Annotated in this window: 102 protein-coding genes and 3 pseudogenes (2 of these 105 cut by a window edge); 48 read left to right on the forward strand and 57 right to left on the reverse strand. The window is 62.7% G+C overall.

What is annotated here, in order from left to right; all coding sequences use genetic code 11:
• From pedH to pedF, 7 genes are all read right to left on the reverse strand, one after another.
• Nucleotides 1–325, reverse strand: partial view of a PQQ-dependent alcohol dehydrogenase PedH gene (pedH, locus tag N805_RS10565; RefSeq protein WP_028613654.1) — the start only. It extends 1463 nt beyond the left edge of the window; only the first 325 of its 1788 coding nucleotides appear in the window; the start codon lies at nucleotides 323–325; its stop codon lies off the left edge, out of view.
• Between the two features lie 178 nt (nucleotides 326–503).
• Nucleotides 504–1436 (reverse strand): quinoprotein relay system zinc metallohydrolase 1, encoded by a 933-nt coding sequence (locus N805_RS10570; protein ID WP_028613653.1) that lies wholly within the window; start codon nucleotides 1434–1436, stop codon nucleotides 504–506.
• Between the two features lie 39 nt (nucleotides 1437–1475).
• Nucleotides 1476–2237 (reverse strand): quinoprotein dehydrogenase-associated SoxYZ-like carrier, encoded by a 762-nt coding sequence (locus tag N805_RS10575; protein WP_028613652.1) that lies wholly within the window; start codon nucleotides 2235–2237, stop codon nucleotides 1476–1478.
• Nucleotides 2238–2336: 99 nt separating this feature from the next.
• The gene (locus tag N805_RS10580; RefSeq protein WP_046811296.1) at nucleotides 2337–3182 is read right to left on the reverse strand and encodes an IS3 family transposase; all 846 of its coding nucleotides are present in this window, start codon (nucleotides 3180–3182) and stop codon (nucleotides 2337–2339) included.
• Complete coding sequence (locus tag N805_RS31000; protein ID WP_019471226.1) at nucleotides 3179–3538, reverse strand: transposase; 360 nt, start codon at nucleotides 3536–3538, stop codon at nucleotides 3179–3181. The genes N805_RS10580 and N805_RS31000 overlap by 4 nt, the downstream gene beginning before the upstream one ends.
• A 130-nt stretch (nucleotides 3539–3668) precedes the next feature.
• Complete coding sequence (locus N805_RS10590; protein ID WP_028613651.1) at nucleotides 3669–4544, reverse strand: substrate-binding periplasmic protein; 876 nt, start codon at nucleotides 4542–4544, stop codon at nucleotides 3669–3671.
• A 5-nt stretch (nucleotides 4545–4549) separates the two neighbouring features.
• Complete coding sequence (gene pedF / locus N805_RS10595) at nucleotides 4550–5011, reverse strand: cytochrome c-550 PedF (RefSeq protein WP_028613650.1); 462 nt, start codon at nucleotides 5009–5011, stop codon at nucleotides 4550–4552.
• A gap of 254 nt (nucleotides 5012–5265) precedes the next feature.
• Between pedF and exaA the strand changes: the two genes are divergently transcribed.
• Together exaA and N805_RS10605 are read left to right on the forward strand one after the other, a co-directional pair.
• The gene (exaA, locus tag N805_RS10600) at nucleotides 5266–7161 is read left to right on the forward strand and encodes a quinoprotein ethanol dehydrogenase (protein ID WP_028613649.1); all 1896 of its coding nucleotides are present in this window, start codon (nucleotides 5266–5268) and stop codon (nucleotides 7159–7161) included.
• 173 nt (nucleotides 7162–7334) lie between these two features.
• Entirely contained in the window at nucleotides 7335–7994 is a 660-nt protein-coding gene (locus tag N805_RS10605; RefSeq protein ID WP_028613648.1) for a pentapeptide repeat-containing protein, read from the forward strand.
• A gap of 167 nt (nucleotides 7995–8161) precedes the next feature.
• Here N805_RS10605 and N805_RS10610 read toward each other — a convergent pair whose 3' ends face one another.
• Nucleotides 8162–8800 (reverse strand): response regulator transcription factor, encoded by a 639-nt coding sequence (locus tag N805_RS10610; RefSeq protein WP_028613647.1) that lies wholly within the window; start codon nucleotides 8798–8800, stop codon nucleotides 8162–8164.
• Nucleotides 8800–10074, reverse strand: a complete 1275-nt coding sequence (locus N805_RS10615) for a HAMP domain-containing sensor histidine kinase (protein WP_028613646.1) — start codon at nucleotides 10072–10074, stop codon at nucleotides 8800–8802. The genes N805_RS10610 and N805_RS10615 overlap by 1 nt, the downstream gene beginning before the upstream one ends.
• Nucleotides 10075–10236: 162 nt before the next feature.
• Between N805_RS10615 and N805_RS10620 the strand changes: the two genes are divergently transcribed.
• From N805_RS10620 to N805_RS10645, 6 genes are all read left to right on the forward strand, one after another.
• Nucleotides 10237–11430, forward strand: coding sequence for an ABC transporter substrate-binding protein (locus N805_RS10620; protein WP_028613645.1), 1194 nt, complete (start codon nucleotides 10237–10239; stop codon nucleotides 11428–11430).
• Nucleotides 11431–11460: 30 nt separating this feature from the next.
• A complete protein-coding gene (locus tag N805_RS10625; protein WP_033742427.1) occupies nucleotides 11461–12450 on the forward strand; it encodes a YVTN family beta-propeller repeat protein in 990 nt (329 codons plus the stop codon).
• A complete protein-coding gene (locus tag N805_RS10630; protein ID WP_028613643.1) occupies nucleotides 12447–13187 on the forward strand; it encodes an ABC transporter ATP-binding protein in 741 nt (246 codons plus the stop codon). Before N805_RS10625 ends, N805_RS10630 begins: the two co-directional genes overlap by 4 nt.
• A complete protein-coding gene (locus tag N805_RS10635; protein WP_028613642.1) occupies nucleotides 13184–13975 on the forward strand; it encodes an ABC transporter permease in 792 nt (263 codons plus the stop codon). The genes N805_RS10630 and N805_RS10635 overlap by 4 nt, the downstream gene beginning before the upstream one ends.
• A gap of 269 nt (nucleotides 13976–14244) precedes the next feature.
• Nucleotides 14245–14793, forward strand: coding sequence for a PQQ-dependent catabolism-associated CXXCW motif protein (locus N805_RS10640; protein WP_028613641.1), 549 nt, complete (start codon nucleotides 14245–14247; stop codon nucleotides 14791–14793).
• A 52-nt stretch (nucleotides 14794–14845) separates the two neighbouring features.
• Entirely contained in the window at nucleotides 14846–15511 is a 666-nt protein-coding gene (locus N805_RS10645) for a response regulator transcription factor (protein ID WP_028613640.1), read from the forward strand.
• Nucleotides 15512–15572: 61 nt separating this feature from the next.
• On the opposite strand, the gene N805_RS10650 is transcribed toward N805_RS10645, so the two are convergent.
• The 9 genes from N805_RS10650 to pstS all read right to left on the reverse strand — a co-directional run bounded on the left by N805_RS10650 (nucleotide 15573) and on the right by pstS (nucleotide 25602).
• The gene (locus tag N805_RS10650; RefSeq protein ID WP_419198329.1) at nucleotides 15573–17510 is read right to left on the reverse strand and encodes a NahK/ErcS family hybrid sensor histidine kinase/response regulator; all 1938 of its coding nucleotides are present in this window, start codon (nucleotides 17508–17510) and stop codon (nucleotides 15573–15575) included.
• Nucleotides 17440–18603: a nitric oxide-sensing protein NosP gene (gene nosP / locus N805_RS10655; protein ID WP_028613638.1), complete on the reverse strand. Its 1164-nt coding sequence runs from the start codon at nucleotides 18601–18603 to the stop codon at nucleotides 17440–17442. Before nosP ends, N805_RS10650 begins: the two co-directional genes overlap by 71 nt.
• 265 nt (nucleotides 18604–18868) lie before the next feature.
• Entirely contained in the window at nucleotides 18869–20056 is a 1188-nt protein-coding gene (locus N805_RS10660; protein WP_028613637.1) for a porin, read from the reverse strand.
• Nucleotides 20057–20410: 354 nt separating this feature from the next.
• Nucleotides 20411–21010, reverse strand: a complete 600-nt coding sequence (locus tag N805_RS10665) for a hypothetical protein (protein WP_028613636.1) — start codon at nucleotides 21008–21010, stop codon at nucleotides 20411–20413.
• Nucleotides 21010–21708 (reverse strand): hypothetical protein, encoded by a 699-nt coding sequence (locus N805_RS10670; RefSeq protein ID WP_028613635.1) that lies wholly within the window; start codon nucleotides 21706–21708, stop codon nucleotides 21010–21012. The genes N805_RS10665 and N805_RS10670 overlap by 1 nt, the downstream gene beginning before the upstream one ends.
• Before the next feature lie 94 nt (nucleotides 21709–21802).
• Nucleotides 21803–22591 (reverse strand): phosphate ABC transporter ATP-binding protein PstB, encoded by a 789-nt coding sequence (gene pstB, locus N805_RS10675; RefSeq protein ID WP_016500238.1) that lies wholly within the window; start codon nucleotides 22589–22591, stop codon nucleotides 21803–21805.
• Between the two features lie 50 nt (nucleotides 22592–22641).
• On the reverse strand, nucleotides 22642–23535 hold the full coding sequence (gene pstA, locus N805_RS10680) for a phosphate ABC transporter permease PstA (protein WP_028613634.1): 894 nt from the start codon (nucleotides 23533–23535) through the stop codon (nucleotides 22642–22644).
• Nucleotides 23532–24500: a phosphate ABC transporter permease subunit PstC gene (pstC, locus tag N805_RS10685; RefSeq protein WP_028613633.1), complete on the reverse strand. Its 969-nt coding sequence runs from the start codon at nucleotides 24498–24500 to the stop codon at nucleotides 23532–23534. Before pstC ends, pstA begins: the two co-directional genes overlap by 4 nt.
• A 70-nt stretch (nucleotides 24501–24570) precedes the next feature.
• Nucleotides 24571–25602 carry a phosphate ABC transporter substrate-binding protein PstS gene (pstS, locus tag N805_RS10690; RefSeq protein WP_028613632.1) on the reverse strand — a complete coding sequence of 344 codons (1032 nt, stop codon included), beginning with the start codon at nucleotides 25600–25602 and terminating at the stop codon, nucleotides 24571–24573.
• A 92-nt stretch (nucleotides 25603–25694) separates the two neighbouring features.
• Here pstS and N805_RS31255 point away from each other — a divergent pair.
• Nucleotides 25695–25820, forward strand: a pseudogene (locus N805_RS31255) (hypothetical protein); the annotation flags it as partial.
• 212 nt (nucleotides 25821–26032) lie between these two features.
• Here the strand turns inward: N805_RS31255 and N805_RS10695 are convergent.
• Nucleotides 26033–26266, reverse strand: a complete 234-nt coding sequence (locus N805_RS10695; RefSeq protein WP_028613631.1) for a hypothetical protein — start codon at nucleotides 26264–26266, stop codon at nucleotides 26033–26035.
• A 338-nt stretch (nucleotides 26267–26604) separates the two neighbouring features.
• Between N805_RS10695 and N805_RS10700 the strand changes: the two genes are divergently transcribed.
• Nucleotides 26605–27261 (forward strand): hypothetical protein, encoded by a 657-nt coding sequence (locus tag N805_RS10700; protein WP_033742421.1) that lies wholly within the window; start codon nucleotides 26605–26607, stop codon nucleotides 27259–27261.
• A 102-nt stretch (nucleotides 27262–27363) separates the two neighbouring features.
• Here N805_RS10700 and N805_RS10705 read toward each other — a convergent pair whose 3' ends face one another.
• From N805_RS10705 to N805_RS10715, 3 genes are all read right to left on the reverse strand, one after another.
• Nucleotides 27364–28149, reverse strand: coding sequence for a 2-keto-4-pentenoate hydratase (locus tag N805_RS10705; protein ID WP_028613629.1), 786 nt, complete (start codon nucleotides 28147–28149; stop codon nucleotides 27364–27366).
• A 255-nt stretch (nucleotides 28150–28404) separates the two neighbouring features.
• The gene (locus N805_RS10710; RefSeq protein ID WP_019472125.1) at nucleotides 28405–29748 is read right to left on the reverse strand and encodes an MFS transporter; all 1344 of its coding nucleotides are present in this window, start codon (nucleotides 29746–29748) and stop codon (nucleotides 28405–28407) included.
• A 45-nt stretch (nucleotides 29749–29793) separates the two neighbouring features.
• Nucleotides 29794–30936, reverse strand: coding sequence for an iron-containing alcohol dehydrogenase (locus tag N805_RS10715; protein WP_019472126.1), 1143 nt, complete (start codon nucleotides 30934–30936; stop codon nucleotides 29794–29796).
• Nucleotides 30937–31078: 142 nt separating this feature from the next.
• On the opposite strand from N805_RS10715, the gene N805_RS10720 reads away from it, so the two are divergent.
• From N805_RS10720 to N805_RS10740, 5 genes are all read left to right on the forward strand, one after another.
• Nucleotides 31079–32017, forward strand: a complete 939-nt coding sequence (locus N805_RS10720; protein ID WP_026034535.1) for a LysR family transcriptional regulator — start codon at nucleotides 31079–31081, stop codon at nucleotides 32015–32017.
• 116 nt (nucleotides 32018–32133) lie between these two features.
• Nucleotides 32134–33357, forward strand: a complete 1224-nt coding sequence (locus N805_RS10725) for an SfnB family sulfur acquisition oxidoreductase (RefSeq protein ID WP_026034536.1) — start codon at nucleotides 32134–32136, stop codon at nucleotides 33355–33357.
• A 10-nt stretch (nucleotides 33358–33367) separates the two neighbouring features.
• Nucleotides 33368–34033 (forward strand): methionine ABC transporter permease, encoded by a 666-nt coding sequence (locus tag N805_RS10730; RefSeq protein WP_019472129.1) that lies wholly within the window; start codon nucleotides 33368–33370, stop codon nucleotides 34031–34033.
• A 25-nt stretch (nucleotides 34034–34058) separates the two neighbouring features.
• Nucleotides 34059–34829 carry a MetQ/NlpA family ABC transporter substrate-binding protein gene (locus N805_RS10735; protein WP_019472130.1) on the forward strand — a complete coding sequence of 257 codons (771 nt, stop codon included), beginning with the start codon at nucleotides 34059–34061 and terminating at the stop codon, nucleotides 34827–34829.
• Nucleotides 34830–34870: 41 nt separating this feature from the next.
• Nucleotides 34871–35884, forward strand: coding sequence for a methionine ABC transporter ATP-binding protein (locus tag N805_RS10740; protein WP_019472131.1), 1014 nt, complete (start codon nucleotides 34871–34873; stop codon nucleotides 35882–35884).
• A 13-nt stretch (nucleotides 35885–35897) separates the two neighbouring features.
• On the opposite strand, the gene N805_RS10745 is transcribed toward N805_RS10740, so the two are convergent.
• Entirely contained in the window at nucleotides 35898–36362 is a 465-nt protein-coding gene (locus N805_RS10745) for an Lrp/AsnC family transcriptional regulator (protein ID WP_080956794.1), read from the reverse strand.
• A 479-nt stretch (nucleotides 36363–36841) separates the two neighbouring features.
• Here N805_RS10745 and N805_RS10755 point away from each other — a divergent pair, with 479 nt between their 5' ends.
• Together N805_RS10755 and N805_RS10760 are read left to right on the forward strand one after the other, a co-directional pair.
• Entirely contained in the window at nucleotides 36842–37108 is a 267-nt protein-coding gene (locus tag N805_RS10755; protein ID WP_046811367.1) for an AzlD family protein, read from the forward strand.
• A gap of 153 nt (nucleotides 37109–37261) precedes the next feature.
• Nucleotides 37262–38137, forward strand: a complete 876-nt coding sequence (locus N805_RS10760; RefSeq protein WP_019472133.1) for a universal stress protein — start codon at nucleotides 37262–37264, stop codon at nucleotides 38135–38137.
• A 22-nt stretch (nucleotides 38138–38159) separates the two neighbouring features.
• Here the strand turns inward: N805_RS10760 and N805_RS10765 are convergent, their stop codons facing one another.
• Entirely contained in the window at nucleotides 38160–39047 is an 888-nt protein-coding gene (locus tag N805_RS10765; protein WP_019472134.1) for a LysR family transcriptional regulator, read from the reverse strand.
• Between the two features lie 122 nt (nucleotides 39048–39169).
• Here N805_RS10765 and N805_RS10770 point away from each other — a divergent pair, with 122 nt between their 5' ends.
• Both N805_RS10770 and N805_RS10775 read left to right on the forward strand, forming a co-directional pair.
• Entirely contained in the window at nucleotides 39170–39613 is a 444-nt protein-coding gene (locus N805_RS10770; protein ID WP_019472135.1) for a GFA family protein, read from the forward strand.
• Nucleotides 39614–39667: 54 nt separating this feature from the next.
• On the forward strand, nucleotides 39668–40378 hold the full coding sequence (locus N805_RS10775) for a TetR/AcrR family transcriptional regulator (RefSeq protein ID WP_019472136.1): 711 nt from the start codon (nucleotides 39668–39670) through the stop codon (nucleotides 40376–40378).
• 12 nt (nucleotides 40379–40390) lie between these two features.
• On the opposite strand, the gene N805_RS10780 is transcribed toward N805_RS10775, so the two are convergent.
• Nucleotides 40391–40954 (reverse strand): adenylate kinase, encoded by a 564-nt coding sequence (locus tag N805_RS10780; RefSeq protein ID WP_019472137.1) that lies wholly within the window; start codon nucleotides 40952–40954, stop codon nucleotides 40391–40393.
• A 243-nt stretch (nucleotides 40955–41197) separates the two neighbouring features.
• On the opposite strand from N805_RS10780, the gene N805_RS10785 reads away from it, so the two are divergent.
• Nucleotides 41198–42424 (forward strand): MFS transporter, encoded by a 1227-nt coding sequence (locus N805_RS10785; RefSeq protein ID WP_026034539.1) that lies wholly within the window; start codon nucleotides 41198–41200, stop codon nucleotides 42422–42424.
• A gap of 202 nt (nucleotides 42425–42626) precedes the next feature.
• Here the strand turns inward: N805_RS10785 and N805_RS10790 are convergent, their stop codons facing one another.
• Nucleotides 42627–44252, reverse strand: coding sequence for a methyl-accepting chemotaxis protein (locus tag N805_RS10790; protein WP_019472139.1), 1626 nt, complete (start codon nucleotides 44250–44252; stop codon nucleotides 42627–42629).
• Between the two features lie 155 nt (nucleotides 44253–44407).
• A complete protein-coding gene (locus N805_RS10795; RefSeq protein WP_019472140.1) occupies nucleotides 44408–45298 on the reverse strand; it encodes an alpha/beta fold hydrolase in 891 nt (296 codons plus the stop codon).
• 226 nt (nucleotides 45299–45524) lie between these two features.
• Between N805_RS10795 and N805_RS10800 the strand changes: the two genes are divergently transcribed.
• Entirely contained in the window at nucleotides 45525–46766 is a 1242-nt protein-coding gene (locus N805_RS10800) for a DUF1835 domain-containing protein (RefSeq protein WP_019472141.1), read from the forward strand.
• Nucleotides 46767–46905: 139 nt separating this feature from the next.
• Here the strand turns inward: N805_RS10800 and N805_RS10805 are convergent, their stop codons facing one another.
• Nucleotides 46906–48393 (reverse strand): PLP-dependent aminotransferase family protein, encoded by a 1488-nt coding sequence (locus tag N805_RS10805; protein ID WP_019472142.1) that lies wholly within the window; start codon nucleotides 48391–48393, stop codon nucleotides 46906–46908.
• Here N805_RS10805 and N805_RS10810 point away from each other — a divergent pair.
• Nucleotides 48394–50162 (forward strand): annotated as a pseudogene (locus tag N805_RS10810) (M24 family metallopeptidase).
• Nucleotides 50163–50191: 29 nt separating this feature from the next.
• Here N805_RS10810 and N805_RS10815 read toward each other — a convergent pair.
• Nucleotides 50192–51127, reverse strand: a complete 936-nt coding sequence (locus tag N805_RS10815; RefSeq protein ID WP_019472144.1) for a LysR substrate-binding domain-containing protein — start codon at nucleotides 51125–51127, stop codon at nucleotides 50192–50194.
• A 134-nt stretch (nucleotides 51128–51261) separates the two neighbouring features.
• On the opposite strand from N805_RS10815, the gene N805_RS10820 reads away from it, so the two are divergent.
• From N805_RS10820 to N805_RS10835, 4 genes and pseudogenes are all read left to right on the forward strand, one after another.
• Entirely contained in the window at nucleotides 51262–52563 is a 1302-nt protein-coding gene (locus N805_RS10820; protein WP_019472145.1) for an NAD(P)/FAD-dependent oxidoreductase, read from the forward strand.
• A 41-nt stretch (nucleotides 52564–52604) separates the two neighbouring features.
• A complete protein-coding gene (locus N805_RS10825; RefSeq protein WP_019472146.1) occupies nucleotides 52605–53693 on the forward strand; it encodes a polyamine ABC transporter substrate-binding protein in 1089 nt (362 codons plus the stop codon).
• Between the two features lie 174 nt (nucleotides 53694–53867).
• A pseudogene (locus N805_RS10830) lies at nucleotides 53868–62512 on the forward strand (GH36-type glycosyl hydrolase domain-containing protein).
• 92 nt (nucleotides 62513–62604) lie between these two features.
• Nucleotides 62605–63330, forward strand: a complete 726-nt coding sequence (locus tag N805_RS10835; protein WP_019472148.1) for a Crp/Fnr family transcriptional regulator — start codon at nucleotides 62605–62607, stop codon at nucleotides 63328–63330.
• A 161-nt stretch (nucleotides 63331–63491) separates the two neighbouring features.
• Here N805_RS10835 and N805_RS10840 read toward each other — a convergent pair whose 3' ends face one another.
• The 12 genes from N805_RS10840 to N805_RS10895 form a co-directional block, all read right to left on the reverse strand.
• The gene (locus N805_RS10840) at nucleotides 63492–65915 is read right to left on the reverse strand and encodes a TonB-dependent siderophore receptor (RefSeq protein ID WP_019472149.1); all 2424 of its coding nucleotides are present in this window, start codon (nucleotides 65913–65915) and stop codon (nucleotides 63492–63494) included.
• A gap of 72 nt (nucleotides 65916–65987) precedes the next feature.
• Nucleotides 65988–66947, reverse strand: a complete 960-nt coding sequence (locus N805_RS10845) for a FecR family protein (RefSeq protein ID WP_019472150.1) — start codon at nucleotides 66945–66947, stop codon at nucleotides 65988–65990.
• The gene (locus tag N805_RS10850) at nucleotides 66940–67464 is read right to left on the reverse strand and encodes a sigma-70 family RNA polymerase sigma factor (RefSeq protein ID WP_019472151.1); all 525 of its coding nucleotides are present in this window, start codon (nucleotides 67462–67464) and stop codon (nucleotides 66940–66942) included. The genes N805_RS10845 and N805_RS10850 overlap by 8 nt, the downstream gene beginning before the upstream one ends.
• Nucleotides 67465–68193: 729 nt before the next feature.
• Nucleotides 68194–68580 carry a cupin domain-containing protein gene (locus N805_RS10855; RefSeq protein ID WP_019472152.1) on the reverse strand — a complete coding sequence of 129 codons (387 nt, stop codon included), beginning with the start codon at nucleotides 68578–68580 and terminating at the stop codon, nucleotides 68194–68196.
• Nucleotides 68581–68652: 72 nt separating this feature from the next.
• Nucleotides 68653–69477, reverse strand: coding sequence for an AraC family transcriptional regulator (locus tag N805_RS10860; RefSeq protein WP_019472153.1), 825 nt, complete (start codon nucleotides 69475–69477; stop codon nucleotides 68653–68655).
• A gap of 83 nt (nucleotides 69478–69560) precedes the next feature.
• Nucleotides 69561–70112, reverse strand: coding sequence for a YdeI/OmpD-associated family protein (locus tag N805_RS10865; RefSeq protein WP_019472154.1), 552 nt, complete (start codon nucleotides 70110–70112; stop codon nucleotides 69561–69563).
• Between the two features lie 48 nt (nucleotides 70113–70160).
• Nucleotides 70161–71480, reverse strand: a complete 1320-nt coding sequence (locus tag N805_RS10870) for a serine hydrolase domain-containing protein (RefSeq protein ID WP_019472155.1) — start codon at nucleotides 71478–71480, stop codon at nucleotides 70161–70163.
• Nucleotides 71481–71500: 20 nt separating this feature from the next.
• On the reverse strand, nucleotides 71501–73354 hold the full coding sequence (locus N805_RS10875; protein ID WP_019472156.1) for a DUF1302 domain-containing protein: 1854 nt from the start codon (nucleotides 73352–73354) through the stop codon (nucleotides 71501–71503).
• A gap of 134 nt (nucleotides 73355–73488) precedes the next feature.
• Entirely contained in the window at nucleotides 73489–73959 is a 471-nt protein-coding gene (locus tag N805_RS10880; RefSeq protein WP_019472157.1) for an acyl-CoA thioesterase, read from the reverse strand.
• Nucleotides 73960–73961: 2 nt separating this feature from the next.
• Nucleotides 73962–75125: an iron-containing alcohol dehydrogenase gene (locus tag N805_RS10885; RefSeq protein WP_026034541.1), complete on the reverse strand. Its 1164-nt coding sequence runs from the start codon at nucleotides 75123–75125 to the stop codon at nucleotides 73962–73964.
• Between the two features lie 43 nt (nucleotides 75126–75168).
• Nucleotides 75169–76956, reverse strand: coding sequence for an acyl-CoA dehydrogenase C-terminal domain-containing protein (locus N805_RS10890; protein ID WP_019472159.1), 1788 nt, complete (start codon nucleotides 76954–76956; stop codon nucleotides 75169–75171).
• The gene (locus tag N805_RS10895) at nucleotides 76953–78191 is read right to left on the reverse strand and encodes a 3-hydroxyacyl-CoA dehydrogenase (protein ID WP_019472160.1); all 1239 of its coding nucleotides are present in this window, start codon (nucleotides 78189–78191) and stop codon (nucleotides 76953–76955) included. The genes N805_RS10890 and N805_RS10895 overlap by 4 nt, the downstream gene beginning before the upstream one ends.
• Before the next feature lie 100 nt (nucleotides 78192–78291).
• Here N805_RS10895 and N805_RS10900 point away from each other — a divergent pair, with 100 nt between their 5' ends.
• Nucleotides 78292–79191, forward strand: coding sequence for a LysR family transcriptional regulator (locus tag N805_RS10900; RefSeq protein ID WP_019472161.1), 900 nt, complete (start codon nucleotides 78292–78294; stop codon nucleotides 79189–79191).
• Nucleotides 79192–79292: 101 nt separating this feature from the next.
• Entirely contained in the window at nucleotides 79293–81251 is a 1959-nt protein-coding gene (locus tag N805_RS10905; protein WP_019472162.1) for an alkyl/aryl-sulfatase, read from the forward strand.
• Nucleotides 81252–81269: 18 nt separating this feature from the next.
• Here the strand turns inward: N805_RS10905 and N805_RS10910 are convergent, their stop codons facing one another.
• Genes N805_RS10910 through N805_RS10920 form a run of 3 tightly spaced genes read right to left on the reverse strand, consistent with a single transcriptional unit; the run spans nucleotide 81270 to nucleotide 83299 of the window.
• A complete protein-coding gene (locus N805_RS10910; RefSeq protein WP_019472163.1) occupies nucleotides 81270–81569 on the reverse strand; it encodes a DUF202 domain-containing protein in 300 nt (99 codons plus the stop codon).
• A complete protein-coding gene (locus tag N805_RS10915; protein WP_019472164.1) occupies nucleotides 81562–81948 on the reverse strand; it encodes a YidH family protein in 387 nt (128 codons plus the stop codon). Before N805_RS10915 ends, N805_RS10910 begins: the two co-directional genes overlap by 8 nt.
• A 13-nt stretch (nucleotides 81949–81961) precedes the next feature.
• On the reverse strand, nucleotides 81962–83299 hold the full coding sequence (locus N805_RS10920; protein WP_019472165.1) for a DUF1329 domain-containing protein: 1338 nt from the start codon (nucleotides 83297–83299) through the stop codon (nucleotides 81962–81964).
• A gap of 150 nt (nucleotides 83300–83449) precedes the next feature.
• On the opposite strand from N805_RS10920, the gene N805_RS10925 reads away from it, so the two are divergent.
• Nucleotides 83450–84412, forward strand: coding sequence for a LysR family transcriptional regulator (locus N805_RS10925; protein ID WP_019472166.1), 963 nt, complete (start codon nucleotides 83450–83452; stop codon nucleotides 84410–84412).
• On the opposite strand, the gene N805_RS10930 is transcribed toward N805_RS10925, so the two are convergent.
• The 3 genes from N805_RS10930 to N805_RS10940 all read right to left on the reverse strand — a co-directional run bounded on the left by N805_RS10930 (nucleotide 84397) and on the right by N805_RS10940 (nucleotide 88497).
• Entirely contained in the window at nucleotides 84397–85707 is a 1311-nt protein-coding gene (locus tag N805_RS10930) for an MFS transporter (RefSeq protein WP_019472167.1), read from the reverse strand. The genes N805_RS10925 and N805_RS10930 overlap by 16 nt on opposite strands.
• Before the next feature lie 63 nt (nucleotides 85708–85770).
• Entirely contained in the window at nucleotides 85771–86934 is a 1164-nt protein-coding gene (locus N805_RS10935; RefSeq protein ID WP_019472168.1) for an acyl-CoA dehydrogenase family protein, read from the reverse strand.
• A 15-nt stretch (nucleotides 86935–86949) separates the two neighbouring features.
• Nucleotides 86950–88497: an AMP-binding protein gene (locus N805_RS10940; RefSeq protein WP_019472169.1), complete on the reverse strand. Its 1548-nt coding sequence runs from the start codon at nucleotides 88495–88497 to the stop codon at nucleotides 86950–86952.
• Between the two features lie 477 nt (nucleotides 88498–88974).
• On the opposite strand from N805_RS10940, the gene N805_RS10945 reads away from it, so the two are divergent.
• Together N805_RS10945 and N805_RS10950 are read left to right on the forward strand one after the other, a co-directional pair.
• Nucleotides 88975–89460: an AAA family ATPase gene (locus N805_RS10945; RefSeq protein WP_019472170.1), complete on the forward strand. Its 486-nt coding sequence runs from the start codon at nucleotides 88975–88977 to the stop codon at nucleotides 89458–89460.
• A 167-nt stretch (nucleotides 89461–89627) separates the two neighbouring features.
• A complete protein-coding gene (locus N805_RS10950; RefSeq protein ID WP_026034542.1) occupies nucleotides 89628–90062 on the forward strand; it encodes a bleomycin resistance protein in 435 nt (144 codons plus the stop codon).
• A 401-nt stretch (nucleotides 90063–90463) separates the two neighbouring features.
• On the opposite strand, the gene N805_RS10955 is transcribed toward N805_RS10950, so the two are convergent.
• Nucleotides 90464–91258, reverse strand: coding sequence for a substrate-binding domain-containing protein (locus tag N805_RS10955; RefSeq protein WP_019472172.1), 795 nt, complete (start codon nucleotides 91256–91258; stop codon nucleotides 90464–90466).
• 233 nt (nucleotides 91259–91491) lie between these two features.
• Between N805_RS10955 and N805_RS10960 the strand changes: the two genes are divergently transcribed.
• Nucleotides 91492–91704: a hypothetical protein gene (locus N805_RS10960; protein ID WP_019472173.1), complete on the forward strand. Its 213-nt coding sequence runs from the start codon at nucleotides 91492–91494 to the stop codon at nucleotides 91702–91704.
• Between the two features lie 67 nt (nucleotides 91705–91771).
• Here N805_RS10960 and trbK read toward each other — a convergent pair whose 3' ends face one another.
• Entirely contained in the window at nucleotides 91772–92014 is a 243-nt protein-coding gene (gene trbK / locus N805_RS10965) for an entry exclusion lipoprotein TrbK (protein WP_019472174.1), read from the reverse strand.
• 416 nt (nucleotides 92015–92430) lie between these two features.
• On the opposite strand from trbK, the gene N805_RS10970 reads away from it, so the two are divergent.
• Nucleotides 92431–93024 carry a GNAT family N-acetyltransferase gene (locus N805_RS10970; RefSeq protein WP_230685716.1) on the forward strand — a complete coding sequence of 198 codons (594 nt, stop codon included), beginning with the start codon at nucleotides 92431–92433 and terminating at the stop codon, nucleotides 93022–93024.
• Nucleotides 93021–93380, forward strand: a complete 360-nt coding sequence (locus N805_RS10975) for a cupin domain-containing protein (RefSeq protein ID WP_019472176.1) — start codon at nucleotides 93021–93023, stop codon at nucleotides 93378–93380. The genes N805_RS10970 and N805_RS10975 overlap by 4 nt, the downstream gene beginning before the upstream one ends.
• Nucleotides 93381–93549: 169 nt before the next feature.
• On the opposite strand, the gene N805_RS10980 is transcribed toward N805_RS10975, so the two are convergent.
• Nucleotides 93550–94755, reverse strand: a complete 1206-nt coding sequence (locus N805_RS10980; protein ID WP_019472177.1) for a GAF domain-containing sensor histidine kinase — start codon at nucleotides 94753–94755, stop codon at nucleotides 93550–93552.
• A gap of 522 nt (nucleotides 94756–95277) precedes the next feature.
• Nucleotides 95278–95820, reverse strand: a complete 543-nt coding sequence (locus N805_RS10985) for an AAA family ATPase (protein WP_028613628.1) — start codon at nucleotides 95818–95820, stop codon at nucleotides 95278–95280.
• Between the two features lie 288 nt (nucleotides 95821–96108).
• Between N805_RS10985 and N805_RS10990 the strand changes: the two genes are divergently transcribed.
• From N805_RS10990 to arsH, 7 genes are all read left to right on the forward strand, one after another.
• Nucleotides 96109–96624 (forward strand): sigma-70 family RNA polymerase sigma factor, encoded by a 516-nt coding sequence (locus N805_RS10990; protein ID WP_028613627.1) that lies wholly within the window; start codon nucleotides 96109–96111, stop codon nucleotides 96622–96624.
• The gene (locus N805_RS10995; protein ID WP_028613626.1) at nucleotides 96621–97574 is read left to right on the forward strand and encodes a FecR domain-containing protein; all 954 of its coding nucleotides are present in this window, start codon (nucleotides 96621–96623) and stop codon (nucleotides 97572–97574) included. The genes N805_RS10990 and N805_RS10995 overlap by 4 nt, the downstream gene beginning before the upstream one ends.
• A gap of 103 nt (nucleotides 97575–97677) precedes the next feature.
• Complete coding sequence (locus N805_RS11000) at nucleotides 97678–100113, forward strand: TonB-dependent siderophore receptor (RefSeq protein WP_028613625.1); 2436 nt, start codon at nucleotides 97678–97680, stop codon at nucleotides 100111–100113.
• Nucleotides 100114–100619: 506 nt separating this feature from the next.
• Entirely contained in the window at nucleotides 100620–100967 is a 348-nt protein-coding gene (locus N805_RS11005) for a metalloregulator ArsR/SmtB family transcription factor (protein WP_019472178.1), read from the forward strand.
• A 21-nt stretch (nucleotides 100968–100988) separates the two neighbouring features.
• Nucleotides 100989–102272 carry an arsenic transporter gene (locus tag N805_RS11010; RefSeq protein ID WP_019472179.1) on the forward strand — a complete coding sequence of 428 codons (1284 nt, stop codon included), beginning with the start codon at nucleotides 100989–100991 and terminating at the stop codon, nucleotides 102270–102272.
• Nucleotides 102273–102299: 27 nt separating this feature from the next.
• Nucleotides 102300–102770 (forward strand): arsenate reductase ArsC, encoded by a 471-nt coding sequence (locus N805_RS11015; RefSeq protein ID WP_019472180.1) that lies wholly within the window; start codon nucleotides 102300–102302, stop codon nucleotides 102768–102770.
• 12 nt (nucleotides 102771–102782) lie between these two features.
• A complete protein-coding gene (gene arsH, locus N805_RS11020) occupies nucleotides 102783–103484 on the forward strand; it encodes an arsenical resistance protein ArsH (RefSeq protein ID WP_019472181.1) in 702 nt (233 codons plus the stop codon).
• Nucleotides 103485–103559: 75 nt separating this feature from the next.
• Here arsH and N805_RS11025 read toward each other — a convergent pair whose 3' ends face one another.
• Complete coding sequence (locus N805_RS11025; RefSeq protein ID WP_019472182.1) at nucleotides 103560–104726, reverse strand: PLP-dependent aminotransferase family protein; 1167 nt, start codon at nucleotides 104724–104726, stop codon at nucleotides 103560–103562.
• 80 nt (nucleotides 104727–104806) lie between these two features.
• Here N805_RS11025 and N805_RS11030 point away from each other — a divergent pair, with 80 nt between their 5' ends.
• Nucleotides 104807–105250 carry a MarR family winged helix-turn-helix transcriptional regulator gene (locus N805_RS11030; RefSeq protein ID WP_019472183.1) on the forward strand — a complete coding sequence of 148 codons (444 nt, stop codon included), beginning with the start codon at nucleotides 104807–104809 and terminating at the stop codon, nucleotides 105248–105250.
• A 72-nt stretch (nucleotides 105251–105322) separates the two neighbouring features.
• Here the strand turns inward: N805_RS11030 and N805_RS11035 are convergent, their stop codons facing one another.
• Nucleotides 105323–106291, reverse strand: coding sequence for an AraC family transcriptional regulator (locus tag N805_RS11035; protein ID WP_026034544.1), 969 nt, complete (start codon nucleotides 106289–106291; stop codon nucleotides 105323–105325).
• 101 nt (nucleotides 106292–106392) lie between these two features.
• Here N805_RS11035 and N805_RS11040 point away from each other — a divergent pair, with 101 nt between their 5' ends.
• Nucleotides 106393–107640 carry an MFS transporter gene (locus N805_RS11040; protein ID WP_026034545.1) on the forward strand — a complete coding sequence of 416 codons (1248 nt, stop codon included), beginning with the start codon at nucleotides 106393–106395 and terminating at the stop codon, nucleotides 107638–107640.
• Between the two features lie 107 nt (nucleotides 107641–107747).
• On the opposite strand, the gene N805_RS11045 is transcribed toward N805_RS11040, so the two are convergent.
• Both N805_RS11045 and N805_RS11050 read right to left on the reverse strand, forming a co-directional pair.
• Nucleotides 107748–108344, reverse strand: a complete 597-nt coding sequence (locus N805_RS11045; RefSeq protein WP_019472186.1) for a TetR/AcrR family transcriptional regulator — start codon at nucleotides 108342–108344, stop codon at nucleotides 107748–107750.
• Nucleotides 108345–108466: 122 nt separating this feature from the next.
• Nucleotides 108467–109690: an MFS transporter gene (locus N805_RS11050; RefSeq protein ID WP_019472187.1), complete on the reverse strand. Its 1224-nt coding sequence runs from the start codon at nucleotides 109688–109690 to the stop codon at nucleotides 108467–108469.
• 238 nt (nucleotides 109691–109928) lie between these two features.
• Here N805_RS11050 and N805_RS11055 point away from each other — a divergent pair, with 238 nt between their 5' ends.
• The 3 genes from N805_RS11055 to N805_RS11065 all read left to right on the forward strand — a co-directional run bounded on the left by N805_RS11055 (nucleotide 109929) and on the right by N805_RS11065 (nucleotide 112093).
• Nucleotides 109929–110507: a TetR/AcrR family transcriptional regulator gene (locus tag N805_RS11055; RefSeq protein WP_026034546.1), complete on the forward strand. Its 579-nt coding sequence runs from the start codon at nucleotides 109929–109931 to the stop codon at nucleotides 110505–110507.
• 64 nt (nucleotides 110508–110571) lie between these two features.
• Complete coding sequence (locus tag N805_RS11060; RefSeq protein ID WP_019472189.1) at nucleotides 110572–111675, forward strand: alkene reductase; 1104 nt, start codon at nucleotides 110572–110574, stop codon at nucleotides 111673–111675.
• A 31-nt stretch (nucleotides 111676–111706) separates the two neighbouring features.
• Nucleotides 111707–112093 (forward strand): nuclear transport factor 2 family protein, encoded by a 387-nt coding sequence (locus tag N805_RS11065; protein WP_019472190.1) that lies wholly within the window; start codon nucleotides 111707–111709, stop codon nucleotides 112091–112093.
• A 9-nt stretch (nucleotides 112094–112102) separates the two neighbouring features.
• On the opposite strand, the gene N805_RS11070 is transcribed toward N805_RS11065, so the two are convergent.
• A complete protein-coding gene (locus tag N805_RS11070; RefSeq protein WP_019472191.1) occupies nucleotides 112103–112996 on the reverse strand; it encodes a LysR family transcriptional regulator in 894 nt (297 codons plus the stop codon).
• Between the two features lie 149 nt (nucleotides 112997–113145).
• On the opposite strand from N805_RS11070, the gene N805_RS11075 reads away from it, so the two are divergent.
• On the forward strand, nucleotides 113146–113571 hold the full coding sequence (locus tag N805_RS11075; protein ID WP_019472192.1) for a VOC family protein: 426 nt from the start codon (nucleotides 113146–113148) through the stop codon (nucleotides 113569–113571).
• Nucleotides 113572–113667: 96 nt separating this feature from the next.
• Complete coding sequence (locus N805_RS11080) at nucleotides 113668–114927, forward strand: cation:dicarboxylate symporter family transporter (protein WP_019472193.1); 1260 nt, start codon at nucleotides 113668–113670, stop codon at nucleotides 114925–114927.
• A gap of 200 nt (nucleotides 114928–115127) precedes the next feature.
• On the opposite strand, the gene N805_RS30505 is transcribed toward N805_RS11080, so the two are convergent.
• Nucleotides 115128–115343, reverse strand: partial view of a hypothetical protein gene (locus N805_RS30505; protein ID WP_155412687.1) — the end only. The gene runs 285 nt beyond the window's last position; the window shows 216 of its 501 coding nt (coding positions 286–501); its start codon lies off the right edge, out of view — the gene reads right to left on this strand; its stop codon occupies nucleotides 115128–115130.

The following is a 115343-nucleotide window of genomic DNA, read 5'->3' on the forward strand; positions in this document are numbered from 1 at the left end:
CGGCGAACACCCGCGAGTAGGAACCGGTCAGGTACATCACCCCATCTTTGATCAGCGGCTGGGCCTGCTGGCCGCGTTGCTTTTCACCACCAAAGGAGAAAGCCCAGACCGGCCGCAGTTCCTTGACGTTGTTGGCATTGAGCAGGTCCAGCGGGCTGTAGCGCTGGCCCTGCACACCCAGGCCATTGGTCACGATCTGCTGCGGGTTCTTCGGGTCCTGGAGGATTTCTTCATTGCTGACAGCGGCGTGGGTCGCGCCGGCAAGCAGCATGGCGCTGAGCACCAGGCTCACGGCGAACAAGGGGCGACGCGGGGATCGGGTCATGACGGCTACCTTTGGTTTTTTTGTTGTGCCCGGGAAAATTTCCCGGTGTGCCGGGAATTCTTGGTCCCGACCCGGTTGCCAACAATTGCCCGCAGTGCGGAGTTTTCTAGTTCCTTGGTACAGGGCCGGGTCCCCAAGACATGCGCGATCCCTTGGGGATCGCGTCAGCGCAGCAGGTTCAGGGGTTGGCGTCGACGCGCTGGAGTTGTTGGCGTTCGTAGCGGGGATACAGATGGCTGACACTGCGAATCAGCTCATAACGGGTCAGGCTGATCCCGGCAAAGCGTTCGGGGATGGGGCTGCGGATCATCTCGGCCATGTCGTCGCCACGCGCCGCGCCGTCGCGCATCAGCCCGTCCAGCCAGCGCAGGTAATCACGCATCTGTGCAAACGGCCGGGCATCGCTGGCCACCGGCCCGTGCCCAGGCACAAGCAGCTTCCAGGGCAAGGCTTGCAGGGTGTCCAGGTCCTTTTGCCACACCTCCAGCCCCGGGCTGTTGGGGGTGGTCAAGGCACGCTCGTAGAACACCAGGTCGCCAGCGAACAGCACGCCGGTCTTCTCATCCAGAATCGCCAGGTCGGCGCCGGTATGCCCGCCTAGCTCCAGCAACCGCAGGCGGTGCCCGCCCACCTCATGGATACCCGGCTGCAGCACCTGGGTCGGCAGCACCACTTCGGTGCCGCGCATCCAGTCGCCAACCAGGCGGTACATGTTCTCGGCCATGGCCTCGCCCTGCTGGCGCAGCAAGTCGCTGGTACCGGCCAAAGCGCCGATAGGCACATCGGCAAACGCCTGGTTGCCCAGCACATGGTCAGGGTGATGATGGGTCAGCAGCACTTCCAGCACCGGCTTGTCGGTGGTGGCTGCAATGGCCTGGCGCAACGCATCGCCGTAGCGTTTCGACGGCCCGCTGTCGATCACCACCACGCCGCTGTCGGTGACGATGAACGCGGTATTGACGATATTGCCGCCATTGGCCTTGGCGAAGTTGTCGGTGCTGCCCTCCAGTAGCCAGGTACCCTCCGCAATCTGCCGGGGCACAAGCCGATAGTCCAGGTCTGCCCAGGCCGGCAGCCCCAGGCACAGCAGCAACAGCATCATCCAACGCATGAAGGGCGCCTCTGGTCAGGGGTAAAATCGGCAACGCGCTCAGGGCACTGCCGCCTCGAACTGGTTGCCGCTGTTGTCCTGCAACAGCAGCCGGGTCGGCCCGGCGCCCTGGATATCGAAACCCAGGTTGGGGTTTTCGCTGACAGCCGGGTACAGCTCTAGGCTGGCCAGGCGCTGGCCGTTCGCGTCTTGCAACTCGGCATGGTTGAGGAAGAACTCGGGAATACCGCTGACCAGCCCGTTGTCCATCGGGTGGGCCACCTGCAAGCGCAAGCGGCTGCTGTCGCCGCGCGGGTAGCGCCCGCCCAGCACTTCACCGAGGTGTTCTTCCCAGCCGGGTTGGGTGCGCACCACGCTGGGCGCGGTACAGCCGCCGCCGGCGGCATCGATCAGGGTCGAGCCGACATGCCACAGGCCGTCACGTGTCAGCACGGCGGCGCGCAACGGGGTGGCCTGTTCGATGCGGATGCGGATCGACAACCAGGGCAACACGCGCTCGCCGGGCTGAAAGTCGACAATGCGCGGCAATGGGTTGAGCTCGGCCCAGGCGATTATCCGCAGCACCTCGCCAGCGAATGCCCGGGCGTCGATCTCCAGCGGCACCTGCCGTGCGTCCTCGGCAAAGGGCGGCGCCAGCAGCTTGACCCGGTCATCGAAGACGAACGCGGCCTGGCCCAGCAGCTGCTTGTGGTAGAAGTCCCACATCACAGAGGGCACCGGGTCCGTCTGGGGGGCTGGGGTGGCAGCCTGGGCTGACCAAGGTATCCAGCAGGCCAGCAGGAAAGTCGCTTTCAAGTTCATGATCCGCTCCCATGGATCAACACAGGATCTTCAGGGGTACCAAGGCCACTGTGGGAGCGGGTTTGATCTGGTCAAGTAATTTTGGACACCGGTTAAGGTTCATGCCGCTGCCCTGAGCTTTTCCTCCATGGCTACCGGGGTCTCATAGCCGTTGTAGCTGTGGAGGCGCTTGAGGTTGTAGCGCACCAAATAAGCCATGATGTCGGCCTTAGCTGCAGCTTCGGACTCATAGCCCCCTGCTGGCACCCATTCTGATTTCAATGCCCCGAAAAATCGCTCCATGGCGGCGTTGTCCCAGCATTGGCCACGGTGGCTCATGCTTTGTTTCAAGCTGCACTCTTCAAGCACAGCCCTGAATTTATGGCTGGTGTACTGACAACCTTGATCTGAATGAAACATCACCCCTGCAGGTTTACCTCTGGACTCAGACGCCATACGCAGCGCGTCACAGGCCAATCTGGCATCGGCAGTCATTGAGAATGCCCAGCCCACAACTCGGCGTGCGTACAAGTCGATTATTGCGGCCAAATAGAGCCAACGTCTGCCAACCTGGATGTAAGTCACATCGCCACACCAAACCTCATTGATCGTCGAAACTTTGAAGTTTCGCTTCAGCTGGTTTTCCGCAATCAGTGCTTCCGCGCCCGATGAGCGATACCGATGGGGCCTTCGTTGTCGGCATTCCAGACCAGCTTCACGCATAAGAGCACGCACTTTGTAACGCCCGATTTTATGGCCTTCACGTCGCATTTCCTGCATCAACGTGCGTGAGCCTGCGGAGCCTCGTGACGCCTTGAAAAGCTTGATTACCTGCGAGCGTAGAGCATCCCTTTCGAGATTTTCACGCCCTTGGCGTTTGCGCCAGGCATAGAAACTGCTGCGCTTGACCCCAAGCACGCGACAGCAGTCGACAACACCATATTGCTCACTCAGCTCGTTGATCAGCGAGAATGATCTTTGGAGTCCCGAAGCAGGAGAGCACTGGCCTTTTTTAGGATTTCGAGATCCCGATCCTTCTGACGAACCAGAGCTTCCAGCTCCTCAATGCGTCGTTGATCCGGGGTGATAGCCTTGGCCCCAGCAGGGACTTTCCCCGCTCTTTCCTGCCGTACCTGCTCAACCCAGCGGCGGAGAGCTGTACGACCTATTCCGAGGATTTGGCACACCTCAGGAACCGACTGGCCGCCGTCTAACACCATCTCAGCAGCTTGAATTTTGTGTTCTTTCGAGTAGGACTTTCGCACTGATTTTGCCTCCAATTGGGCGCCATGATAGCGCCCTAAGAAGGTGTCCAAAATCATTAGGCCAGTTCAGTTCACCCGCGAAGAATCCGACGCGGTGCATGGCACCGGCTTCGCCGGTGTTCGCGGGTGAACCCGCTCCCACAGGGGGTTGTGTTGCCTGCGCGAATCCGCGGGCCTGGGCAATTTGTTACTGATACATCTCGGGAACCTCGTAACGCAGGCCGTAAGCGGCATACATCGCCTTGAGCCGGCCATCGCGGATCATCGCCTCAAGGGCCTCCTCCACGGCATAGGCCAGCTGACGGTTGCTTTCGTGCACGGCCATGCCGATTTCCCAGGCCTGCTTGCCCAGGTTGGGGTAGGCGTTTTCCGCCAGGGCCAGTTGCGGGTCGGCGGCCTGGTACAGCTGCCAGTCGACTTCGCCGCGCATCGCCATCACTGCGTCCACCTGGCCAGCCTGCATGGCGCTGAACGCCTGCTGCACGCCGGGGTAATGGTGGGTTTTGGCACTGAGCATGCCGTTGAACACCGAGGTCAGGTAGAAAGACGGCACGCTGTCAACCTCGACCCCGATCGGGTGCTGCTGGAACACAGCCACACTGGCCACCGACTTCAGACGACGCTGGTCGTAGGCCACCTGCCAGCGCTCTTGCTGATAAGGGCCGAACATCACCACTTGGGCGTTTGCCAGCTCACCCAGTTCGTTACGCTTTTGTGCGTAGGCTTGGTCGTAGGGCACCCGCATCATCAGGTCGGCCAGCTGCTGGTGGCGCAGCGGGCTGCCGCGCCAGATATAGTCGCGCAGATCGTCGTCGAGCTTTTCCCCGGGCGGCGCCCAGATCAGTTGCAAGCGCACCCCCAAAGCCGTGGCCAACGCCTGCGCCAGCTCTACATCGACACCGCGGGGCTTGCCCTGGTCCTCGAAACTGTAGGGCGCGAAATCCTTGTACACCGCCACTTTCAGCTCGCCGGCGGCGATGATCGCGTCGTAGTTGCGTACCTGCGCCTGGGCCGTCGCGCAGCACAGCAGCAGGCTACAAAACAGCACGGCAAACAGACGCATGGCCGTCACTCCTCGACGTGCACGCTGTCCAGGTAGGTGCGCACCGCCCACAGGGCTTCCTGGCTGAGGTAGTCGGCCATCTTCGGCATGTACACCCGGCCATCACGGACCGCGCCGTGGCGTACCCGCTCGACAAACCATTCATCCCCGGCGTCACCGGCATCGAGCATGCGCAGGTCCGGGGCGATGCCACCGGACTTGGCCTCCAGGCCATGGCAGGCAGCGCAGTTCTGGTTGTAGGCCGAGGCGCCGATTTCCACGGCCTTGTCGTGCTCGGGCGAGCTGCGGTAAGGGTTTACGGCAGCCCAGCCGTCGCCGTCCAGGCTTACGCCTGCGTCCTTGATCGGGGTCAGGCCCTTGGTCTCCACCGCCTGCGGCACTACGTTGCCATGGGCCCAGGCCGTACTGGTCAGCACCGCTGCGGCCAGCAGCCCTGCAGCAAGCAACACATTGCGTTTTGTTGTCATTGTTATGCCCTCACCATTGCACGCAAAGCCTCAACCACAGAGGCCGTGCCGCCATCTTAGAAACAGCCTGCGGGCGCTCGAATGCTGCTTTGGTGGCCGGGCCTTACTCCCTTGGTAGTAGGGCTTGTGGCGAAGGGCGAATTGAGGTGCCATTCGGGAACTCTTCCCGGCAAGGGCGGGACTTTTTCCGTATCCCGCAACAGCTCCCCCGCCCCACCCTGTGCAGGCCAAAACCTCCACTGGGAACTGCAACCATGACAATAAGATCGCTACCCGCCCTTTCCCCTCTGGCCTTGAGCGTGCGCGCCCTGCTACTGGCCGGTAGCCTGGCCTTGGGCAACGTGGCAACAGCGGCCACCCCACCTGCTGCACCTGCCGGCAAAAGCGTCACCTGGGAAGACATCGCCAACGACCACCTGACCACCCAGGACGTGCTGCAGTACGGCATGGGCACCAACGCCCAACGCTGGAGCCCACTGGCCCAGGTCAATGACCAGAACGTGTTCAAGCTGACCCCTGCCTGGTCCTACTCCTTCGGCGACGAGAAGCAGCGCGGCCAGGAGTCCCAGGCCATCGTCAGCGACGGCGTGGTCTACGTCACCGGCTCGTACTCGCGGGTATTTGCCCTCGATGCCAAGACCGGCAAACGCCTGTGGACCTACAACCACCGCCTGCCCGACAACATTCGCCCGTGCTGTGACGTGGTCAACCGCGGGGCGGCAATCTACGGCGACAAGATCTACTTCGGCACCCTCGACGCACGGCTCATCGCCCTCGACAAGCACACCGGCAAGGTGGTGTGGAACAAGAAGTTCGGCGACCACAGCGCCGGCTACACCATGACTGGCGCCCCGGTGCTGATCAAAGACAAGACCAGCGGCAAGGTGCTGCTGATCCATGGCAGCTCCGGCGATGAGTTCGGCGTAGTCGGCCAGCTGTTCGCCCGCGACCCGGACACTGGCGAAGAGGTGTGGATGCGGCCCTTCGTCGAAGGCCACATGGGCCGCCTGAACGGCAAGGACAGCACCCCGACCGGCGACGTCAAGGCGCCGTCCTGGCCAGACGACCCGACCACTGAAACCGGCAAGGTCGAAGCCTGGAGCCACGGCGGCGGCGCCCCTTGGCAAAGCGCCAGTTTTGATGCCGAGACCAACACCATCATCGTTGGCGCTGGCAACCCTGGCCCCTGGAACACCTGGGCGCGCACCGCCAAAGATGGCAACCCCCACGACTACGACAGCCTCTACACCTCGGGCCAGGTCGGTGTCGACCCCAGCACCGGCGAGGTGAAGTGGTTCTACCAGCACACGCCAAACGATGCCTGGGACTTCTCCGGCAACAACGAGCTGGTGCTGTTCGACTACAAGGGCAAGGACGGCAAGGTGGTCAAGGCCACCGGGCACGCCGACCGCAACGGCTTCTTCTACGTGGTGGACCGCAACAACGGCAAGCTGCAGAACGCCTTCCCGTTCGTCGACAACATCACCTGGGCCAGCCATATCGACCTGAAGACCGGACGCCCGGTAGAAAACCCCGGCCAGCGCCCGGCCAAGCCGCTGCCTGGTGAAACCAAGGGCAAACCGGTGGAAGTCTCGCCGCCGTTCCTGGGTGGCAAGAACTGGAACCCGATGGCCTACAGCCAGGACACCGGCCTGTTCTACATCCCGGGCAACCAGTGGAAAGAGGAATACTGGACCGAGGAAGTGAACTACAAGAAGGGCTCGGCGTACCTGGGCATGGGTTTCCGTATCAAGCGCATGTACGACGACCATGTCGGCACCTTGCGCGCCATGGACCCGAGCACCGGCAAGCTGGTGTGGGAGCACAAGGAGCACCTGCCGCTGTGGGCGGGCGTGCTGGCAACCAAGGGCAACCTGGTGTTCACCGGCACTGGCGACGGTTTCTTCAAGGCGTTCGACGCCAAGACGGGCAAGGAGCTTTGGAAGTTCCAGACCGGCAGCGGCATCGTCTCGCCGCCCATTACCTGGGAGCAGGACGGCGAGCAGTACATCGGCGTGACCGTGGGCTACGGCGGCGCCGTGCCGCTGTGGGGCGGCGACATGGCCGAGCTGACCAAGCCAGTGGCTCAGGGCGGCTCGTTCTGGGTATTCAAGATCCCGAGCTGGGACAACAAGACTGCGCAGCGTTGACTGCCTGAGGTAAAGCGTTACTGGGGCTGCTTTGCAGCCCATCGCCGGCAAGCCAGCTCCCACACTACGGTGCAGATCTCAAGGGCTGTGCAGTCCCTGTAGGCGCTGGCTTGCCGGCGATGGGCCGCAACGCGGCCCCCCAACTGCCCTGTTCCAACTGAGAGCCTTTCGCCATGAACTACCTGCCATTTGCCTTGCTGTTGGTACTGTCCCCTGCCTTGGCCGTGAGTGCCGACGACGTTGGCAACGATGCCCCCTTGACCATCAATGGCTGCGTCATTGCCGAAGCCAGCCAGTGCCCGGGGGCCAACCTGCGCGGTGCCAACCTGGCCAACCAGGACCTGCGCAAGATGAACCTGGCCGGCGCCGACCTGCGTGATGCCGACCTGCGCCATGCCCGGCTGGACCTGGCCAACCTGGAAAAAGCCCGGCTGCAGGGCGCCAACCTGACCCGCGCCAGCCTGCAACAGAGCAACCTGCGTGTGGCTGACCTGAGCGACAGCAAGTTGGTGGCCATTCAGGGCTGGGGCTTGTTCGCCCAAGGGGCACAGTTTGAAAAGGCCGACCTCAGTGCAGCCTACTTGCAGTTCGCCAGGCTGTCCGGGGCGAAGCTGCAGCAGGCAAACTTGCAGGCGGCGGACCTGGAGATGGCCTGGCTGAGCAAGGCTGATCTGCAAGGGGCCAACCTGAGCGATGCCAACCTGCAAGAGGCCAAGTTTGGCCAGAGCAACCTGGCGCGTGCCGATTTGCGCGGTGCGCGGCAGCATTACGGGAATTTCCAGGAGGCCAACATGGAGGGGTGCAAGGGATGCCCGGATACATGGGACAACTGATGGCTTGCGCGAACCCCTTGTAGGAGCGGCCTTGTGTCGCGAAAGGGCCGCAAAGCGGCCCCGGCAATGCTGCAGCAAAGCAAAGATACCGGGGGCGCTTCGCACCCCTTTCGCGACACAAGGCCGCTCCTAAAATCATCTGCGCAAGACCAGGATCGCAGTACCCCTCACCCCCCCACCTTCACCACCCCCAGGTTGATGCCCAGGTGCACCAGCTCGGCATGCGAACTGACCTGCAACTTGCTCTTGAGCAAGGTCAAATGATTGGACACAGTCTTGGCGCTGATGCACAGCTGCTCGGCAATCACCCGCATCGGCGTACCTTTGGCCAGCATCGTGAAAATCTCCAGTTCACGCTGGGTCATGCGCTGCAAGCGCGGGTCGCTGGTGCTTTGTTGCGACATGCACGCCAACTGCGTAGCCAAGGGCTGTTCGATGTAGGCATGCCCGGCCAGCACCCGCTGCACCGCCTCGATCAACACCTCGGGCGCCGAGTTCTTGGTCAGGTAGCCCGAAGCCCCGGCTTCCAGTGCCTGACGCACCAGCGGCAACTCGTCGTGCATGCTGAAAAACAGCACCCGTAGCTGAGGCAGGCGCTGGCGCAGGCGGCGGGTGGTTTCCAGGCCACTGATACCCGGCAGGCCAAAGTCCATGATCACCAGGTTCGGCACTTGCTCCTGAACCCGGGCCAAGGCCTGTTCACCACTGGCGGCCTCACGCACCAGCATCGCCGGCAATACCGTGCGCAGCAGGCTGGCATAGCCCTGGCGGACCACAGCATGGTCATCGACCAATACGATATTCATCACACCTCCTTGGGAATGTTCAGGGCCAGCGCCCAGCCGCCACCCGGGCGGCTCAAGATGTGCAGCTCCCCCCCAAGGCTGCGTGCACGCTCGGCCATCGAGTGCAGACCTACCCCTGGGCGCTGGGGCGGGTGCGCACCGCGGCCATTGTCGCGAATGAACAGGCGCAAACCCTTGGCACTGCGCTGCAGGCGCACCCGCACCTGGCTTGCGCCGGCATGTCGGGCGACGTTGGTCAGCGCCTCTTGCAGCAAGCGGTACAAGTGCGTTCTGCTCGCCCCGGGCAGCGCCGGCAAGTGCTCGCCTACCCGCAGCCGGCATTCGATGCCCTGGCTGGCCTGCCACTGGCTCACCAGCAGGCCGAACGCCTCGGCCAGCGGCATGTAGTGCAGCGCCACCGGATACAGGTTGTGCACCAGGGCGCGAAAACCTTGCTGGAGGCGCTCGCAATTGAGTTCGAGGTCGTGCGCCGTCTGTGTCACCACCGCAGGTTGCTCGGCCACCATACGCAACAGACAGAGTTGGGCACGAATACCTGCCAGGTATTGCCCCAGGTCGTCGTGCAGCGCCTGCGCCAGCTGGGTACGCTCTTGCTCCTGTGCTGCTAGCAGTGCCTGGGTCAGCTGCGCATTGTCGGCCCGGGCCTGCTCCAGCGTCGCGGTCATACGGTTGAAGTACGCCGCCAGCTGGCGTGCCTCCGGCAGGCCCGCTTCGCGCAAGCGCGCAGTCAACTGCCCGCCCGAAACCTGGCGCAAGGCGCACAGCAGTTCATCCAGCAGGCCCATGGCGCGCCGTACCGCCCAGCGGATGGTCAGCAAGCTCAGCAGCAAGGCCAGGCCACACAGGCCAAGCAGTTGCTGCAGGGAGTCCCAGACTTCGTCGATCTCATCCCGCGGATCGACAGCGATCAACACCCGGCGCCCGTCATTCAGGTCCAGCAGCCGGCTGCTGCTGTGGCGCTCGCCAAACAGCTGGTGGCCCAGCCAGGCATCCAGCCCGGTTTGCGGCGGTAACTGCGGCGCTTCACCCGGCGCCAGCCAGTGCACCCGCACATGGCGCAGGCTCTGGGTCAGCCGGGGTTGCAGGCTTGCCGGGTCGTGTTCGGCAGTGTCACCGAGGTACGCCACCACCGCTTCGGCAGACTGCAACTCACGTTCTACATCAGCCACCGCCTGGTGCAACAACACGCCGGCACAGGCCAGCGCCACCAAAGCGAAACAGAACGTGACCCACAGGTTGATCCGCCACAGGGCCGACAGGTTGACAAGGCGCACAGGCGATTCTCCTCGGGGCGTCGTGGCCCATCGTGCGCCCCATCCTAAAGCCGCGGCACCCGCGCCGAATTACTACCTTGGTACCGGGCTAGCGCTACTTTCTGCATATTTCCTCCTCCCGGCGGGCTTCCTATGCTGGCGCCATCTGCCGTGGAGTGTGTTATGCGCCAGCCTGCCCACCTTGCCCTGACCTGCCTGCTGGCCCTGGCCGCGACGCTGTCTGCGCCGCTGGCGCCCGCCGCTCAGGGCCAACCCGCAGCACCCCTGCAAGTGCGCATCGGCTACCTGGGCTATCGGCCCGACCCCGGACCGCTGCTGTCCAATGTCATTCCTGAGCCTGCCGACGCCGGGCGGCAAGGTGCCGAGCTGGCGATTGTCGACAGCAACAGCACCGGGCGCTTCCTGAAGCAGCAATTCCAGCTGACCAACGCCACTGTCGACAGCCCCGAGGCCCTGCTGCAGGCAGCGAAGGCGCAGCACGACCAGGGCCTGCGGCTGTTTGTGGTGAATGCCCCGGCCGCCAGCCTGCGCGCGTTGTCTGCCGCCTTGCCCGACAGCCTGTTGTTCAACGCCGGCAGCCCCGACGACAGCCTGCGCAGCAGCCAGTGCCTGGGCAATGTGCTGCACAGCCTGCCAGGGCGGGCCATGCTGGCCGATGCACTGGTGCAATTGCTGGTGCTGCGCAAGTGGCAGCGGGCGCTGCTGGTGGTTGGCCAGACCGAAGACGACCAGGCCTACGCCGCCGCCCTGCGCCGTTCGGTGAAGCGCTTTGGCATGCAACTGGTCGCGGAGAAGACCTGGACCTTCGACAATGACCAGCGCCGCAGCGCCCAGGCCGACATGCCGCTGTTCACCCAAACCGCCGAATACGACGTGGTGCTGGTGGCCGACGAGCGCGGCGACTTTGGCGAGTACCTGCCCTACCAGACCTGGTACCCCCGCCCCGTGGCCGGCACCCAGGGCCTGACCCCCACCGGCTGGCACAAGACCGTCGAAACCTTTGGCGCCGCGCAGTTGCAAAAACGCTTCGAAGCCCAGGCCGGGCGCTGGATGAATGACCGCGACTTTGCCGCCTGGATGGCCGTGCGCAGCATTGCCAGCGCAGCCAGCAAGCTGCGCCAGGCCGAACCCCGCGCGCTACAACAACTGCTGCTCAGCGAACAATTGCCACTGGATGGTTTCAAGGGCCGCAAGCTCAGCTACCGCCCGTGGAATGGCGAACTGCGCCAGCCAATCCCGCTGGTGCAGCCGCGCGCCCTGGTCAGCACTTCGCCGCAGGAGGGCTTCCTGCACCCTTTCAACGAAATGGACAGCCTGGGCTACGACAAGCCCGAAGTGACCTGCCGCTACCCCTGACCCGATAACCACAACAATAAGGAATACGCCATGCGCCGCCCTCTCTTCCACCGGGCCCTGCTTTACCCCAGCCTGCTGTCGGGCGCCCTGGCGCTGGCCTGCGGGCACGCTATGGCCGCCACTGCCTGGGTCTCCAACGAGAAGGACAACAGCCTCAGCCTGATCGACATGCAAACGCTGGAAGTCACCGAAACCTTGCCGGTGGGCCAGCGCCCGCGCGGCCTGCTGCTGTCACACGACAACAAGCTGCTGTACATCTGCGCCAGCGACTCGGACCGGGTGCAGGTGATGGACGTGGCCACCCGCAAGATCATCAAGGAACTGCCCTCCGGTAAAGACCCCGAGCAGTTCGCCCTGCACCCCAACGACCGCTGGCTGTACGTGTCCAATGAGGACGACGCGCTGGTGACGGTGATCGACACCGTCACCGACAAGGTGCTCGGGCAGATCGACGTGGGTATCGAGCCCGAAGGCATGGCGGTGAGCCCCGACGGCAAGTGGGCCGTCAACACCAGTGAAACCACCAACATGCTGCACTGGATCGACACCAGCACCCAGACCCTGGCCGACAGCACCCTGGTCGACCAGCGGCCGCGTTTCGTCGAGTTCAACAAGGACGGTTCGCGGTTATGGGCCTCGGCGGAAATCGGTGGCACGGTGACCATCCTCGACGTGGCCACGCGCCAGGTGCTGAAAACCCTGAATTTCCAGATCAAGGGCGTTCACCCGGACAAAGTCCAGCCAGTGGGTATCAAGCTCAGCGCCGATGGCAAGTACGCTTTCGTCGCCTTGGGCCCGGCCAACCATGTGGCGGTGATTGATGCCAAGACTTACGAGGTACTCGACTACCTGCTGGTCGGGCGGCGGGTCTGGCAGCTGGCGTTCACCCCGGACCAGCGCCAGTTGCTGGCCACCAACGGGGTCAGCAGCGACGTTTCGGTGATCGACGCGAAGAACCTCAAGGTGCTCAAGTCGGTGAAGGTCGGGCGCTACCCCTGGGGCGTGGTGGTAACACCATGAACGCCCTGGACGTCAGTGATGTGAGCTTCGCCTACGGCTCGCGCGAAGCGCTCAAGCATGTGGGTTTCAGCCTGGCGCCCGGGCGCTTCGCCGCGCTGCTGGGCCCCAATGGCGCCGGCAAGTCGACCTTGATCGCCCTGCTTACCCGCCTGTACGACCTGCAGCACGGCGACATCCGCGTGAGCGGCTGCTCGCTGCGTAATGCCGCACGCCCGGCGTTGCGCCAGCTGGGCGTGGTGTTTCAGCAAAGCACCCTGGACCTGGACCTGAGCGTGGAACAGAACCTGCGCTACCACGCCGCGCTGCATGGCCTGTCGCGGCGCCAGAGCACCCTGCGGGTCGAAGCCGAACTGGCCCGCCAGGGCCTTGGCGAACGCCGCCGCGATCGTGTACGCGAGCTGAACATCGGCCATCGGCGCCGGGTGGAAATTGCCCGCGCGCTGCTGCATGAACCGCGCCTGCTGCTGCTCGACGAAGCCAGCGTCGGCCTCGACCCGGCTAGCCGCCTGGCGCTCAACCAGCACCTGCGCCTTTTGTGCCGCGAGCAGCAGCTCAGTGTACTTTGGGCCACCCACCTGCTGGACGAAGTACAGCCCAGCGATGACCTGCTTATTCTGCATCAGGGGCGCCTGGTGGCCAGTGGCACCGCCGATGCGCTAAGCCTGGAGCACGGCGGCGACCTTGACAACGCCTTTGCCCGCCTGACCAGCGCCCACTCAGGAGCCAACGTCCGATGAACGCCTACTGGCAATGTTTCAACGGCATCATGCTGCGCGAATGGCTGCGCTTCGTGTTGCAGCGCACACGCCTGCTCAGTGCCCTGGTGCGCCCGCTGCTGTGGTTGCTGGTGTTCGCCGCCGGGTTTCGCGCGGCGCTGGGCATTGCCATCATCGAGCCCTACGACACCTATATCCCTTACGAGGTGTACATCATTCCGGGCCTGGCCTGCATGATCTTGCTGTTCAACGGCATGCAAGGCTCACTGTCGATGGTCTATGACCGGGAGATGGGCAGCATGCGCGTGCTGTTGACCAGCCCATTGCCGCGGCCGTTCCTGCTGGGCAGCAAGCTGTTGGCGACGTCGTTGATTTCCCTGCTGCAAGTCTATGCCTTCCTCGCCATCGCCTGGCTCTACGGCGTGCAGCCACCGGCTGCAGGCTTGCTGCTGGCGCTGCCGGCATTGCTGCTGGTGGCGTTCATGCTCAGCGCCCTGGGGCTGTTGCTGTCGAACGCGATCCGCCAGCTGGAGAATTTTGCCGGGGTGATGAATTTCGTGATCTTCCCGCTGTTTTTCCTGTCTTCGGCGTTGTACCCGCTGTGGAAGATGCGCGAGGCCAGCCAGTGGTTGTACTGGCTGTGTGCTGTGAACCCGTTTACCCATGCCGTGGAACTGGTGCGGTTTGCCCTTTATGAGCGGCTGAACCTGCTGGCGCTGGCGGTGTGCCTGGGGTTGACCGCCTTGTTTACTGTGCTGGCGATACTCACCTTCAACCCCCAGCATGCGGCGCTGCGCAAGCCCCGCTGACGGGCCGCACAATCCATTGGCTGAGCGAGGCGCCTGTGGGAGCGGGTTTACCCGCGAAGAAGGCGACGCGGTGTATGGCACCGGCTACGCCGGTGTTCGCGGGTGAACCCGCTCCCACAGGGACTGCTCCAGCATGAAAAAAATTAGCAAATCGGGAATATCGTCGGTCCGCCAGCTACTACTTTAGTACTGCCTTTGCTGTCTAATCGTCGCATTCACAACGCACCGCCACTGGCATGTAATGGGCCTATAACAAAAAGGATAAAACCATGCCACGTGCCCTGCACCCTTTGTTGGCTGCCCTGTCGCTGAGCCTGTCGCTGGGCGTCGCCCACGCCGACACCACGCCGCTGTTCTCCGCCGAAGGCTATCGCACCACCCTCTATCGCAGCCCGACCCCGCAACAGGTCGAAGGTGGCCAGGTGATCGACACCGCCACGCTGCAACGCCTGCTGGGGCAGACTCCCAGGCCGGTGCTGGTTGACGTCTATCGCCGGCAATGGCTGCAAGGCCGATTCATCGAAGACGAGCCGCACAGCAACCTCCCCGGCAGCCTGTGGCTGGCCAACACCGGCGACGGCGAACTGAGCCCGGCCTGGCAGGACTACTTCGTGCGTAACCTGCAAAAAGCCACCGCCGGTCAGCCGGAACAACCGCTGATTTTTTACTGCCGATCCGATTGCTGGTTAAGCTGGAACGCGGTAAAACGCGCCAAAGCCCTGGGCTACAACAACCTGTACTGGTACCGCGACGGCCTGGACGCCTGGCAGCAGGCCAACCTGCCGCTGCAGCCGGCGCAACCCGTGCCCTTCCCCTGAAACACTTGCCTGCGAACGCGTGCCCATCCAATAAAAACAAGGTGAAAAGGCCATGTACAAAATTCTGATTGCCGACGATCACCCCCTGTTTCGCGAAGCCATCCACAACGTCATCAGCGATGGTTTTCAAGGCAGCGAGGTCATGGAGACGGCCGACCTGGACAGCGCCCTGGCATTGACCCAGGCGCACGATGACCTCGACCTGATCCTGCTCGACCTGAACATGCCCGGCATGCACGGGCTCAATGGCCTGATCACCCTGCGCAACGAGGCGCCGACCACCCCGGTAGTGATCGTTTCAGCCGAGCAGGAAAAGCAGATCGTGTTGCAGGCCATCACCTACGGTGCCGTGGGCTTCATCACCAAGTCCTCGCCACGCTCACAGATGATCGAGGCGATCGAGCAGATCCTCAATGGCAATGTCTACCTGCCACCAGACATCATCCGCGCGCAGAAAAGCAGCACCGGCCGGCGCCACAACGATACCCCGAGCTTTCCGCCGGAAATGCTCCAGGCCTTGACCCGCAAGCAGCTGCTGGTGCTTGAGCGCATGACCAAGGGGGAATCGAACAAGCAGATCGCCTACACGCTGGATATCGCCGAAACCACGGTCAAGGCCCATGTTTCGGCGATACTGCGCAAACTCAATGTGCATAACCGGGTGCAGGCGATCCTGAGTGCCGGCGATATCGATTTTGCTGATTACTTGCGCCGCTGACCTGTTCCGGCCTCTTCGCGGGTGAACCCGCTCCCACAGAAGCCCGCGAAGAGGCCAGCGGCTATGTCATGCTGCTGGCCAGTAAGTGGCTCATCGCAGTCTTGAGTTTCATCGGCCGCACCGGTTTGTGCATCAGGGTATGGCCCAGCTCGCGGATCTGCTGCTTGAGGTCGTTGCTGTAGTTGGCGGTGATCATCAGCGCCGGCAGCGGCTGGGCGCGGCGGGCATTGATCCGCGCCACGGCGTCGACACCATTGCAGTCGTTGTCCAGGTGGTAGTCGGCGATCAGCAGGTCGGCCTCGGCGTGGTAATTGTCCACCTGGCGCGCCAGGTCTTCCTCCGACAGCGCCGTGACCACCTGGCAGCCCCAGCCCTCCAGCAAGGTGCGCATGCCGGCGCAGATCGCCGCATCGTTATCCAGCACCCACACCCGCGCCCCACGCAAGCGTTCGAGCATCGGCTCGCAGATCACCGGGCTTGGCTGGACCTTGGGCGCGGTGGCGCTCAGCGGCACTTCGACGGCGAACACCGAGCCTTTGCCGAGCCATGAGCGCACCCGGACACGGTGGCCGAGAATACCGGCGATCTTTTCCACGATCGCCAGGCCCAGGCCCAACCCACGGTCCTGGTCCGGGCGCTGGACGTCACCGCGCTTGAACTCCAGGAACATTTCTTCCAGGTGCTCTTCGGCAATGCCGATACCGCTGTCCCACACCTCGATCCGCAGGCCGCCACGCTGGCGCCGACAGCCCAGCACCACGCGCCCACTGCGGGTGTAGCGGATGGCGTTGCTAAGCAGGTTGCGCAAGATGCGCGCCAGCAGCTGGATGTCACTGCGCACCACCGCCGAACAGCCTACAAAATGCAGCTCAAGCCCTTCGCTGCGCGCCACCTGGGCGTATTCGGCGGCAAGGTTGTCCATCAGTTCGCTGAGGGCGAACGGGGCGACATCGGCCTTGATCACCCCGGCATCGAGTTTGGAAATATCCACCAGGGTGCCCAGCAGGTTTTCCACATCCTCCAGCGAGTTGCTGACATTTCGCACCAGGTGGGCACTGTCTTGCGGCTCGCGGCGCTCTAGCAGCGCGCTGGTGAACAGCCGCGCCGCATTCAGCGGTTGCAGCAGGTCGTGGCTGACTGCAGCGAGGAATTTGGTTTTCGACAGGTTGGCCTGTTCGGCCTCGCGCTTGGCCTCGCGCAGGCGCGACTCGGCCCGGCTGCGCTCCTCGATCTCACGTAGCAACTGGTCGTTGAGGCTGGTCAGTTCAGCGGTGCGTTCGCGCACCCGTTGCTCCAGGTGTTGATAGGCCTGGTGCAGCGCCTGGGCGGTATTGCGGCGCTCGGTGATGTCGCGGATCAATACGAAGATGCCCACCACGTCGCCATTGGCCAGGCGGTTCGGTACGTAGGAGCGCAGCATGTAGCGCTCCTGGCCATTGATGTTGGTTTCGGCAAATTCGAAGGTGACGCACTCCCCCGCCAACGCCCGCGCCACATAGGCTTCCAGGCGTTGGTAATGCTGCTCGCTGTGGGCCTCGCGCAGGCTCTGGCCCAGCATCACGCCGTGTGGCCAGCAATACCATTCTTCATACACCTTGTTGGTGAATTCGTAGACCAGATCGGCATTCAGGTAAGCGATCAGCGCCGGGACATTGTCGGTAATCAGGCGAATCTGGTGTTGGTGGGCGGTCTCGGCCCGTTGTCGGGCTTCGCTCAGCAGCCGGTTGACGGCCTTGAGCTCAGCCATGGCCTGGTTCAGGGCATCGGTGCGTTCACGCACCTGCTCGGCCAGCACCACCGAATGCTGGAACGCCGCATAGGGGTCGTTGCCCCGCGTTACCCCCGACTCGATGCGTTCAATCAACGCACCGTTGATCCGCTGCAACTTATGGTTTTCGTGCTGCAACCGGCTGACCTCGGCCTGCAGTTCAGCGCCCGACAGGAGGCGGGTTGCGGGCAATGGCGACCCCGGTGAAGGTCTGGTTGATATGCATGCCATTGAACTGTTCTCCGTAGGTGTTGAAGCCGATCACCCGCTGCTCGCGCAAGAACGCACCCACCGGCTCCAGGCCGTGATGGGCTTCCAGCTCCAGGCGCCGCAGAAAGCAATCGCAACCGATGGTCAGCAGCGGCGGGCCAAGCCGCTGCTGCAAACCGTCGAACAGCTGGTGCAGGTTGGGTAACAGCGGGCCCGGGGTCATGGCTGTGAGCACGATGCCGTTTTCTACCGCGCAGTAGAAACTCAGGCTCAGGTCCGGGTGCACTTGCTGGATCGCCCGCACGTAATACTGATCATGAATGCGCACGGCCAGCGGATGTGCGGCAAATACCCGGTAGTCGAGCGCAGCCACCGGCACGCCGATGTGCCGGGCGTACTCCTGCGCAGCAGGCTCGGCATTCAACTCGTAGACCCGACGCTGGGCGCTGTCGGCGCCGGTTACTACCAGTTTTTCCTGCCGTGGCAGGATGTGGTGGGTGGTGAACACTTCGAAATCGAGCCAGGTATTCACCAGCACCACCACTGCAGCACCGGTGTGAAACGCGCCACCGAAGTACACATGGGTGCGCGTCAGGTAGTTGTCGTCGCCCGCCGAACCGCCGAAATGCGGGATGTCCCCCAGCGCCGCGCTGAGGGCGGCGAGCACCATTTCCTCCCTGCTGGACAGGCCGTCGAGCAGGGTCAGGGCAAAGCTGTGGCCCTTGATGGGTGCCAGGGTGTTGCTGCGGCAAGTGCCGACCAGGCGCTCGACCATCTGCTGCGCGTCGATCAGGCTGAAGTGCTCCATTTCATCGATCAACTCGGTGGCAATCGAAAAGTGCCGGTGATCGAAGCCCACCGCCGTCACGCAGTTGCGGCCGTAGCCCAGCGGAGTGATTTCGCCGGCGCTGGTGCAGCCGACCAGGCGGATACCGCCGAAATCCTGCTCCAACGCCTCGCCCAAGGCCTGCAAGTCGTATTCGGCGGAACAGAAGAACAACACGAAACCCAGGTGCGGGTGCAGCAACTGCCTCGCCAGGTCCTGGGCGGCCAGCTGTGCATCGGTAGCCTGGGACATGGCGCTGACCACACCGTCGTTTTGAGCCTGCTGCATCGTGGTCTCCGGCGCGGGGTGGCTGAGGGATCAGTGTACGAAGGTGGGTACGGGGGACGAATGCTACTTGGGTAGCGGGTGGGCGGTTCCATGGATGTAGTTCAGGCAGCGTGCGCAGGCCCCTGTAGGAGCGGCCTTGTGTCGCGAAAGGGCTGCAAAGCAGCCCCGGAAACTTGTGCATCAGCGCTGAAATCCTGGGGCCGCTTTGCGGCCCCTTCGCGACACAAGGCCGCTCCTACAATGACCGTGGCAACCGGGCAGATCGCTACCAGGTCAACACCGCACCCAGCGCCAAGGTATCGGTGTCTTCGTTCTGCGCGCTGGTGTCATGCCCGTCGATGGAAAACTGGTTGTACTCGGCCACCAGCTTGAGGTTGTCGTTTACATCATGGAACAGCGCCACGCCGCGGGTCTCGTAGTCCGCCCCGCTGCCTACCGCGCCATTGCCATCGTCCTTGGTCTTGCCGTAGGACAGCGCCACGCGGTTCTTGCCGAACTTGTAGGAACCCTGCAGCAGGTAGCCGTCACTGTCCACGTTGCGCAAAACCGGTTCGCCCGCGTTGTTGGTAAAGAACGGGTTGATGCCCTTTGCCTGGAACCCCGAGCCGGTCAGCGACCACCCCCCCATCTTGGCCTGCACGCCATAGCCGACACCTTTGGAGGTAACAGTCTCCACCGTCGAATCGGTGTTGTCGGAGGTCTGGTAACTGCCGTTGACCCAGCTGTAGATCTGCGCCTCGCCCAGGTCGAACTGGTAGGTGACCTCGCTTTCGGTGCGCGGGTTTTCCTGGTAGGCCTTGCCGGTCGGGCTGCTGTCGTTGGTGTCTACCGGGTCCATGATGCCCACCGCCACCCGCAGGCCGTCCATCACCGGGGTGCGGTAGGTGATCTGCGAGGTGGGGAACGGGTACGGGTAACCACTGCCGATGTTGCCGAACGACACCCCGCCGCCGTCCACCAGCCCCAGCGTGTCGCTGACCTGGCCATAACCGGCCAGCAGCTCGTCCAGCAGGATGTTGGAGCGGGCGAACAACCCGAAGTCCTTGCCGATCAGCACCTCGCCCCACTCAGGGTTGGCCACGGTGCCGTAGAACTGGCGCACGTCGATGGCGGTGTCGGTGCCATTGGTTTCACTGTCATTGATGGTTACCCAGAACGAGGCACGCGCGCCGAGCTTGAGGTCATCCACCTGCTTGCCCATGTTGAAGCCGAGGTAGTTGGGCAAGAAGCCCATTTTGACCCGCGACTGGCGGCGGTCGAACTGTTCGCCCTCACGGTCGACCTTGCTGTTGACGTAGAAAGCGTTGATGTAACCGTCGGTGGAAAACGTTGTCTGGTCCTTGTCGTACAGCATGATCTCGGCCTCGGCGACGCCGCTCAGGCCCAGGGCAGAAAAGCTGGCGATGGCGGCTGCGAGGAAACGAGGCGGCAGGTGCTTATTGTTGTTGTGCATGGCGCGCTCCAAACGGGGACTGGATGTCGGAGGCGATTATCGGAAGTGGCCAAATGGCCAGATACGCTGCTTTGGGGCGAGCGGGTAGCGGCCTTGGGCTGGCGAATGCGGCGTGATGATTTGGTCGCGGTACCGGGTCTGGCCAGGAGGCAAGACCTAGGGTGTACGCATGGATAGCAGGCCGGTATCAGTACAACTGTACGAACTGGGGCCGCCTTGCGGCCCATCGCCGGCAAGCCAGCTCCCACAAGATCACCACCGGCCCTGAGACCTGTGCAGTACCTGTGGGAGCTGGCTTGCCGGCGATGGGATGCGTAGCAGCCCCATTGATACCGATTGCGCTGACCACTGCCCTCAGGAAGCAAGCGCCTGCGAACGCTGGCGCACGGGCATCTCATAACGGTGCGGTTGCTGCCAGGCCAGGCGTGCCTGCACGTCCACCGCCGCGTCCATCACCTTCTGTGCCCAGTTTTGATCCTTAGGGCACACCACCACCACGCGAAAACCGTGGTCGACGCCCTCCAGCCGCACACCTTCGGAATCATCGACATGCAGGTCGATATCGAACGCCGAGGGCAACTTCGAGGGCGAATGCTCAAGGCCGTTCTGGGCCAGGATATGCTGGTGCCGGTCACTGTTGACCACACCATCGACATGGATGCCATAAAGCATCAGCCAGCGCCGAATGTAGGCCGGGGTGCGCCCCGACGAGGTATAGATCCAGATGCTGCAGCCCTGGCGGCGCAGGTCACGGATCAGCGAGCGCGTGCCACTGCGCAGGGGCTCGCCCAACCAGCGATGGACGAAACCTGGCAACTTGCTGTCTTCGGCGGCAGCGTGCTCGGGCAGGCAGGCGAGCGTGTCGTCGATATCGAACGAAATACGCACCTGGCCGCGCTTGAGCCTGCGTTCGATGGCTTGCCGACCGCGTGCGAACATGGAGTAACGTTGCATCAGCGACGCCCCTCACAGCCAGGCACGGGCGTGCCGCTCAGGAAGAACTTGCCGGGCTCAGGCGCCTTCTCTTCAAGGAAAGCGGCGTACTTTTTCTTGATCTTGGGTAGTTCGTACAAAGCCTTTACACCGTGTTTAGCGGAGTTGCGTATGACCGAGGACGGGTTGAAGTAACCCTCGGCGTTGTCCAGCGACAGCACGAAAGGCGGCAAGCCGGCACGCATCAGCAGGTAGCTGACGATGAGCGAACCTGTGCGGTTGTTGCCTTCGATGAACAGCTGCGGCTTGCTGAGGATACGTACATAAACACCGGCTGCCCGCTTCCAGATCGAATCGCTGCGGTACGAGCAGTACCAGTTGTACAAGTCCTTGATGCCACCTTCGACGTTGTTGAAAAAGTGAGCCTCGGTTGCAGCGAGATGCGGGGCATATTCCAGGCGACGGGCCGGGTCGCTGCCGCACAGCACGGTGGCATTGATTTCCAGCATCAGGTTCAGCTGCTGCAGGTCGAAGAGGTCGATACCGCGTGCGACATACTCGTCAATCAGGGCATAGCCTTCAAGTACGTTCAGCAGCACCTCGTCGGTAAACGGATCCCGCGGTTCGGTGAAATGCCGGCTGAGTTCGGCAAAGCGGCCTTGCACCTCGCGCAGTGCGCGCTCTACCGCTGAAAGATCAAGACGACGCATCGCTCGCATTGGAAATCCCGGGTAACACTTTAACGGAAGGTAACGCGGCTGGGTGCTGCAACCTCCCTGGCTGCAACACCCGGCCACCTTGGACATGCCTGACTCAGCTGAACTTGCCGCTGATGTAGTCGCTGGTCAGCTGTTCACGCGGGTTCTGGAAAATCTGCGCCGTAGGGCCCATCTCGACCAGGTAGCCGGTGCGAGAACCCTGGGAAATATCGACCGAGAAGAACGCCGTGGTGTCGGCCACACGAATCGCCTGCTGCATGTTGTGGGTCACCAGGGCGATGGTGTAGTCCTTCTTCAACTCGACCATCAGCTCTTCCACGCGACGGGTGGCAATCGGGTCGAGTGCCGAGCAGGGCTCGTCCAGCAGCAGCACTTCTGGCTCGGTGGCAATGGCGCGGGCAATGCACAGACGCTGCTGCTGGCCGCCAGACAGCGACAGGCCACTGACCTTGAGCTTGTCCTTCACTTCGTCCCACAGCGCGGCACCTTGCAAGGCGTGCTTCACGCGGTCACCCAGGTCGCCCTTGTAGCGGTTAAGGCGCAGGCCGAAGGCGACGTTGTCGAAGATGCTCATCGAGAACGGGTTGGGCTGCTGGAATACCATGCCGATGTAGCGGCGCACGACCACCGGGTCAACGCCCTTGCCGTAGACATCCTGGCCCAGGAAGTGCACATGACCTTCGAAACGGAAGCCCTTCACCAGGTCGTTCATGCGGTTGAGGCTACGCAGCACAGTACTCTTGCCGCAGCCCGATGGCCCGATGAAGCCGGTGATCTCGTTCTTCCTGATCGGCACATGGCTGTCACGCACGGCCATGAAGTTGCCGTAGAAAATCTTGTCCAGCTTGCAGTCCATGACGATCGGGGTTGCTTCGCTGACCATGGGAGCGGCTCTTTGCGCAGTGGATACGTTCAAGTTGGATGCTCCCTTTCTCAATACTTGGGCTTGCCGAAGACTCGGCTCAGAATGTTGATTACCAGCACGATCATTACCAGCACCAGCGAGGCCGCCCAGGCGAGCTCGAGCTGGTTGTCGAACGGCATGCCGGAGAAGTTGTAAATCAGTACGGCGAGCGAGGCCGTAGGGTTCATGACCGCCAGGCTGCCGTCATGGTAGATCCAGTAGTTGCTGAACAGCGCGGTGAACAGCAGTGGCGCGGTTTCGCCAGCGGCGCGGGCCACGGCCAGCATCACGCCGGTGAGGATGGCCGGCAGGCCGGTGGGCAGGACGATCTTCCAGATCACCTGGGCACGGGTGCAGCCCATGCCGTAGGCGGCGTCTTTCATGATCTTGGGCACCATCTTCATCGACTCTTCAGCAGTCAGCACCACGATCGGCAGCATCAGTACTGCCAGGGCCACACCGCCAGCCGGCGCCGAGTAGGTACCGGTGGTCATCACCACCAGGGCGTAGGCAAACACCCCGGCCAGGATCGACGGCAGGCCGGTGAGCATCTTGGCGGCAAAGCGCGCGGCGTTGGCCAGCTTGCTGTCGGGGCCGAGTTCGGCCAGGAACACCGCGGCGAGGATACCGACCGGTACCGCGATGGCGGCAGCAATGCCGACCATGACGAAGGTACCGGCCATGGCGTTACCAAAACCACCGCCCATTTCGAAGCCGGTCGGCGGCAGCTCGGTGAACACTTCCAGGCTAAGGCGTGCACCGCCGCGGGTAATCAGCATGTACAGCACGGAAATCAACGGCACGCTGGCCACCAGTGCCGCCAGCCATGCCAGGGTGGTCAACATTAGGCTGCGCAGGGCCCGGCCTTCCAGCTTGCGTTGCAGGCTGGGCAAAGCGGCTACAGGGGTGGTCAAGTCAGTCATTGTTTGTTACCCCGCTGAGCGTAGAGCATGATCATCGAGCCAAGTACGTTCACCAGCAGGGTGATGAACATCAGTACCAGTGCCGCATACATCAGCACTTCGACCTCGTTCGGGCCGGCTTCCGGGAAGTTCAGCGCCAGCAGCGCCGCCAGGGTGTTGGCCGGGGCGAACAAGGAAAGGGAAATGGTGTTGGCGTTGCCGACCAGCATGGCCAGCGCCATGGTTTCACCCAATGCACGGCCCAGGCCCAGCACCAGCGAACCAAAGATGCCGGTAGCCGCGGATGGCACCATCACCTTGAGGATGGCTTCCCAGTGGGTAGTACCCATGCCGTAGGCAGCCTGTTTGGTTTTCATCGGTACGCTGGTCAGCGCATCCTGGGAAACGGCAGCGATGGTCGGCAGGATCATGATCGCCAGTACCAGCGCTGCAGGCAGCAGGCCAGGCCCGCTCAGGGAGGTGCCGAAAAACGGGATCCAGCCCAGCTCGCTGTTCAACCAGGCGGTCAGCGGGCGAATCGCCGGGATGACCACATAGATGCCCCACAGGCCGTAGACCACACTGGGGATGGCGGCGAGGAGTTCGACGATGGTGCGAAACACCGCGGCGAGCTTGGCAGGGAGGAAATCCTGGGTCAGGAAAATGGCCATGCTGACGCCGAAGAAACCGGCAATCAACAGGGCGATGAATGCACTGTAAAGCGTGCCCCAGATCGCTGGCAGAATACCGTACTTGCCTTGGTTGACATCCCATACGCTGCCGAACAGCACGTCAAAGCCGTGCTTTTCGATGCCGGGCAGTGCCTTGCGGCCGACTTCGTAGACCAGCGCGACGACCAGCGCCAGCACCAGCACCACACCGATACGTGCAAGCGCACGGAAGGTGCGATCGACCAGAAAGTCTTTCGCAGACGGTGGCTGGCACGCGGAGTCGGGGTTATCCGGTATGGCAAAAGGTGTGTTCATTGGCGAGTTCCGGGACAAGGGACAAACACCCCCGGCATGGCTTCATGCCGATACCGGGAGCGCCTGGGTATTACTGGATGTTGGCGGACGCTTTACGCACCTGGTCGACTACCGACGCAGGCAGCGGGATGTAACCCATCGAGTCGGCGATGGTCTGGCCTTTGGTCAGGCTGTACTCGACCATTTCGCGCATGGCCTTGGCTTTTTCCGGGTTGCCGTTGTCCTTGCGGAAGATCATCCAGGTGTAGGAAGTGATCGGGTAGGACTTGGCACCGTCCGGGTCAGGCAGCCAGGCCACCAGGTTTTCCGGCATGTTCACCGCAGCCAGTGCTTCGGCACCGCTCTCTGCGTTTGGCACAACGTATTGGCCAGCCTTGTTCTGCAGCACGGCGAAGTCGACCTTGGCCAGCTTGGCGAAGCCGTATTCGATGTAGCCGATGGCGCCCGGGGTCTGGCGGACGGTGGCGGTTACGCCATCGTTCTTCGGCGACTTGATGAACTTGTCGGTGGCCGGCCAGTTGACGGTGTTGCCCTCACCCAGCCCTTGCTTGAAGTCGGCGTTGATGGCCGACAGGTGCTTGGTGAAGACCGCAGTGGTACCGCTGGAGTCCGCACGCACGACCACGGTGATCGGGGTAGCTGGCAGTTTCAGCTCAGGGTTGGCCGCGGCGATTTGCGGGTCGTTCCACTGGGTGATCTTGCCCAGGAAGATGTTGGAGTACACCTCGCGCGGCAGCTTCAGCCCTTTAGGGTTGCCCGGCAGGTTGTAGGCCAGGACGATTTCACCGGCGGTCATTGGCAGCAACTGCACGCCTTCGCCAACCTTGGCAATGTCTGCTTCGCTCATGGCCGAGTCGCTGGCGGCGAAGTCGACGGTCTTGTTCAGGAAGTCCTGAACGCCCGCCCCGCTGCCCTTGGACTGGTAGTCAACGGTGACGCCAGCAGTGTTCTTGCTGAAGTCCTTGAACCAGGTCAGGTAGATCGGTGCAGGGAAGCTGGCGCCGGAACCTGTCAGGCGAACGTTTTCTGCAGCAAAGGCTGCCGAAGTGGCGCAAAGGGAGACCGCAACGGCGAGTGCAGCAGACTTCATCAGGCGTTTCATCAAAAAGTGCTCCTTGTGATGGCCGGCACACTTTGCATCAGCTGTGTTACAGCTTTGTGACTGTTGAGTGGCAGGCCGCACGGTAGAGCTTTTTGCCTGTGCCATGGCGCACAGACAAGCAGAAGCGCAAGGCCGAGCACATAGAGGCGAGTTAGGAAGACAGGGGTTTGTCGAAAGAAGAGGCCGAAGCCCGCGCCTGGGCCACCGTCAACAAACAGTGAAGCGCTGCGTGAACAAGGTTGAGGGCGCGATGCCTGGCACCGGCTGTGCCGGTGTTCGCGGGTGAACCCGCTCCCACAGGGAATAGTGTCGCATTCAAGACCGGGCGTGTTGCCTGCGCGATCAGTGTGGGAGCGGGTTCACCCGCGAACACCGGCGTAGCCGGTGCCATCAATAAAGATATCCCGTCCCTTACCTGGGCTTCACCGAATCAGCCAATACCGACGATGCCCGCTTCATCGCCTTCCTGGCTGCGGTTGCGGCACGCACACTCGAACTCGGCCTGGGCCCGTGTGCCAAAGTTGAGGCTCAAGCGCATCTTTTCTTGTGTGTCGTAAAGGTCATAACCCTCCCCCAGTGCGGCCGGAAAGCCAAGGCGCCGAGGGTAAACCTCTCTGTTTATTGGCACTGCAGGAACCACAACGAAGCGCGTCTGCATGATCATCCCTCTTCGGCAGTGCTTAAGTATTAGTACCGCTATGTGAATGCATCAAGATGACTCATGCAATATTTTGGTTCAGCCACCTGTCCTCGCGGTCATGAACGCGTAAAACCCCCACAGGCCGCGTCCACCTGCAAGGCTCGCTCATGGGCGGCGCCTCGATCTGCGGTAAACGATCAGTTGTGAACTGCCCCTTGTACAACATGGAGATAATGGCCTATTGCTAGTACCCTTTACTGCCCCCACGCTCATCAAGGCTCAAGTGATGGGGCCAATGCCTGGAACGGTACGCCTTGCGAATGCGGGAGCGGATACCACCTTCATCTAAGTAAGGGTACGACTTGAAACGCGTAACAGACCAAATATCAAAAAAGCAGATTTATCTGTTGTCCTTTGCCGCACAAGCGCCAGCCTGGTTCATCGTTTTTGCCGTAGTGTTTCCTCTTGCCTGGTATTTTTCCGGCAGTGGGCTGCTTGGGTTTGCATCGGGCGTCGGCTTGCCGGCTTTTTTAATCAGAAGGTCAGCAAACAAGCGAATAGAGCTGGCCAACCAGCTACTGGAGGAGGTTCACCATAAAACACTCGCCTCGCTTGGCAAGGTTGACTACTACCACTATGGGGCGGACGGTTCGCTCGCTGTTGATGTTGCAGCTGGGCAGCTGGCCTTCATCAAGGTATTGCCGACGATGGAGATCCTCGCCCCGATCGTCATTTCGGTCAGCGACATCATCGAGTTCTATTACTATGACCCTGGCATGACAACCACCAAGTATTACGGCAGAGACATCAGCACCGCCCAAGAGGTGTTGATGGACAATCTTTCGCAAATGCACGAGCGCGCCAAAGTCAGGGGGCTGCACATCCAGGTAGACAATGTGCAGGCACCGAGAATTGTAGTGACCATGACCGTGAAAGAAGCTGACCACTGGGTGCTGATTGTGAGAAAGCTGCTTGAACAATCGCTTGAGGTGACGAGCAGTCCTGTATTGGTTCCTTGACCGGCCTACCCGCTCATTCTCCGCGCAGCAATACGCGCAAACCCAGGCATGTAATGCACTGACCAATCGCCGACACTTCGGCGATTGGTCGGCTTGCAGCGGTTACAGCGTGAAGGACAGCGCCTGGCCAAGAAACCTGGCGCTAACCTGATGGCCTTTTTGATTCAGGTCGAACGGCTGGCACATGGCCCCCGTGGTCACGAAATCACCTGCCTTCAAGGTCTGGCCACGTTCGGCAGCATGGGCATAAAGGTGGGCCAGCGACACCAGCGGGTCGGTCGCCGCATCGCCAGACAAGCCACGTGCGCGTAATTCGCCATCTACGTACACCTCGGTGGTCTCGGCCAGGTCAGCCAGCAAGGGTACATTGATGCCTGCCCCGAGGCTGTTGCCCACTACCAGGGCTTCGAAGCCCACGTTGTCCGCCACGAAGCTTGGCCAGCCGACGCTCTTGCGATCGACGAAGCGTGAGCGCACCACTTCGAAGGTGACGCAGGTAGCGCGGATATCCTCGCTGGTCGGCAGCCGTCCGGCTTGCGGGGGGATATCACGGTCAAGCACGAAGGCGATCTCGCATTCGATGGTCACCGGCGTCACGGCCGGGAGCTCGATGTGTACACCCTCAGCGTGGCAGCGCTTTGCTTCCAACTGGCCGATCAGCGGTCGGGACAAATTGGCCGCACGCATGCCGGCGGGGCTGCCAACACCCAGCTTCCACCCGGCACGCTGGCCAGCGGCGGCGGCGAAAAACTGATCCTGGCTGTCATAGCCTTGTTTCAAGGTTTCGGGCCTGAGGCTGGCAGGCAGTTCCGTCAGCAAGTCACCGCTGCGCCAGTGCTGCAGCAACAGGGCCGCGGTACGTTGGGGTACGAAAAGCGAACTGTTCATCAAGACCTCATGGAAATGGGCGATGCCGGGCAACAGATGCTAGGGCCTGAAATTGATAAGGATAAATATATTGTCATGATGCCTGGCATCACAAATTGTTATTAACCTGCCTTATGCAACCCACTTGTAGGAGCGGCCTTGCGTCGCGATGGGGCGCGTAGCGGCCCCAGGATCTTAGCAACACATTCAGATCGTCGGGGCCGCTCTGCGGCCCGATCGCGACACAAGGCCGCTTCTACACAGGTGCTACGTAGGTCAACTGTCAGCAGAAACCGGCTGCTTCAGCAGCAGTACATAAGCCATCGCCGCCACCGCCGCCACCGCAGCACTGATCAGGAACGCCGAAGCAAACGACCCGGTCTGCTGGATGCTGAACCCGGTCACGATCGGTGCCACCGAGCCTGCCAGGTAGCCACCGAAGTTCTGGATCGAGCCAAACGAGGCCACGCGCTGGCTATCGACCACGGTGTTGGCAATCATCCAGGCGGTCGAGCTGGCCATGTTTACGCTGAACAGTGCGCAGCACAGCAGCGCAACGCTGAGCATGAAGCCGCTGCCGAACGACAGCGGAACGGTAAATGCCGCCGCCGCGAACAACGCAGCCACCACTACCCGCTTGCGGCTACCCAACACGCTGGCGCCGTTCTTCACCAGGCGGTCGCAGATGCGGCCCGCGACAATGGTGCCCAACGCGCCGAATACATAGGCCAGCGAAACCACCCAGGCCGTCTGGTAAAGGCTCAAGCCATGTTCGCGCTCGAAGTAGCCCGGCAGCCAGGTGAGGTGCAGCCACAGCATGTAGATCACCCCCATGAAGCCCAGTACGGCGCCCCAGGTGCTCTTGTGGCGAAACAGCTCGGCCCAGGCCGCCAGTTGTGCCCGCAGGCTCGGCCTGGCGCTTGCCACCGGCTGTTTATGAGCCTGGGTCGCCAGCAGTTGCTCACGCTCCTCGGCAGGCAGTTCGGCCAGGTAACGCGCCTTGCTTTTGTAGAAGGCAAACCAGCAGACGGCGACCAGGATGCCGAACACCCCGGTGACAATGAACATGCCGCGCCAGCCCCAGGTGATCATCAGCAGGGTCAGCAACGGTGGCGCCAGGCACGGCCCGATGCAGGTCGACGACAGCACGATGCCCGTCGGCGTGCCGCGCTTTTCGGCCTCGAACCACTCCGCCAGCGCTTTCGCCGCCGACGGGAACATCGGTGCCTCGCCAATCCCCAGCACCACCCTCAGCCCGATGAAGGCGGAAAAACTGTTGATCAGGCCCGACGCCGTCTGCGCCACCGACCAGCCCAGCAGTGCCGCCCCCAGGGAGATCTTGCTGCCCAGGCGGTCGATGATCATGCCCAGTGGGAGCTGCGAAAAGGCATACGCCAGTGAAAACGCCGACAGCAAAATGCCCATCTGTGACGGCGTGATGCCCATGTCGCGCTGGATGGACGTATTGGCGATCGACAGCGCACTGCGGTCGACGTAATTGATGATGCCGATCACCAGCAACAGGCTGACGGTGATGACCTGGTACTTTTTGAACGGGTTGGAGCTGGCGACCGCTTCCCCTGTGGGGGCAAGCTCGGCTTGCGCGTACTTGGTATTCATGGGCGTTCACTTTTGTTGTTATTGATTGAACAGCGGATTGGCGCCTTACATCGACGCTTCAAGCAACCACTGGTAGTCCTCGGCAGACGCCTCACGCGGGTTGGTCCGATGGCTGTGATCGGCCAACGCGCCCTGGATTATGCGTGGGAACTGCTCCTCGCTGACACCCAGTTCGCGCAGGCCGGTCGGCAGGCCCAACGCGCGGGTCATGTCGCGAATGGCCAGTTCGATCTGGCTTTCGTCTGCCAGCTCCATCGCCTGCGCGATACGCGCCATCTTGTGCTCGTTCAGCACGGTGTCGGCCTTGCGGTTGAAGGTGATGACAGCAGGCAGGAAAATCGCGTTGAGGGTGCCATGGTGCAGGCGCGGGTTGATCCCGCCCAAGGCATGGCTAAGGCTGTGCACACAGCCCAGGCCCTTCTGGAAGGCCAGCGCACCTTGCAGCGAAGCGCTCATCATGTTGATACGCCCATCGAGGTTCTGCGGGTCTCGGGTCGCGCTTTCGATGAAGCGCCAGGCGCGCCACAGGCCGTCCAGGGCGATGCCATCCGCAGGCGGGTTGAACGCCGGCGCCATGAAGGTTTCCAGGCAGTGGGCAATCGCATCCATGCCGGTGGCCGCAGTCAGTTGCGCTGGCAGGCCAAGGGTCAGCGCCGGGTCGCAGATGGCGGCCTTGGGCACCACATGGGGCGAGATCACACCCACCTTGCGCCCGTCGTCAAGAATCAGAATGGCGCCTCGCCCTACTTCGCTGCCCGTCCCGGCGGTGGTTGGCACAGCAATCACCGGCGCGGTTGCCGGCGTGATTCGCGCCAGGCCACCCTCGATCACCGCAAAGCTTTTCAATGGCCCATCGTGCCTGGCACACACGGCCACACCTTTGGCCAGGTCGATCGCCGAGCCGCCGCCAATGGCAATGATGCCGTCACAGCCGCACTCCTTGAACATGGCCACGGCTTCACGCACCGCGGTCTCGTTGGGGTTGGGTGGCGTACCGTCATAGATCGGCAGTTGGGCAGCGCTGTCGGCAAAGGTGTTCAACGCCGTATCGACGATACCGGCAGCGCGCACGCCGCGGTCGGTCACGATCAAAGGTCTGGTTATACCAATGCGCTCGCACTCGGCAGGCAAAAGGGCAATGGCGCCGATATCGAACTGGATCTGGGTGATGTAGTTGATCAGGGACATAAGGCTCAGCAGGCTCCTGGCATTGTTGTTATGGGCGGTTCAGCCGCACTGGATGCGACACCGTGCAGCGCCAGTATAGGAATGCGCGCCTGGCCATGGTATTGAGAACAATCCATAGCGGTATAACCAGGACGCATACCCGATGACCCCATCACTTAACTCCATCATGTCCAGGCTGCATGCCCGCCACCTGCGCCTGCTCATCGAGCTGGACGAGCACCGCTCGCTGCTGGGTGCAGCAGGCAGCGTCGGGCTTACCCAGCCCGGCGCCAGCAAGGCGCTGCAGGAAATCGAAACCACCTTCGGCACGGTGCTGTTCAACCGCACCAACCGCGGGCTGGAGCCCACTGCCGCCGGGCACTGCGCCATCCGCTACGCGCGCGTGGTGCAAACCGATATTTCCAACCTGCGCCATGACCTGGATGCCATCCTGCGCGGTGTGGGCGGCCGGCTGGCGGTGGGCGCCATCATGGGCGCTGTGCCATTGCTGATGCGGGCCGTATCACAGCTGGCCAGTATCCAGCCGCAGATGTCGTTCGAGATCATCGAAGACACCAGCCAGTCGCTGCTGGCACAGATCGAAAGCGGCCGGCTGGACATTGCCCTGTGCCGCACAAGCGTCAGCAATACGCCGCAGCTGTTTGCCAGCACCTTTGTCCAGGATGAGACGCTGGCGGTCATCGCCAATGTCGACCACCCGCTCAAACACGCCCAAACCGTCAGCCTTGCCGAATTGGCCGAAAGCCGCTGGATCGTATACCGGGCCAACATGCCAATGCGCGTGCAACTGGAGCGCGAGTTCCACGATGCCGGGCTGCGGTTCCCGCTGCACCTGGTTGAAACCACCTCGATCCTGGCGACCTTGTCGCTGCTGCAGGACCGCCCCGACTTCGTGGCGTTGGTGTCGATTGACGTGGCCCGGCAATGCGCGATGAACCAGCAAGTGCGCATGCTGCCCCTGGCCATGGGCTCGGTCAGCGACCCCTACGAACTGGTCACCCGCAAAGGCAGCCAGACGACGCCGGCCATGGACACACTCACCCAACTGCTGTTGCAAGGGGGACAGCACAACAACAGTTAGTTGTGTTTTCGGGCAGGAACAGCCCATCGCAGGCATCTAAAAGCCTGATTTTACTGGACTAAAACATTGGCACAGCAGCTGCAATGCAAGGTCATCCGACTGCATTCGAGCTGCTCATGCCTGACTTGACCGTATCTGCCACTTACGAAATCCGCCCACCGGCGGCGCACATCATTCGCGACGACGCCGAAGCGTTGGCCGTCGCTCATCAAGTCGCCGGGCTGCTGCGCGAGGGCGCCGCCGAACGCGACCGCAACCGCGAAGTACCCGCCGACATCGTCGACGCGTTTTCCAACAGCGGGCTGTGGGGCATCACCGTGCCACGGGCCTATGGTGGCGCCGAGGTGTCGTTCGCCACACTCGCCCGGGTGATCGCCATCGTCTCCGCTGCCGACCCTTCGCTTGGGCAAATTCCGCAAAACCACTACTGCCTGCTGGAAGACATCCGCCTGCAAGGCAGCCCGCAACAGCAACGCTACTTCTACGACCTGGTACTGCAGGGCCATCGCTTCGCCAATGCCCTGTCGGAAACCGGCGGCAAGACTGTGCAGGACATTCGCACGCGCCTGGTCGCCGAAGGTGACGGCTACCGCATCGACGGGCGCAAGGGCTACTGCACCGGCTCGTTGTACGCCCATTGGCTGGGCGTGCTGGCGCTGGACGAGCAGGACCGTGCCCAGCTGGCCTTCGTCCAGCGCGGCAGCGCCGGGCTGGTGATTGTCGACGACTGGAGCAGCATGGGCCAGCGCACCACCTCCAGCGGCACGGTGCTGCTCGACGGCCTGCGGGTGCCGGCGTTCAACCTGTTCCCCAGCTACCGCTCCTACGAAAGCCCGACCCTCGCCGGGCCTTTCGCCCAGTTGACCACCGCAGCCATCGACGCCGGCATCGGCCGCGCAGCGCTGGACGACACCATTGCCTTCGTGCGCGAACATGCCCGGCCGTGGATCGATGCCCAGGTCGACAAGGCCAGCGAAGACCCGCTGACCATCATCCAGGTCGGCTCGCTGGAAATTCGCCAGGAGGCCGCCGAGGCACTGCTCGAACGTGCAGGCCAGGCCCTGGATGCGGCAAGGCCCGCACCGAACGAAGAAAACGTGGCCCTGGCTTCGATTGCGGTGGCCAAGGCCAAGGTACTGACCACCGAGGCCGCCATCGAGGCCAGCAACCGCCTGTTCGAACTGGGCGGCACGCGCTCGTCCCTGACCCGCCACAACTTCGACCGCCACTGGCGCAACGCCCGCGTGCACACCCTGCACGACCCGGTCCGCTGGAAGTACCACCTGGTCGGCAACTGGGCACTGAACGGCATCAAGCCGCCTCGCCACGACTGGAACTGAGGCCACGCCAATGAACGACCTGCTGACCAACGTCGACTGGGCGGAAATCGCCCAGGCCTGCCTTGAAACACTGAGCATGCTGGGCGCCGCGCTGGGCTTTACCGTGCTGTTTGGCCTGCCCCTTGGCGTACTGCTGTACCTGACCGGGCAGCGCCAGTTGCTGGCGCACGGCCCGCTGTACCGAAGCCTGTCGGTGGTGGTCAACGTGCTGCGCTCGCTGCCGTTCATCATCCTGCTGATCGTGCTGATTCCGCTGACCACCCTGTTGACCGGCACCTCGCTGGGGGTGAAGGGCACCATCCCGCCGCTGGTGGTCGGCTGCACGCCGTTCTTTGCGCGGCTGGTTGAAACCGCCCTGCGCGAGGTGGACCGCGGCCTGGTCGAGGCCAGCCAGGCCATGGGTGGCAGCATCGCGCAGATCATCCGCTACACCCTGCTGCCCGAAGCGCGCACCGGGCTGATCGCGGCGGTCACCGTCACTGCCATCGTGCTGGTCGACTACACCGCCATGGCCGGGGTGATCGGCGGTGGCGGCCTGGGCGACCTGGCGATCCGCTTTGGCTACCAACGCTTCCAGACCGATGTGATGGTGGTCACCGTGCTGCTGTTGATCCTGCTGGTGCAGGCGCTGCAGATGAGCGGTGACCGCCTGGTAAGGCATTTCACCCGCCGCTGAGCCCTACTCTTCTCAGGTACCGACCATGAAAAAGACCCTCACTGCCCTCGCCGCTTTGCTCGCCTTCAGTGCCCAGGCCGCCGAACACCTGGTGGTCGGCGCTACGCCGGTACCGCATGCGGAAATCCTCGAATTCGTCAAACCGGCCCTGGCCAAACAAGGGGTCGACCTGGACATCAAGGTGTTCAACGACTTCATCCAGCCCAACCTGCAACTGGCGCAGAAGAACCTGGACGCCAACTACTACCAGTACCGGCCATTTCTGAACGACTTCAACAAAACCCGGCACACCGACCTGGTACCCGTGGTGGGCGTGCACATCGAACCGTTCGGCGCCTACTCGGCCAAGTACACGAACCTGGCAGAGCTGCCCGATGGCGCCAGCGTCGCCATCCCCAACGACCCGGTCAACACTGGCCGTGCCCTGGTGCTGCTGGCCGAGGCGGGGCTGCTCAAGCTGAAGGACCCGGCCAACCCGCAGTCCACCCAGCGCGACATCACCGACAACCCCCGCCACCTGAAAATCCGCGAACTGGAGGGCGCCATGCTGGCGCGCTCGGTGAAACAGGTCGACCTCGCCTTCGTCTTCGCCAACTACGCCCTGGAGGCCGGCATCGATACCAACAGCGCGCTGATCGTGGAAAAAGGCAAGGACCTGTACGTGGAATACCTGGTCGCCCGCCCCGACAACCTGCAGGACCCAGGTATCCAGAAGCTGGCCAAGGCGCTCAATTCGCCTGAAGTGCGCAACTTCATCCTGACCCGTTACAAAGGCCAGATCGCCCCTGGCTTCTGACCCCTGACGCCCTCTGGTGACAGAGGGCATGGAACCCGAACATGAGCCGTTACCAGCAGCAAATCCAGCCAACCGATGCGCAGCTGTGCCTGCGCAGCATCCACAAACACTACGGCGCGGTCAGTGCGCTGGACAATATCGACCTGCAGGTACGCCATGGCGAGGTGTTCGGCATTATCGGCCGCAGCGGTGCGGGCAAATCCTCGCTGCTGCGCCTGCTCAATCGCCTGGAAGCCCCCAGCGCCGGCCAGGTACTGATCGACGGCCAGGACATCGCCGGGCTGCACGGCAAGCCCTTGCACACGCTGCGGCGCAAGGTGGCGATGATCTTCCAGCACTTCAACCTGCTGGCCAACAGCACCGTGGCCGAGAACATCGAGTTGCCGATGCGCATGGCCGGGGTGGCGCAGGCACAGCGCAGCGCCCGGGTCGAGGAACTGTTGCGCCTGGTCGGCCTGGCCGGCCGCGGCGGCGCTTACCCCGCACAACTGTCCGGTGGCCAGAAGCAGCGCGTGGGCATTGCCCGGGCACTGGTGCTGGAGCCACAGATTCTGTTGTGCGACGAAGCCACGTCGGCGCTGGACCCGGAAAGCACCCAGGCGATCCTCGACCTGCTGCGCAGCATCAACCAGCGGCTGGGCCTGACCATCGTCCTGATCACCCACGAAATGCAGGTAATCCGCGATCTGTGCGACCGTGTAGCCGTGCTGGAACAAGGCCGCATCGTCGAAACCGGCGCGGTGTGGGAAGTGTTCGGCAACCCCCGGCACGCCGTCAGCCGCATTCTGCTCAGCGAGGCCGCGCCGGCCGCACAGGCCAGTACTGCCGGCAAGCGCTACCTGGACTTGCACTACACCGGCGGCAAAGGGCTGAAGCCCGACCTGGCGGCCATCGGTGCCGCACTGGGCGATGGGGTGAGCCTGTTCTCGGGCTCGATCGCGCCGATCCAGGGGCGGTTTCTTGGGCAACTGCGCCTGGCCATCGCCAGTGCGACGCCGGATGACGAGCTGTTGCGCCAGGCCAGGCTGCTGGCAGACCGCGCCGAGTGGGCCTGAGTGAAACGCGCGACTACACCGGCAGCTCGGTGGTCAGCTTGATCTTTTCCATCGGCACTTCGGTCTTCACGTTCTGCACCACGCTCAGGCTGGTCAGGTGCTTGATCTGGAAGCGTCGATAGGCTTCCAGGTCTGCCGCCACCACCCGCAACAGCAAGTCGCAATCGCCCGCCATCACATGGCACTCCACCACTTCAGGCAACTGCCGCACGGCCTCGACAAACTCGTCGGTGGTGTCCTGGTCCTGGCGCTTGAGCCACACCCGCACAAACAGGGTGAGGCCCAACGCTACCTTGGCCGGGTCAACCAGTGCCACGTAGCGCTCGATCACCCCAGCCTCCTCCAGCAAGCGCACCCGACGCAGGCATGGCGAAGCAGATAACCCCACCTGCTTGGCCAGCTCCTGGTTCTGCAACCTGCCGTCGCGCTGCAGCGCGCGCAGGATGCGCCGATCGATGGCATCGAGCTTGATTGGCATTGATAAACCTCTTTTTCGATATTGTCGGCAGCAGATGCCAAATGGTCTGCGCACCAGTGCAACTACGCAAGCCAATTCCAGCGCTAGATTGGAATAATTTACCTCCACTGGAGGTGACCATGAATACCCATGAACCTGTACTGAACGATCCCCCCGCCACCCTGCCGCAAAGCGAACCGCGCCGCGGCGCCGTTGCCGCATTGCCGGCGCTGCTGGGGTTCATCCCTTTTGCCCTTGTCCTCGGCGCGCAGGTCGGGCCGCTGCTCGGCGACCTGCGCAGCTATGGCTTTGACATCGCCTGCGCCGCAGTCTTCCTGGTGCTGCTCAAGGGTATGTGGAGGGGCGTACACGCCGCCGTGGCCTGGCTGTTCAGCCTGATCACTGCCGCACTGTTCTACTTGCTGATTCCCGGTGGCTGGTACGTACTCGCGGGTACCGTGGCCGGCCTGGTGACCGCTTACCTGTGGGCCAAGCCATGCATGGCCGTGGACACCAACCTGACCCGTGCGCTGGGCTTTTTACTGCTGCGCAACGGCACCCTGGGACCGCAGCTGACCCAGGTACTGAACGCCGCGCCCGGCTGCGTGCTGATTGCCGTGATCGCACCCAAGTTCGTTTCCGGGCACCCGGCCGACCTGATTGCGCTGGGGCTTACGGTGTACGCAGCTACGCGGTTTTCCCTCTTGCCGGTGGTGGTGTTTGCCATCGTGATGACGGGGGTGCTGCGCCTGTTGTTGCCGGCATGATCCGCTGCGGCACCTACACTCCATTGACCCAAATCAAGCCCTCGCGCCGGGTTCGCGCGACGATGGCCGCAAGCAAGGAATGACTCAAGCACCGCCAGGCGCACAGTGCACAACCCTCGAACACTGTGCGCGGCCTTGGACAAGGAGCCCCACATGAACCCGCTGAAACACATACTGGTAGCCACCGACCTGTCCCCCCATGCCCGCAACGCAGCGGAGCGCGCTGCCTACCTGAGCAACGCGCAGCAGGCCTCACTGGACCTGCTCTACGTTGCCAACCCGGCGCCCTTCGAACGCCTCAAGCAGTTGGTGGCGCCTGATGACGACCTGCTGAAGCGCGTGCTGGCTAGCGCCGGCGAGAAAACCCGCGCACTGGCAGCCCTGCTGTTCCAGCGCTATGACATTTCCGCGGGCGTGCAGGTTGCCAGCGGCTCGGTGATCACGGAAATCAACCGGGTGGTGCAGGACAAACGCAGCGACCTGCTGGTGTGCGGCGCCAAGGGCCAGAGCGTGGCGCGGCGCCTGCTGCTGGGTTCGACCGTGCAGAAAATGCTCAACCACATGCCTTGCCCTTTGCTGGTGGTCAAGCCGGCCCCTCGTGACGCCTATCGCACCGTGCTGGTGCCAGTCGACTTCTCACCCGTTTCGCTGCGCGCCATCAAACTGGCCAAGGCCATTGCCCCACAGGCCGAAATCATTCTGCTGCATGTGTACGAAGCCCCGTTCGAAGGCAGCGTGCGCTTTGCCCATATCGACCACGACACGCTCACCCATTACCGCAATGTCATCCGCAAGGATGCAGCGGCGCAACTCGCTGCGTTGAGTGAGGCTGCCGGTATGGCCGATGCACGGCAGATCCTGGTGCACGGTGACCCTGGCTGGCGCATTGCCGAACAGGAACAGGAGCGGGAGTGCGACCTGATCGTGGTCGGCAAGCAGGGTGCCAGCGCGCTGGAGGAGCTGTTGGTTGGCAGCGTCACCAAGCATGTACTGAACGAATCGCAGTGTGATGTGCTGGTGGCCCCATAGGCTGCAGGAGGGCTGACCACCGCTACTCCAGGTACTGCTGCAGTGCCCGCGTCAGCCCGTCGAATACCTGCACAACCCGCCTTACCCGGCGCAAATCATGGTGCATGGCAACCCAGATATCGACGCGGAAAGCCACTTCAGCCGGCAGCACCTGCACCAGCCCGTGCTGCCTGGCCAACTGGTTGGCACATACGCCAATACCGAGCCCCGCCCTGAGCGCTGCAAACTGGGCCAGATGGCAGTCGGTGCGGACAACGCTGCTCGCCAGGCTGCAGGCAAGGCCCTGCTGCCCCAGGAACGCAAGCTCTGTCAGGTTGCGGTCTGGCCCAATCAGCGGGTAGCGGCCCAGGTCATCGAGACTGCGCGGGGTGCCTTTGTGCGCAAGCAACGCTTCGGTTGCGTACAGCCCCACGCGCAGGTCCCCCACATGCCGCGTAACGACCGTCGCCTCGGTGGGCCGACGAATGCGCACTGCTACATCGGCCTCCTGCAACGCCAGGTCTTCCATGCGATTTGAAACGCTAAGCTCCAACGCCAACCCGGGGCTCGCTTCGCGCAGCGCTCGCAGCATTGGCGGCAGCACCTCGACACCCAGCAGCTGGCTGGCAGTGACCCGTACGGTGCCGCCGGCCTCACTGGCCTGGGCGGAAGCCGCGCGGGCGAAGGCTTCGGCGGCCAGCGCCATGGACTCGGCATGGGCGACCAGATCCCTGGCCGTGTCGGTCGGCATCAACCCTGCTGGCGAGCGGACAAACAGGCTGGTACCGACGCTGTGCTCCAACGCGTCGATCCGGCGCCGCGCCGTAGCCTGGGCGATCCCCAGCGCACGGGCGGCGGCAGAAAGGCTGCCAGTTCGAAGGACGGCGAGGAAAACCCGCTGGGTCTCCCACTGTAGTTGCGGGGCGTTCATACATTTCCTATGAGCAGGTAGGCAGCTTTGATCAGTTTCAATGAAGCAGGATCTACCGCATCCTTTACCGAACCTGCTCCATCAATCAAGCGCCCCAGGCGTGAACAAGGAAGAAAACAACCATGCAACTTGCCGGTGAGTGCCGCTGCGGCGCTGTTACCTACCACTCCACAACCACGCTGCAGGCGGCGGTGTATGCCTGCCATTGCCAGCATTGCCAGGCATGGAGCGGCAGCAGCTTTGCCCTGCACGCCCTGCTACCAGAAGACGCGTTCACGCTGAACGGCCCCATGGTCGAATATCAGTACGAGCAGATGGGGCAGCAATCGCGGCACTACCTGTGCGCGACCTGCCACACCCGCATCTACAACACCACCTCGGCCGCACCCGGGCTGTGGGTACTCAGGGCTGGCACACTGCATGAACGCGCTGCGTTGCAGCCTGTTGCGCATATCTGGGTCAGGCACAAGCAACCTTGGCTGGCTTTGCCTGCCGGTATACCGGCCTGGGAAGAAAGCCCTACTGCGGAAGCATTCGCGGCTGCCTTAGGCGGGCATCGCACGTAAATTCGCTATATAGTTTTATATACAGCGAACTTTGAAAGACTAGATAATGCCGTGATGTACGCCCAACTCGATGTGTCGACCACTGCCAACCCTCAAGCTGACGCCACGCACGGCGCACTGCATCACGCCTTGGGCAACCCCGGTATCCGGCGCAAGAATCACAAACTGATCCTGAAGGCTGCCAGCGAAGCGTTTGCCGTCACCGGCTTTACCGCTACCCATTCGCACGATATTGCCGCGCGCGCCGGGTTGCCCAAGGCCAATATCTATTACTACTTCCAGACAAAAGAGAATTTGTACGTCCAGGTGCTGATGAGCTTCATCGAGCCGCTGGTGAGGGCTTCGGCAGCATTGCGAAAAAGCGACGACCCGATAGTGGGCCTGCGGGCCTATATCAAGGCCCGCACTCGCATCATTCGGGAGCACCCTTCCAGCGCCGCCGCGTTCAGCCAGGAGTTGCTCTCAGGCGGCAAACGCCTACCTGAGGTTTGCAAGAACATGCTTCAGGAGGAAGCCAGGCGCAACGTCGCCTGCCTGCGCAACTGGATCGATGATGGCCGATTGGCGCCCTGTGACCCCGAGCACCTGATGATTTTCATATGGTCGGCAACGCGCACCTACACCAATCTGGCCTGGCAAATGTCTCAGCTCAGAGGCGTGGCCCGGCCTGACAAGTCGGACTTTGATCGCGCCACCCGCACGGTCACCCAGATGGTGCTGGACGGTGTCGTGCCGGACCAGAAAGCGGGCATGACACCGTCATGAAGGTTGCTTCACCTAGGCAGGATCACCAGACTTGCGGACCGGCAGCTGTGTCAGCGCCGATGTGACTTGCGCAACCAACGCTGCAGAACTGCTTGCCCCGTCCACCTTCAACACCGGGGCTTTCTGCGCTGCCAGCCAGCGCTCATGCCACGCCCGGTTGCGACCTGTAAAGTTCGGGTCGTCATACTGAGCAGCCCACTCCCTGAACCCCACGTGTATCTCGTGCATGTCACCACCCGGGGCGATGCGCCCGCCAAAGCGCGCCCTTTCACGTGCAGCCAGCCGCTCAAGACGCACGGGCGTTGGTGTTACCACAAACACCGTCAGGTCGACATGGGCCAGCAAGGCATCACCCCATACCATGCAAGAGCCGGTCAGCACCCAGTCGTTCTCGCCGAGCGCTTGCTGGATCAAAGGCACACGCTCATCGGCCGGCCGTTTGGTTGAGAACGGCGGATTGGTAGGCATCCAGTAGAAGTCATCGACGTCGGCGTGGCGCAGATCGAGTTGCGTGGCGAGGTGCTGCCCCAGCGTGGTCACCCCTGCACACGATGCACCGGTAATGTAGATGCGCAATTGTTCCTCCTTGAATACCAGCGGTTTTCGGGGCCGGAAGATACTCGATAAGTGCCTGGTCGGCTTGGAACTTCGATCGCAATGCGTTACCTGCCGCTCTATGCCAGGCGTTTCATCGATTGCACTGATGATTACTATCAAGCGGCCTGCCTGTCGGTCTGGCAAGGGCATCCCTATAATCGCCTGCAAATCCCTCCGCTCCTGCGCCTGCTACAGGCGACATCCCTCATGGAACCGACCCCCATGCCAAGCAACCGCCAGGCCCCTCGCGGCCTTCCCGAACATAATCAACAAAGTGTCACGCAGCAATGGCTGGCAATCCTCTCGGTCGCCGTGGGTGCCTTCGCACTGGTCACCAGCGAGTTCCTCCCGGTGGGGGTACTCAACGATGTGGCCAGTGACCTTGGCATCAGTGCAGGCCTTGCCGGCCTGATGGTAACGCTGCCCGGTATCATGGCCGCGCTAGCCGCCCCATTGATTTCCGTGGGGGTCGGCGCGCTGGACCGGCGCTACCTGCTGATCGGCCTGACGCTGATCATGATCATCGCCAACACCATCGTGGCCTACGCCGTCGACTTCAACCTGCTGTTGGTCGGCCGCGTGCTGTTGGGTGTCAGTATCGGTGGCTTCTGGGCGACCGCCATCGCCCTCAGCGGCCGCCTGGCCCCAGACGGCATGGGCGTGGCCAAGGCCAACTCGATCATCATGGCTGGCGTAACCCTGGCGACCGTAGTGGGCGTGCCCGTGGGCACCTGGCTCAGCGGCCTGATGGGCTGGCGCATGACTTTCTTGGTCACCGCACTGGTGGGCATACCCGTGCTGCTGGCGCAGGTATTGCTGCTGCCGCGGCTGCTGCCGGAAAAGGCCATTCGCATCAGCGACCTGCCAGCCTTGTTCATCAACCCTCAAGCGCGGGTGGGGCTGATTGCCGTGCTGCTGATCGGCCTGGCGCACTTTGCCGCGTACACCTATGTTGCCCCGTTCTTCAAACAGAATGCCGGCTTTGACGGGCCTACGATTGGCTCGCTGTTGCTGCTGTATGGCGTAGCCGGGTTCATGGGTAACATTTTTGCGGGCTACGCTGCCAACCGCAGCGTGCGGCATACCCTGATGCTGGTCGCGCTCATGATTGCTGTCAGCACCGCCCTGTTCCCGCACTTCGCCACCGGCATGACCGGCGCCGCGATGCTGATCGCGTTGTGGGGCTTCGCCTTCGGTGCGTTCCCGGCCTGCGCCAATATCTGGATGTTTGTGGTGGCGCCCAAGGATGTTGAACGTGGCATGCCGCTGTTCGTGGCCATGTTCCAGGTGATCATTGCACTGGGCTCGTTCTTCGGCGGGCAGGTGGTCGACCATATGGGCACCGCGGTGCTGTTGAGCCTGGCTACTGCGTTGGTGGGCTGCGGCTTTGTCACCGTGCTGGTGCTGGGGCGCAACGTCAGCAATAACCTTGCTGCTCAGCCGGGCTGAGCAGCTGCCCAAAGCGACTGCGAAAAGCTTGAGCTGTCGGCACCGAGGCGCCGCTTCGCGGGCCCCTCTCACAAATACAGCGCCGGCTTCGGGCCGGCGCTGTATTTGTGGCAGAAACTGTCTTGCACAAAACTTGAAAGCTGGCGCAATCACTGCGGGAGCGGGCTTGCCCCAAGTACAAACCGCAGACATCGTTTACATTTCAAACCCTGAACCGCCCCACCAATGCCGTCATCTCCCCCACCAGCCCCGACAGCGCCTTGCTCGCCTCGCTGGTCTGCTGCGCTCCCGTCGCCGAGTTGATCGACAGCTCGCGAATGTTCAGCAGGTTGCGGTCCACTTCCCGCGCCACCTGAGCTTGCTCTTCGGCCGCACTGGCGATGACCAGGTTGCGCTCGTTGATTTCGCCAATCGCACTGTAGATACCTTCCAGCACCTGCCCCGAGGCCAGGGTCACGTCCAGTGTCGACTGTGCTCGGTTGGTGCTGGCCTGCATCGAAGCCACCGCCGCTTCGGTGCCCGCCTGCACGCGGCCGATCATCTGTTCGATTTCCTGGGTCGATTGTTGCGTGCGATAGGCCAGCGTGCGCACCTCATCCGCCACCACCGCAAAGCCCCGCCCGGCCTCACCGGCACGGGCCGCCTCGATGGCAGCATTGAGCGCCAGCAGGTTGGTTTGCTCGGACACCGAGCGGATCACTTCCAGTACCTTGCCGATATCCCGTACCTGCCCCACCAGTTGCTCCAGGTGCGCACTGCTGGTCTGGATCTCGCGGGTCATGGCCTCGGTGCCATCGATGTTGTCGCTGACTTGCTGGCGGCTTTGTGCGGCCAGCTGGTTGGACTCGCTGGTGGTCTGCGAAGTGGTGATGGCGTTGCGCGCAACCTCCTCCACGGCCGTAGTCATTTCGGTCACAGCGGTAGCTGCCTGTTCCAGCTCTTGCCCCTGCTGACGCAGGTTGCTGGCGCTTTCCTCGGTGACCGCGTTCAACGCAGTGGCGGCTGCGTCCAGCTGCCGGGCACAGTGGTTGATCTGCCCCAGGGTGTCGCGCTGGCTCTGCTGCATGCGCTGCAGCTCATGGAACAGCTGGCCGATCTCGTTGTTGCCCTGCCCTTGCACCGGCACGCTCAGGTCGCCACCGGCAATGCGCTGGAAATGCCGACTGGCTTCACGCAGCGGGTGCAGCACACGCTGGGCAATGAAGGCCCAGCACAGTGCAGCCAGCAGCAAGGTCACCGCCAGCAGCCCCAGGCTCAGCAATTGCGCACGCGCCAGACGCCGGTCGGACTCCAGCATGATCTGCTGGCCACGTTCGTTCAGTGCGCCAACCAGCTGCTGGCGTAGCGCTTGCAGCCGGCCCATGGCATTGCCGGCATCGCTGTTGACCTTGAAGTACTGCTCGAGCGAGCGCTGGCGGGTCGCCTCACGCTGCCCGGCCACCGCCCTGGCGTATTCGGCAAAGGTAGCCTGCAGCTCGGTTGCCAACGTGCGCAGGGCTGGCTCGCGGACGTTTTCGACAAATTCATCGACCAGCTTCTGGCTCTTGTCGTTCAGCTCGACCGACAGCGCCATGCGCTTGCCTGCACTCTCCTCATGGCCCCCCAACTGCTCGATGAAGCCCGAGGACACATTGGCGCTGGAACGAATTGCCATCAACAACGCATTGTTCAACCGGTCGGACTGGTGTGCGGTCTGGTCCAGCTCGGTGATCTGCTGGTCGCTGCCCACTGCTGCCCACCAGGCACTGACAGTGGAAAACAGCAGGGTCAGGCTGAAAAGCGACAGCACCCAGAACATTCCGGTACGTATTTTCAGGTTGGCAAGCATGCGGGCAGTACTCCTTGTTGGCACCACTTCTGGTCGAGATTCGACGGTGGGTGTGCTGCTATCGGAGGTGCCGGCGCAGGCTTGAGGCGCAGGGAGTCGGTTATGGGCGGTAACCGAACAGATGTTGCCAGGCGCAGGCTGCGCCACGGCCAAGCTCAGCGATCGAGGAAGCCGACTACCGCCTGCGCGAAGGCCTGCGGTTGGTCCAGCATGACGAAGTGGAAGCTGCCATCGATACGTTTGAAGCTGATGTTTCGCGCCCCTGCGTAGGCGTTTGCGAAGGTTGCATCGACGCTGGCAGCGGGTATGCCATACAAGGGGTCATAGGCATAGACGACCTGCACCGGCGACTGGATGCTGCCAAGCTCCGGGCGCAGGTCGGTGGTCATCAGTTCATAGGTGGCATCGGCTACCGCCCTGCGGTCCGAGCGCAGCGCGGCTTCGACCAGTGCCGGCCTGGCCGCAGTGGTCTTGGCCAGCCGGTCGATGGCTGTGCGCTGCACGGCTTCGGCCTGCGCTGCCGGGGCCAGCAGCATCCCATCACGGAATGCCGCAGCCTGCGGTGCAGCCGTTTCGGCAGTTGCCGTGGGGTCGATCAATAACGTGTAAAACGGCAGCGCATCGACAACCATCAGCCGCCCTACCTGCTCGGGGTGGCGTGCGCCAAGCATCAGTGCCACCTCACCGCCCAGCGAATGGCCAATGACGGCCGGCGCCTCAAGGCGCTGGCTGCGGATATAGCCTGCAACCGCCTCGGCCACCGGCGCGGCAACGCGCCCGTCCACAGCGGGCACGGCAGGCGAACCGGCAAAGCCTGCAACCTGCACCAGATGCAGACGATGCTGCTGGCGCAGTGTGCTGGCCAGCCCCGCCCACACCTCACGGGATGAAGCCAGCCCGGGGATCAGGATGACGTCTGGCCCGGTACCCTCGACCGTTACCGAAATACGTTCGCCAGCCACAGGTACTGGCTGGCTTGGCGCGGCCAATACCGAGCCCAGTGACAAGCTGGTGCCGATTGCTGCAAGCAGGGTGCGTATGCGCATGATCGCCATTCCTTTGACTTCGACGGAGAAAAGCCCGCCACTATAAGGGGCATGGCAGCCCATGGGAAAACTATCGTTTGCAACCCGCTGCGCTGCGCCGTTAAAGTCGGGGCCTGGGCGCCGGCTGCGCCTGCGGTCCGCGCGAAGGGGTTGCCCGAGCCACGCGTCACTCCATTTCCATACCAGCTCCCGGCTTGTCGGCGGACCGAGCCCCTAAGGAGTTGGCATGCCCGCCATAAATGCTTCACGCCACCACGGCTTGCTCGACCTGCCCGCCCTGCGCAAGCGCGCCAAGCGCTTGCTGACCCAACTGAAAAACCACCAAACCGACGACGCCCGCGAGCAATTGCGCGCGCTTGGCCTGCCCGGCCCCGACTACCGGCTTGCCGATACCCAATGGCTGGTGGCCCGCGAGGCCGGCTTTGCCAGCTGGCCCAGGCTCAAGGCCCATGCCGATGCCGTGGCGTTCGCAGCACGCCACCCCGGTTTTTCTGCCGATGACGAGGCTAACGTGCAGCACTGGCGCTGCGGCAACGACATCGCCCACAGCTTGCGCACCGCCGGGTTTGCCGGCGCTTTCCAGATGTTCGACGACCCCATGGTCATGGGGCCTGTACCGGCGCTGCCCGATGAGCAGTACTGGCAGGTTCGCAGCGCATACGTGCAGCAGGCGTTCAAGCTGAGCACCCAGGACGTTGAACAGCGTCAGGCAGCCCAGCGTAGTGCATTGGCCGGGCTTAACCGCGACAGCGAAATTGTGCTGTGGTGCGAGGCTGACGCTTACGACCAGCTGTTCCTGATTCGGGTACTCGCCAGCCTGCCGGGCCTGCCGCGCCGGCTTGAGCTGATCGAAATTGACCAGGTGCCCGGTATCGAGCGTTTCATCGGCATCGGCCAACTGGCGCCCGACCTGCTGGCCTGGTTGTGGCCGCAACGTCGTGCGCTGGGTGAGGATGCACTCGCCCTCGCCCGCGAGGCATGGGCGGCCTACACCGCACCCAATCCAAAGGCCTGGGCAAGCCTCGCCGGCCACCCGCACCCGGCCTTGCCGTTGCTGGGCGGGGCGTTGGCGCGCCAGCTACAGGAGCTGCCGGGGGCCCATGATGGCTTGAGCCTGACCGAACGCTTGCTGCTGCGCGTGCTGGCTTCACGCGGCGAGCTACCGGCCGGCCGCGTGTTTGGCCAGTTGATGATGCTGGATGACCCACTGCCTTACCTCGGTGACCAGATGTTCCATGTGCTGCTGCAGCCGTTGATCCACGCGCCACAGCCGCTGCTGCTGGAAGGCCCGGGAGATACTTGGGCGCAGCGACCGCTTAGGCTGACGCCGCTTGCCGAGCAGGTGCTTGCAGGCAAGGCGCACTGGCTTGATCACAACCCTGCGCAGCGTTGGGTTGGCGGGGTGCTGGTGGATGCGGCTGACAGGCCTTGGGTAGTGACCGAACAAGGCGAGGTGTGGCGACGTTGATGATTCCTCAGGGTTAGCAAGCCCCTGTGGGAGCGGGTTTACCCGCGAAGCAGGCGACCCGGTGTATGGCACCGGCTATGCCGGTGTTCGCGGGTAAACCCGCTCCCACAGAGCCCTCATCCGGGCTTGCATCTTGATTTTATCCCGCGGCAAAAGCGCTCCACGCCTGTGCCAAACGCTGGGTGGCCTGCCGGATCTCATCCATATCCAGCGAAGCAAACCCCAGGCGCAAGGCATTCTCGGCATGACCAAACGGCGAGAACTGGCGGCCGCTGCGCACCACCAGGTCCAGCGCCAGCGCCTTGTCGACCAACTGGTCCACATTGATCGCGTCGGCAAACCGCACCCACAGCGCCAGCCCACCTTCCGGCTCCTGCACGGTAATCTGCTCGCCAAACGCCTCGTGCAGGCACGCCAACAGGGTCTGCCGACGCCGACGGTATTCGCGGTTGACCCGGCGCAAGTGCTTCTTCAGCTCGCCATCATTGATCAAGTCCGCCAGCATCCGCTGCATCACCGCATCGCCCTGCCCCAGGGTCAGCGTGGCCCTGCGCTCCAGCACTGCTGTTACCTCCACCGGTGCGACGATATAGCTGCAACGGAACGTGCTGCCCAAGGGCTTGGACAGTGTGCCGATGTAAATCACATGCCGCTGCTGGCGATCGCTGGCCAAAGGCAGATAGGGCCGCCCGGAAAAGTGGTATTCGTAGTCGTAGTCTTCCTCGACCACGCAGAAGTCGTGCAGCCGCGCCAGCTCCAGCAACTGCTGCCGGCGCCCGGCTGGCAAGCTGACCGTGGTCGGAAACTGGTGATGGGGCGTCAAGTACATCATCCGCACATTGTGCTCCCGGCACAGGGCATCGATCTGGTCCACCCGGCAGCCCTCATGGTCCAGGTCCACGGTCACCAGTCGGGCCCCCAGCTGGCGGAAAATCTCCCACGCCGGCGGATAACTCAGGCGCTCGACCAGCACCGCATCCCCCGGCTTGAGCAACACGCTGGCCAACAGGGTCAGCGACATCTGCACACCCTGGGTCAGGCAGATATGCTCGGCGCCAACGTTCAGGCTGCGGTTGTGCCTGAGCATGTCGGCCAAGGCGGCGCGCAGGTACAGGCTGCTGCAATCACTGCCGTGGCGCACGCTGTTGCTGGCAAAGCTGTTGCGCAGGGCATTGCGGTAATAGCGATGCAGAACAGCCTGGGGCAGCAGGCGATGGTCACAGGCACCATTGTCGAAGAACAAGGCCTCTGGCCGCCCTTGCTGCGCCGCAGCCCGTTCGTTTGCCTCGAAATAGGCAACGGTGGGCTCCTCTGGCAGCGCCAAGGCGAAGGAGCGCGAGGCGGTGGGCGCCGTGATTGTGCCAGTCGCCAGCTGCTGGCTGACGAAGGTGCCCCGGCGCTGCACGCTCTGCAGCCAGCCTTTGGTTTCGGCTTCCTCATAGGCAAGGATCACCGTCTTGCGGTTGACGTTCAGCAGTTGCGCCATCTCCCGCGTGCCCGGCAACGGCGTGCCAGGGCGCAGGCGGCCCTCGCTGATCGCGGCCACCAGGCCCTCGACGATCTGCCGGTACGAAGCCTGCGCCCCATCGAGCCTGAGCAGTGGCTGCCATTTGCGAAGCTGGACCATGTGAATTATCCAAAACTGGAGGTTCTGCTGGTCCTGAACTATAGCAACAATCGAACCTTCAATTGCCCCGAGAGGTGTTCATGCAAAACCGCCACGTCATCGAATTGTCGCCCTCGGGCAAAACCTTCGAAGCCAGCCACGAGCTGCTGCTCGACGCCATGCTCGCCAGCGGCCTGCCGGTACCGTTCTCCTGCCGCCGCGGCGCCTGCGGGTCCTGCAAGGTCAAGGTAGTGTCGGGGCAGTATCAGGACAAGCAGCGAGATGCGGACACCCCCGCGCCCTGCTACCCCCTGGCCGCCGACGAGATGCTGCTGTGCCAGAGCCACGCTTGCAGCGACATGCGCCTGGAGATCCCCGGCTGGTCCCTGGACGCCCCTTCGCTGGCGTTCCACGCGCAGGTTCACAGCAAGCGCGAACTGAGTGCAGATATCGTCGAACTGGTGCTGCACCCTGCTCAACCACTGGAAGTGCGGGCTGGCCAATACGTAAGGTTCCGGCTCGACAACGGTGACAGCCGCTGTTTCTCCATCGCCAACCTACCCGCTCAGGACCAGGGGCAACTGGTGTTTCACATCCGCAAGGTCAGCGGCGGCGTGTTCACCGAAGGCCTGCTGCCCACCCTGCAAGCAGGTGCCGTACTGAACCTTGAAGGGCCGGTCGGCGCCTGTACCTGGCAGCACGAAGGGCAACGCCCACTGGTGCTGTTTGCCACCGGCACTGGTTACGCCGGCATCAAGCCCTTGTTGCTGAGAGCCCTGGCCCACGGTGCCAAGGTCACGCTGTACTGGGGTGGGTCATCGACGGCGGACTTCTATGACCTCGCGTTTCTCGAACAGGCCAGCCTTGAATACCCCCACTTTCGCTGGCACCCGGTGCTCTCGACTGAGGCACGCGTGCAGCAGGTGGCGTTGGGCCAGGCGCATCAGTGGGCCGACACCCAGGTCTATGCCTGCGGCAATGCCGCCATGATCAGCCAGGCCCGTGAACTGTGCCTTGCCGCCGGCGTACAACCCCACCGATTTGTCGCGGAGGCCTTTGTCGCCAGCGGCGCACTGGCACCCCAGGCTGCAACCGCCAACACCCTGCACCCAGAGCTGGAAAAGGTCGGCCCACGCTACTCGCTGGATGGCATGCTCGCTGCCCGCGAGCAGTCAGTGCGGTCCGTCGCCGCGATCGCCAGCCAACTGCGCGTCGGCATGACCACCGCCCAGGCACTGGAGATGGCTGCGCAAACCTTGCAAGCAATGGGTGCGTCCCACACCTGGCACCCCACCTACATCCGCTTCGGCGACGACACCGTGCGTACACCGCGGCAAGGCATTGACCTGCAACGTGTATTACGTACTACGGACATTGTCGTCGTCGACGTCGGCCCGGTATGGGATGGCTACGAAGGCGACTATGGCGACACCTTCGTGTTTGGCCAGCACGACCTGCACCACGCCTGCGTCAAGGCACTGCACGAAGTGTTCGACGAAACCCGCCAGGCCTGGGGCCGTGGGCTGACCGGACGCGAGCTGTATGACTTCGCCGAACGCAGTGCCCAGGCCAAGGGCTGGCAGCTGGAACGTAACCTGGCCGGGCATCGCGTCGCCGACTTCCCGCATGTGCTGTATGGCCAGGACAAGCTGGCCGAGGTGGAAATCGTCCCGAGCGAGGTGGTGTGGGTACTGGAAATACAGTTGTGCCACCCCACCGAACCGATCGGGGCGTTTTTCGAAGACATTTTGATTGCTGAAGGCAAGCAGACCATGGCAAGGGTCGCTTGACCGACCCTGCAAAACCGGGCGCGTGTCGATCAATCCAGGTTTACAGGCCGGGGCCGGTGTTCTTGCAAAACCGTCTGTTCCACCTGCTGCTCGAACCACTTCAGCACGGCTTGGCACGCGGGGTGGGCAACGCCGCTGTCCCTTAGCCACAGGGCATACACCCCGCCAGTCTTCAGCGCCTCGCCGAAGGGCACCACCAGGTCGCCGCGCACCAAGGCATCGTGGGCCAGCATTCGGTCAGTCATGGCGATGCCCATGCCGCGGGCTGCCGCGTCCAGCGCCAGGTCGTCCAGATTGAACAACAGCTCTTGGTACTTGTGCTCGGCCGGGGCCTGCTCGGCCTTGAGCCACAGGTTCCATTCGTAGCGCGAAGTGGAGCCGTGGATCAGCGCATGGTCGACAAGCTCCGCCGCGCACTTGGGCGGGGCGCGGCCGTCGCCCAGCACGGGCGCACAGACCGGGATGAGGTACTCGTCGAACAGCGGCGTCAACGGGCGTTCGTCCAGGCCGCCTGGTAGGTAAAGCACATATGCGTCGCAGTCGCCGCCGGTGTCTACCAGGTCGCCGCCGACCGTTTCAATCGACAAGGTCAGGCCTGGGTTGAGCGCATAGAACGAGGTCAGCCGCGGCAGCAGCCAGCGTACCGCCAGCGACACGAACATGCGCACGCGAAATGGGCGGTCCAGTGGCGTCGGCGCCAGCTTTTCCTCCAGCGTGCGCAGGGTTTGCAGCATGCCCTTTGCCACCCCGTACACCTCGTGCCCATGGGCGGTCAGCGCGACCTTGCGGCTGGTGCGGTCGAACAACGTTGTGTGGAAATGCTCCTCAAGTTGCTGGATCTGCCGGCTGATGGCGCTCTGGGTCAGGTGCAACTGGCGTGCAGCCTCGGTGAAGTTGCTGGTGTCGGCTACCCGGACCAGGGCCTGCAACGCCTGGAACGATGGCACACGAAGGTTTTTATCCATGCAAATTCCGAATGGATGAATGAATTATTAGCGTTAGAAATTGCGCTTTGGCCCTCGTAAATTGGAGCCAAGACGCGCTTTCGCGGGCAATAGCCAATAACGCCTGTGCATCGATACTGAAGGAGTGACACGCAATGAACAACCACTGTGGCTGGATTGCGCTGGCCGGTGAATTGCCGCAGCGGCCGCGCCTGCAAGGCATTCATAAGGCCGATTGGCTGATCATCGGCGGTGGCATAACCGGCCTGTCCGCAGCCCATGCCCTGGCCCGCCGTTTTCCGTCGCAGCGGATCGTACTGCTGGAGCGCCAGCGGGTCGCCCAGGGCGCTTCGGCACGCAACTCTGGCTTCGTGGTCAGCCACGAGCTGCCAGGTGCTGGCGAACTGATCGGTACAGCAGGTTTTTCCGGCTATCAGGTCGCTTCGCGCATAGGTGTCGCAGCGGGTAATGAAGTGCGCCAGCAAATCCAGGCACTGGCTATCGACTGCGAGCTCAGCGACCACGGCTACCACTTCGCGGTACACGAGCCTGCCCATTTGCAGCAGGCCGAGCAGGCACTGGAAACCCTTCGTGCCGTGGGTGCCCAGGCAAGCTACCACGAGGGAGAAGCGCTGCAACGGCGCCTCGGTACCGCGTTCTATTCACGCGCGATCCATTGTGCGGGCGGCAACGGCCTGATGCAGCCGGCGCGCTACGTCAAAGGGCTGGCCGACGGCCTGCCAGAGCAGGTGGAAGTGTTCGAGCAAAGCGCTGTGACCGACTTGCGCCGTCGCCCTGGCAAGGGCTGGACTGCCCGCACCGAGGCTGGCGAGGTCGAGGCCCGGCAAGTACTGGCCTGTGTCGGTGCGTTCCTGCCCAGGGTCGGACTCAGGCGCAGCGGCACTTTCCCGCTGGAGCTGAGCGCAAGCATCACCCGCCCGTTGACCGGGGCGCACTGGCAGCAGCTGCTCAACGAACAGGGCTGGGGCGTGCTGTCTACCTTGCCGGGCGGCTGCACCCTGCGCTTGCTGCCGGGGCGCCGCCTGCTGATTCGCAACACCGTGGAATACCGTCAGCACGACATCGACCGCCGTGGCCTGGTGGTGCGCCAAGGTTCACACCTGCAGGGTTTGCAGAAGCGCTTCCCCGGCATCACCGCACAAGATCTGCAATACACCTGGACCGGCCACCTCAGCGGCACCCGCACAGGCGAGCCGTATTTCGCCCGGGTCGCCGACGGCCTGCATGCCGTGGCCGGCTGCAATGGGTCCGGCGTTGCCCGCGGCACCTTGTGGGGCCGCCTGCTGGTCGAAATGGCACTCGGCATCGACTCGCCGTTGCTCGGCGACGTGCTGGCTCAGGCCAGCCCTGGCTACCTGCCGCCCCGCCCGTTCTTCGACCTGGGCGCCAAGGTGCGCATGGCCTGGGAAGTACGCCGCGCGCGGCTGGAACGCTGACATTCAAACTACCTCGCAAACAAGAACAAGAGAGCGATCCCATGATCAAGCACACTTGCGTGGCCCTGTTGTCCTCAGCATTGCTGGCTGCGGCAGTGCAGGCCGCAGAACGGGTCAACATTGCCAACTGGAGCGGCTACATTGCCGACGACACCCTGGCCGAGTTCACCCGGCGCACGGGTGTCCAGACCACCTACGACCTGATCGACAGCAATGAAACCACCGAAGCCAAGCTGATGACCGGCAACAGTGGCTACGACCTGGTGAGCCCGTCCAACCATTTCCTGCCGCGGCTGATCAAGGCGGGTGCCATCGAGGAGCTGGACCGCAGCAAGCTGCCTGGCTGGCACAACCTCGACCCGAAGCTGATGAAGATCCTGGAGGCAAGCGACCCGGGCAACCGCTATGCGATCCCGTATATGTGGGTTACCACCGGCATCGGCTACAACGTCGACAAGATCAAGGCCATCTTCGGTAGCACCGAGGTGACGCAATCCTGGAGCCTGCTGTTCAAGCCCGAGAACATCCAGAAGCTGAGCCAGTGCGGCGTGGCGTTCCTCGACAACCCGACGCAGATCATCTCGATCACGCTCAGGACCCTGGGCCTGGACCCGCACAGCGAAAAGCCAGAGGACCTGAAAAAGGCCGAAGCGGCACTGCTGGCGGTGCGGCCCTACATCAGCTATTTCCATCAGTCCAAGTACGTCAGCGACCTGGCCAATGGCAACATCTGCGTAGCGATAGGTTTCAGCGGCGATGTGCTGCAGGCCATGGGCAGCGCGCAGCAGGCAGGCAACGGGGTGAACGTGGGCTACAGCATTCCGCACGAGGGCTCGACCGTGGCGGTGGACATGGTGGTAATGCCCAAGGGCGCACCGCATCGGGAGAATGGGTATGCGTACCTGAACTACCTGCTGGAGCCGAAGGTTATCGCCAGTATCAGCAATACGGTGAAATACCCCAACGGCAATGCGGCGGCGCTGGAGTACATCACGCCTGAGCTGCGCAACAACCCGGCGGTCTACCCGCCCGAATCGGTACTCGATACGCTGTTCCCGATCAAGACCTTGTCGCCGGCAGGGATGCGCTCGAGTACCCGGCTGTGGACACGAGTGACTAGCGGGAAGTGATGTAACGACCAAAATTCGTCCAGCCCCTCCATGGTGTGCCACAGCGGCGCATTGGACATCGGCGATACAGCCCGTGCGCAGGCCAAGGCGGGTCTGTTCGCTACCGTACAGACGCTGCCCGGGCGATCGCCGCAGACTGAATGCTGAAAGGCCAGATCGGCAACCCGGCATACCATGGACAATCCTTGGCTTCTCGCACGCAGCTACCTTCGGCGCCTGTACGCCCATGCGGGGCGCTGGCGCTCGCCCCGGCACACCTTCACCTATGAAAGCCTGCTGCGCTCGGAGCTGTACAACGCCGACCAGATGGCCGAGCACGGTCTGCGGCTGGCCCATCAGCACCGTTTGCGCCAGCGGCCGGCCAACGACGCCCTGCTTGACCGCCTGGCCGACAACGAACGCATGCTCTCTGCCAGTTGCACCGCCCTCGCCGCCGCCCTGCCCGGCTCCCGCCCGGCGTTACCTGCCGCGCAGTGGCTGCTCGACAACTTTTACCTGGTCGAAACCCATATCCGCATTGCCAAGCACGACCTGCCGGCCAACTACAGCCTGCAGCTGCCGCAGCTGGACAACGGCGCCTCCACCGGCCTGCCGCGTGTCTACGACATTGCCCTGGAGACCATTTCCCACGGTGACGGGCGGATCGACGCCGAGAGCTTCAGCCGTTTCGTCGAGGCTTATCAGCAGGCGTGCACCCTGACCCTGGGTGAGCTCTGGGCCATCCCGATCATGCTGCGCCTGGCCCTGATAGAAAACCTGCGCCGTGTAGCGGCGCGGGTCATGGCCAACTGGGCTGACCGCGACCTGGCCAATGTCTGGGCCGACCGGCTTGGCGAAACCGCCGAGCGCGACGCCAAGAGCGTGGTGCTGGTGGTCGCCGACATGGCCCGGTCGCAACCGCCGATGACCGCCGCCTTCGTCGCCGAGCTGGCCAGGCGGCTGCAGGGCCACAGCGCTTCGCTGACCCAGCCGCTGCTGTGGGTGGAGCAGATGCTCAGCGAGTCGGCGCGCAGCATCGAGGGCCATGTCCAGCTCGATGCCCAGCAGCAGGCCATCGACCAGGTGTCCATCAGCAACAGCATCGGCAGCCTGCGCCTGCTGTCGACCATCGACTGGAAGGCGTTCGTCGAACACCTGAGCCATGTCGAACAGGCGCTGCACCGCGACCCGGCGGCCATTTACCCCGCCATGGACTTCACCAGCCGTGACCACTACCGGCACAGCGTCGAGCGCCTGGCGCGCCATAGCGCATTCAGCGAAGTCGCGGTGGCGCGCACGGCCGTCGAACTGGCCCAGGCAGCAGGTGCCGCGCCGGGTGAACCGGCTGAGCATGTGGGTTTCTACCTGGTGGGGGGCGGCCTGCCGTTGCTGGAGCAGCGCCTGGCCGTACGGGTGCCGCTGGCCGAGCGCTGGCAACGCCTGCTGCACCGGGCGCCGCTGGCATTCTACCTGGTACCAGTGACGCTGCTGTCCTGCCTGCTGGCATGGGGCTTCATGCGCGCCATTGGCCAGGAGGGCTGGCCTTTGGCGGTGCTGGCCGCCATGGCCCTGCCGGTTCTGCTGAGCACCAGCCGTCTGGCCATCGGCCTGGTGAACTGGCTGGTGACACTGACCGTCAAACCCTCCTTCCTGCCACGGCTGGACTACACCGGTGGTATTCCTGCAGACGCCCTCACGCTGGTGGTGGTGCCCACCCTGCTGGCCAATGCCGGCGATGTCGAAGAGCTGGTCGAAGGCCTGGAAGTACGCTTTCTGGCCAACCGTGACGAGCACCTGCACTTTGCCCTGCTCAGCGACTTCATGGATGCCCGTGAACAAAACCTGCCCGAAGACCAGGCACTGCTCGACCTGGCCAGCGAAGGTATCCGTGCCCTCAACCACAAGTACCCCAGCACGGGCGGTGCGCGCTTTTTGCTGTTTCACCGGCCTCGCGTATGGAACGCCGCCGAGCGCTGCTGGATGGGCCGCGAGCGCAAGCGCGGCAAGCTCGCCGAATTGAACGCGGTGTTGCGCGGCCACGGCCACGCGTGCTTCATGCGGATCGTCGGCGACCTGCAAGCACTCGGCCACGTGCGCTATGTCATCACCCTGGACACCGACACCCAATTGCCTCGCGGTGCCGCCCGGCAATTCATCGGCGCCATGCAGCACCCGCTCAACCGCGCTCGCTTCGACGCACACACAGGTCGCCTCGACGCAGGCTACGCGATTCTGCAACCGCGGGTGGGCATCAGCCTGCCCAGCGTGTCGCGCTCGCGCTATGCGCGCCTGTTTGGCAGTGACGCCGGTGTCGACCCGTACACACAGGCCGTTTCGGACGTTTATCAGGACCTGTTTCTCAGTGGCTCTTTCATTGGCAAAGGCATCTATGCGGTGGATGCTTTCGAGCAGTCTCTGGAGGGCCGTTTTGCCGACAACCGTGTACTCAGCCATGACCTGATCGAAGGATGCTATGCGCATTCGGGCCTGCTCAGCGATGTGCAACTGTTCGAAACCTACCCGGCCCGCTACAGCGCCGACAGCAAACGCCGGCACCGCTGGATACGCGGCGACTGGCAGCTGCTGCCGTGGCTGGTGCCGTGGCTGCACACCGGCACCCATGGCCTGGCGCTAAGCCCGCTCAGCGCTTTGTCGCGCTGGAAGATTTTCGACAACCTGCGCCGCAGCCTGGAGCCGGCGGCGCTGCTGACGCTGCTGCTGTGGGGTTGGCTGGCGAGTGCCACGCCGCTTGCCTGGACACTGGCCCTGCTGGCCTTGCTGCTGACGCGCCCAATGCTGGACTCGCTGCTCGAACTGCTGGGCAAGGCCACTGATGTACCTGTGTCAGAACACCTGCTGGCAGCGTTGCACACTTCGGGCACCTGTTTCTTGCGCGCCGGCCTTTCACTGGCCTGGTTACCCTTCGAGACCTGCTACAGCCTGGATGCCATCCTTCGCACCTTGTGGCGGCTGGGCGTCAGCAAACAACGCCTGCTGCAATGGAACCCCTCACGCGAGGACGAACGCTGCAGCGCAGATACCCTGCAGGCGGTGTATCGCCAGCAATGGGGGCAACCGGCCCTGGTGTTTGTGCTGACCGGTGCCTTGGCGATGCAGCCGACGGTACTGCTGATTGCCTCGCCGGTGCTTGTCCTGTGGCTGCTCGGCCCTGCGCTGGCGTGGTGGCTCAGCCGACCAAGTGACCGGGCCGCCCTCACGCCGGGCACCGAAGACCTGGTCTTCCTGCATCGACTCGCCCGCGCCAACTGGGCCTTCTTCGACAGCTACGTCGGCCCTGCCGACAACTGGCTGCCACCCGACAACATCCAGGCGCCGCCCTTCGCCAACATCGCTCACCGCACCTCACCGACCAACATGGGCATGGCCCTGCTCTCGCACCTGGCGGCCCATGACTTTGGCTACCTCAGTGCGGGCCGCCTGTTCGAGCGCCTGGCCTGCATGCTCGACAGCATGGCCCGCCTGGAGCGTTTCAAAGGGCACTTTTACAACTGGTACGACACCCAGGCGCTCAAGCCGCTGTCACCGCTGTATATCTCGAGCGTGGACAGCGGCAACCTCGCCGCCCTGCTGTTGACACTCAGGCCCGGGCTGCTGGAAATGGCCGACACGCCCCAGCTCGACCGGCGCTTGACCCAAGGTTTGCTCGACACCCTCGACACGTTGCTGGACGCCTATGCCCGCACAAGTGCGGACACCCAGCCGATCACGGCCCTGCGCGAGCAGGTGCGGCTCGCCCATGGCCAAGTGGGCGACGGATACGCCACGCTGCTGCCGATGCTAGTCGAACAATTGCAGCCGCTGATCACACAACCGGCTGCCTTGGCGCCCGGCACAGAAGCTGCTGACGATTGTGCGTTCTGGCTGAATGCCCTGAATGAGCAATGCCTGGACCTGAGCCGCGAACTGCAGCAGCTGCAATTGCCCCCCGGTAACGATCAGGCCCCCCACGCTCCGCTGACCTGGCGCCAGCTGGCACAGCTCGACGCAGACCAGTGGCCGCCCCCGAGCGCCTGGCGGTGGCCAACGTCAGGGCAGTTGCCCGCCAGCGCATCGCCCAGGCACAGGCCCTGGCCAGCCGCATTGAAGCGTTGGCCAGCATGGACTTCACCTTCCTGTACGACAACCACCGCGACCTGTTCGCCATCGGCTACAACGCCGACGAACACCGCCTGGACGCCGCGTTCTATGACCTGCTCGCGTCCGAGATGCGCCTGACCAACTTCGTCGTCATCGCCCAGGGCCAGGTGCCCCAGGACAGCTGGTTTGCCCTGGGCCGGCTGCTCACCAGCAATGCCGGCGTGCCTGTGTTGCTGTCCTGGTCCGGCTCGATGTTCGAGTACTTGATGCCGCTGCTGGTGATGCCGAACTATGAGGGCACCCTACTCGACCAGACCTGCCACGCCGCCGTCAAACGGCAGATCGAACACGGCAAGCTGTCGGGCCTGCCCTGGGGTGTCTCGGAATCGGCCTACAACGCGCTGGACGCACATTTCAACTACCAGTACCGGGCGTTCGGCGTACCGGGGCTTGGCCTCAAGCGTGGCCTGGGTGAAGAGCGCGTGGTGGCGCCCTATGCCAGCGCACTGGCCCTGATGGTGGCGCCCGCTGCCGCCTGCCGCAACCTGCAACGGCTGGCCACGCTTGGCCTGGCTGGCCGCTTCGGGCTCTACGAGGCCGTGGACTACAGCGAGGCACGCCTGCCCCCCGGGCAAGACGCCGTCGTGGTCCGCTCGTTCATGGCCCACCATCAGGGCATGAGTTTCCTGGCCCTGACCGCTTTGCTGCTGAACAAGCCCATGCAACGGCGCTTCGCCTCCGACCCGCAGTTCCAGGCCAGCATGCTGCTGTTGCAGGAGCGCGTGCCGAAAACCGCTGCGCCCTACTTGCATACCCTCCAGGCCCCGGCCGAGGACACCGCCGAGCGCGACCCCGAGGCACGGCTGCGGGTGTTCAAAGAGCCAAACCGGGCGCAACCGGCCGTACAACTGCTGTCCAACGGCCGCTATCACGTCATGGTCAACCACGTGGGCAGTGGCTACAGCCAGCGCAACACGCTGGCGGTGACCCGCTGGCGCGAAGACGCCAGCCGCGACGACCTGGGCAGCTTCTGCTACCTGCGCGATGTCGCCAGCGGCGCCTACTGGTCCACCTCCTACCAGCCGACACGGCACCGCACAAAGCTGCAGGAGGCGATCTTCAGCGACGGCCGCGCGGAGTTTCGCGTGCGCCAACGCGACTTCGACTGCCATACCGAAATTGCCGTTTCGCCCGAAGACGACATCGAACTGCGACGCCTGCACCTGACCAACCATGGCGACCTGCCCCGCACCCTGGAGCTGACCAGCTACGCCGAAGTGGTGCTGGCGCCGGCCTTGAGCGATGCCCTGCACCCGGCTTTCAGCAAGCTGTTCATCCAGACCGAACTGATCCGCCCGCTGCAAGCCATTCTCTGCACGCGACGGCCGCGCTCGCAGCAGGACGCCGTACCATGGATGTGCCATGTGCTCGCGGTGCACGGGGCGGACATCGAGGCGCTGTCCTACGAAACCGATCGGGCCCGCTTTATCGGCCGAGGGCGCACCCTGGCGCGGCCGGCGGCCATGGACCCAGACAATGAGGTGTTGTCCGATAGCGCGGGGGCGGTACTGGACCCGATCGTGGCCATCCGCTGCCGCATCACCCTGATGCCCGGCCAGGCGACCACGGTTGACCTGGTCACAGGCGTCGCCGACAGCCGCGAGGCCTGCCTGCAGCAAGTCGCCAAGTACCGCGACCGGCACTTGGCCGATCGGGTGTTCGACCTCGCCTGGCCGCACAGCCAGGTATTGTTGCACCAGCTCAACGGTTCGCTGGCCGACGCCCGGCTGTTCGAACAGATGGCCGCCTCGGTGCTGTACCCCAACGCCAGCCTGCGGCCCAACGCGGCGCTACTGGCCAGCAACCGGCGCAACCAGTCCGGCCTGTGGGGCCAGGGGGTGTCGGGCGACCTGCCGATCGTGCTGGTACAGATCGGCGACCCGGCCAACATTCATCTGGTCAAGCAGATAGTGCTGGCCCATGCCTACTGGCGCCAGAAGGGGCTCGCGCTCGACCTGCTGATCTGGAACGAAGACCAGGCCGGTTACCGCCAGCAACTGCAGGACCTGATCATGGGGATCGTCACCTCCGGCAGTGAAGCGGCCCTGCTCGACCGCCCCGGCGGCATTTACGTAAGGCCTGCGCAGCAACTGTCTGCCGAAGACCGGCTGCTGACTTTGTCGGTAGCCCGGCTGGTGCTCAACGACAATCTCGGCACGCTGGAAGAGCAACTGCACCTGCGCCGCCAGCCAAAGGTCCCGGCGGCTGTTCCGGCCAACCCTGTCAGCCGCCGGCCGGCACCTGCCAGCCACTCGCCGGCCGAGCAACCCACGGTGAGGCTGGGCAACCGTTATGGCGGGTTCAGCACCGACGGCCGCGAGTACGTCATTGCGCTGCTACCCGGCTCACCGCCACCAGCGCCATGGGTCAATATCCTGGCCAACCCGCAGTTCGGCAGCGTGGTCTCCGAGGCCGGCAGTGCTTACACCTGGTACGAGAACGCCCACGAGTATCGTTTGACGCCCTGGCACAACGACCCGGTTACCGACGCCAGTGGCGAAACCCTCTACCTGCGCGACGAGGACACCGGCGAGTACTGGTCACCGACGCCGCAGCCCTGCCCAGGCCCTGGCCGTTACTGCACCCGCCACGGCTTTGGCTACAGCGTGTTCGAGCATGTCGAGCCAGACCTGCGCAGCGAGCTGTGGGTGCATGTGGCGCAGGATGCGCCGGTCAAGTTCAGCCGGCTCAAACTGCACAACACGTCGGCACGGGTACGCCGTTTGTCGGTGACCTGCTTCGTCGAGTGGGTGCTGGGCGACCTGCCGAGCAAAACCGCCATGCACGTTGTCAGTGAGCCCGACCCTTTCAGCGGCGCGCTGTTTGCCCGCAACAGCTACTCAGTGGAATTTTCCACGCACGTGGCGTTTCTCGATTGCGACCTGCCGATACAGGGCATGACCTGTGATCGCGGCGAATTCCTGGGGCGCAATGGTGATTGCCAGGCGCCTTTGGGTATGCGCCAGTCACGGCTGTCGGGGCGTACCGGCGGCGGTCTGGACCCCTGCGCGGCATTGCAAGTGGCGCTGCAGCTGGAGCCTGGCGAAAGCCGGGAGGTGGTGTTCCGCCTGGGCGCCGCCCGGGACGCCCGCGCTGCTACCCGCTACGTGCAGCAGTACCGGGGGTTGCAGGCCGCCATGGACGAGTTCGACAAGGTCAGCGCCTACTGGCGGCGCACCCTGGACACCGTGCAGATCGAGACGCCGGAGCCTGCACTGGATGTGCTGGCCAACGGCTGGTTGATGTACCAGGTGATCGCCTGCCGGTTCTGGGCGCGCAGCGGCTTTTACCAGTCTGGCGGTGCCATCGGTTTTCGCGACCAGTTGCAGGACAGCATGGCCATGGTCCATGCCGCGCCAGCGGCGGCGCGTCAACACCTGCTGGCCTGCGCTGCGCACCAGTATGCCGAAGGCGACGTGCAGCACTGGTGGCACCCACCGTTGCAGCGCGGGGTGCGTACCCGCTGCTCCGATGACCTGCTGTGGCTGCCGCTGGCCGCCAGCCGCTACGTAGAGGCCACCGGGGACTACGCCGTGCTGGACGAGCCAGTCGGCTATCTGGAAGGCCGCGCGCTAAACGCCGGGGAAGAGTCCTACTACGACCTGCCTGGCCACTCGGCCCTGGTCGAGAGCCTGTATCAGCATTGTCAGCGCGCCCTCGGCCACGCCTTGCAATGCGGGGCTCACGGCCTGCCATTGATGGGCAGCGGCGACTGGAACGACGGCATGAACAGGGTCGGCGAACAAGGGCAAGGCGAAAGCGTGTGGCTGGGCTTCTTTGGCCATGAGGTGCTGCGGGCATTCGGCTGCGTCGCCTTGCGCCAGGGCGACAGCGCCTTTGCGTTGCGCTGCACCACCCAGGCCGCCGCACTCGCCGAAAAACTGGAAGCGCACGCCTGGGACGGCGGCTGGTATCGCCGCGCCTGGTTCGACGACGGCCAGGTACTGGGGTCGGCGAGCAACCAGGAATGCCGCATCGACTCGCTGGCGCAAAGCTGGGCGGTGCTGTCGGGCGTCGCTTCGCCCGAACGTGCCCGCCTGGCCATGGCGGCGCTGGACAGCCACCTGGTACGCCGTGACATCGGCATCGTCAAACTGCTCGACCCACCCTTCGACCAGGGCCAGCTGGACCCTGGCTACATCAAGGGCTACCTGCCAGGGGTGCGTGAAAACGGCGGGCAGTACACCCATGCGGCCATCTGGGCGAGCATGGCCTACGCGCACCTGGGCGATGCCGACAAAGCCTGGGAACTGCTGCGCCTGATCAACCCGGTGCGCCAGGGCTGCGACGCGTTGATCGATACCTACAAGGTCGAACCCTATGTGATGGCCGCCGACGTCTATGCGGTTGCGCCCCACGCCGGGCGGGGTGGCTGGAGCTGGTACACCGGCTCTGCCGGCTGGATGTACCGCTTGATCGTCGAAAGCCTGCTGGGCCTGCAACGCAGTGGCGACACCCTGCACCTGCAGCCGCTGTTGCCGGCAGGCTGGCCGGGTTATGTCCTGCATTACCGCTTCGGCAGCACCCATTACCGCATCGAGGTACGCAACGGCAACGGCAGCGAACTGAGCCTGAGCCTGGACGGCGAACGGCTTGTCGACGCCAAGCTTCGGCTGAAGGATGACGGGTGCGAGCACCACGTCATCGCCGAGTGTCGGGCCTGCTCGTTGCCTACCATCTGAACCGTTGGGCGCATCACGGCAGCACTGGCGCAAGCCTTGGCCCCGCTAGGCTAATCTTGTTCCGACAGCCGCTGCCATCGATGGTCCCACGCATGCAACACACGGTAAAACCCCAAAACAACCACTTGCTGGCTGCCCTGTCGCCAGAGGCGTTCAGCCGGTTGGCGCCGGACCTGGAGCACGTCAACCTGCCCCTGGGCAAGGCGCTGTACGAGTCCGGCGACACCCTGTGCCACGTCCACTTCCCGGTCGATGCCATCGTGTCGTTGCTGTATGTGATGGAAAACGGCGCCTCGGCCGAAATTTCGGTGGTCGGTAACGAAGGGCTGGTTGGCATCGCCGTGTTCATGGGTGGCGAAAGCACCCCCAGCCGGGCCATCGTGCAAAGCGCCGGGCATGCCTACCGTCTGCCCGTGCAAAAGATCAAGGACGAGTTCAACCGCCATGGCGAGTTGATGACCTTGATGCTGCGCTACACCCAGGCACTGATCACCCAGATGGCACAAACAGCGGTGTGCAATCGCCATCACTCCATCGACCAGCAATTGTGCCGCTGGTTGCTGTTGTCGCTCGACCGCCTGCCGGGCGACCGCTTGTGCATGACCCAGGAACTGATCGCCAACATGCTCGGCGTGCGCCGCGAGGGTGTGACCGACGCCGCCGGCAAATTGCAGCGCCTGGGGGTGATCGAGTACAACCGCGGGCAGATCAGGGTGCTGGACCGGGCACGCCTGGAACTGCTGAGCTGCGAATGCTACGCAGTGGTGAAGAAAGAAACCGAACGACTGCTGCCCTACCTGCCGGGCACCCAAGGTTGAAGCCTTGGGGGGCCTTGGGCTATCGACCTGCCAGGCCACTCAGCTCGTGTCATCTCCCAAATGACCCTGCGCAACGGGTTGGCAACTGCTTTGGGAACCCGCATGATGATCCGACAGGCTTCACGCATGTAGCGCATGCGGATCATCCAATACCCACGGCATCAATATTGGTAGCGTAGGGTTACTGCGACATTGCGCGGATCACCATAGTACAGGCCACCAAAGTTGTTTGAAGTTGGCAAGGACTGGTAATAGACCTTGTCCAAGGCGTTGTTGAGGTTGTACTGCACGCTGAACTGTTGATTGATTTGATAATGGGCGTGCAAGTTGAGCAAGGCGTAGCCACCTTGTTTGATGGCATACCCGCTGACATCGGCGGCGGTGCGGCTCTGGGCATACACGTCGCCACCCACTCGCCACTGGTCGAGGGCACCGGGCAAGCGGTAGTCCGTCGACACCTTTAGCAGGCGGCGCGGGATCTTGCGATAGTAGTCCGAGCCCTTGCTACTGCCAGCCACATATTCTGGATCGCTGTAGGTGTATCCAGCGCTAAGGTTCCAGTTCTCCAGTGGTTCGCCTGAAATCTCCAGTTCAAAGCCGCGGTTACGCACTTTCGCGCCGGCTTCATAACATTTGCTGGTACCCGTCACGCCACAGGTTGGCGACACCGACAGGGCTTCGGGCATGTTCTCCAGGTTGGTCTGGAAAATGGCCAGCGTGGTGTTCAGGCGGCCATCGAAATACTCACCCTTGATGCCGGTTTCGTAGTTGTCGCCCTCGATAGGGTCAAGCAAGGTGTTACCGACACCGTAGTAACTCTGAGTCTTGTAGATCTCGGTGTAGCTGGCATACCAGCTGTGATGCTTGTCCAGGTCCAGTACCAGCCCGGCATACGGCACCAACCGGCCATTCTCCCGGTATCGATCATTGGTGTACGGGCTGGCCACCTCGTAGTCCGACCAACTCACCCGCGTGCCGAGGATCAGGCTCAGGTCATCCGTGAGGCTGAAGCGCGAGGCACCGTACAGGCCTCGCTCCTTGCGCTTGTAGTTGTAGTCCGAGCCGATCGCATTGAGGATGGGGCTGGGCAGAGCGCTGTAGTCGAAGTCGGTGATGGTGATCGTGGGGTTGTTGACCGCGCTCTTGATGACGGCAGTGAACTCGTCCTGGCGACTGTTGGCCCCCAACATCAATTGGTGCCTGCGCCCGAACAGCTCAAATGGCCCGGTTGCATAGAGGTCCAGCGCGAACTGGGTGTCTTCGTAGTCAGCCTGGGAGACGGTCATGCGATAGTTGTCGCCCGATACCCGGCTCGGATAGGCCGAAAGGAAATCGGCGTTCGACCAGATCGCGTTCATGGCCAAGGTCAACGTCCATTCGTTGTCAAACTTGTGCGTGACATCGCCGAACAGTGTGTAGTTGTTGCGATCCAGGTGGGCCCACTTGCCGTTGAGGTTGGTGGAGCGCGATAGCGGGTAGAAGGAGCCGTCACTGCGGGTATTCAGGCCGCCCCAGTCATAGCCGTTCTGGTTGTCCTTCTGAAGGGTGGCACCTAGCGTCAGCACGGTGGAGTCGTTCAGATCCGCCTCGCCGACCAGATACAGCAACTGGTTGTCCCGCTCGGCGCCGTCCCGGTAGCTGTTGGCGTTGTTGTAGTAGGCTACTGCGCGGCCGCGAATATTACCCGTGGCGGTCAATGGCCCGGAAACATCCACCTGACTCCGGTAGTTGTCCCAGGAGCCTGCACCCAATTCCGCGCCCAGGCGAAAGTCCTGGGTCGGCCGCTTGCGCACGAGGTTGATCGCCGCCGACGGGTTGCCCGTGCCCTGCATCAGGCCGTTGGCCCCGCGTACAACTTCGACACGGTCGTAGAGGGCCATGTTCGACGTGGACATGACGTCCATCGAGTAGTTTTCCGAGATGTTGGTCGGAATCCCGTCATATTGCAGATCGCTGATCTCGAAGCCACGCGCGTAATAGGTGGAGCGGTCAGTGCCGATCTTGGTCAGGGTGATACCGGTTGCCGTGCGCGCGATATCGTCCAGGTTCTGGATGTTCTGGTCGTCCATCTTCTTGCGGGTGATCACCGTCACCGATTGCGGGGTTTCCCGCAGGCTCAGGGCCATCTTGGTCGCCGTATTGGTCGATCCTGTGGTGTAGGAGCCGCTATCCTCGGTAATCGAACCGGGTGTATTGCCGGCAATGGTGGTCGCTGCAAGGTTGACTGCGCCTGTGACCGGTGCGGCCTGCTGGAGTTGATAGCCATCTTCGGTCGGGCTCGCTACCAGTCCAGAGCCCGACAGTAGCTGTGCAAAACCGTCATCGATGGTGAAGCTGCCGTGCACACCGGGGCTGGTCAATCCTTGCACCTGGCGGGACTCAAAAGAGATGGGCGTTGCGCTGGCCTGGGCGAACCGACCCAGGGCTTCGCCCAACGGCCCGGTAGCGATGTCATAGCGCTGCAGGGATTGCTCGGCCAAGGCACTGGCAGGCACTGCCAGTGGTGCCGTACAAAGTGCCAGGCGCACGGCCAGGTAAAGGCCGTGCGCGGCAGAACGGGTCAGCGCTCGAATCGGCGACTTCATGTTTTCGATACTCCTATGGTGTTGGCCATGGGAGGACGGACGAAATTCGAAAACACGAAATGATTATTGAAACTATTTCCGCCCCGCATCGGGCTTCAGGGTTACCCGGGTTATCCAGGGGGTGTACTGGCTGACCTGGATCGGCAAGGTGCGTTGCAGCAGCCGCAATGCCTGGCGCGGATCATCCAGCGGCAGCATCACCGTCACCTGTAGCCCTGCGAGGGCAGCATGATCGGCCCACAGCAGGCCTGGGTAGTGGCGCGACAAGCGCGTCAGCACATCGCTCAGTGGCTCATCTTCGGCCAGCAGCTGGTGCTTGTGCCAAGCCTGTTCAAGGGCATCTGCCCGTACCTGTTCGACGTTGCCTGGGCCTTGTGCGCCAAGACGTACGCGCTGGTTGGCCGTCAGCTTCAGTGAGTGGCCGGCACTGCTGATGGCGGTGGTCGACTCGATCATGGTCACTTGCGTCGAGTCGCCCTGCCGCGCCACCGTGAAGCGCGTGCCAAGCGCACGCACACTGCCATGTGCAGTCACTACCAGGAATGGGCGAGGGTCCTTGGCCACATCGACCAACACTTCGCCCCGCAGCAGCTCGACCCGGCGTTCACCTGCATCAAAATGCACGTTCACGGCCGAGTCCCCGTCCAGATGGATTTCGCTGTCATCGTCTAGTCGGCGATCAAGCCAAGCGCCCCCTGAGGTGCTCAGGTCTGCCAGCAGATATCCCTGTTGCCAGCAAGTCGTGGTGATCCAGGCCATGGGAAGCAGGGCCAGCGCCAAGGCCAGGGCCTGCATCTTGCTGGCCTGGCGCGCGCGTGGTGCGTGGCGGAGGGCTTTTCCGGCAGCCTGGCGGGGTAGTTGCTGCAACGAACTCAGGCGCCCTTGCAAGCGCGCGACCGCTGCCGCATGTTCAGGGGCCGCGCTGATCCATGCCTGGAATTGCGCCTGTAACTGCACGTCGGCCTGGTCGTCGAGTAGCACCAGCCAGCGCGCAGCCTCGCGCAGGACCGAATCGGCAGCCTGGTCAGGCATCGCTCACCTCCATGGCAGCGTCGCAAGCCAGCATGGCCTCGACTAAATCGGCCTGTACAGTCCTCACCGAAATGCCGTGATGACGTGCTATGTCATCCTGGGACAAGCCTTCAAGGTGACGGAGGATAAAGGTTTCGCGAACTCTGTGCTTCATGCGTGACAGCGCTCGGTCGATACATTCCAGCAGCTCTATGGCCTGCAGGATTTGCTCGGGCGAGAACGCCTGCTCCATATGCTCGACACTGGCCTCAAGCGCCTCCCTGTATGCCTGCTCCAGGCGCAAGCGGCGGCCGTTGTCGATCAGGATACGGCGCGCAATGGTCGCAAGAAATGCACGAGGCTCACGAGGGGAAGCATATTGCCCGGCGGTGAGTACACGGTAGAACGTGTCCTGGGCGAAGTCTGAAGCCTGATGCGGACATTGCAGGCGCCGCCGCAGCCACGCCACCAACCAGGGGTGGTGCCCCGCATACAGCTCGCCAATGGAATCGGAAGAAGGTGGTCGAGGTCGGTCCATGACAAAGGGCTGCAAATGAGAATTAATCTAAGTTATCACTTATGCAGGAGCCTCGCCATATGCTTGTCAACCGCTGGCGGCTGACCACCGTCGACCCATTGCGGACGGTACATGCCTTGGCGGTAGTGCGGTGTTCGGACGTGTTCGCCGGGAAATTTACAGCGCCTGTCAGATCGAGCGCCGCCCGCGCGGCGCATCGCGAGCGGCGCTCGCTCCTACGCTTGTTTCGGGCCAATTATTCCTGTGGGATTTGCGCGCGAACGCCTTGGTGCATGGCTCGATATCGCGTCGTACCAACAAGGCGGTCGCGCACGCCTGTCACAGGCATTACTGGCCCGAAACAAGCGTAGGAGCGAGCGCAGCTCGCGATGCGCCGCGCGGGCGGCGCTCGATCTCATAGGCGCAGACGATGTCACGGTGAACGTTCGCAATGGGTCGATAGCGGCCATTCAGGACCGGCCGCTTTCGACCCAAAGCAGACATCTGTAACCGGGGCCGCTTCGCGGCCCATCGCCGGCAAGCCGGCTCCCACAGGTACAGCGCATGGCTGAAGGCCGGTGATATTCCTGTGGGAGCCGGCTTGCCGGCGATGAGGCCGGTACTGACTAAAGAGCTTTGGATCGCTGGCAGCTATGGGTCGAAAGCGGTCGATCGCGAAGCGGCCCCTCCATGCCGGATAGGTGTCCGCTTCAGACCTGAAGGCAGCTAGCCAATATTACAGACGTCAACTCAGATCCAGACGTCATTCACAGCCGTTCGCTCCCCCCCTTCATGACCGGTATTCAACACGCCTCGCGGCTCGATCATCATGAGTTTCGTCTCCGTGTCTGCCGCTGTTCTGTGCTCTACCCCACGCGGCACCACATACAGCTCGCCCGGCTTCACATGCACGCAGCCCTCTGGGAGATCGATGCGCAAGAGGCCTTCGAGTACCAGAAACGCTTCATCGGTCTCGGGGTGCGAGTGCCAAATGAATTCACCTTGGATGCGAACCACCTTGAATTGGTAGTCGTTCATTTCCGCGACCACCCGTGGACTCCACTGTTGCTCGATAAGCGAAGCTTTTTGGGTCAGTTTCACAGGCTGCGGTACGCATTGCTGATGTATGCCGGACATGGCAGATCCTCTCTGGTTGGAGCGACCAGCCTATCGAATGGGCAACACGCCTTTCTTGTACGATCCTGCAACTCAGCGAGAGGCACGCAAGCGTTCCAGCCAACGCAAAGGCGGTACGCCGTAGGTGCGAGTGAAGTGCCGGGTCATGTGGCTTTGATCGTGAAAGCCTGCGGCGAGGGCGGCATCGACCAGGGTGAAGCCATCCAGGATCAGCCTGCGAAAACTATCCAGGCGCCGTAGCGTGACAAACCGGTAAGGGCTGGTGCCGTAGAGGGCGCGAAAGTCCCGCGACAAGCTCCATTGCTCACGCCCGCTGGCCTGTTCGAGCATCTCCAGCGTGATGCCTGCGTGCAGATGCTCCATGATGAACGCTCTGGCACGCTCGGCGCTGCGGTAGTCCATGCGTTTGCGGCCACGTGGCTTACCGCCGACGGCACGCAGCGCCATTGCCAGGTCATACACGGCGTCCTGCTCCTCCAGTGTTTCCAGAGGATGGTCCAAGGCTTGTACGAACGCCTCGCTGGCGCGGTACAAACGCGGGTCGCAGGAGAGCCCGCCGGCGATGAAAGGCAACGGTTCGCCCCCGAGCACGTTCTGGATCAACGACGGGTCGATGTAGGCCATCCGGTAGCGAAAGCCCACCTCCGTGCCGGCCATGCCGTCATGCACTTCATCCGGGTGCAGCACAAGGGTGTTGCCTGGCACGCCGTGGCACAGCGCCCCCTTGTAGTGAAAGCTCTGCACACCGGCAAGGGTACGGCCTATCGAGTATGTGTCATGACGATGCGGGTCGTAGCCATGGCCACCAAACCAGGCTTCGATGCGCTCTACGCTGCCAGGCGTGGTGCTGCGTATGACCCAGTCAGAAGTGGATGACGGGTTTGCTTTTCGATCCATGAGTATGCTGCCGCTATTGAGCCATCTCGGATGGGGTGTTTGACCCCCTCGTGCTTCAGGATTCCCACCCGCGGCGGCGTTTATCAATCTTGCGCCTCAGGCGCACGGAAGGCCTTGCTGTAGTAGCCAGACGGGTCGAAACAGCAAACGTGCTTCTTGCCGGAGGCAAGCATATCGCATGCATTGGCTATTCGTTTTGCGCGCGTCTGGGCCTGCTTGGCTGACGTGATCCAGTGTATCCAGTCTACTCGTGCGAGGGTCGTCGTATTGGTCCAGACCAGACGAGCCTCAGGCGTGGCTGCAAGGGCCTCCTGGAAATCGGGAGGGATGCCAGGTTCGGGCTCCTTCAGCACAGGGCTCAACTCCAGTGTAACGATGTCGCCAATGGCAGCATTTGCAGCTTCGAGTAACGTAGAGCTGACCTGCAGCCAATGGCTCAGTTGACCATCCGGTTCAAGGGTTGCCTGGAAAGGGTATCCATTCAATGTGCCTTCAACTGTCGTCCTTCCTCGCCTGGGAAGCTGTGCACTCGCGTCTTTTGGCAGGACCACGAAGGCCCATGACGAATCATTCCCAGGGTTTGCCGGACGAAGAAGCGTTGCTTCGAAGCGGGATTTCACAACGGCCTTTGTCATTGCAACGCCTCCAGTCACGATGCCAGGTTCAATCGCAGTAAAGACACTTTAACCCGGCAGGGCCGCCAGCACCGCACCCACCATGCTGTTGAACGCAGCGGGCGAGTCCACGACGCGCGCAGGGGCTTTTACCTCGCCGTCGGCACGGGTGGCGCGCCGGGCCTGATCGGCCGTTGCTGACAGCTTCACGATCACCACTTCGCGGCGGGGGTTGATATAGATTTTCTGACCGAAGCGCCCACTGGCCTCGACCGAACCGTCACCGTCGTTCTTCTGGTACCAGTAATTGCGGTAGCCGTAACCAGGGCGACCGGGCCCTAGGTTGCCGTTGGCGAACACCGCCGGGTCCGCAGGCTGGAATGTGCTGTGCACCGCCTGGTTGAAGCTGTCGCCCTTGGCATCGCGGGCCAGTTCGCGGCGCACCAGCTCGGCGAAGCGGGCGGTGTCCCGCAGGTTGCAGCTGATGCCGCCACTGGCCATTTCGGTGCCCAGCGGGTCGACCTGCACGTAGGCATCGTCCTCGGCGAAGCGTGACCACAAACGCTGCTCGACCAGTTGCGCCCAGTTGAGCCCGGTGATGCGCCGCAACGCCCATGCCAGCGCTTCCGGTGAGCCGTTCTGGTAGAAGAACGGCGCCTGGCTACCCGCGTGCGGCGCCTGCTGCACCTGCTGGAGGAAGCTGTAGATATCCCCTGGCATGCCCTCGCCCCGCGGTATCAGGCCGGTGGCGGCAAACAGGCCGAGGTCCGGCGGCATCTGTGGTGGGTACTCCACCGCCACCTGCATGTCCAGGTTGGCCTGCACCGTCGCCTCGCCGAACGGCGTGCCGCGCAGTTCCGGCACGTAATGCGCCAGTGTGCGCTGAGGGTCCAGCGCACCCTCGGCGATCAACTGGGCGGCGATCAGGCCGGTGACCGACTTGGTCATTGACGCCCAGATATGCGCCTGGCCGGGTTGGAACCCTTCCAGATAATGCTCATACACCACCTTGCCCCTGTGCAGCACGATCAAGCCGTCGGTGCTGGTTTGCTGAAGGTAACCGGCCAGGGTCAACGGCTGATCGCCGGCATTGAAGGCCAGTTGGTCGAGCGCCGCCGCGCTGCCTTCGGCCAAAGCCAGCGGTGTGGCCGCGCGGCCGATGCCACGGGTGGGCGACACCTCGCGGGCGTGGCGCATGGACCAGCGCAAGTACGGTGGCTGAAAGGCGTTGGCCTGGTTGACGCGCAATTCCGGTGCTGGTGGGAACCCCTGCATCACGCCCTGTACGGTCGGTGCCCCGACCGCCAGCCCTGGTGCCAGCGCACCGGCCAGTATCAGGGCGATGCCGGGCAGGTTGGCGGATGAAGGCTGCATGCTGCGCTTGGACATTGTCTTGCTCCTTGGTTGTACTAGAAATTGGCACCCACACTGAACGCGACATAATCGCGGTCGCCGCGGGTGCCGTAATCGCCGTCGAGGTAATCGGTGTAGGCCAGGCTTGCCCAGTACTGAGTGGCCAGGCTGACGTCCACGCCCAGGCTGATGGAGCGCGAGCCTTCGTTGAAGGCCGAGCCGTCAGCGGGTGAGTAACCTTTGACGTCATGGGCCCAGGCCAGGCTGGGGCGAATGTCCAGGCCCTGGACAAGGTTCGGGTAGCTCCAGGTCGCGCGCAGCCGGTACCCCCACGAGAAAGGCGTGACAAAACCCTCGCCGTTGCAGTCGCCCGGGCTTTTCGAAATCGCCAGGCACAGGCTGTTGTCGGCCAGTTCGCCGTTGCCATAGGCACCGGAGCGGCCATACCGGGCCCCGAAACGCCCCTCCAGCCCACCGACATAGGTGGCACCCACCTCACCCATCAGCAGCAGCTGGTTGGCGCCCATGACCTGGCTGAACGCCTGCACGGCCGATACCTGGGCCTGGGTAACCTGCTTGCGCCGGTAACCGTCGAACGGCGTGCTGTCGGTTGCCGGGCGCAGGCCATCGGCGTTCAGGGGGCTGCGGCCGGGGGCATTGAGCAACGACTGCAACACATCGTTGCCGTTGAGTTGTACCGGCATGTTCGGCCGATAGCTCACCTCCCCTTGCACGGCGGTACCGTTGCGCAGCGTGGTGGCGAAGGTGAGGCCGTACAGGCGGATGTCCTCCGGGTATTGCGCCTGGTACCGGGAAGTGCCCATGCGCAATGCACCGGCCAGGGTCTGCCCGTTGCTGGAAGCCAGGAAGGCGCCGCAGTTGGCCAGCGCCACACCGACATTGCCGCACAGCTCCCTGGCAAAACCCGTATTGGCGTAGTAGCGGCTGCTGACCGTGCCCAGGTAGGGGGAGCGGCTGTGGTAGTTGGCGGCGAACAGGCCGAACTCGGTATCCAGCCGTTCGACGTACCAGTGCAGCGAAAAACCCCATTGCCCGCCATTGCGCGGATCCTGGTCGGCGCTCCGGGGCACCCGCACGCCCTCCTCCGTCAGCGTCACACCGAACGGGGCCAGGGCCTGCGAAACGGCCGGGTTGGTGACCTTCTGCCCGCCGACATCCAGGCCCCGGCAGCCCTCGGGCATGAAGTCGTTGCCGGAAAAGAACGTTGCGCAGTTGTCCAGCCGGGCCTGTTCCCAGTCCAGCTGGTAAAAGGCGTCAAAAGACAGCGCCTGGTTGAGGTTTTGCGTGACATACACCAGGTTGACCGGCGCCAGGGCGTCTTTCACCTCGGAGCCTGGCCGACGCAGCGCCGCCTGGTTGAAGGGGTTGATCACGTTCAGCCCGCCCTGGATGAACAGGCTTTCCCCCCAATTGACCACCTGTTTGCCCAGGCGCAGCGAACCGGGCTCGCCGTCGATGTCGTAGAGGGCATAGGCGAAGGCATCGAGCAGCTCCGCGCCTGCGGTTTTCGCCGATACCTGGCGATCGTGATCGTCGATATCGACTGCTCGCTGGCTGTGGTCACGCTGCGCGGTGTCGTACCAGTAGCTGCCGCGCAGGAACACACCGAGGTTGTCGCGCCGCAGCTCCAGGTCGTGGGTGCCTTTGAAGATCACCGAGAACACATCGCCCGCCCGGTAGTTGCGTCGCCCGTCGTTGCCATTGGCCGCCTGCAACTGCTGTTTGTCGGGGTTGGCGGTGCTGACTGCGCTGCCGAGCGACAGGGCCGAGTCGAAACGCCCCTGTAACGGGCCAACGTCGAATTGCACGCCCGCCACCGGGGTGGCGAGCAGGCAGCACAGTGCCGCCAGCGGCGCGCGGCGCCGGCAAAAAAGTAGGGTTGCGCTCACTCTTAACCTCTTGTTGTTTTATTAGAGAGGGAAATGATGGGTTCAGCGCGGACGCGCCGGCCGCCCAGGCCGGCGGTGTCGGTGACCAGAAGTATCAGGCAGGTTGAACGCCCCTCACAAATAGCGTCTTCGGATCAATGCCATGCCGGTTCGTTATGGCTGGATGGGTCGGGCGACGCGAGCAGGCTGCCGAGAGCGCTGCGCAGCCTGGCGGGGATGGCGACCGGGCGGTTGTCGCGACGGTCGACGAAAACGTGGGTGAAACGGCCGGCCGCGCAGGCTTCAGGTTCGCCCTCGACGAACACGGCCAGCGTGTAGTGCACCGAACTGTTGCCCAGACGCTCGACGGCGATGCCCACTTCGATGCGTTGCGGGAAGGCAACGGCGGCAAAATAGTCGCAGGCGGACCCGGCCACGTAGGCCACCACCGGGTCGTGGTGGATATCCAGGCCGGCATGTTCGATCAGCCAGGTATTCACGGCACTGTCGAAAAACCCGTAATAGACGACGTTGTTCACATGCCCATACACGTCGTTGTCATGCCAGCGCGTGGTGATCGGCTGGAAGTGGCGGTAGGCGCCGCGCAGCGGGCGCTCCCTGGCCATGGTCAGAACGCCGCCTGGTAGAGGGCCAGGGCATCGGCAAGGGTGACCTTGCGCGGGTTGTTGACCAGCAGCCGTTGCTGTTGCTGGGCATCCTCGGCCAGCAGCGGCAGGCTGTGCCGCGGTACACCGACATCACGCAGCCGGCTGGGCAGGCCGCAGCGTGGCGCCAGCTGCGCAAGCTCATCGATGAACTGGCTGCACAGGTCATGGGGGTCGCCAGGCACCAGGCGCTCGCCCAGAAGTGCCGGCGCCAATGCCGCATAATCGGCAAACGCCTCGCGCCGGTTGAAGCGCATCACGTGGGGCAGCACCAGCGCATTGGCCAGCCCGTGCGGCACGTGGTAACGCGCCCCCAGCGGGTAAGCCAGCGCATGCACCGCCGCCACCGGCGCGTTGGCAAATGCCTGCCCGGCCAGGCAGGCGCCCAGCAGCATGGCCTGGCGGGCCACCAGGTTGCCACCGTTGTGTACCGCCTGGTCGAGGTTGCCGGCCAGCAGCCCCAACGCTTCGCGGGCCAGCAGGCTGGACACCGGGTTGCGCTTGAACCGGCTGGTGGTGGCCTCGATGGCATGGACCATGGCATCGATACCGGTGGCCGCAGTGATCGCCGGTGGCAGGCCCAGTGTGCGCTCGGCGTCGAGCAGCGCCAGGTCGGGCAGCAACAGCGGCGAAATGACCGCCATCTTGGCCGCCTCGCCGGTGGTGATCACGGCGACCGGGGTGACCTCGGAGCCGGTCCCGGCGGTGGTCGGCACCTGGATCAGTGGCAGGCGCTGGCCCTTGGCCTGGTCGATGCCATAGACCGCCTCCAGGGTCTGGTCACAGGCGGGGTGTGCCAGCAGCGCCACCAGCTTGGCGACATCCATGGAGCTGCCGCCACCGAAACCGACGATCAGCTCGGCGCCGATATGCCGTGCCCGGCCGACCGCCGCCAGCACGCAGGCATGGCTGGGGTCGGCGCTGACCTCACCGAAGATCGCCACGCTCAGGTGAGCCTGGGTGAACCCTGGCAGTAAATCATCGAGCATGCCCAGGTTGACAATACCCGGGTCGGTGACGATCAGCACGCGGCGCACGCCGCGTTGCTGGCACAGCTGCGCCAGGCGCCCGGCGGCACCGGGTTCGCACAGCAGATGAGGGGTGGTGGCAAAACTGAAAGGCTGCATGCTCATGTTCCTCTTGTTGTTGTGGGTGAACAGCTGGGCAGGGTCAGAAGGCGAAGTGCGCTTCATCCAGGCTCATCAGGCACTGTGCGCCGCCGCGCAACGCCTCGCAGTGGGCATTTGCGCGCGGCAATACCCGCCGCCAGTAGAAGCCTGCGGCGTGCAGCTTGGCTTGGTAGAAGGCACTGTCTGCGCTGCCTGCGGCCAGTGCCGCGCTGGCCGTTACGCCAGCGCGCAGCCACAGCGCGGCCAGCAGCACGTAGCCCGAGTAGGCAAGGAAGTCCACCGACACTGCGCCGATTTCCTGCGGGTCACAGCGGCAGGCATCGACCACCTCGGCGCTCAGGTTGCGCCATTCCAGCAGGCGCTGGACGACCACCTGGGCCATCCCGGCCAGCTCGTCGGCAGCGCAGCCGCGAGCCGCTTCGAGCAACTCATCGATGAGCAGGCGCAACTGCTCGCCACCATCGCCAAGCACCTTGCGGCGGATCAGGTCCAGCGCCTGGATGCCGTTGGTGCCTTCGTACAACTGGGTGATACGGCTGTCGCGCATCAGCTGCTCCATGCCCCATTCGCGGATATAGCCATGCCCCCCGTACAGCTGCACCCCCAGGCTGGCGACCTCCTGGCCGACATCGGTGAGGAAGGCTTTGACGATGGGGATCAGCAACGCCGCCCGCCGCCCGGCGGCCGCTTGCACGTCTGGCTGCGGGGCACCGTGCTCCTGATCCAGCGCTTGCGCTGCAAAGGCCGCCAGCATGCGGCAGCCCTCGCTGAGGGTTTTCTGGGTCAGCAGCATGCGCCGCACGTCCGGGTGGCAGATGATCGGGTCGGCATTGCGCTCGGGTGCCACCGGCCCAGCCAGGCTGCGCGACTGCAAGCGCTCGCGGGCATAGGCCAGGCCACCCTGGAAGGCCGCCTCGGCGATGCCCAGCCCCTGCAGGCCAACCTGAAACCGCGCATCGTTCATCATGGTGAACATGCAGGCCAGGCCCTGGTTGGCCTCACCCACCAGCCAGCCGCGGGCGCCCTCGAAGTTCATCACGCAGGTCGCTGCACCCTTGATGCCCATCTTGTGCTCGAGCGCACCGCATTCGACGGCGTTGCGCGCGCCTAGCCCACCGCTACCGGTGCATTCGAACTTGGGCACCAGGAACAGGCTGATGCCACGCACACCGGCCGGCGCATCCGGCAGGCGCGCCAGCACCAGGTGGACGATGTTGTCGGTCAGGTCCTGGTCGCCGCCGCTGATGAAGATCTTGCTGCCGCTGATGCGGTAGCTGCCATCGCCTTGCGGCTCGGCGCGGGTGCGCAGCAGCGCGAGGTCGGTGCCGGCCTGTGGCTCGGTCAGGCACATGGTGCCGGCCCATTCGCCGCTGACCAGCTTGCCGAGGTAATCGCGCTTGAGCGCTGCGCTGCCATGCCGATGCAAGGCCAGCACGGCGCCCTCGGTCAGGCCAGAATAGATCCGAAACGACAGGGACGCGCCCATCAGCATTTCGTGAAAGCACGCCGCGACCATTTGCGGCAGCCCCTGGCCATCGTGCTCCACGGGGCCGGTCATGCCACCCCAGCCCTGCTGCACATATTGCCGGTAGGCCCGGCGAAAGCCATCGGGGGTGCGCACAGCGCCTTGCTCCAGGCGGCAGCCCTGCTCATCGCCCTGGCGGTTAAGCGGCGCAACCACCTCGCCGGCAAACCGTGCGCCTTGTTCGAGGATGCCATCAATGGTTTCGCGGTCCAGCTCGTTGCCCAGGCGGGCACAGTGCGCCGTCACATCGAACAGTTCGTGCAGGACGAAGTGCATGTCACGCAGGGGGGCTCGGTAGCTCATGCGCGGCCCTCGCGCACATCGGCCAGCTGCTTGCCCCCAGCCACCAGGCGCATCAGCAGCCCGGCCGGGCGCCAATGTTCGCCGAACAGGCCTTGCAGGCGTTCCAGCCGCGCCAACAGCAGGCTCAACCCCTGCTGGTCGGCCCAGCGCATCGGCCCACCGACCTCTGCCGGGAAGCCGTAGCCATGCAGATACACCCGGTCGATGTCGGCGCTGCAGCTGGCCACCGACGCCTCGAGAATCTTCGCCCCTTCGTTGACCAGCGCCAGCAGGCAGCGCTCACGGATTTCCTCGTCATCGATTGCGCGCCGGTGCACGCCCAGGTCGTGGGCGACCTTGAGCACCAGTGCATCGACCTCGGGGTCGTGCATGGCCTCGCGGCTGCCGGGGGCGTAACGGTAGTAGCCGTGGCCGGCTTTTTGCCCGAAACGCCCCAGCGCGCACAGGGCGTTGTCGACCTGCAGCAAAGGCGCATCCATGGCTTTGCCGGCCAGCTGGCGCGCCCGCCACTCCAGGTCGATGCCGACCACGTCATACATGCGGAACGGGCCCATGGCCATGCCGAACGCTTGCAGCGCCTCATCCACCTGCCGCGGCGTGGCGCCTTCGAGCAGCAGCTTGCGCGCCTCGGCCGCGTAGGTGGCGAGCATGCGGTTGCCGATGAAGCCCGGGCAGTTGCCCGCCACCACCACTTCCTTGCCCATGCGCTGCCCCAGGGCCTGGGCCGCATCGAGCACTGCGGGCGAGGTGCGCTCCCCGCGCACCACTTCCAACAACTTCATCACATGGGCCGGGCTGAAAAAATGCAGCCCCAGTACCTGTTCGGGCCGACGGGTCACGGCAGCGATGGCATCGATGTCCAGTGCCGAAGTGTTGCTGGCCAGGATGGCTTCGGCTTTGAGCGTGCTGTCCAGAGTGCGGAAAATCTCCTGCTTGAGCGCCAGGTTCTCGTACACCGCTTCGATCACCAGGTCGGCTTCGGCGAGGTCGGCATAGGCCGTAACCTGGCGCACCCGCGCCAGGCAGGCGTCGGCCCCGGCCTGGTCAATACGCCCCTTGGCCACCTGCTGTGCCCAGGTCTGCGCAAGCATCGCCAGGCCGGCTTCGGTAGCACGCGGGTCGTTATCCAGCCATAGCACCGGTAGGCCTGCACGGGCCAGGCTGATGACTATGCCGCGGCCCATGGTGCCGGCACCGATCACCGCCGCCAGCTGAATGTTATAGGGAGTACTCACGGGTGACGCTCCTGATGGCTGTTGTGAAGGCATTGCCCTCACCCTAGTCAGGCGCCTACTATTTTTGAAATTCTCATTTTCCATCCCATGTATTTTTTGCATGAATATAGCCAACTTCGACCTCAACCTGCTGCGCGTACTGGACATGCTGCTGCGTGAACAGAACGTTTCCCGCGCCGCCGAGCGCCTGGCCCTGACCCAGCCGACGGTGAGCAATGCCTTGGCGCGCCTGCGCGACCTGCTCGGCGACCCGCTGCTGGTGCGCGTGGGCCGGCGCATGCGCCCCACCCCGCGCGCCTTGGCCCTGGAAGGCCCGATCCGCGCGGCGCTGCAACAGATCGAGCAGACCCTCGGCGCCGGCGACAGCTTCGACCCGCAGCTCAGCCACCGCCAGTTGCGTATCGCCCTCACCGACTTCGCCGAACAACTGTGCATGCCCGGGTTGCTGGCCACCTTGCAGACCCAGGCGCCGCATTTGCGCGTGGACGTGCTGCACCTGACGCCCAACCTGCCGGCCGAAGCCCTGGACCGAGGCGAACTCGACCTGGTGCTGGGGCGCTTCGATGATGTGCCCGCGCGCTACGAGCGGCGCCACTGGCGCAGCGAAACACTGCACGTGGCGGTGCGCCAGGGCCACCCCGAAGTGGATGGCGCGCTCGACCTGCAAGCCTTCCTGGGCCTGCGCCACCTGTGGGTGCACGGCGGTCAGACCCGCGGCATGGTTGACCAGTGGCTGGGTGAGCAGGGCCTGGCTCGTCGCATCGTCTACACCACGCCCAATTACCTGCAGGCCGCGCACCTGGCCGCAAGCTCCGACCTGTGCGTGGTGCTGCCCACCGCACTGGCGCGCCATTTCGCCCGGCTGCTGCCGCTGCAGGTATTGGACCTGCCGTTCGCCCTGCAGCCGTTCCAGCTGGAGCTGGTGTACCTTGCCCACCGCCAGCACGACCCGGCACTGGCCTGGCTGGTGGCGCGCATCATGGAGATTGGTGCCAGCTGAGCCATCGCATTTGGGCATGGGTGGCCATGCAAGAGTGGTATTGGTTCGCCAATGAGCTCTGTCCTTAGAGTGTTCGACCTCAGAACAACAAGGACCACCCCATGCGCCTACGCACATTGCCCTGCCTGCTGGCCCTGGCCCTGCCCTTCGCGGCACAGGCCGACGGCCCAGCCAAGGACGCCACCGACCTCACCCGCCAGAGCAATCAGCAATGGTTGCAGCGACTGCCCTTCGCCGACCGCAGCGATTTCGACAATGCCCGCCGCGGCCTGCTCCAAGCCGCCGACCAGGCCGTGGTCAATGCTGATGGCAAAACGGTCTGGGACCTGCAGCGCTACGCCTTCCTCGCTGGCGAGGCACCGGGCACGGTCAACCCGAGCCTGTGGCGCATCGCGCAGCTCAATACCATTGCCGGGTTGTTCAAGGTCACCGACGGCATCTACCAGGTGCGCGGCCTGGACCTGGCCAACATGACCCTCATCGAAGGCGAGCACGGCCTGATCGTGATGGACCCGCTGCTGTCGGTGGAAACCGCCCGGGCCGGGTTGGCGATGTACTTCCGCCATCGCCCAAAACGGCCGGTGGTGGCGGTGATCTATACCCACCCGCACGTCGATCACTTCGGCGGTGTGCGTGGGGTGATCGACGAGGCCGAGGTCAAGGCCGGCAAGGTGCAGGTCATCGCCCCGCAGGGGTTCTTCGAGCATGCCATCAGCGAAAACGTGCTGGCCGGGCCGGCCATGAAGCGCCGTGCGCAGTACATGTACGGCGCGCCGTTGCCACGCGGGCCACGCGGCCAGGTGGATGCCGGCCTGGGCAAGGGAGTGCCGGCCAATGCCACGGTCAGCCTGATCGCCCCCACCCGGCTGATCGAAAAACCCTTCGAGACCCTGCGCATCGATGGTGTCGATATCGAATTCCAGCTCACCCCTGGCACCGAAGCACCTGCTGAAATGAACCTGTGGTTCCCCCGGTTCAAAGCCTTGTGCATGGCCGAAAACGCCTCCCACGTGCAGCACAACGTGCTGACCCTGCGCGGCGCCCAGGTGCGCGATGCCAAGGTGTGGGCGCACTACCTGGACCAGTCGCTGTTGCGCTATGGCCAGCAAGCCGAAGTGGTGTTTGCCCAGCACCACTGGCCCACCTGGGGCGGCGCGCAGATCCGCGAATACCTGGCCGATCAGCGCGACATGTATGCCTTCATTGACAGCCAGACCCTGCGCCTGATCAACCGCGGCCTTGGCCCCACCGAGATCGCCGCCGAGCTGACCAGCTTGCCGCCACGGCTGGCCAGCAAATGGTACAGCCGCGACTACTATGGCTCGCTCAGCCACAACGTGCGGGCGGTGTATCAACGCTATATGGGCTTTTACGACGGCAACCCGGCAACCCTCAACCCATTGCCGCCTGCCGACGCCGGGGCCCATTACGTCCAGGCCCTGGGCGGTGCCGAACGGGTGCTGACACTGGCCCGTGAGGCTTACGGCAATGGCGACTACCGCTGGGTGGCCGAGCTCACCCGGCACCTGGTGTTCGCCCAGCCCGACAACAGCGCAGCGCGCGAGCTGCAGGCCGACGCCCTGGAGCAACTGGGCTACCAGAGCGAGAACGCCACCTGGCGCAACGCCTACCTGACCGGTGCGCAAGAGCTGCGCAACGGCGTGGCCCCAGCCGCAAGCAAGGGCGGCAGCGCCGACGACCTGGTGCGCGCCCTGACCCCGACGCTGTTCTTCGACTACCTGGGGGTACGCGTGGATGCCGCCAAGGCCGCCGAGCAGGACCTGACCATCAACTGGCACTTTACCGACCTGAACGAAGACTACGCCCTCACCCTGCGCAACGGTGTGCTCACCCACCGCGACCTCACCCGCCACGGGCAGGCGGATGTCGAGGTGAACATGAGCAAGGCCACCCTCGACCGCATCGCCCTGAAGCAAACCGGCTTTCTCAAGGAAGCGACCCTTGGGGATATCAACATCAGCGGCGAGCGCCTGAAGTTCATGCGCTTCATGGCCGGGCTGGACGAGCCGGATGGGCGCTTCAATATCGTCACCCCCTGAAGCACCCGCAGCGCCGCTCTAGAACGAGCGGCGCAACCACACGCCCAGCACCAGGCCCGCCACCCCCAACGTACACAGCGGCACGCTCCAGGCGGCGGCGTGGCCCTGCTCGCGGCGCAGCATGCCCAAACCACGGCGGTAGACGCCGCGCTCACGAGCCCGGCCAAGCAGTGCCAACAGCACCGCCATGCCAGCAACCACCGGCATTTCGCCACGCCACGCCAGGCAGGCGACCAGCAGCAATGCCACCTGCGTGCGCCGCCAGGCCAGCACCGTACGTTCGGCCTGCAGCCCGGTGTCGCCCGTGGGTTCAGCCATGCCAACGCGCCCATAGCAGGCCCACCAGCGCCACACAGGCAAGCCCGCACGCCACGCTCAGCAGCGGCACCAGGCGGGGCAGCGGCAATGGCGCCTCGCGGCGCAGTGCGCGTTCCACCGCCAGCCAGCGCCAGCCGGCGCCCAGGCTCACCAGCAAGCTGGTGGCCAGCAACGCCAGCTCCATCGCCACCCGCCCCGACGAGGGCCAGCTATGTGCGGCGAAGGTTTCGATGGCGATGGCGCCGCCGAGCAACGCCAGGGCGGTGCGGATCCAGGCAAGAAAGGTGCGTTCATTGGCCAGGGTAAAACGCGGGTCGGGCGCCTTGCCTTGCCCCAGCAACCAGCGCTCCCAAGGGCTTTGACGGGGATCGGAATTCATCGGGGGTCCTGTGTCAGCGCAGCCCTTGGCTGCGCAATGCGCCGGGTGAGAAATACGAAGCACTGGTGCGCACATCGAAAGCGTACGGCCTTGGCTGCTCGTTGGTCAGGCCCGACAGCTGATAGCGGCCACTGCGCAGGTCATAGATCGCCTCCATGGCATTGACCAGCGCCTGCCCGGTGACGTGGTAGTAGCTGTGCGCCTGGGCAGTGCGCCACAACTGCCCCTGGTGATCGAAGAAGTCCGCCTCGACGATGGCCCAGCTGTCCTCGTCCAGGTAGTAGCGGCGGCTGGCATAGATATGCTTCGCCCCAGGCTTGAGGGTGCCCACCACTTCCCACACCCGGTGCAGCTCGTAGCGGGTGGGTTGCGGGTTGACGTGGCCCGGCCCGATCAGCGCGGCATAACCGAGCAGTGGCGATGCCAGGCGATAGCTGTTGTACGGCACGTGCAGGGCCTTCTTGCCCACCAGGGTCCACTGGTAGAGGTCTGGTGCACCATTGAACATGTCGCGGCTGTCGGCGGTGCGCAGGCCGGCCGTGCCCGGGGTGATGCTGTCATAGGCCAGCGCCGGGGCGCGCCGCACCCGCCGCTGGCTGCTGCTGTACAGCCACGACAGGCGCGGCTGCGCAACCTGATCCAGGGTTTCGTGCAGCACCACGGCATCGCCCGCCAGGCGCGACGGCGCGGTCATGCGGTAGCTCAGGTAGTACAGCACGTTACCCGTCTGGCCATCGTCAAGCACATCGGGACGGGCAAACGTCTGTTGCAGGCTCATCGTGGCAAAGCGCCCATCGCCACGCGGCGTGATGCTGTCCGAAGCCAGGCTGAAACTGCCGTTGCGTGGCCGGGTGAGGTGGTTCCACAGCACCTGCAGGCCGTTATCGGGCCTGGGGAATGCCAGCACGCCGTTAAAGCCTTCCACGCCGTTGCCGTCATTGACCAGGCGAGCGCTGGCAGCATTGTGCCGGGCCCATTCGCCCACCTGAGGCGGTACCGCGACACTGCGGTGCGACGGGTACACCGGCAGGCGAAACGTCTTGGGGTAGCGCTGGATCAAGGCCACCTGCCCCGCCGTCAGTTGCGCACGGTACTGCCCGTAGTTCTGCGCCGTGATGACGTACAGCGGCTGCTCATCGGCGTACGGGTCCAGCGGCGTGCCGTTGACCGCCAGCGACACCTGCCCCGCTTGCAGGCCCCCGCGCCAGGCCGGAATGCGGCCGTCGCTGCTGGGCCCGCGTTCAGCCCCCACCGGCGTCAGGTCTGGAAGCAGCGGCGTGGCCGCGACATGCAGGGCCAGCAGGCTGGCGTTGATAAGCAGAATACTGCGTAGCAGGGCGACAGGTTTCATCGGGCTTGGCCTCTTGTTGTTGTGTTGTCCTGGCCGGGCTTGCCTTGGCCCGCCCTTTCGGGGTGATACTAGGAGCCGCGCTTCGAACGCCACAAATAACGTGTTCGGATACGTGCCATATCAGTTCGGCATACCCTTGGAACCGCTCCGATGACCCTGAAACAGCTCCGCTACCTGATCGCCATCGTCGAAGCCGGCAGCTTCTCCTCGGCTTCACGCCGCGCCTACATTGCCCAGCCGGCGCTGAGCAGGCAGATCAGCCTGCTGGAAAGTGAACTGGAAATGCAGCTGCTTGACCGCCAGCACGACGGCATTGCCCTGACCGATGCCGGGCGCCAGCTTTACGAGGTAGCCCGCCAGGTGGTGCAGAAACTGGACTCGGTGAAGGACGAGCTGAAATCCAGCCGCGGCGACCCCAAGGGCCACGTGGCCATTTCCATTCCGGCCACCGCAGCCGACCTGCTGCTGCCGGAAATCGTCAGGCGCGCCGAACAGCGCTTCCCGGGCGTGACCCTGACGGTGTGGGACGGCCTCAGCCGCGAAGGCGGCCAGGCCATCGAACTGGGCAAGGTGGACTTTGGCGTGGTGCCCAATGCCGAGGAACTCGACCATGTCGAGGCCGAGCCGATTTTCACCGAGGCGCTGTACTGGGTCGGCGCATCAGCAGCGGGCACACCCGACACCATCACCCTGGCCGAAGCCGCCGCCACCCGGCTGGTGCTGCCGCCCCGCGCGCTGCACCTGCGCCGGCGCATCGAGCAAGCCGCGATGGAGGCCGGGGTGCCATTGACCGCAGCTTACGAACAACAATCGGCGCCCGGCATCGCCAGCCTGGTGCGTGCCGGCCTGGCGGCGACCATCAGCAACTGGCCGCCGCTGAGCGAACTGCTCGAACCCACGGCGGCGCGGCGCATCGTCGAACCGCGCATCAGCCGCACCATCGCCTTGGCGCACTCCCAGCACAAACCCTTGTCGTTCGCCGCCGGTTGCCTGCGCGACCTGGTGCGCGGCGTGCTGATCGACCTGGTCAACAGCGGCCGCTGGCGCGGCGAACTGATCGGCAAAGAGCCCGAACCGCTGGAGGCCGTCCTGGGCGTTCAGCTGGCAGTCTGAGCGCGCACCTGCCCGTCCCTTGCAGCCGACTCGCGCAGGCGTTGTCGGGTGCGCTGCGGGTTCAAGGTGGCCAGGCCGACCAGCCCGGCCACCACCAGCACCGCGCCGCATACCAGGAACCCCTGGGCATACCCCGCCGGGTGTTCGGCACCCGCGCCCTGCACCAGCAAGCCGGTCACCACCGGCGCTGCCAGCCCGGCCAGCGAGGCGATGCCGTTGCCCATGGCGAGGATGCCGCCGCGCTGGGCCGCTGGGGTGAACTCGGCGAGCATCGCCGGGCCCACGGAATACATGACCAAGGCCAGGCCACCACTCAAGGTCAGCGCGGCAACCCGCACAGCGGTGCTCAGCCCAGGCAGGATCAGCGACGCCGACAACAGCCCGCCCAGCACCAGGCACACTGAAACGAACACACCGCGTGCCACCCGTGAAGGCAGGCCGCGACGCATCAGGCGCTGGGAGAACCAGGCCAGCAGCAAACTCAGCGGTGTGGTCACGACCACGAACATGACGAAGATGCGCCCGGTCTGCAGCGGGTCGATACCCAGGCCCACTTGCAGGTAACTGGGCACCCAGGTAAGGGTCAGCGCCAGCGACCAATTGGCAGCGAAATGGCACAGGTAGTTGCCCAGCACACTGGCGTCGCCCAGCAGCCGGCGATAAGGGATTGCCGGCTCATCGGCCTTGAGCTGGCTGCTGCGCAGGCGCTCCAGGGTGCCCTCCTGGCCCAGCCGCCACCACAGCAGGCACCAGACCAGGCCGATCAGCGCAAGGATGATGAAATTGCTGCGCCAGCCGTAATGCAGGCTGACCCAGGGGATCATCGCACCGGCCACTAGCAGCCCCATGGCACTGCCAGCATGCAGCAGGGCCACCGGCAGGTTGCGCCGATCGTTGGGGAACCACTTGTAAAGCGCATGGGTGGCCACAGGCGATGCCGGCCCCTCGCCGATGCCCAACAACACCCGGCACGCCACGATGGCCCACAGTGAGGTGGCAAACAGCATAGGCAGCTGGATCAGCGCCCAGAACAGGCCCATGCCCAACAGCAAGGTGCGGGTGGGGCGCCGGTTGGCCATGAAGCCACCGACCACGGCGGAGATCGCGAAAAACCAGTGCAAGGCACCGCCGATCAGGCCGAACTGGGTGGCCGTCAGGCCCAACTCGGCGCTCATCGGCACCGCCACCAGGCCAATCACCACCTTGTCGAGAAAGTTGACCAGCATCAGCAGGGCCAGCAGCGCCGCCACCAGCCAGGCAGTACGGGGGTTGGGCAGGGAAGAATCCGCAGTCATGGCGATTACTCTTGTTATTGTTGTGGGTGTTGCCAAAAGGCCGCCGCAGGGGCGGCCCGATGGTCAGGCAGGCATCAGCACGCCTTTGGCGATGGTGTTGCGCTGGATCTCGCTGGTGCCGGTGAGGATACGCATCATCCGCGTGGCGCGGAAAACCCACTCCACCGGGTGGCCCTGCATCAGCCCGGCGCCGCCATGCACCTGCACCGCCTTGTCAGCGATGCGGAAGGCTGCCTCGGAGACGAACAGCTTGCACATCGGCGCCTGGGTACGGATATCGCCGCCGGCGTCGCTCACCTGGGCTGTGACGTAGACCATGCTGCGCGCAGCGTGCAGCTCGGTGGCCATGTCGGCGATCATGTGGTTCACCGCCTGGAACATGGCGATTGGCTGGCCGAACTGCTTGCGGCTGCGCGCATGCTCGATCGACAGGTTCAGGGCCAGGCTGGCCATCCCCAGCAGGGTCGGGCAATGCAGCAGGCGGTTGAGGGTGATGCGCCCCATGGCCAACTTGAACCCCTGCCCTTCTTCACCAATCAGGTTGGCCGCTGGCACGCGTACATTGTCGAGCACGATATCGCCATGGGCACCCCCGCCGGACATCACCGAATAATCGCTCTCGATACGTACGCCCGGGGCCTTGAGGTCGACGAAGAACGCCGAAATACCCTGGGCGCCCTGCCCTGGCCCGGTCACTGCCAGCAGCACTGCCAAGTCGGCGTAGGTGGCCCCGGAGATATAGCGCTTGCTGCCGCTGAGCACATAGTGGTCACCGTCACGGCGCGCCTGGGTGCGAATGGCGGTCGCATCCGAACCGGCCTCGGCTTCGGTCAGCGCAAAGCACACGGCTTTTTCAGCGCGGCACACGGGCTTCAGGAAGGTCTCGACCTGATAGGGGCTGGCCACCTTGAACAGGTGGCCGACCCGCGGCGGCCCAGACAGCTCGCCCAGCACATGCGGGGCCAGCATGGAGCCTGTCAGCACCGTCGCTTCTTTCACCGCGCACAGGTCGGCCACGTTCAGGCCGGCCCCACCCATGCTCTCGGGCAACATGATGGTGTACAGGCCTTGTTCGCTGGAACGCTTCCATACCTGCCGCAGCACCGCCTGCGGGTGCGGGCGCGCCCAGTCCAGGTTCGCCTGCTGCTCCAGCGGGCGAACCTGGTCACGGACGAAACCCTCGATCGCTTCGATGATCTGCGCAGCCTTTGCACTTGGTTGATACATGGTGATGCTCCCTGGTCAGATACGACGTTCGCTGTGTTGCCAGTAGGTGTCCCGGACCAGGCGGCGCACCACCTTGCCGTTGGGGTTTTTCGGCAGTTCGCTGACAAAGTCGACGCCGCGCGGCTTCTTGAACCCGGCCAGCGCACGCCCGCAACGCTCGATCAGCTCGGCGGCCTCCAGTTGCGCACCTGGCTTGAGCACCACCACCGCACGTACCGCTTCACCCCACTGCGCATCGGGCACGCCGACCACTGCTACCTCGAACACTTCGGGGAAGCTGTAGATGACTTGCTCCACTTCGCTGGGGTACACGTTGAACCCGCCGGAAATGATCATTTCCTTCTTGCGATCGACGATGAACACGTAACCCTGCGCATCGACCTTTGCCAGGTCGCCGGTGAGGTAGTAGCCGTCACGCATGACTTCGGCGGTGAGCGCCGGGGCGCGCCAATAGCCCTGCATCACGTCCGGGCCCTTGACCACGATCTCGCCGACTTCGCCGGGGGCCACATCTTCGAACGCCTCGTTGACCACCCGCAGGTCGGTCTCGAAGTAGCACCGCCCGCAGGAGGCCAGGCGTTGATAGTCGCCGTCTTCCACCAAGTGGTCCTGCTCGGTCAGCACCGTGACCAGCGAGCAGGTTTCGCCGGCGCCGTACCCTTGCACCAGAATCGGCCCGAACAGTTCGATGGCTTTCTTCACCAAGGCTGGCGCCATGGGCGCGGCACCGTACATGACCAGCTTCAGGCTGGCTAGGTCGAAGCGCTCGACGCCAGGGTAATTGACCAGCCGGTTGATCATCGCCGGCACCAGGAACAGCCGCGTCACCCGTTCGCGCTGGATGGTCTCCAGCAACAGGCGGTCGTCGTAACGATCGAGCAGCAAGTTGCAGGCGCCCACCGCCAGCAGCGGCATGATCTGCATGCCGCTGGCATGGGTGATGGGCCCCACGTGAGCCATGACGTCGCCTGGCCCGGAGCGCCGTGTGGGGCTGGCGATGCTCTTGCGCACCAGCGCCTTGCGGTTGCCGAACGAGAGCATGGCGGCCTTGAGCACGCCCGAGCTGCCGGAGGTGTAGTGCAGCACGGCCAGCGCATCGTCGGCCGGGTCCAGGCCCAGCGCTGCTTCGCTGCCGCGCTCAAGCAACGCGGCATACCCCAGGTCACCGCCCTCGCCCTCCAGCACGATCAACTGGCGCAGCAGCGGCAACTCCGCACGCCGCGTCGCCAGCGCCTGGGCAAAGCTGGCGTCGGTGATCAGTGCAACGCTGCAGGAGTCTTCCAGCACCCGCACCACTTCATCCAGTGACAGCCGCGCATTGATCGGCACCTTGACCATCGCCGCCTTGTACAGCGCCACTTCCGCTTCCACCAGCTCCACGCGGTTGGCGGCGAGGATCGCCACATGCTCGCCCACGGCCACGCCCAGCGAGCCCAGCCCTGAGGCCAGGCGGTTGCTGCGGCGCTCCAGCTGGGCGTAGGTGACACGTGTCTGGCTGTCCGCCACGGCGATGTGGTCCCGCCAGTAGCGGGCACTTCGGGTAATGATCGTTCCAAGGTTCACGTTGTTGTTCTCGTCGACAGGAAGACATCGACGATGCTAAACAGCCATGCGCGGGGAGATGTAATACAAGATTCAGATGCCGGCCATAACGTTATTAGCTGGCGCAATGCATGAGACGTGCTCGAACTGCCGCTGGGCGGGAGGTTGCAGGCATTGGGTGTGACAGCTTGGGTTCATGAAAGACCGCTATCGACCCATAGCAGACATCTGTAACCGGGGCCGCTTCGTGGCCCATCGCCGGCAAGCCGGCACCCACAGGTAAAGCGCATGGCTGAAGGCTGGTGATATTCCTGTGGGAGCCGGCTTGCCGGCGATGAGGCCGGTACTGACTACAAAGCTTTGAATCGCTGGCAGCTAGGAGTCGAGAGCAGCCGGTCACCTCTGACTGCTACCGACCCATAGCGGACGTTGAATGCTCAGTGATTGCTTCGGCGCGTTTCAACGAGCACCATCAGACTTCGACAAGGAGACGTCTCTATGCGCAAACCCGTGCTACATCTGATCTCAGGGAAGATTGCCTCCGGCAAGTCGACGCTGGCCAAAAGCTTGGCAGCTGAAGAATCAGCGATCCTGCTGAGCGAGGATCATTGGCTCTCACGGCTGTACCCTGATCAGATCAAATCGATAACCGATTATGTGCGCCTTGCACATCAGATTCGGGAGGTGGTTGGCCCGCTTGTCATCGATATGCTGGGGGCTGGAGCGACTGTGGTTTTGGATTTTCCTGCCAATACACCTCAAGATCGACAATGGCTGCGCAACTTGGCGGATGCAGCCGAGGTTGCACACTGCGTCCACTACCTTGAGGTGGACGATGACACCTGTCGAGACAGGTTGCAGCTTCGCAACCACCGTGGCGAACATGAATTTGCGGCGACCGATGCGGAGTTCGATCTGATCACAAGCTACTTTCAAGCGCCACGTGAGGAGGAAGGACTTCAGGTTGAAATTCATCGACAATGACGGGGCGTAGCACTGTGAGACAGAGTAATCGCTAACCTGACGGCCGCTGGCGGCCCCTAGCGGTCTGTAGCAAATAGCGGCCAAAAGTGGACGCCTTGATAATGCTTGATGCAAGCAGAGATGGACAGCGCATCCCACCGCAGGGGGGGATCAACGGCAAGAGGCCTATCATGAAGATGAATACTTTAATTCCAGAGCTGATTGTCTCTGACCTAAATCGAAGCTTGGACTTTTACTGCCAGGTCCTGGGCTTTCAAATCGAATACGAGCGCCCCGAGCACAAATTTGCCTTTTTGTCCTTTCAAGGGAGCCAATTGATGTTGGAGCAAGATGACCAGGAAGCGTCTCCATGGCGTGTGGGTCCCCTATCGCCTCCCTACGGCCGAGGGATGAATCTTTCGATTCAATGCTCTGATTCCAGAGCTTTGGCCAAGTCCCTCGAGGACGCGGGTATTGAATTGCGCAGACCCGTTGAAGAATGTTGGTACCGGGACAACGAGCGCCTGCATGGCGAGCTTAATTTCTTGGTGCTTGATCCAGATGGCTATCTGTTACGGTTCAGACAAAGTCTAGGGTTGAGAGAAGTCGGGCACAATCGATAGCCTGATCTTGGACTGCTCCCTTGTGCGATTTTAGTCCTTGCTCGTGGCCCGTTCCGGCCTTTGGAGCGGCAGCTTCGGGTCGAGTAGCAGTTGTCAGCTGCTAATACCGGGGCCGCAGCGCGGCCCATCGCCGGCAAGCGCGGCTCCCACACGTTCAGCACTCGCCTGAAGGCTGGTGATATTGCTGTGGGAGCTGGCTTGCCGGCGGTGAGGCCAGCACAGATGTTTTGATCTGAAGAAGCTAGCGAGCTCCCTCATCAGCCGTGTGCCTTGAATGTCAGCTATGGGTCGATAGCGGTCAGCGGCTACTGCTTTCGAGCCATTGCAGACGCTCGCGGGGCGAAGGCTACGGGCAAAAATGCGTGTCTTGCCGCATTCCCATTACCGATGGGCACTCGCAGTCAACTTGCTGTATGGGGTAGTGGCGTCAAGCCGCTATCTTTGATCGCTGCGTCGGCTTCTGGCGATGCCAGATAGTTGAGGAGCGCCTGGGCTGCGGCATGATGCTGGCTCTTGCTGACGACAGCGCCCGAATACATGGTCATTTTCTGCGCTTCAGTCGGGATCAGACCAACGATGTCGATACCCTTTACTGGCTTAAGCTCACTTAGCTGTTGGAAGCCGATCTGGGCTTGCCCGCGAGCGATCACCGCGCCGACAGGCTCGGCAGGTATCATGTGAGCCTTGGCCACGAACTGGTCACCGAGTTGCATGCGAGGGAACAGGGTCGTGGAGAGATAGACGCCGCTTGCGCTGTCGGAGTAGGCGACAGAGCGGCTGTTTTGCAGCACTGTGCGCAAGGCCTGCATAGTGCCTATGTCCGGCTTCGGTTCGCCTTTGCGAACGGCCATGGCGATGAAAGATTTTCCGAGATCTATTCGGCTGGTTTTGTCGGCTTGACCGCTGGCGACCAGGTTGTCAAGCGCCGAACCTACCATCAGAACCACATCCGCCTGCTCACCGCGGGCGAGCCTTTTGGGGACGGCCTGCGGGGTCTCCCCCATCGAAGGCGCGGCGAGAACTTCTAACTTCACGCCATATTTCTTCTCATAAGCTGGCGCCACTTCCCGGATCGCGCCCATGATACCGCCGGAGCTCAAAACGGTCAGCGTTTGCTCGCCAACGTGTACAACGCCAGCAGCGCAGCAGGCGAATGAAGTGGTCAAGAGGGCCGCACAGGACAGCATTCGAAGCATCGGAGCGTTCTCCACGTAAAAACGCGAAATTTTACCGGGGCGAGAAGCAAGCACGTAATTAATCAACAATTAAGAATGTTTAACATTTCTGTCCGCAGATGGCAGCGGCGGGCAGAAAGCAGCCGATCGCGACTCAGCGCTGACGACCCATAGCAGACCCCAAGGTAACGGACAGCTTTTGTGAACCGAAGGAGTTTTGCTATAACGGCCGGCCATCTCAAAGGAATGAACCCATGACAACCAAATCTGTAATTTTTCTCACAGCTGCGCTTGCTTCAGGTTTCGCCATGGCTGTCGGTGAGGCTGATTATTCAGTGTCAGAAGAGCATTGCACTCCTGAGTACTGGGAGACGCTACCTGATGGCAAAAAGACGGAAGATCTAATCGATAAGTGCGATGATCTGGAGCCATCCGAGAACGGCGGCTCTGGGCAAAAGGTCCGCTGAGTGTGATCCGAAGGATAAGGAGCCCGTAGGCTCCTTATTGGCTGAGGTGGCTTGTGAGGCTAGATGCTCAGAAACTGTCTTCTGGGCTCTTCTTGAATTCCCATTTGGTCATCTTTTTCGCAGCGAGGAAACTCTTGCAGTTTGCGATGAACTCGTTACGGTTCGACTCTTTCGATAAGCTCGCCAGATTCTTTTCGTACATCTCCGGAGCACAGTTGTCTGCTGTCGGCTCGGGCACCTTTTCCTCCGAGCAAGCTGCCAAAATCATGGCCAATCCCATGGCTGCTAGCCGAGCCAATTTGATATCCATATTTTGATCCTTCGGTCATTGCGTTAAGCGTGGTAACGGACTCCCTCGAGCCCGGCGGTAGCCTAAAGCGAACGGGCGCGAATCGCCAGCTTTGACCCTCCCTCGCCATACACCAACGGCCGCCGACTCCGCTGCGCCTGGTACATACCGTCCAGCTTTCACAATCAGATTGGCTGACCGCTTTGGGTCGGTAGCTGCCTTGCGTGCAATACGACCCTATACGGAGAACTGCACGATCAATTCCCAGGCCTGAGCCCTCAGACGGCTATCTGCCTTTGAGCAAGGGTAGCGTCGCATGCCGTGCTGACGGTGTTCGCCCAGAGCATGCTGGGAACCGTTGAATCCGCCTAACCTGCCACCCTGCCAAAGGCGTAATCCTTGAACACTAAGTACCCGATCCCATGGGAGCACTGTACATGCTTATCGACTTCAGACCCGCTCAAGCCTCGGATGCGCAAGATATTGCGCGCTTCTTTCAACTGACGTCGGAGGGCATGGCCGATTACATATGGAGCAAGCTTGCAACACCGGGAGAAGCATTGCTGAGTGTCGGCACATCTCGCTATGCCAGGGAACAGGGCGACTTTTCCTACAAGAACTGCCTGATGGCCATTTTCGAAGGGCGCGTCATCGGCATGATGCATAGCTATGCCTTGCGCGAGACACCTGACAGGCCTGTCGAGACAGACCCGGTCCTCGCGCCGTATTCCGACATGGAAATACCCGACACCTTATACATATCCAGCCTGGCCCTGGATGAAGCCTGGCGCAGCCAAGGGCTGGGCGCCCAGTTTCTTCGCCACGCTCAGCAACGCGCTGAGGACTCTGGCCTGGATGGGCTATGCCTGATTGATTATGCAGAAAACCACGGTGCACGACGCTTCTACGAACGTCACGGTTTTCAAATTGTTAAAACCTGCCAGATCGTTCCGCATCCGATGCTGAGCGTAACCGGTGAAGCCTATTTGATGTATCGCCCTACCCACAACGTGCTCGAGGAAAAACCATGAACAAGAAGCTGACCGTCTTCCGCGAACTGGATATCCAACCGGTGCGCGACCTTCCTTTTTTTGAAGAGGTCGTGGAAGGCACCCCTCATACGCTGACCTCCAAGTATTATCACGATGAACAGCAAGGTCGCATTTCCGGAGAATGGGAAGCCAGCACCGGAGCGTGGCGCATCGACTACAAAGTTTGGGAGTTCTGCCATGTCTTGAGTGGATGCTGCGTCATCGAGCTTGAGGGTTGCGCCCCCATCACACTGGCCGCTGGCGACACGTTCATTATCGAACCGGGCGCCAAGGGCAAATGGACCGTACTGGAAGACATGAAAAAGAACTTCGTGATCCTCTTGCCCGCGAACTAGGCACCGGGTGGCGTTTCATCGAGCGCAGCGCAAAGCCAGTGTGCATGCTGGCCTGCTGGCGGCGCTCGAATGTTCTTCGGCAGGCCACAGCAGCCCTTTACCTCATGGCTGCGCTGTCGCGCATAGAACCAAGCGTTCGGCGAAGCCACCTATCAACTGAGACCCACATCTAGTGCTCTTTCGCCCACTCCAAGGTGCCAGGGAACCTCGCGACGAAGCGCGTGCCGTCCTCAGGCGTAGAGGTTACTGACAGCGTCCCGTTGTGACCCGTTACGATCTGAGATGCAATATACAAACCGAGCCCCAGCCCCTCCCCGCGACCACCACCTGCTGACCGTTTAAACGGCTGGAACAGTAGCGGTAACAAAACGTCGGGGATTTCTGGGCCATGGTTCATCACTGACAGAACTACATGATTTTCTTGCATGCTTGCGATCACCTCTATCGGGAGATCACGCGCCCCATGAGCAACGGCATTGCCCAATAGGTTTGAAAGCAATTGCCCCATTCTCCCAGCATCACAGAAGACCCCAGGTGAAATGATCACCTCTTGACGGATTTTGACGTGGGGATGACTCGTCATGATTTCATTGATGACAGCAATAAAAACGTCACCCAGGTTGTCCACCAAAGTCCGTTTGACCGGAATGCCTCCCCCCAGCTTTCCTCGAGAAAAATCCAGCACATCTTCAATCAAGTTATTCATCCGCTGCGAGCTTTGTCGTATTGCAAGGGCAAGCTGCTGCTCGCGACCGGCGGGCAGCCTGGCCTCCAGTAGATCAGCGCTCATTCTGATAGCGCTAAGTGGCGAACGGAGGTCATGCCCCAGTACGGCAATGAACTGCTCCCGGACAATGCCGGTCTCAGCCGCATTGGCCAGTTCAATCGTTTTGGCCTCAAGGTCCGCCAAGACGTCGAGTTGAACAGCTATTAACTGGGCGAAAAGCGTTAGTGTGTTGCACACTGCATCTTCATCAAAATGTGCTGGCACCTGATCAATGGCACAGAGCGTTCCGAAAAAATCTCCGTTTGTCCTGGTGATAGGAATGGAGACATAGCTTTCCAAGCCGTATGTCTTAGGGGTGTGGTGGGTTGAGTACACCGGATGCTCACTGGCATTCTTGAAAATAACGGGTTTGCGGTGCTGACGAATTTCGTGGCAAATCGTTGTTTCCAGCACCAACTCGCCGCCAGGTATGAGCCCAAAATCAATAGAATCATCGACGGCGCAAGCCACCCATTTCGTCTCGGTGACACGCGCAATTGCCGCAAATCGCATGCCGGTAACATGCTTCACCATATTGAGAATAAGCGGGACGGCCTCGATCTTGGCAATCGTGCTGATGTCATGTGAAAGGTCATACGGATAAAGCATCAAGGCGCCGATTGTGTGAATGGCAATTGGGCATTAAAGCGTACGCCCCTGCGTTTGACAATGAACCCGCGCAGGGGACGCGGGCGTCAACATGGGCATGCGGTTGCGATCGATCTAGGTGGCTGAATGGCAGCTCCATTTATGTGGAAGGCGTTGGTCGACTCAGGTGCCCGCGGGGTTGGCAGGGATGCGAGAAATGACAATTTGGCCTGCCATCCACCAACGGCAGCTCTGGGTCGGTCGCAGTCGGTCTCCACTGGCCCCTAACGACCCATAGCTGCCAGCGATCCAAAGCTCTTTAGTCAGTACCGGCCTCATCGCCGGCAAGCCGGCTCCCACAGGAATATCACCAGCCTTCAGCCATGCGCTGTACCTGTGGGAGCCGGCTTGCCGGCGATGGGCCGCGAAGCGGCCCCGGTTACAGTTGTCTGCTAGGGGTCTAAAGCGGTCACCTCGATCAGCACCCCCATTTCAGGCTCGGCTGGAAGTTGATCCGCCATTGCGGCAGGCGCCCGCCGCCATCTAACGACCTTGCACAACCCCATCAGGCTGCGTGCCCATGCTTGCGAGAAAAATCCCGGTCTCCCGATTGGACCGCAGGCAGACCACGCGACACCCCGACGGCACCGTCGCCACGAATCGCTTCATCGCCTTGCGAGACGAGGTTTTTGTCCGCCACATGAACCTGAAAAACTCCGGCAGGTTGGCCAGCAGTTCCGGGCAGTCATCCGGCAAGTCTGGCCGGGACCGACCGCGGTTCAGCATCGTTCTGAGGAGCACGCGCCAGAATCGAAGCGGCGCCGAGCGATCGATCCATATCACCATGTCAGCGCGGGCCAGGCGGTTGCTCCACGTGGCCGAATGGCCGCCTTCGAAGATCCAGCGCTCACGAGCCTCGACCTCGTGGCATAGACGCGTCTTCTCGTCCCGGCTCCGCTCGACCCAGCCTGGCTGCCAATGAATCGTGTCGATATGCACGACCGGCAAGCCCGTGCGCTCGCCCAGCTTGCGCGCCAGGGTACTTTTCCCAGAACCCGGCTGACCAATGATCATCACCCGTTGCATTGAAGCTCCCTCTCGCCATGCTTGTTGAATTTGGGGCGCGCGATTCTACGGCAATGGGCGATGCGGTCAACTGCACTGCCTTGGGCAGCTGACAGGTTGAATGACGCGCCCTCATCTGCAAGGATGCGCCCGTCGCCATACGCTTCAGAGCCCCGTCTGCTCCTTCTCGGGGGCGGTCCACTTCGTGGGAGCGGGTTCACCCGCGAACACCGACCCGCAGCCACAGGTATTGCCAGTCCTCACGCTCACAAACAATAATAAGAGCAATTCCTATTTGAGATAGCCTCCATGTCGGCCGACTCGTCTGTTTCTGCCTCCGTCGGCACGCTCTACGTCGAACACAGCCCTTGGCTGCTCGGCTGGTTGCGCAAGCGTATGGGCAACCACTGCGATGCCGCGGACCTGGTGCAGGATACGTTCCTCAAGGTACTCAAGGCGCGTACCGCCGATGAGATCCGCGCCCCCCGGCACTACCTGTCGAAGGTGGCCAAAGGTTTGATGATCGACCTGTATCGCCGTCGCTCGTTGGAGCAGGCTTACCTCGAAGCACTGGCCGCTTTGCCTGAGACCCACGTGCCCAGCTCCGAAGCCCAAGTGATGATGTTCGAAACCCTGGTCGAGCTCGACCGCATGCTCGCCGGCCTCGGCGCCAAGGTGCGCGAGGTGTTCGTGCTGGCGCAACTCGAGGGCCTGCCCTATGCGCAGATCGCCCAGCGCCTGGGCATCTCGTTGCGCACGGTGAACAACCACATGGCCAAGGCCATGGAGCATGTCTGCCTGATGCAGTGGGAGCATGACCAGTGAGCAGCGCGCCAAGCGCGGCCCAGCGCCAGGCCGTTCGCGAGGCGGCACGCTGGTATGCGCAGTTGTCCACCCAGTCGGCCAGCACAGAGGAGCAAGCGCGCTGGCAGGGCTGGTACGACAGCGACCCGCTGCACCGTGAGGCGTGGCAGAGGATGCTGGCGGTCAGCGACCACTTTGCCGGCTTGCCTGGGCGCCTTGCCGCTTCGACCTTGCTCGGCGCAGGGCAGGCCCGCCGCCAGGTATTGTATGGGCTGGCCGTGCTGTTGGGTGGTGGCGTGCTCGGTGGTGTCGGCTGGCGCAGCGAAACCCGGCAGGCCTGGGCCGCCGACTACCGTACGGGTGTCGGTGAGCAGCGCACGGAGCAACTCGCCGATGGCAGCCGGATGCTGATGGACACCGACACGGCGGTGGACGCGTTTTTCGATGGCCAGCAACGGCGTTTGCTGTTGCGGCGCGGCCAGGTGCTGATCACCACTGCACGCGATCACGCTGCCCGGCCGTTCATGGTCGACACCCGCGATGGCCGTGTGCTCGCCCTGGGTACGCAGTTTCAAGTCAGTGTCGACGACCACCGCAGCGAAGTGGCCGTGCTGGAGAAAGCTGTCGAGGTTTCCGTCGCCAGGTTTTACGAAATGCGCCTGGTAGCCGGCCAGCGCGCAACGTTCAACGCCCAAGGCATCGGCCCGCTGCGTGCCAATGACGCCAGCGTCGCTGCCTGGGCGCAAGGCAGCGTCGTGGCCATCGACACCCCGCTGGTTGAACTGTTGGCGGATTTGTCGCGCTACCGGCCCGGCTTGTTGAGCTGCGACCCTGGCGTAGCGCGCATGAAGATCTCCGGCGCGTTCCCGATCGCCGACACCGACCTGGCGCTGACCGCGCTGGAAAGTGCATTTCCGCTCAAGGTGCATCGGCGCACGCGTTACTGGGTGACCGTGTTGCCAGGCAGCTGACCGCCGCACGCGGAAAAAAAATGTTCGCCACCTTGCACTTTGCTGGCAGCTCGTTCGGCTTTTCCTCCCACATGTTCAATCGAATGTTCCTGGGGAGGGAAACATGAGCAACACGCGACAGTCGCATCCAGCATTGGCATTGGCCGTACACCTGGCCTTGGGCGCAATGTACATGGCAGGGGGCAATGCCGTTGCCGCATCGGCGGCCCAGGAGCAAACCCGCAGCTACGATATTGCGCCGGGTTCGCTGACCGAAACCTTAGGTCAATTCGCCAGCGCCGCGGGGGTTACACTGTCGTTCGACGGTGCCAGTACCGAGGGCCGCCGCTCCGCTGGGCTCAGGGGCAGCTACAGCGTCGCAGGCGGTTTTGCCACGCTGCTTGCTGGTAGCAACCTGCAGGCAGTGGGCCAGGCCAACGGCATCTATTTGCTGGTTGACGGTGGCGATGGCGCGGTGGTGCTGGGGGCCACCAGCATCACCGGGCAGGCTCTTGGCAGTACCACCGAAGGCACTGGTTCATACACCTCCAGCGCCATGCAGAGCGCCACCAAGCTGCCTTTGTCCATACGCGAAACGCCGCAGTCGGTAACGGTCATCACCCGCCAACGGATGGACGACCAGGCCATGCGCAGCCTCGATGACGTGGTGCAGGCCACCCCCGGCCTGCGGATGTCGGCAGCACGCCCAGCCAACAGCGAGTATTTCTCGCGTGGCTTTCCCGTCACCAACCTGATGTTCGACGGCTTGCCGACCACCTACAACGCCGACTGGGTCGCCGCAGCCGACATGGCCCCGTATGACAGGGTCGAAATCGTGCGCGGTGCCACGGGCCTGATGCAGGGCGCAGGCAACCCGTCGGCGGCGATCAACATGGTGCGCAAAAGGCCCACCCAGCAGTTCCAGGGCAGCATCACAGGTTCCGCGGGCAGTTGGGACAACTACCGCGGCGAGCTGGACCTCAGTGGCCCGCTCAATGCCAGCGCCAGCGTGCGCGGGCGCTTCGTGGGCGCCTACCACGACAAGGACAGCTACCAGGACTACGCCGGTCGCGAGCGTGGCCTGTTCTATGGCATCACCGAGTTCGACCTGACCGACAGCACCACCCTGACCCTGGGTGCCTCCAACCAGAACGACAATAACAACATCAACTGGGGTGGCCTGCCGGTCAACCGTGATGGCAGCCACGTCGGTTACTCCCGCTCCACCAACGTGGGTTACGACTGGAGCTATCAGGACATCGACAACACCACGGCTTTCGCCGAGCTCGACCACCGCTTTGACAACGACTGGCGCCTGCACCTGGCCGCTTCCAAGAGCTGGTCCGACTTTGCCATGCAAGGGGCGGTGTTCGAGCGCACCGGCACGCCGGCTGCAGAAGTTCTCCGCCAGCGGGTGTTCAATCAGCGGCGTGACTATGACCAGTCCACCTACGATGTGTACGCCAGTGGCCCGTTCAAGTTGTTCGAGCGCCAGCATGAACTGGTGGTCGGTGCCAGCAAGCGTGAAGTCAAGACCAGCGCCCACGGCGGTACCGTGTTCCTGCCGGTCGACGATCTGTTCAGCGTCAACCCAAGTGGTGTGAGCAAGCCTTCTGTGGCCGACATCTACACCCTCAGCGAACACGTCGAGCAGGAAGGGGTCTATGCCACCACCCGGATCAACCTGGCCGACCCGCTCAAGCTGATCGTTGGCGCGCGTCTGGACTGGTACGACAACCAGTCGGTGTACAGTGAGATCAATGACGGCTACTACACCAATGCCGATTACAAGGTGACCCGTAACGTCACCCGTTACGCCGGCGTGATCTACGACCTCGATGACCACCACTCGGTCTACGCAAGCTACACCGATATCTTCATGCCCCAGTCGGAACTGGCCCGGGATGCCTCGATCATCCGCCCGATCGAAGGCAAGAACTACGAAATCGGTATCAGGGGTGAGTACTTCGACGGCGCGCTCAATGCCAGCGTGGCTGTCTTCCAGATCGATCAGGAAAATCGCGCGGCGGAAACTTCCGACCAGGCCGGTTGCACCAACTTCACCTGCTACGAAGCCTCCGGCAAGGTGCGTACCCAGGGTATCGACCTGGAGTTGATGGGGGCGTTGACCCCGAACTGGCAGGTGGGCGCTGGCTACACCTACTCGCAGACCCAATACCGCAAGGACGCCGACAAAACCAAAGAGGGCACCAAGTTCGACACCGACCTGCCCGAGCACCTGTTCAAGCTCAGCACCACCTACACCTTGCCGGGCGAGTTGCACAAATGGCGTGTCGGCGGCAACGTCTATGCCCAGAGCAGCATCTTCAACAAAGGCTCCAATGCGTTCGGCAATTATCACATCGACCAGGGTGCTTACGCGGTATACGGGTTGATGGTGGGCTACAAGGTGAGCGAGAAGCTCGACACGCGGTTGAACGTGAACAACGTGTTTGACAAGAAGTACTACCAGGGAATCGCCAGCAACAACACCTGGAGCCCTTACGACGTCTATGGTGATCCGCGTAACTTCACTGTCACTGCCCGGTACAGCTTCTGAAATAGACGCGACAATGGATGCATGACTGGCATGCCTGGTTCACGCCTGCCAGTTAGGGCGCCCCGCGCAACCTGCCGGCGTCGGTGACCTGGAAGTACTGAGCTGGCCTCTGGCTTTCGCAGGCGTGTCACCAGCCTTCAGGCCAGCACTGTACCTGTGGGAGCCGGGCTTGCCGGCGATGGGGCGCGAAGCGGCCCCGATGCAGATGGTGCCCGCTCAGGGTTGAAGTCAGCCGATCGCAGACTGCTATCGACCCATAGCTGCCAGCGATCCAAAGCTCTTTAGTCAGTACCGGCCTCATCGCCGGCAAGCCGGCTCCCACAGGAATATCACCGGCCTTCAGCCATGCGCTGTACCTGTGGGAGCCGGCTTGCCGGCGATGGGCGCGAAGCGGCCCCGGTTACAGATGTCTGCTTTGGGTCGAAAGCGGACGCTCAGTCCAAATGTCCTTGCACTGAACATATGGAAATTCGTATATTCGGATTTCCATATGTATTGGTGCAGTCATGATTACACCGCCTGATGTATTCAAAAGCCTGTCCGACGAGACCCGTGCTCGCGCCACCCTGCTGATCGCCAGTCTCGGTGAGCTATGTGTCTGCGAACTGATGTGCGCGCTGAACGACAGCCAACCCAAGATCAGCCGCCACCTCGCACAGCTGCGTAGCAATGGCATGCTGTTGGATCGCCGCCAGGGGCAATGGGTGTATTACCGTCTAAACCCCGAGCTACCGGCCTGGGTGCATGAAATGTTGCACGTGACCTTGCAGGCAAACTCGCAATGGTTGGCCGACAACTCTCTTCGGCTGAAGAACATGGACGGCCGCCCCGTCCGTGACGCTGCCTGCTGCTGATCAACATCGAGCGAGATCTTCATGCTGGTCGCCATTGCAGTCTTTGTTTTCACTCTCATCCTGGTCATCTGGCAACCGAAGGGGCTTGGCGTTGGCTGGAGTGCCGCGCTCGGTGCCCTCATTGCCCTGGCGGTGGGTGCCGTTTCGCTGCACGACATCCCGACCGTGTGGGCCATTGTCTGGAATGCCACCGCCACCTTCATCGCCGTCATCATCATCAGCCTGCTGCTGGACGAGGCCGGTTTCTTCGAGTGGGCCGCGCTGCACGTGGCCCGCTGGGCAGGCGGTAGCGGCTACCGCTTGTTCGCCTTCTGCGTACTGCTCGGTGCTGCCGTGTCGGCGCTGTTCGCCAACGATGGTGCCGCGCTGATCCTCACACCCATCGTCATGTCGATGCTGCTCGCGCTAAGGTTCTCGCCCGCCGCAACGCTGGCCTTCGTCATGGCCGCTGGCTTCATCGCCGACACGGCGAGCCTGCCGCTGGTAGTCTCCAACCTGGTGAACATTGTCTCGGCCGACTACTTCAGGCTGGGCTTCAGCGAATACGCCTCGGTGATGGTGCCGGTGAATTTCGCCAGCGTGGCTGCAACCCTGCTGGTGCTGTTCGTATTCTTCCGTCGTGATATCCCGAGGCAGTACACGGTCGCGGCCCTGAAGACGCCAAGCGAGGCGATTCATGACCGCGCTACCTTCAATGTCGGTGGCTGGGTGCTGCTGGTGTTGCTGATCGGCCTGTTCGCCCTGGAACCACTGGGTATCCCGATCAGTGCGGTCGCTGCAACTTGTGCGGCAATCCTTTTTGCCGTCGCCGCTCGCGGGCACCGCATCTCCACCCGTCGTGTGCTGCGCGAAGCGCCTTGGCAGGTGGTGATCTTTTCTCTTGGGATGTACCTGGTGGTCTACGGGCTGAAGAACGCCGGCCTCACCGACATGCTCAGCCACTTGCTCGACCGCCTTGCGCAGCAAGGGCTGTGGGCTGCTGCCATCGGCACCGGGTTGATCGCTGCATTGCTGTCCTCGGTCATGAACAACATGCCCAGCGTGCTGGTCGGCGCCTTGTCGATCCAGGCCAGCGAGGCGCAAGGGCTGGTGCGCGAGGCGATGATGTACGCCAACGTCATCGGCTGCGACCTCGGCCCGAAAATCACACCCATCGGCAGCCTCGCCACCCTGCTCTGGCTGCATGTGCTGGAGCGCAAAGGCATGCGCATCACCTGGGGTTACTACTTCAAGGTCGGCATCCTGCTGACGCTACCGGTGCTGTTGATCACCCTTTCGGCCCTGGCATTGCGCCTGAGCCTCTGACATCCGCCACGAAGCGGAGGAGCCCCCATGCGAGTCCTGTTCATGTGCACGGCCAACAGCTGCCGCAGCATCCTTTCCGAGGCCATGTTCAATCACCTGGCGCCTCACGGATTTGAAGCCGTCAGCGCCGGCAGTTTCCCGAAAGGCCAGGTGTTGCCTCGCAGCCTGATCACCTTGCAGCATGCGGGGATCTCTACTGAAGGGCTGAGCAGCAAGGGCAATGACGCGTTCCAGGGTTGCCCTCCTGACATCGTCATCACCGTTTGCGACAAGGCTGCCGGCGAAGCTTGCCCGGTGTATTTCGGCCCTGCACTGAAGTCGCACTGGGGACTGGAGGACCCGTCCGATGTCGTGGGTGATATGGCGTCGGTAGACGCTGCGTTCCGCGCCACGCTGGCCCGGATCGAGTCACGCTGCCAAGCATTCTTCGCACTGCCTTTCGATAACCTCGACCATGAGCAGCTCAAGCATGAGCTGGATCGCATCGGTACCCTTTAAGCAGGAGGAAACATGTCCGAGCAACTGCCTAATCTCGACCTTGCCCTGTTCGATGTATCGCTAGCGGCAACCCGTTCCAGCGAGCACAAACCGCGCATCCTGCTGCTGTATGGGTCGACCCGCGAACGCTCTTTCAGTCGCTTGCTGGTGGAAGAAGCCGCACGCCTGCTGGAGCACTTCGGTGCAGAAACGCGGGTGTTCAATCCGTCGGGCCTGCCGCTGCCTGACGATGTACCTGTCGACCACCCCAAGGTGCAGGAACTGCGTGATCTGGTGCAGTGGTCGGAAGGCCAGGTGTGGTGCTCTCCAGAGCGTCATGGTGCGATGTCTGCAGTTTTCAAGGCACAGATCGACTGGATCCCCCTGGCGCTGGGAGCGCTTCGCCCCACCCAAGGCAAGACCCTGGCAGTCATGCAGGTGTGTGGTGGCTCGCAGTCGTTCAACGTAGTCAACCAACTGCGCGTGCTCGGGCGCTGGATGCGGATGTTCACCATCCCGAACCAGTCCTCGGTACCCAAGGCCTACCTGGAGTTCGACGACGCCGGGCGTATGAAGCCTTCGCCGTACTACGATCGCGTTGTGGATGTGATGGAGGAACTGGTGAAGTTCACCGTCCTGCTGCGTGACCGCCAGGAATTCCTGGCGGATCGCTATTCGGAACGCAAGGAAAACGCCGAGCAGCTCTCTGCCCGTGTGAACCAGCGCTCGATCTAAGGGTGTGCCCGGAATGTCCGCTATGGGTCAAAAGCGACCTGTCGTGAATTGCAGATTTCGACCCATTAGCGATCGTCAGGCCGCCTGCTGGATCAGTGCCTGACGCAGGACGTCCGCCAAACGCTTAAGGCCTTCATCCAGCTTGTCGGGAGCAACATGGCTGAAGTTCAGCCTCAGGTGCCCTGGATGTTTGTCAGGCTCTGGGAAGAAGGGCTCTCCGGGCATGAACGCCACATTGGCCGCCAATGCCGGTTCGAGCAATGCCCGGGTATCAATGGGGTGCTTGAGCGTCAGCCAGAAGAACAACCCTCCCTCTGGCATCTGCCACTCGGCCAGGTCGGCGAAGTGCGTCTCCAATGCGGCCTGGAAAGCGTCTCGACGAGCCCGGTAATAGTGGCGTAACGCTTCAAGATGACGCTCATGCCTTTCTGTTCCCAACCATTGAAGCACCTGCCATTGCCCAACCCGACTGGTGTGCAGGTCCGCCGATTGCTTGAGCCGCAGCAAGTGCGGGAACAGGTCGGGGCTGGCAATCAGGTACCCAACCCGCAAGCCGGGCAGCAAGGTCTTGGACACAGTACCGGTATAAATCCAGCTGGTGGTGTTCAGGCGGCTGACAACCGGCATGGCCGCGACGCCGTCGAAACTCAGCTCCCGATACGGCTCATCTTCGATCAATGTGACGTTGAACTCATCGAGAAGCGCCGCGACTTCGTCCCTTTTTCTGTCGCTGTAGCGCAGCCCCGACGGGTTCTGAAACGTTGGAATCAGATAGATGAACGCCGGGCGGTTCTGGCTCAGCAGTTCGCGCAACGACTCCAGATCCGGGCCATCGCGCTCCATCGGCAGTGAAAGGCAGTGCGCACCGAAGAACTGGAAGCTTTGCAACGCAGCCAGATAAGTGGGGGCTTCCAGCAGCACCAGCGTCCCTTTGTCGATATACAGTTTTGATGTCAGGTCCAGAGCCTGCTGCGAGCCGCTGAGAATCAGCACTTGGCTAGCCTCGCACTTGATTCCCAACGCCCGGGCTTCCCTGGCCAGCGCCTCACGCAACATCGGCTCACCCTCGCTCATCCCGTACTGGCCCATGCTGGTGGGCATTTCAGCCCAGTCCACAGAGGGCAGCATCTCCTCTGCCGGCAGGCCCCCTGCAAAAGACATCATCCCTGGGCGCTGCGCGGCGGCCAGAATTTCACGAATCAAAGAGCTTTTAAGGCGCGAAACACGTTCAGAAAATGCCATGGATCACCTCTGGCCAAGCGCGAACAATATAGGTCAAACTCCTTTACCTAAAGTAGAACGCTCGTCGAGAATAAGTCAACATGATTGACCTAAAAAACCAGGAAGCACAGCAGCAGGCCATGGAAGCGTTTTTCTTTGGCTATCAGGCGTTCACCACCAAGGCCGACGAGATGCTTGAGCGCAGGGGCTTGGGCCGTGTGCATCAGAGGATCGTTTTTTTCATAGCCCGGCACCCGCACCTCAGCGTCAAGCAGCTGCTGGCTCTGCTCGGCGTGACCAAGCAGGCGCTGAACATACCGCTCCGGCAATTGGCAGAGATGGGCTTAGTGGACAGCGTGGCATCGCATACCGACAAACGGATGCGTTTGCTTCAGCTGACCAAAGAAGGCTCGCGACTTGAACAAATGCTGCGACGTGAACAAGTAAAGCTGCTTGAACGGGCATTCGGTGAGGCCGGAGAGGCGGCGGTAGCGGGATGGCTGGCTGTCAATGCGGCATTGGGCAAGATACAACATTCAACGTGAACCCGGATGCCCGGAACATGCGCATAATGCCAAAGCCGCCCATTATGGCCCTTCCACTAATAGCACTCAGCTTCAGATGGCTGCCGACTGCCTCAACCTCCGACTCAACCCAGGCGTCTTACCCGTAACACGCTTGAACGCCCGACTGAACGCCGCCTGAGACGTATAGCCCAAACGCTGCGCGACCTCTTCAATAGGCAACCTTTCCAGCGTCAACCACTGGCTGGCAAGCCGCATTCGCACTTCGGTGACGTAGCGCAGCGGGGTCATGCCAATCGTCAATTGAAAACGCTCCGCAAAGACCGAGCGGGACGTATTGCATTGCTCCGCCAACTGCTCGACGGTCCAGTCGCGGCCCGGTTGTTGATGCAGCGCCAAAAGTGCACCTGCCAGCCGCGGATCGCGCAGGGCCGCAACCAGGCCGGCGGCGTTACCGCAGGCGCACTCGACCCAACCTCGAACGACCATGGCGGCGACCACGTCGGCCAATCGCGCGAGGATGCCGGCGAAACCGACGCGTGCGGCGCTGACTTCGCGCTCCATGGTGGTGAGAATAGGCACCAGCCCGGGGTACCGCTGGCCGCCTGCATCAATCAGCATCAGGCCCGGCATCAGCTTGCCAAGGCCATGAAGGCTGCCTAATTCGAACTCCATGCATGCACTGAAAAAAAGCGTGGTCGGCATGGGGCTGGCATCGGTCCCGGTATTCACCGCGCTGACGGCGTCGCCGAGAGGCTCGCCGTCCAGAAGGTCAATTTCCTGCACGGGCACGTGCGTATGCGAGAGCAATTGATGGGCCGCACCATGGGAGATGAAGACGGCGTTACCGGCGGACAGCGCATAGGTTGTCCCGTCTTCCATGCGCAGCACCGCGTTGCCGACCGCCAGGAAGTGGAACCAGGCATGCCCGGGTTTGGCAGCGAAGCCCAAGCCGAAGGCCGGGCCCGCTTGGATACGCCGGTAGTCGACACCGCGCAGGCGCATGCCGCGCAACAGCTCGTTGATGAGGTCGGAAGAGAGGGCAAATGGGTCTTTCGGCATTATCCAGGTGTTTTGGTCAAAAAATTGAGTTTTTAGATCATAGATCATCCAAATTCTCGCGCCTAGACTACGGGTCAATTGAAGATTGGGAGATCCGTGCAATGACTGACCTTGTATGCAATGCCCTACCCGACAGCCGTCCCGGCGCCGAGCCGGATGCAGAACCTGCAACCCCCGCGTGGATGGCCGTATTCTCGTTGGCCATGGGCGTGTTTGGCTTGCTGACCGCTGAGTACCTTCCGGCCAGCCTGTTGACGCCGATGGCGACCGAGTTGGGGGTATCCGAAGCGCTGGCTGGCCAAGCGGTAACGGTGACAGCCGTGGTGGCGCTGTTCGCCGGCCTGTTGGTGCCAGGCCTGACTCGCAGTATCGATCGCCGCTGGGTGTTGCTGGGTTTTTCCACGTTGATGATCGCTTCCAATCTGTTGGTTGCCGTTGCCTCCAGTTTCGCGGTGCTGTTGTTGATGCGTATCTTGCTGGGCATCGCGCTTGGCGGGTTTTGGAGCATGGCGGCGGCGGTGGCGATGCGTTTGGTGCCGGGGGCTTTGTTACCCAGAGCGCTCTCGATCATTTTCAGTGGCATCGCCATCGGGACGGTGGTTGCGGTCCCGCTGGGCAGTTATCTGGGTGGGCTATATGGCTGGCGCAGCGCATTCTTTGCAGCGACGGCGGTGGGTGTGGTGACCCTGGCTTTCCAGGCACTCACGCTGCCGAGCCTTGCGCCGCGTCGGCCGGCACGCCTGCGCACGGTGCTTGAGGTGTTGCAGCGTCCAGGCATTGCTATGGGGATGTTCGGTTGTGTGCTGGTGCACAGCGGCCACTTCGCGATGTTCACCTATATTCGGCCATTCCTCGAAGGTACGACCGGCATTGGCCCGCAGGGGCTGTCGCTGATGTTGCTGGGTTTTGGTGTGGCGAACTTTGTCGGCACATTGGTGGCCGGGTGGATGCTTACTCGTCACCCGTTGGCCACCCTGGTGTTGATGCCCGCGCTGGTGGGCGTTGCGGCACTGGCGCTGGTCCTGTTGCCGGCGTCGGTGCCAGGGCAGGCCTTACTGCTGGCGGCCTGGGGCCTGGCCTTTGGGGGTGTGCCGGTGGCGTGGTCGAACTGGGTCGCCAGCGCGGTCCCTGACCAGGCGGAAAGCGCCGGGGGCATGGTGGTAGCGTCTGTACAGTCGGCCATCGCCACAGGCGCAGCTGCTGGTGGGGCAATGTTCAGCCTCGGTGGCAGCGCAGGCGTATTCATGGCGGCGGCCGTGCTGATGCTGCTGGCCGCGTTGCTGATTGCACTGCGTGTGCAAGTTCCTTCGGTAGATGGCGCTTTGCTGAACGGGTCGGCACTCCATTGAGAACTTAGCTCTCAAAGCGGCTTATCTACTCCGCCAGCTACCGGCGCCCCAAAGCTGACAGCGCTGAGGCTCAGGCTCTGCTTCTTCCAAGGGCCGCAGTTACGCGGTCATTGCGCCACTTGGTTTTTAAGCACTCCCCGCAACAGCAGATCGAGCGCCATGCTTGCCTGCGCCAAGCGCGCAGCGCCGTCTTCAGCCTCCGCGATCCACGCAGCCGCTTCTGCCAAGCTGCCGTATATCAAGGAGGCCAGCGCTTGAGCGTCAGCTTCGACGACAACGCCCTGTACTATCAATTGATGTATCAACTGTCGCATCGACTCTACACAATGTTGCTGTGCCTCCGGCGAGCCGCCACCCAACACAGCCCTGGCGTCACGCAGCACGATCCGCTGGATCTGAGGCTCCAGCGCCATTTCAAGAAAGGCATGGCAGCGCTGACGAAAGCCGTCCCAGCCATCCTTGGCTGAATCAGAAATAGCACACAGGCGCTCATCCATCTCCGCGTCGAGCTGCGCGACCACTGCCGCCAGCAACCCCTTCTTGTCGCCAAAGTGATGGTACAGCGCCCCCCGCGTCAGGCCCGCCTGGGCCGTCAGATCATCCATCGAGGTGTCCGCATAGCCGCGTTCACTGAATACTTTGCGTGCAGTCTCCAGCAACGTGGCTCGGGTTTCTTCCATTGCGGCGCGGGTGCGGCGAACCATCCAGCTACTCCTTGTCTTCAGGCGGCATGAGGTGAGCGTATGCGAGTGCCGTCATACAACCTGTAGCCATTGTCTTGATCTCGACGCGCGCTGACAAGCGCCTGCTTCCTGCCCTCTTCGCCTTACTCGATGCAGGGTGGAGGCAAGGGAATCCCATCGGCGGCCCGGTCCCGCAGGCGGCAGTAACTCCAGAAAGCGACCAGCAACACTGCCACGCCGGCGCCCAGTGCCACGTTGAATCCGGCCTTGACACCCAACACATCGACAACCTGCCCCGATGCCGCAGCCCCGCCGGCAACCCCGACGTTGAGGCCAGCGAGCAACCAGGTCATGCCTTCAGTCAACTTGTTGTGCGGAACAATGCGCTCTACCAGCGACATCGCCACGATCATGGTGGGCGCAAAGAACAGGCCCGCGACCAGGACTGCTGCGGCCAGCCCAAAGATGTTGCCTGCCAGCAGCAGCGGCAAGGTGGTCGCTGCGGTCGCCAGCCCCCCCAGTAGCAGCAGCTTGCGCAGTGGCGTATCGAGTTTCAGGGCACCGAACACCAGCCCCGCTACGCAGGAGCCGATGGCATAGCACGACAGCACGATGCTGGCTGCGGCCGGCATGCCCATCTGCTGGGCAAATGCCACGCTGACGATGTCGACAGTACCGACGATCACGCCCATCGCGACCATCAGCAAGGTCAGCAGGCGCACGTCGGCGAGGCAGAAGATCGATACGCTACCTTGCTCCATGTCGGCGTTGGGCTTGACTGGCGGCTCAGTGCCGACCTGCACGGCCAGTGCGAACACACCAATGGCCAGCAGCACCGCGGCGGCCAGTGGTCCCGCTTGCGGCACTACCGCCACGCTCAGCCCCACCGAAATGGGCGGGCCGCCAATGAAGGTAACTTCATCGAGTACGGTTTCTAGCGAAAAGGCTGTCTGCAACTGAGGCTTGCCGCGGTAGATCGCAGTCCAGCGTGCACGCACCATGGCCGACATGCTCGGCATGCAGCCGGCCAGAGCGGCGCCAGCGAATAACGCCCAGTCCGCCGTCTGCCAATAGCTGCAAGCCAGCAGAAGGAGAATGCCCAGCACGCTGAGCCCGGCGGCGGCCGGCAATACCCGGCGCTGGCCGAAGCGGTCGACCAAACGCGAGACCTGAGGCGACAGCAGGGCATAGGTCAACACGAAGGTGGCTGCCACTGCACCCGCCAGGCTGTAACTGCCGCGGATCTGCGACAACAGGGTAATGATGCCGATACCCGTCATTGGCAGCGGAATACGGGCCAGAAGGCCCGCCAGAACGAAGCCCTTGGCCCCCCTTGCCTGGAACAACACCCGGTAGGTTGTGAACATGCTCGACTCTCCTTATCGAAGGGCCTGCATACGGCTGGGCCCCAAATACATACATCTCGTATGATTAAGACCCTATTATCATACGCGGTGAATGTAAAGCTTCTGTCTCCCCTATGATGAGCGTCCGTGTGTGAGAAGCCCCGAGCATTGCGGGCTGCTGAGCTTGGCGTTTATGAATGCCTGCCATCGGTCGACCACCGTAGACGACTGGTCTAATTCAGGGTAACCTTCGCTCACTATGAAGAAACCAGCCAATGAAATGCGTGAGCACATCCTCGATGTTGCCAGAGCATTAATGACTCACAGGGGATACACCGCCGTCGGTCTCAACGAGGTGTTGAGCACGGCCGGAGTGCCGAAGGGGTCGTTCTATCACTACTTCAAGTCCAAAGAAGAATTTGGCCAGGCATTGCTCGACGTCTACTTCGACGAATACCTGTCGCGTATCGAGCCGATCCTCCAGCAGCAGGCCAATGGTGCACAAAGTCTTCTGAAGTACTTCCAGTATTGGAGCGAAACCCAATATGACGATGCCGTGGACAACAAATGCCTGGTGGTCAAGCTTGGCGCTGAAGTCTGCGACCTTTCAGAAGTGATGCGTCACGTTCTTGATAAAGGCACTTCGCGCATCATCAGGCTGATCACTGACAGCATCGAGCGCGGCATCAATGATGGCAGCATTGTTAGCAAAGACAGCCATGCACTGGCCGAGTCGCTGTATCAACTGTGGTTGGGCGCATCATTGATGGCAAAGGTGAACCGCTCTACTCAACCCTTCCAATCGGCTCTGGCCATGACGAAAAGCCTGCTCGGTTGAGCGGCTTTTTTTTAATCGAAAACTAGACGACTGGTCTACTTAATTCTGCTTGATCGAACCCCTCATGACTGACAACAGCCACCGTACCGACCTGTTCGAACCCACCTGCATGGGTGCCATCGAACTCACCAACCGTATCGTCATGGCGCCAGTAACGCGCAGCCGCTATGCCGAGGATGGTGTGCCCAATGAACTGCATGCTACCTACTACGCTCAGCGCGCCAGCGCTGGCCTGATCATCGCCGAGGCAACCAACATCAGCGCCCAAGGCCGTGGCTACGCTGCAACGCCTGGTATCTGGAGCGCCGAACAGACGGCGGGCTGGAAGAAGGTCACCGAAGCTGTGCATGCCCAAGGTGGCAAGATCGTGCTGCAGCTGTGGCATGTCGGCCGCTTTTCAAGCGTCGAACTGCAGCCTGACGGCCAGGCACCGGTAGCACCCTCGGCTATCAGGGCCGAGGGCAATACCTACACGGTTGACGGTTTCGTCCCTGTGTCCACACCGCGCGCGCTGGAAACTGACGAGATACCCGGGATCATCGAGCAGTACCGCGTTGCCGCGCAAAACGCCAAGCTTGCAGGGTTCGATGGGGTGGAGGTGCACTCAGCCAACAGCTACCTGCTCGATCAGTTCTTGCGTGATTCCACCAATCAGCGCACCGACCAATACGGTGGTTCGATCGAAAACCGCGCACGCTTGACCCTTGAAGTCACCCGCGCGGTGATCGAGATCTGGGGAAGCGACCGGGTCGGCATCAGGCTTTCACCCGTGACCCCGGATGCCGGCAACACCCCTCCCGACAGCAACGTCATGGGCCTGTTCGGCTACCTGGTACCCGAACTGAACAAGCTCGGCCTGGCCTACCTGCATTTCGTGGAGGGCGCCACGGCGACCAGCCGCGATATCCCTGAAGGCGTTGATATGGATGCCCTCAGCGGCCTTTTCGCAGGGCCCTACATCGGCAACAACAATTACGACCTGGAGATGGCCATCGAGCGACGCGCCCAGAAGCGGATTGACGCAGTGGCCTTCGGCCGCCTGTTCATCTCCAAGCCCGACCTGGTTGAACGCTTGCGCCTTGGCGCTGAGCTGAGCATCGCCCCCAAAGAGAGCTATTACGGCGGCGGAGCCAAGGGCTACACCGACTGGCCGAATGGCAATTACTGAACCCCGCGTATCCACAACAGGAAAATACACCATGAACAAACCCACCTACGTGCAGGAATACAAAGCCATCGTCGACGTGCTTAACCAGTACAACGAAGGCGGCAAGCAAGCCAATAGCAGCATCATGAAACCGGCTTTCAGCGGGCAGGCGACCATCTTTGGTGTTGATGCGAACGCCAAGCTGGTCGGCGGGCCGATCCAAGGCCTGTTCGATACCATCGACAACCCTCCTTTCCGCCCTTCCCCTGAGGCCGTGGGCGTGATCGTCAATATCGATATCGTTGGCACCGCTGCCAGCGCGCGTATCGACACCAACGATATTTCCGGTTTCTGCTTCACCGACTTTTTCAACCTGCTGAAAGTCGAGGGTAAGTGGACGGTGATCAGCAAGATCTACCACACCCACATCGCGCCCTGATCAGCGCATTTAGCTGGCTGCCGGTGTCTTCGGATACCGGCGGGCGGCCTCAGCGATCAGGTCGATCAGTAGCGTGACCTGCTCGCTCAATGCCACATTGGCAGGGTGCACCAAGCCAATGTCGCGATGGAAAGTCCTTTCGCCAAGATCATAGGCACGAACCGAAGCAGGCCACGCATCGCGCTCGAGGGTTTGCGGTACCAATGCCACCCCTACCCCCTTCGCGACCAATTCGGTGATTGCATCCAGTTCGTCCAGCTCGCACACGTCGCGGGTATTGAAATGGGATTGACGCAAAAAGCGATCAACCTGCCGACCACCGAATGAGGAGCGATCGTAACGAATGAAGGGTTGAGTGCAGAGGATGTCGCTCCAGTCAGCCACTGGCAGGCCGGCAGGAACAATAAGGCGGTAGGGTTCGCTGGCCAGCGTCGTCCACTGCAGGTCGCTCTGCAATTCGAAGGGCGGGCGGATGATCAGCGCGATGTCGATCTCCCGTGCATCCACCGCATTGAGCAGCTGCAGTGAAACCCCCGGAATGATCCGTGTGCGGCACTCGGCCTGCGCGCCGTGAAATTGGGCCAATGCTTGCGGCAGGAGTGACCGCTGTATGGAGGCAATCGCACCGATATCCACCTGAACTGACGGCACGCCGCCCAGTGCATTGGACCCAAGGCCGTTGTACAGCCTGATGACTTCTTGCGCCTGGATCAGTATCTGCTGACCACGTCGATTCAGCTGAGCGTTCCTCCCCTTACGCTCGAATATCTCGAAGCCAAGCTCCCCCTCAAGCCTCTGCATCTGGGCGCTCACCGCTGCCTGCGTAAGGTTGATCTTCAACCCGGCCGCAGCGAATGTGCCTTCACGGGCTACCACGACCAATGTCTTCAGCTCGCGGATCATCAACAAATTTCCTTTGTGCTTTTAAGAAAAATATATTGATTTTTTTATTGCTTGGCTACTTCTAAACTCGCTCCCAGATCGAAAAAACGAGAGGCCGCACCGGCGTCTCACCCTGTCGAAACAACAAGATAAACCTTGAGGAGCGCCTGATGAGCCTGTCCCCTTTCCACCTTGCGATTCCCGTTCACGATATTGCTGCCGCTCGAAAGTTTTACGGTGAGGTATTCAATCTTGAAGAAGGCCGCTCTGCTGCCCAGTGGGTTGACTTCAACTTCTACGGGCACCAACTGGTGATTCATGAACACCCCAAGATGTCCTATCAGGAAAACGCCCTGAGCAACCCGGTGGACGGACACAACGTCCCCGCGCCGCACTTTGGCGTGATTCTGCAATGGGACCAATGGGAAACGCTTGCCGAGCGCCTGACGGCCCTGGGTACACAGTTCGTCATCGAGCCCTATATCCGGTTCAAGGGCCAGGTGGGCGAACAAGCCACGATGTTCCTCTTTGACCCGTGCGGCAATGCACTGGAGTTCAAAGCCTTCAAGGACATGGGGCAAATTTTCGCCAAGTAATAGTGTTTCAACAACGTGCTCCCGCGTGAGCTATTCGCTCACGCATCTAGCTACTGCCTTGCGCGCAGCACTCCTTATATAAAAAAGGCTAGAGACATGAAAAGAATTCCACTGGTGTGGCAAATCATTGCCGGCTTGTGCTTTGGCATCGTTGTCGGCGGCTACCTCAACACCCACCCAGAACATCAGCAATGGGTCAGCAGTGAAGTCCTGAAACCCCTTGGCGATATCTTCATCAAAATGATGAAGATGATTGTCGTGCCTATTGTCTTCTGCTGCATGGTGCTGGGTATCGCGGGCGGTGGGGACAACAAGTCGTTCGGCCGTATGGGGGCCAAGTCGCTGGCTTATTTCTTCGCTATCACTACGCTGGCGATCATTGTCGGGCTAATTCTCGGCAACCTGCTGGAGCCTGGATCAGACACTGTAATCGCAGGGATCGCACACGCCGATGCAGCGATGAAAGCCGAGCCTTCCAAAGGTGCCCTGATCATCCTGCAAAATATCGTCCCGGATAACGTTTTTCTTTCACTGTCCGAAGGCAAACTCCTCTCCATACTCTTTTTCGCCGTCTTGTTTGGCATGGCCTTGAACGCCTTGCCTCGCGAGAAAAGTGCGCCAGTCATTGCCACCCTGCAGGGCACTTCAGACGCAATGTTCAAACTGGTTGGCTATGTGATGGCGTACGCACCGATTGGCGTATTCGGGATGATCGGCGCTACGGTAGCTACCTTCGGTTTCGCCTCGCTTCTGCCCCTGCTGAAGTTGATCGGCGTTGTTTACCTCGCCCTCCTCCTGTTCGCCTTCGTGATACTCGGTGGTATTTGCTACCTGATCGGCGAAAACCTGCTCACGCTTATTCGTTACTTCAAGGACGAACTGATTCTGGCGTGTTCCAGCGCAGCCTCTGCGGCCGTGATGCCGCAACTGATGGAGAAACTTGAGCGCTATGGGGTGCCCCGGCGGATTGTAAGTTTCGTCGTGCCGGTTGGCTATGCCTTCAACCTTGACGGCGCGTCGATCTTCCTGGGCGTGGCAACCATCTTCATCGCGCAGCTTTACGGCATAGACCTTTCGCTCTCGCAGCAGATTCTACTGGTCGTGACGATGGTGCTGACCTCCAAGGGTGCTGCCGGTGTGCCTGGCTTTGCAATCATTATCCTCTCGGCCACCCTGGCATCGGCTGGGCTGCCTCTGGAAGCCGTTGCACTGGTAGCAGGTATCTTCCGAGTGATTGAAAGCGGTACCACCACGCTGAACGTTCTCGGCAATGCAATCGCTCCACTGGTTATCAGTAGGTGGGAAGGGGTTCGGCTGAAACCTGCGGAGCAAGGCCAGGTCCTCGACAGAAGTTGAGTGCAACGGCGGTGGCCTTGGCCCCGACTCACCTAACCCACTACAGCCGTAGTTCGAGATCAGGTTGCCCAGCACACACTTGAAAATCGCCCGGTCTGAATTGAGCACGGCATCCTGCCGTCGCTGCAGCAACTTCAGGCGTAGGCCCTTGGCTTGCGCCAACGGCTGGTGCAGCGAGTCTAGCTCGGTCAACAGCGCGTTCAGGGCATCGTCCGCTTTCTGTTTCTCGCGGTGGACGCGAAAGTTCGCGCAGGGACGATTTGCGTCATCGCCACCAGGCATGTCTGGGCGAAGCACACCGCAATCACCACGGTTCTGTTCACCCAACGTTCGTTGTCAAAGCGCGCGGTGAATGATACCCAGGCCGCTGCGACACCCGCCAAGGTGCCCGCCAGCCACCATATCAGGATCCAGTA

The sequence above is a fragment of the Pseudomonas putida S13.1.2 genome (assembly GCF_000498395.2).
Classification (GTDB): Bacteria; Pseudomonadota; Gammaproteobacteria; order Pseudomonadales; family Pseudomonadaceae; genus Aquipseudomonas; species Aquipseudomonas putida_Q.

Bases quoted from the DNA above. Each gene is read 5' to 3' on its own strand.
- N805_RS10570 (WP_028613653.1), bottom strand. From the start codon at position 1,436: ATGCGTTGGATGATGCTGTTGCTGCTGTGCCTGGGGCTGCCGGCCTGG.
- N805_RS10575 (WP_028613652.1), bottom strand. From the start codon at position 2,237: ATGAACTTGAAAGCGACTTTCCTGCTGGCCTGCTGGATACCTTGGTCA.
- N805_RS31000 (WP_019471226.1), bottom strand. From the start codon at position 3,538: ATGATTTTGGACACCTTCTTAGGGCGCTATCATGGCGCCCAATTGGAG.
- N805_RS10590 (WP_028613651.1), bottom strand. From the start codon at position 4,544: ATGCGTCTGTTTGCCGTGCTGTTTTGTAGCCTGCTGCTGTGCTGCGCG.
- pedF (WP_028613650.1), bottom strand. From the start codon at position 5,011: ATGACAACAAAACGCAATGTGTTGCTTGCTGCAGGGCTGCTGGCCGCA.
- exaA (WP_028613649.1), top strand. From the start codon at position 5,266: ATGACAATAAGATCGCTACCCGCCCTTTCCCCTCTGGCCTTGAGCGTG.
- N805_RS10605 (WP_028613648.1), top strand. From the start codon at position 7,335: ATGAACTACCTGCCATTTGCCTTGCTGTTGGTACTGTCCCCTGCCTTG.
- N805_RS10610 (WP_028613647.1), bottom strand. From the start codon at position 8,800: ATGAATATCGTATTGGTCGATGACCATGCTGTGGTCCGCCAGGGCTAT.
- N805_RS10620 (WP_028613645.1), top strand. From the start codon at position 10,237: ATGCGCCAGCCTGCCCACCTTGCCCTGACCTGCCTGCTGGCCCTGGCC.
- N805_RS10625 (WP_033742427.1), top strand. From the start codon at position 11,461: ATGCGCCGCCCTCTCTTCCACCGGGCCCTGCTTTACCCCAGCCTGCTG.
- N805_RS10630 (WP_028613643.1), top strand. From the start codon at position 12,447: ATGAACGCCCTGGACGTCAGTGATGTGAGCTTCGCCTACGGCTCGCGC.
- N805_RS10635 (WP_028613642.1), top strand. From the start codon at position 13,184: ATGAACGCCTACTGGCAATGTTTCAACGGCATCATGCTGCGCGAATGG.
- N805_RS10640 (WP_028613641.1), top strand. From the start codon at position 14,245: ATGCCACGTGCCCTGCACCCTTTGTTGGCTGCCCTGTCGCTGAGCCTG.
- N805_RS10645 (WP_028613640.1), top strand. From the start codon at position 14,846: ATGTACAAAATTCTGATTGCCGACGATCACCCCCTGTTTCGCGAAGCC.
- N805_RS10650 (WP_419198329.1), bottom strand. From the start codon at position 17,510: ATGGCATGCATATCAACCAGACCTTCACCGGGGTCGCCATTGCCCGCA.
- nosP (WP_028613638.1), bottom strand. From the start codon at position 18,603: ATGCAGCAGGCTCAAAACGACGGTGTGGTCAGCGCCATGTCCCAGGCT.
- N805_RS10660 (WP_028613637.1), bottom strand. From the start codon at position 20,056: ATGCACAACAACAATAAGCACCTGCCGCCTCGTTTCCTCGCAGCCGCC.
- N805_RS10665 (WP_028613636.1), bottom strand. From the start codon at position 21,010: ATGCAACGTTACTCCATGTTCGCACGCGGTCGGCAAGCCATCGAACGC.
- N805_RS10670 (WP_028613635.1), bottom strand. From the start codon at position 21,708: ATGCGAGCGATGCGTCGTCTTGATCTTTCAGCGGTAGAGCGCGCACTG.
- pstB (WP_016500238.1), bottom strand. From the start codon at position 22,591: ATGGTCAGCGAAGCAACCCCGATCGTCATGGACTGCAAGCTGGACAAG.
- pstA (WP_028613634.1), bottom strand. From the start codon at position 23,535: ATGACTGACTTGACCACCCCTGTAGCCGCTTTGCCCAGCCTGCAACGC.
- pstC (WP_028613633.1), bottom strand. From the start codon at position 24,500: ATGAACACACCTTTTGCCATACCGGATAACCCCGACTCCGCGTGCCAG.
- pstS (WP_028613632.1), bottom strand. From the start codon at position 25,602: ATGAAACGCCTGATGAAGTCTGCTGCACTCGCCGTTGCGGTCTCCCTT.
- N805_RS10695 (WP_028613631.1), bottom strand. From the start codon at position 26,266: ATGATCATGCAGACGCGCTTCGTTGTGGTTCCTGCAGTGCCAATAAAC.
- N805_RS10705 (WP_028613629.1), bottom strand. From the start codon at position 28,149: ATGAACAGTTCGCTTTTCGTACCCCAACGTACCGCGGCCCTGTTGCTG.
- N805_RS10710 (WP_019472125.1), bottom strand. From the start codon at position 29,748: ATGAATACCAAGTACGCGCAAGCCGAGCTTGCCCCCACAGGGGAAGCG.
- N805_RS10715 (WP_019472126.1), bottom strand. From the start codon at position 30,936: ATGTCCCTGATCAACTACATCACCCAGATCCAGTTCGATATCGGCGCC.
- N805_RS10720 (WP_026034535.1), top strand. From the start codon at position 31,079: ATGACCCCATCACTTAACTCCATCATGTCCAGGCTGCATGCCCGCCAC.
- N805_RS10725 (WP_026034536.1), top strand. From the start codon at position 32,134: ATGCCTGACTTGACCGTATCTGCCACTTACGAAATCCGCCCACCGGCG.
- N805_RS10730 (WP_019472129.1), top strand. From the start codon at position 33,368: ATGAACGACCTGCTGACCAACGTCGACTGGGCGGAAATCGCCCAGGCC.
- N805_RS10735 (WP_019472130.1), top strand. From the start codon at position 34,059: ATGAAAAAGACCCTCACTGCCCTCGCCGCTTTGCTCGCCTTCAGTGCC.
- N805_RS10740 (WP_019472131.1), top strand. From the start codon at position 34,871: ATGAGCCGTTACCAGCAGCAAATCCAGCCAACCGATGCGCAGCTGTGC.
- N805_RS10745 (WP_080956794.1), bottom strand. From the start codon at position 36,362: ATGCCAATCAAGCTCGATGCCATCGATCGGCGCATCCTGCGCGCGCTG.
- N805_RS10755 (WP_046811367.1), top strand. From the start codon at position 36,842: ATGGCCGTGGACACCAACCTGACCCGTGCGCTGGGCTTTTTACTGCTG.
- N805_RS10760 (WP_019472133.1), top strand. From the start codon at position 37,262: ATGAACCCGCTGAAACACATACTGGTAGCCACCGACCTGTCCCCCCAT.
- N805_RS10765 (WP_019472134.1), bottom strand. From the start codon at position 39,047: ATGAACGCCCCGCAACTACAGTGGGAGACCCAGCGGGTTTTCCTCGCC.
- N805_RS10770 (WP_019472135.1), top strand. From the start codon at position 39,170: ATGCAACTTGCCGGTGAGTGCCGCTGCGGCGCTGTTACCTACCACTCC.
- N805_RS10775 (WP_019472136.1), top strand. From the start codon at position 39,668: ATGTACGCCCAACTCGATGTGTCGACCACTGCCAACCCTCAAGCTGAC.
- N805_RS10785 (WP_026034539.1), top strand. From the start codon at position 41,198: ATGCCAAGCAACCGCCAGGCCCCTCGCGGCCTTCCCGAACATAATCAA.
- N805_RS10790 (WP_019472139.1), bottom strand. From the start codon at position 44,252: ATGCTTGCCAACCTGAAAATACGTACCGGAATGTTCTGGGTGCTGTCG.
- N805_RS10795 (WP_019472140.1), bottom strand. From the start codon at position 45,298: ATGCGCATACGCACCCTGCTTGCAGCAATCGGCACCAGCTTGTCACTG.
- N805_RS10800 (WP_019472141.1), top strand. From the start codon at position 45,525: ATGCCCGCCATAAATGCTTCACGCCACCACGGCTTGCTCGACCTGCCC.
- N805_RS10805 (WP_019472142.1), bottom strand. From the start codon at position 48,393: ATGGTCCAGCTTCGCAAATGGCAGCCACTGCTCAGGCTCGATGGGGCG.
- N805_RS10815 (WP_019472144.1), bottom strand. From the start codon at position 51,127: ATGGATAAAAACCTTCGTGTGCCATCGTTCCAGGCGTTGCAGGCCCTG.
- N805_RS10820 (WP_019472145.1), top strand. From the start codon at position 51,262: ATGAACAACCACTGTGGCTGGATTGCGCTGGCCGGTGAATTGCCGCAG.
- N805_RS10825 (WP_019472146.1), top strand. From the start codon at position 52,605: ATGATCAAGCACACTTGCGTGGCCCTGTTGTCCTCAGCATTGCTGGCT.
- N805_RS10835 (WP_019472148.1), top strand. From the start codon at position 62,605: ATGCAACACACGGTAAAACCCCAAAACAACCACTTGCTGGCTGCCCTG.
- N805_RS10840 (WP_019472149.1), bottom strand. From the start codon at position 65,915: ATGAAGTCGCCGATTCGAGCGCTGACCCGTTCTGCCGCGCACGGCCTT.
- N805_RS10845 (WP_019472150.1), bottom strand. From the start codon at position 66,947: ATGCCTGACCAGGCTGCCGATTCGGTCCTGCGCGAGGCTGCGCGCTGG.
- N805_RS10850 (WP_019472151.1), bottom strand. From the start codon at position 67,464: ATGGACCGACCTCGACCACCTTCTTCCGATTCCATTGGCGAGCTGTAT.
- N805_RS10855 (WP_019472152.1), bottom strand. From the start codon at position 68,580: ATGTCCGGCATACATCAGCAATGCGTACCGCAGCCTGTGAAACTGACC.
- N805_RS10860 (WP_019472153.1), bottom strand. From the start codon at position 69,477: ATGGATCGAAAAGCAAACCCGTCATCCACTTCTGACTGGGTCATACGC.
- N805_RS10865 (WP_019472154.1), bottom strand. From the start codon at position 70,112: ATGACAAAGGCCGTTGTGAAATCCCGCTTCGAAGCAACGCTTCTTCGT.
- N805_RS10870 (WP_019472155.1), bottom strand. From the start codon at position 71,480: ATGTCCAAGCGCAGCATGCAGCCTTCATCCGCCAACCTGCCCGGCATC.
- N805_RS10880 (WP_019472157.1), bottom strand. From the start codon at position 73,959: ATGGCCAGGGAGCGCCCGCTGCGCGGCGCCTACCGCCACTTCCAGCCG.
- N805_RS10885 (WP_026034541.1), bottom strand. From the start codon at position 75,125: ATGCAGCCTTTCAGTTTTGCCACCACCCCTCATCTGCTGTGCGAACCC.
- N805_RS10890 (WP_019472159.1), bottom strand. From the start codon at position 76,956: ATGAGCTACCGAGCCCCCCTGCGTGACATGCACTTCGTCCTGCACGAA.
- N805_RS10900 (WP_019472161.1), top strand. From the start codon at position 78,292: ATGAATATAGCCAACTTCGACCTCAACCTGCTGCGCGTACTGGACATG.
- N805_RS10905 (WP_019472162.1), top strand. From the start codon at position 79,293: ATGCGCCTACGCACATTGCCCTGCCTGCTGGCCCTGGCCCTGCCCTTC.
- N805_RS10910 (WP_019472163.1), bottom strand. From the start codon at position 81,569: ATGGCTGAACCCACGGGCGACACCGGGCTGCAGGCCGAACGTACGGTG.
- N805_RS10915 (WP_019472164.1), bottom strand. From the start codon at position 81,948: ATGAATTCCGATCCCCGTCAAAGCCCTTGGGAGCGCTGGTTGCTGGGG.
- N805_RS10920 (WP_019472165.1), bottom strand. From the start codon at position 83,299: ATGAAACCTGTCGCCCTGCTACGCAGTATTCTGCTTATCAACGCCAGC.
- N805_RS10925 (WP_019472166.1), top strand. From the start codon at position 83,450: ATGACCCTGAAACAGCTCCGCTACCTGATCGCCATCGTCGAAGCCGGC.
- N805_RS10930 (WP_019472167.1), bottom strand. From the start codon at position 85,707: ATGACTGCGGATTCTTCCCTGCCCAACCCCCGTACTGCCTGGCTGGTG.
- N805_RS10935 (WP_019472168.1), bottom strand. From the start codon at position 86,934: ATGTATCAACCAAGTGCAAAGGCTGCGCAGATCATCGAAGCGATCGAG.
- N805_RS10945 (WP_019472170.1), top strand. From the start codon at position 88,975: ATGCGCAAACCCGTGCTACATCTGATCTCAGGGAAGATTGCCTCCGGC.
- N805_RS10955 (WP_019472172.1), bottom strand. From the start codon at position 91,258: ATGCTTCGAATGCTGTCCTGTGCGGCCCTCTTGACCACTTCATTCGCC.
- N805_RS10960 (WP_019472173.1), top strand. From the start codon at position 91,492: ATGACAACCAAATCTGTAATTTTTCTCACAGCTGCGCTTGCTTCAGGT.
- trbK (WP_019472174.1), bottom strand. From the start codon at position 92,014: ATGGATATCAAATTGGCTCGGCTAGCAGCCATGGGATTGGCCATGATT.
- N805_RS10970 (WP_230685716.1), top strand. From the start codon at position 92,431: ATGCTTATCGACTTCAGACCCGCTCAAGCCTCGGATGCGCAAGATATT.
- N805_RS10975 (WP_019472176.1), top strand. From the start codon at position 93,021: ATGAACAAGAAGCTGACCGTCTTCCGCGAACTGGATATCCAACCGGTG.
- N805_RS10980 (WP_019472177.1), bottom strand. From the start codon at position 94,755: ATGCTTTATCCGTATGACCTTTCACATGACATCAGCACGATTGCCAAG.
- N805_RS10985 (WP_028613628.1), bottom strand. From the start codon at position 95,820: ATGCAACGGGTGATGATCATTGGTCAGCCGGGTTCTGGGAAAAGTACC.
- N805_RS10990 (WP_028613627.1), top strand. From the start codon at position 96,109: ATGTCGGCCGACTCGTCTGTTTCTGCCTCCGTCGGCACGCTCTACGTC.
- N805_RS11000 (WP_028613625.1), top strand. From the start codon at position 97,678: ATGAGCAACACGCGACAGTCGCATCCAGCATTGGCATTGGCCGTACAC.
- N805_RS11005 (WP_019472178.1), top strand. From the start codon at position 100,620: ATGATTACACCGCCTGATGTATTCAAAAGCCTGTCCGACGAGACCCGT.
- N805_RS11010 (WP_019472179.1), top strand. From the start codon at position 100,989: ATGCTGGTCGCCATTGCAGTCTTTGTTTTCACTCTCATCCTGGTCATC.
- N805_RS11015 (WP_019472180.1), top strand. From the start codon at position 102,300: ATGCGAGTCCTGTTCATGTGCACGGCCAACAGCTGCCGCAGCATCCTT.
- arsH (WP_019472181.1), top strand. From the start codon at position 102,783: ATGTCCGAGCAACTGCCTAATCTCGACCTTGCCCTGTTCGATGTATCG.
- N805_RS11025 (WP_019472182.1), bottom strand. From the start codon at position 104,726: ATGGCATTTTCTGAACGTGTTTCGCGCCTTAAAAGCTCTTTGATTCGT.
- N805_RS11030 (WP_019472183.1), top strand. From the start codon at position 104,807: ATGATTGACCTAAAAAACCAGGAAGCACAGCAGCAGGCCATGGAAGCG.
- N805_RS11035 (WP_026034544.1), bottom strand. From the start codon at position 106,291: ATGCCGAAAGACCCATTTGCCCTCTCTTCCGACCTCATCAACGAGCTG.
- N805_RS11040 (WP_026034545.1), top strand. From the start codon at position 106,393: ATGACTGACCTTGTATGCAATGCCCTACCCGACAGCCGTCCCGGCGCC.
- N805_RS11045 (WP_019472186.1), bottom strand. From the start codon at position 108,344: ATGGTTCGCCGCACCCGCGCCGCAATGGAAGAAACCCGAGCCACGTTG.
- N805_RS11050 (WP_019472187.1), bottom strand. From the start codon at position 109,690: ATGTTCACAACCTACCGGGTGTTGTTCCAGGCAAGGGGGGCCAAGGGC.
- N805_RS11055 (WP_026034546.1), top strand. From the start codon at position 109,929: ATGAAGAAACCAGCCAATGAAATGCGTGAGCACATCCTCGATGTTGCC.
- N805_RS11060 (WP_019472189.1), top strand. From the start codon at position 110,572: ATGACTGACAACAGCCACCGTACCGACCTGTTCGAACCCACCTGCATG.
- N805_RS11065 (WP_019472190.1), top strand. From the start codon at position 111,707: ATGAACAAACCCACCTACGTGCAGGAATACAAAGCCATCGTCGACGTG.
- N805_RS11070 (WP_019472191.1), bottom strand. From the start codon at position 112,996: ATGATCCGCGAGCTGAAGACATTGGTCGTGGTAGCCCGTGAAGGCACA.
- N805_RS11075 (WP_019472192.1), top strand. From the start codon at position 113,146: ATGAGCCTGTCCCCTTTCCACCTTGCGATTCCCGTTCACGATATTGCT.
- N805_RS11080 (WP_019472193.1), top strand. From the start codon at position 113,668: ATGAAAAGAATTCCACTGGTGTGGCAAATCATTGCCGGCTTGTGCTTT.